This window comes from Cupriavidus sp. 10L43_2 (assembly GCF_056395265.1).
This window is the reverse complement of the sequence record NZ_JBFTJE010000003.1, coordinates 56,387-166,544: the sequence shown is the minus strand read 5'-3', so window position 1 is coordinate 166,544 and position 110,158 is coordinate 56,387. Positions and strand designations below refer to the sequence as shown.

Genomic DNA, 110,158 nt, shown 5'->3' with positions numbered 1-110,158 from the left:
GCGACATGGCCGCCGCCGACAAGCGTGTGATCGGCGTGACGCCGGCCATGCGCGAGGGCTCGGGCATGGTCGAGTTCGAGAAGCGCTTCCCGGACCGCTACTACGACGTGGGCATCGCCGAGCAGCACGCGGTGACCTTTGCCGGTGGCCTGGCCTGCGAGGGACTGAAGCCGGTCGTGGCGATCTACTCGACCTTCCTGCAACGCGGCTATGACCAGCTGATCCACGACGTGGCGCTGCAGAACCTGCCCGTGGTGTTCGCGCTGGACCGCGCCGGCCTGGTGGGCGCCGATGGCGCCACGCACGCCGGTGCCTACGACATCGCCTACCTGCGCTGCATCCCCAACATGATGGTGATGACGCCGGCCGATGAGAACGAGTGCCGCCAGTTGCTGACCACGGCGTTCCAGCAGGATTGCCCGACCGCCGTGCGCTATCCGCGCGGCGCCGGCGCCGGCGTGGCTACCGAGGCCGCGCTGACCGCGCTGCCGGTAGGCAAGGGCGAGATGCGCCGCGAGGGCCATGCCCGCGCGGGCCAGCGCGTGGCGTTCCTGGCGTTCGGCTCGATGCTGCACCCGGCACTGGGCGCGGCCGAGGCACTGGACGCCTCCGTGGCCAACATGCGCTTCGTCAAGCCGCTGGACGTGGAGCTGGTGAAGTCGCTGGCCGCGAACCACGACTACCTCGTGACTGTGGAGGAGGGGAGCACGATGGGCGGCGCTGGCAGCGCGGTCCTGGAGGCGCTGGCCGAGGCTGGCATCGACATTCCGGTGCTGGTGCTGGGCCTGCCCGACAAGTTCATCGATCATGGCGATCCGGCGTTCCTGCTGTCGCAGTGCGGCCTCGACGCCGCCGGCATCGAGCGTTCGGTGCGCGAGCGTTTCGCCATCGCCGAGGCGCCCGTCAAGGTCGCCACGCCGCGCGTGGCCTGATCCGCACGGCAGTTCCAGGCAGTAAAAGCCGGCGCGGCCCATCCCGCGCCGGCTTCTTTTTTCACACTCGTTGCGCGGGGGATGACCGCCGCGACCGTAAAGGAAACCGTAGATGAACGACATCAATCCCGCCTTCGTCATGCCCGACGTGCAGTCGAGCGTGGACACCCGCCAGATCGTGATCCAGCGCGTGGGCGTCAAGGGCGTGCGCTATCCGCTCTCGCTGAAGACCCCGGCCGGCGTAGTGGCCACCGTGGGCACCTTCGATCTCGATGTACGCCTGCCGGCGGACCAGAAGGGCACGCATATGTCGCGCTTCGTGGCGCTGCTGGAGGACCACCGCGCCCCGCTCGACCTGGCCGCGTTCCGCACGCTGCTGGACGACATGCTGGTGCGCCTGGAAGCCGACGCCGGCCGCATCGAGGTCACGTTCCCGTATTTCATCTCGAAGACCGCGCCCGTGTCCGGCGTGGAATCGCTGATGGACTACGCGGTCACGCTGACGGGTGAGGTCCGCGACGGCCAATCGCGCCTGTGGTTGACCGCGCTGGTGCCGGTGACCAGCCTGTGCCCGTGCTCGAAGAAGATCTCGCAGTACGGCGCGCACAACCAGCGCTCGCATATCACGATGCGCGTGGAACTGGTCGGCGACCTGCCCGTGGAAGCGCTGGTGCGCATGGCCGAGGAAGAGGCGTCGTGCGAACTGTGGGGTCTGCTCAAGCGCCCGGACGAGAAGTTCGTGACCGAGCGCGCCTACGAGAACCCGAAGTTCGTCGAAGACCTCGTGCGAGACATCGCGATGCGGCTCAACGCCGATGCGCGGATCGTCGCGTACACGCTGGAAGCGGAGAATTTCGAGTCCATCCACAATCACAGCGCCTACGCCGTGATCGAGCACGACAAGCGGCAGCCCGCCTGAGCGCGTCGTCGCCAAGAAAAAAGCCACCCTCGGGTGGCTTTTTTACTCGTTGCACGGCGGATCAGAGGAGGTTCACCGCCGGCGTGCCTGCCAGCACCTCCGCCACCTTCGTGCTGGCCGTAGCCGGCTGCCGATCGGACCTGGAGGATTCCCTCGACCTTAGGCCTCAGGCGGGCAGGCGGATGTCGGCCAGATCCCAGCGCGGCGTGACGCCGTAGTCGTAGCCGTGACGGGCCACCTGCGGCGCCGCCTGGAGCCGCATGGCGCCGGCAAACGCGATCATCGCACCGTTATCGGTGCAGAAGGCGAGGTCGGGGTAGTAGACGTCCACCTTGCGGCGGCGGCCCATCTCGTTCAGGCGCTCGCGCAGTTGCTGGTTGGCGCCCACGCCGCCGGCCACCACCAGGCGCTTGTGCCCGGTCTGCTTGAGCGCGGCGAACGACTTGGCCGAAAGCACGTCGACAATGGCATCGACAAAGGCGCGCGCGAGGTTGGCACGATCCTGCTCGCACGGATTCGAAAGCTTGCGGGTTTGTGTCAATACGGCGGTCTTGAGCCCCGCGAACGAGAAATCGAGATTGCCCGAATGGAGCATCGGCCGGGGCAGGTCGAACGCGCCCGGCGAGCCGAACGCGGCCATCCGCGACACTTCCGGGCCACCCGGATAGCCGAGGCCGAGCAGCTTGGCGGTCTTGTCAAAGGCTTCGCCGGCGGCATCGTCGAGGGTCTCGCCCAGCAGCGTGTAGTCGCCCACGCCCTTGACCTCCATCAACTGCGTATGGCCGCCCGAGACCAGCAGCGCGATGAACGGGAAGGGCGGCGGCGCGTCGGTCAGCAGCGGCGAGAGCAGGTGGCCTTCCAGATGATGGACGCCCACCATGGGCACGTTCAGCGCGAATCCGAGTGCGTTGGCGACGGAAGCCCCCACCAGCAGCGCGCCGGCGAGCCCCGGCCCCTGGGTGTAGGCGATGGCGTCGATGTCCTGGCGCGTGCGGCCCGCGTCGTCCAGCACCTGGCGCAGCAGGGGCAGCACGCGGCGGATATGGTCGCGCGAGGCCAGTTCGGGCACCACGCCGCCGTATTCGCGGTGCATGGCGATCTGCGAATGCAGCGCGTGCGCGAGCAGGCCGGCCTCGGTGTCATAGAGGGCCAGCCCGGTTTCATCGCAGGAGGATTCGATACCGAGGACGAGCATGGAAAACAGGAACGGCCAGTGCGATAAACGCTGAATTGGCGTCGATCGTGCCGGCAAGTGCGCATAAATAGGGAAGGACAGCAGGGTAGCACAGCGGCAGGCGGTGCGCCGGCGCGGCTTTTCGCTACAATCCACGCTTCTTGAAAGGCAGGTATGACAACAGGGGCGATGAAGGGCAAGGCCGAGCGGTTCGACGTGGCAGTGCTGGGCGCGGGTGCGGCCGGCATGATGTGTGCCGCCGTGGCCGGGCAGCGCGGGGCGCGTGTGGTGCTGATCGACCACGCGACGCGGCTCGCTGAGAAAATTCGCATCTCGGGCGGTGGCCGCTGCAATTTCACCAATCTCCAGGCCGGCCCGGCCAATTACCTGTCATCGAACCCGCATTTCTGCCGGTCGGCGCTGGCGCGCTACACCCCGCAGGACTTCCTGGCGCTGATGCGCCGGTATGACATCGGCTGGCATGAGAAACATCGCGGCCAGCTGTTCTGTAATAACAGCGCCGAGGACGTGATCCAGATGCTGCGCGCCGAATGTGACGCGGGCAGCGTGCACTGGCGCACCGGCTGCACCATCGATGAGATTCGCCGCGAAGGCGATGACTATCTGCTGCTGACCACGCAGGGCACGGTCCGCGCCGGTGCGGTGGTCGTGGCGACGGGTGGTTTGTCGATCCCGAAGATCGGCGCCACCGATTTTGGCTATCGCATCGCCCGCCAGTTCGGGCTCAAGATGATCGATACGCGGCCCGCCCTGGTGCCGCTTACGTTCGATGGTCAGGCGTGGCAGCCCTTCGTGCCGCTTGCGGGAGTGTCGATGGAAGTCGATATCAGCACCGGCAGCGGCAAGGCGGCCGGCGCGTTCAAGGAAGATCTGCTGTGGACGCACCGCGGGCTGTCCGGCCCGGCCGTGCTGCAGATTTCCAGCTTCTGGCGCCCCGGCACGCCGATCGAGATCGATCTGTTCGATGGCGAGGATGCCGCCGACTGGCTGATCGGACATAAAAAGGGCAGCCGCAAGCATCTGGCGAACCTGCTCGGCGAACGCCTGCCGTCGCGGCTGGCCGACGCATGGTGCGCGGCGGCCGGCCTGCCGGGCGCCCAGCCGGTGGCGGACCTGCCGGACAAGGCGCTGCGCCAGCTTGGCGACGCGCTGAACCGCTGGCAACTGGTGCCCTCGGGCACCGAGGGCTACAAGAAGGCCGAAGTGACGATCGGCGGCGTGGACACGCGCGGGCTGTCCTCCGCCACGATGATGGCGCGCGAGGTGGACGGGCTCTACTTCATCGGCGAGGTGGTCGACGTGACCGGCTGGCTGGGCGGCTACAACTTCCAGTGGGCCTGGGCATCGGCCGTCGCGGCCGGCGAAGCAGTTGCTGAAGCATCACGTGGCGCGAGCGCTGTGGCGTAGCCGGCACGGTCCGTCCAGGCGGGGCCGATGCGCGTGCAGCGTCACAGGCCTTGCGCTACAATCGGCGCTCCCATCACGCTGGCAAGGGCTGGCAGCCGGCAGTCTCTTCTTTCCTTTTTGGCCAAATGACGACGATTCGCCTCAAAGAAAATGAACCGTTCGAAGTCGCGATGCGCCGCTTCAAGCGCACCATCGAGAAGAACGGGCTGATTACCGAACTGCGCGCGCGAGAGTTTTACGAGAAGCCGACCGCCGAGCGCAAGCGTAAGCGGGACGCCGCGGTGAAGCGCCATTACAAGCGCATCCGCAGCCAGACGCTGCCCAAGAAGCTCTACTGATCGCGCCTTGCGTCAGCTCCGAACCCGCTGCGGGCATGGCTCCGGCGGGTTTTTGCGTTAAGGTCCAATTATCGGTCCGGGCGACGCCGCGCTGGCGCGCGCCTGGTTGCTGTCCATCCATTCTTTCGGAAATCTGCCATGTCCCTCAAAGCCCGCATCAACGACGACATGAAGGCCGCCATGCGCGCCCGTGAATCCGAGCGGCTCGGCACCATCCGCCTGCTCATGGCCGCTATCAAGCAGCGCGAGGTAGATGATCGTGTGGAGCTGGATGACGCCGGCATCACCGCCGTCGTGGACAAGATGCTCAAGCAGCGCAAGGACTCCATCTCGCAGTTCGAGCAGGCCGGCCGTACCGACCTCGCTGACAAGGAGAAGGCCGAGGTGGAAGTGCTGACCGCCTATATGCCGGCCCAGCTGTCCGAGGCCGAAGTGGCTGCCGAAGTCCAGAAGGCCGTGACCGAGTCCGGCGCGGCCGGTCCGCAGGACATGGGCAAGGTCATGGGCTTGGTCAAGGCGCGCCTGGCAGGCCGCGCCGACATGACGGCCGTCTCGGCGCTGGTCAAGGCGGCGCTGACGGGCAAGTGATCGACTGGCAATCGGCAAATTCTGGATGTTGGCGTGGCGTTCCGTCAGGTTGACGGGGCTTGGCGATGAAAGCCCGGTTTTTCGGGCGCCACGTTGCATCTGCACTACAATGATTCGATAGCCACCGGGCGACGTTCCGGTCACGCATTCACAGAAAAGCGGTCGCCAACGCGGCAGGCCGCCCTCCATCAGGACGGTCAGTCGGGTGATTCCGCAATCCTTTATTCAGGACCTGCTCAACCGTGTCGACATTGTCGATGTGGTGGGCAAGTATGTGCAGCTGAAGAAGGGCGGCGCCAATTTCATGGGCCTCTGCCCGTTCCATAACGAGAAATCCCCGTCGTTCACGGTGTCGCCGACGAAGCAGTTCTATCACTGCTTTGGCTGCGGCGCACATGGCTCGGCCATCGGCTTCCTGATGGAGTATTCGGGCCAGTCCTATCCCGATGCGGTGCGCGAGCTGGCGCAGTCCGTGGGGGTGACGGTGCCCGAGGAGCGCGACCGCCTGCCGCCTGCCCAGCGTGCCGAGCAGCAGGCCAAGACCGTGGCGTTGTCCGAAGCCATGACGCGCGCCACCGAGTTCTATCGCAAGCAACTGCGCGGGGCGCCGCAGGCCATCCAGTACCTCAAGGGGCGGGGCCTGACCGGCGAGATCGCGGCGAATTTTGGCCTGGGCTACGCGCCGGACGACTGGCAGGGCCTGGAAGCCGTCTTCGGCAGCTACCGGGACGACAATGTGGCTGCCCCGTTGGTCGAGGGCGGGTTGCTGATCGAGTCGAGCGAGAAGCGCGATGCCGACGGCAAGCCGCGCCGCTATGACCGCTTCCGCGACCGCATCATGTTCCCCATCCGCAACACCAAGGGGAATGTGATCGGCTTTGGGGGCCGGGTGATGGGTCAGGGTGAGCCAAAATACCTGAACTCCCCGGAAACGCCGCTCTTCAGCAAGGGAACGGAGCTGTACGGCTTGTTCGAGGCCCGGCACGCCATCCGCGAAAATGGCTACGTGTTGGTGGTGGAAGGCTATATGGATGTGGTGGCGTTGGCCCAGTTGGGCTTCGCCAATGCCGTGGCCACGCTTGGCACCGCGTGCACGACCGTGCACGTGCAGAAGCTGTTGCGCCAGACTGACGCAGTGGTGTTCTCGTTCGATGGCGACTCTGCGGGCCGGCGCGCGGCGAGGCGGGCGTTGGAAGCGTGTTTGCCGCACGTTGCCGACAACAAGACGATCCGTTTCCTGTTTTTACCGTCAGAACACGATCCTGACAGCTATGTACGGGAAGAGGGCACCGATGCCTTCGCCCGGCAAGTGCAGACCGCGATGCCGCTGTCGCGCTTCCTGCTCCAGGTGGTCACCGAGGAACAGGACCTGCGCCAGCCCGAGGGCCGCGCCCGTGCCCAGTACGAGGCCAAGCCGCTGCTCCAGTCGATGCCGGCCGGCGGATTGCGCCTACAGATCGTGCGCGAACTTGCCGATGCTACCGGTACGACACCTGCCGAGATCGAGGCCGTGTGCGGATTGGGCAGCGATTCGTCGCGGGTGGGGCGTTTCGCCCAGCCCAGGCCGCGCGCGCGCCGTCAGGCGCCGACCGGGCTGGAGCAGCGCGTGATTCAGTTGCTGATGAGCTATCCATCACTCGCTGGGCGTCTCGATGCCGATACGCGGGCGCTGCTGCTAGACAGTACAAGGCCGGAGGCCGAAGTACTCGCTCACTTGGTGGATGCCTGTGATGGCCTCCAGGGGGCGGTGAACTTCGCGGCATTCAGCGAGCATCTGGCGCAAACGCCCTATGCCGAGGTCTACGCGGGAGCCCGGACGGCGGTGCTCAAGGAAGAAATCGAGGAAGAGCCGGCGACGATGGAATTCGACGGCGCCATCCACAAATTATTGGCAGAACCCCTGCAACGCGAGTTGGAAGCGCTCCAAAAGGCAGTTTCGGCCGGTGGGGCCAGCGACGCGGAAAAAACCCGCATGGTCTGGCTGGTGGCCGAGGTGCAGCGGCGCCGCCAGCTTGGCTTGCGGCCCGCCACGGCCGATGGAGCCTGAGCTGGCAGGGTGTTGAACAGGATGCAGTGGAAAGGTGAAATGGGGGCTTGAGTGCACAACGGTAGGTGTCCAGACGGGGATATCTGGCGCTTGTCCGGTGCTTAAGCCTTGATTTTTCAGGTGAAAACCTTACCTGAGTGGAAGCCGGGTGTTGGTGACGTGCTACAATGCCCGGTTTGGATTGCGAAATCTCTCTCCAGTACTGGCGAAAGTGAGCGTGCCAATGGCAAAGGCCAAAGCAACCGAAAGGGTAGCCGATAAGGCGCCCTCCAAAGCTCCCCAATCAGGGAGCGGCAAGGCGTCCGTGAATACAACGGCGGCGAAGACTTCGACCGCGACAGTCAGGACGACAACAGCCCGGTCTGCGCCAGCAAAGCCCGCGCACGGTGCAACTGCACCGGCAGGGACCACTTCCGCCAGGAATCGCATATCCGAAAAGACAAAGCCCTCGACTTCGGCACGCGAGAGCGGCGAGAGCGGCGATAGCGCCAATACGAGCGGCATGCATGCCGCTTCTGCACCCGTGAAAGGCAAGAGTATCACCGTGGCGAAACAGCAGAATACCGAAGTCGAGAGCAAGCGTGCGGCAACGACGGCCAGCACCCGGAACGGAGCCGCCAAGACTGGCGCTGCCGCCGTGGCGCCAAAGGCCCGTGCCGCGACTCCCGCACCCGTTGCATCCGAGCCTCCCGCTGCCCCGGCCGTCAAGCCGGAGCCCAAGAAGCGTGGCCGCAAGCCCAAGGCCGAGATGCAGCAAGACGACAGCACCCCTGAAGACGTGACTGAAGAGTTTTACGAAAACGACGCGCCAGCGGCCGCCGCACCCGCCGCCACCGCTGCGCCCAAGACCGAGAAGCAGAAGGCCAAGGACCGCAAGGCCAAGGAAAAGGCGCTGCTCAAGGAGTTCGCCTCGACCCAGCAGGGCACCGAGGAGGAACTCGAGGTCCGCCGCCAGAAGCTCAAGGCGCTGATCAAGCTCGGTAAGTCGCGCGGCTACCTGACCTACGCGGAAATCAACGATCACCTGCCGGACGACATGGTCGATTCGGAAACGATCGACACGCTGGTCGCCACGCTGAACGACATCGGCATCGCCGTCTACGAGCAGGCGCCGGACGCCGAAACGCTGCTGCTCAACGACAACGCGCCGTCCGCCACGAGCGAGGAAGAGGCTGAGGAAGAGGCGGAAGCCGCACTTTCGACCGTCGATTCCGAATTCGGCCGCACCACCGACCCGGTCCGCATGTACATGCGCGAAATGGGCACGGTGGAGCTGCTGACGCGCGAGGGCGAAATCGAGATCGCCAAGCGGATCGAAGCGGGCCTGAAGGACATGGTCATGGCCATCTCGGCCTGCCCGGTCACGATTTCCGAGATCCTGGCGCACGCCGAGCGCGTGGCGAACGACGAGATCAAGATCGACGAGTTCGTCGATGGCCTGATCGACCCGAACGCCGACGACGTGGCGGTAGCAGCCCCGGCTGCGGCCGCAGCGGCAGCCGAGGAGGAAGATGTCGAGTCCGACGAGGAAAGCGACGGCGACGAGGAAGACGAGGACGACAGCGCTGCTGGCGGCGCGGCTTCCGCACGTCAACTGGAAGAACTGAAGCAGAACGCGCTGGAGAAATTCCGCGTGATCGCCGAGCAGTTCGACAAGATGCGCCGTGCCTTCGAGAAGGAAGGCTACAAGTCCAAACCGTACGTGAAGGCGCAGGAAGCGATCCAGGCCGAACTGATGGGCATCCGCTTCACCGCGCGTAACGTGGAGCGCCTGTGCGACACGCTGCGTGGCCAGGTGGATGAGGTGCGCAAGCTCGAACGCGCGATCCTGAACATCGTCGTGGACAAGTGCGGCATGCCGCGCTCGGACTTCGTCGCCCGCTTCCCGGGCAACGAGACGAACCTGGACTGGATCGAGACCGTGGTGGCCGACCACAAGGGCTACAGCACGATCGTCGAGCGTAACGTGCCGGCCGTGCACGAACTGCAGCAGAAGCTGATCGACCTGCAGGCGCGCGTGGTGCTGCCGCTGAAGGAGCTGAAGGACGTCAACCGCAAGATGTCCGAGGGCGAGAAGCGCGCCCGCGAGGCCAAGCGCGAGATGACCGAGGCCAACCTGCGTCTGGTGATCTCGATCGCCAAGAAGTACACGAACCGTGGCCTGCAGTTCCTGGATCTGATCCAGGAAGGCAACATCGGCCTGATGAAGGCGGTGGACAAGTTCGAATACCGTCGCGGCTACAAGTTCTCCACGTACGCCACGTGGTGGATCCGCCAGGCCATTACGCGTTCGATCGCGGATCAGGCACGCACGATCCGGATTCCGGTGCACATGATCGAAACGATCAACAAGATGAACCGGATTTCGCGTCAGATCCTGCAGGAAACGGGCAACGAGCCCGATCCGGCAACGCTGGCCGAAAAGATGGAGATGCCGGAGGACAAGATCCGCAAGATCATGAAGATCGCGAAGGAGCCGATCTCCATGGAAACGCCGATCGGTGACGACGACGACTCGCATCTGGGCGACTTCATCGAAGACACGAACACGCTGGCGCCGGCCGAGGCCGCGCTGCATGGTTCGATGCGCGACGTGGTGAAGGACGTGCTGGACAGCCTGACGCCGCGCGAGGCCAAGGTGCTGCGGATGCGTTTCGGCATCGAAATGAGCACGGACCACACGCTGGAAGAAGTGGGCAAGCAGTTCGACGTGACGCGTGAACGGATTCGCCAGATCGAGGCCAAGGCACTGCGCAAGCTGCGCCACCCGAGCCGCTCCGACAAGCTGAAGAGCTTCCTGGAAGGCAACTAAGCCCTCCAAGGGCCTCTAGCTCATGCCTGGTTAGAGCAGCGGACTCATAATCCGTTGGTGCCGTGTTCGACTCACGGGAGGCCCACCAACTTACGTGGTAGTAAAAAAGGGGTTACGGTTGATGCCGTAACCCCTTTTTTATTGCGGATGCAGCGCGCTATGTGTTCGAGGGCACCGGCGTCTCGTCAAATGTTGGCCCGCTGCGGAGCGTATCCAGCGTCCATTTTTTGCCGATTTTCAGCTTTTGCCAGGTTTCCTTCGGCTTTTGGGATTCCCCATCGCTGCGGATTGCGCGCTGCATGCCTGTCAGCAGATTCGTGCTAACGATGTCTTCCGCCCCCGAGGCGCGGTGGCGGTGATAGTACTCATAGCCGATCAGGCGCATGGCCGCGTCTTCGTAGCGGAACTTGTATTGGGTGGTGCTCATGCTCCAGCTGCCCGCACTCATCCACATCCTGAACTGGACATTGAGCAGGCCGCGCTGAATATCGATGCTGTCGAACGGATCGTCCGCCATTGGATTATCGTGGACGGGAATGAAGTTGTTGTTCTGCGTGAGTTTTCGGAAACCGCCAGCGGGGTTCGCCAAGGCGATGACCAGCATGCGCGGATTTTGGTCTACCTCTGGCTCGCCCAGTCCCTCGTTCTTCCATTGGTAAGCCTTGTCGGTACCTTGGAGGACGATGGCCAAATCAGGCTTCCCGTCGTGATTGAGGTCACCTTCGGCAGTGCCGAGCACCTTCCATCCGTTCGGTACAAAATCGGCCGCCGTTTTCCCGCCCGGCACAACCGACGGATAAACATACGGCGGAAACTCCTGCTCCCCGCAGCCAAAACTCACGGCTGGCGCTATGGCGGCGGCAATCAGGAGAAGCGTCTTCACATTGCTAAACGGCCTGGAAAGTGTCATCGCGCTCTGGGTGTGAATGGAAAGAACGCGGACGCTATCACGCCGCAAATGCGGCGCCTATCGCACAACTACGAAAGCGCGCCGCCGAGCCGCCAAACCACCCTTAACCCGCCACGGCCGGCAGCCGGAACGATGCCACCGTCGTGCGCAGCACCCCGGCCTGTTCCTCCAGCGCCTGCGCCGCCGAGGCGGCTTCTTCCACCAGTGCGGCGTTTTGCTGCGTGACCTGGTCCATCTGGGTCACGGCCAGACTGACTTGCTCGATGCCGGCGCTCTGTTCGGTCGATGCCGCGCTGATCTCGCCCATGATGTCCGTCACGCGGCGCACGGCCTGGACCACGTCGCTCATCGTCGCGCCGGCCTGGTCGACCTGGCGTGTGCCGGCTTCGACCTCGCTCACCGTTTCATTAATCAGCTGCACGATTTCCTTGGCGGCGGTAGCCGAGCGCTGCGCCAGCGCGCGCACCTCGCCCGCCACGACGGCGAAGCCGCGGCCCTGTTCACCGGCGCGCGCCGCTTCCACGGCGGCGTTGAGCGCCAGGATGTTGGTCTGGAAGGCGATGCCTTCGATCACTCCCGTAATATCGCCAATTTTGCGCGAGGCGAGCTGGATATCGCGCATGGTGTCCACCACCCGGCGCACGTCCTCGCCGCCGCGCGAGGCGGTGTCGGACGCCTGCGTGGCCAGCGCATTGGCCTGTCGCGCGTTGTCCGCGTTCTGCTTCACGATGGACGTCAGTTCTTCCATGCTGGCGGCAGTCTGCTCGAGCGCGCTCGCCTGTTCCTCGGTCCGTTGCGAGAGGTCGAGGTTGCCGGCGGCAATCTGCTGCGTGGCGCTGGCGATGGCATCGCTGCCGCCACGCATGGTCTGGATGGCGCTTACCAGGCCGCGCTGCATCTCCTGCAGGCCGCGCGTCAGGGCGCCCATCTCGTCCTCGCTGGTTACGCGGATGGTCTGGGTCAGGTTGCCCCGAGAAATTTCGCTGAAGTTCTCAAGCATGCGGCCCAGCGGCGCCGAGATCGCGCGTTGCAGGCCGACCGCACAACCCAGTGCGGCGATGATGCCCAGGCCGATGGCACCGGCCACCATCCATTGGAAGCGCTGCGCGCGGGCCGTGGCGTGCTCGTACATCGCCTTGGCCTGGTCGCTCTGGTTGCGCTCGAGGGCGTCCACGGCGGCGGTCAGTGCGACGAACAGCGGCGGAATCGTCACCATCACCGCCTTGTCGGCGCCGGCGGCGTCGTTGGCGCGCAGCGCGGCGATCAGGGGCTCCACGCCATCGCGCAGGAAGGTCGCCCGCTTGCCTTCCACCTCGGCGGTCAGGCGCTTTTCCTCTTCCGTTTTCGGAAGTGCCTGATATTTGCTCCACGCGGCCTCGGACTTCTGCCGATAGGTCAGCGCCTTCTCGATGGTGACCGGCACGTCGGCGGCATCCGGGTGGAACACGGCGCGATCCAGTGTGGTGCGGATCACGGCGGCGTTGAGCTGGGACTTGGCCACCAGCGCCGTGGAGGCCAGCTGGTTGGTGTAGATCTCGTGGATATCGGCGCGGGAATCGCGCATGCCCACCGCGCCGATGATGCCGATGACTGTGAGCAGGGTCCCAAGCAGGGCAAGCGCGGCGTTGAGACGTAGGCGGATGGAGAGCTTGTTGAACATGGCACGGCCAGGTTGATGACGATGACGCCTTTAACGGTCGCCAACCTGATCCGCTGAAGCCCCGATTGACAATGTCGACAAAGGTCGACAGGAATTCAGCAGCGCCCCACAAAACCGTTGGCATCCGTACGTGCCCAACGCATCATATGGGGATCGGAATTTCCCTATGACTGTCCTTCCACGGAGCGCAGAAACATGAGACTGATCGGTATGCTCGATTCCCCGTACGTGCGGCGCGCGGCCATCTCGCTGGCCTTGCTCGACGTGCCGTTCCGGCATGAATCAGTATCGGTGTTCAGCACCTTCGAGCAGTTCCGGGCGATCAATCCGGTGGTCAAGGCGCCTTCGCTGGTCTGCGACGACGGCACCGTGCTGATGGATTCCACGCTGATCATCGACTACGCGGAAGCGGTGGCACGGCGCAGTCTCATGCCGTCTGAGCTGGGCGCGCGCCAGCGGGCGCTGCGCATCATCGGCCTGGCGCTGGCCGCGTGCGAAAAGGCCGTGCAGGATGTCTACGAGCACAACCTGCGCCCGGCCGAGAAGCAGCACCAGCCCTGGCTGGACCGCGTGGACGGGCAGCTCGCTCGCGCCTATGCGCTGCTGGAACAGGAAATTTCAACCTGCGCCGTGCCGGCCGATGCCAGCACGCTGACCCAGGCGGACGTGACCACCGCTGTGGTCTGGACCTTCACCCAGACGCTGCTGCCGGGAAGGGTGACGCCGGCGCAACATCCGTCGCTCGCGGCATTCACCGCCGCCTTAGAGCAATTCGACGTTTTCCGCAATTGGCCACACGCCTGAAGGTGCGCCCGTTCGGAGGTGCGATACCCCACCAATTTCCCCACAAATGGGTGATGTCGGCGGAGGGACCTTCGCGCAAGATAGTCCCGGGGCAACAGGATCCTTGCCCCGCTACCACTTCAGCCCCGCGACCTCCCCGGCCTGCGGGGCTCTTTCATTCCGGGGTCCGGTTTCGGATGCTTCCTATCGGGCGCGCAGGATCGCCTCGATCTTCTCCGCCGCCGCGCGCAGTGGGGGCAAGTAGTGCGATTCCAGATAGGCCTGGTTGCGGCTGCCCAGCACCATGCTGAGCCCCAGGCCGGCCACGGTCTTGCCGGTCTGGTCGCGTAGCGGCACGGAGATCCCGGCGAAGCCATCGACCAGTTCACTGATCAGCGTGCAGAAGCCATCCGCTCGAACTTGTTCGAGCTTGCGCGCCAGCGCCGCCCGCGAGTCGATCGTGAACGGCGTCAGCTTGCGCAGTTCGGCGGATTCCAGATAGGTCACCAGCGCCGCGTCGTCCAGCCCCGCCAGCAGCACGCGGCCCAGCGAGTGGGCGTAGGCGGGCATGCGGCGGCCGATGGCCATGTCCACGCGCAGCATCTGGCTCGGCTCCTCGCGCGCCACCAGCACCACCGAGTCGCGGTCGAACATGCCGATCGAGCAGCTTTCGCCCGCCTCGGCACAGAGCGCCTGCAAATAGGGCCGGGCCAGTTGCGGCAGGTTCATCGAGGCAAAGTAGGCATAGCCGAGGTCCATCACCTTGGGCGTCAGCGCAAAGTAACGGCCGTCCTGCGCCAGGTAGCCGTTGTGCTCGAGCGTCAGCAGCAGCCGGCGCGCGGCGGCGCGGGTCACGTCAAGTTGCTCGGCCACTTCCTGCATGGTCAGCCGTTCCACGCCGCTCGCGTACAGGCGCAGCAGCGCCAGCCCCTTGGTGAGCGAATCGAGCAGCTCGTCCTTTTTCGGGGCGTCGTGGGGAACGTCGTTGGCAGCGGTGGCGTCGGAGCGCGTCATGCGAGGGTCGGGAAGGGCCGATAAAGGGCCAGATGAAGGGGAAAGTCAGGGTTTGTCGGGATGCGGCGCACACTTGCGTCCGGGCGTCCGATCCGTATGATAGGCGTTTTGCGAACATTTGTTCGGGAATCGTGGGTCAGTAGAAACCACGACACAAGAAGAACCAGGAGACAGCAATGAAGGTGATCACCACCCGGCAGGCGGCCGAGCTTGTCCAGAGCGGCTGGACCGTGGCCAGCGCAGGCTTCGTGGGCGCTGGGCATGCCGAGGGCGTGACCGAGGCGCTGGAGTCGCGCTTCCTGCAGGACGGCCTGCCGCGAGACCTGACGCTGGTCTATTCGGCCGGCCAGGGCGACCGCGGCGCGCGCGGGGTGAATCACTTCGGCAATGCCGGCATGACCCGGACCATCGTCGGCGGTCACTGGCGCTCGGCCACGCGGCTGGCCACGCTTGCCATGAACGAGGACTGCGAGGGCTTCAACCTGCCGCAGGGCGTGCTGACCCACTTGTATCGGGCCATCGCCGGCGGCAAGCCGGGCGTGATGACGAAGGTCGGCCTGCATACGTTCGTCGATCCGCGCACCGCGCAGGACGCGCGCTACCACGGCGGCGCCATCAACCAGCGCGCGCACGACGCCATCGCGGCAGGCCGCGCCAACTGGGTCGAAGCGGTCGATTTCCGGGGCGACGAATACCTGTTCTATCCGAGTTTTCCGATTCATTGCGCGCTGATCCGCTGCACCGCCTCGGACACGCGCGGCAACCTGAGCACGCATCGCGAGGCGTTCCACCACGAGCTGCTGGCGATGGCGCAGGCCGCGCACAACTCGGGCGGCATCGTGATCGCGCAGGTGGAGTCGATCGTCGATTACCACGAGAACCTCCAGGCCATTCACGTGCCGGGCATCCTCGTCGATTACGTGGTGGTCAGCGAGGAGCCGGCGCACCATCAGATGACGTTCGCCGAGACCTATAACGCCGCCTATGTCACGCCGTGGCGCGGGGAGGCCGCTGCGGCGGCCGAAGCGGCCCGCGAGGCCGAGGCGCTGCCGGCCACCGCCGCGCCGCTCGACGCCCGCACCATCGTCCAGCGCCGAGCCGCGATGGAGATCGCGCGCCGCCAGCCGCGCGTGGTCAACCTCGGCGTGGGCATGCCCGCCGCCGTGGGCGCGCTCGCGCACCAGGCCGGGCTCGGCGGCTTCACGCTGACCGTGGAGGCGGGCCCCATCGGCGGCACGCCGGCGGATGGCCTGAGCTTCGGCGCCTCCGCCTACCCCGAGGCCGTGGTGGACCAGCCAGCCCAGTTCGATTTCTACGAGGGCGGCGGCATCGACCTGGCCATCCTCGGCCTGGCCGAACTCGACGGCCACGGCAACGTCAACGTGAGCAAGTTTGGCGAAGGCGAGGGCGCGCTGATCGCGGGCGTGGGCGGCTTTATCAACATCACCCAGAGCGCCCGCGCGCTGGTCTTCATGGGCACGCTGACGGCGGGCGGACTCGAGATCCGCGTCGAGGACGACCAGCTGCGCATCGTGCGCGAAGGCCGCGTCAAGAAGATCGTGCCCGAGGTGTCTCACCTGAGCTTCAACGGCCCGTACGTGGCCTCGCTCGGCGTGCCGGTGCTGTACGTGACCGAGCGCGCGGTGTTCGAGATGCGCGCCGACGCAAATGGCGAAGCGCGCCTGACGCTGGTGGAAATCGCCCCGGGCATGGACCTGCAGCGCGATGTGCTCGACCAATGCGCCACCCCCGTGGCCGTGGCCGATGACCTGCGCCAGATGGACCCGCGCCTGTTCCGCCCGGGCGTGATGACGCTCTGAATCTCGCGCGGTATCTATTAGTTAGTCAGTCGAAGAAGCAAGCCGGCCACGACCGGCCCATTGGAGGAAACACCGTGCATTACCAACGTCGTCGTTTTACGATTTCCGCGCTCGCGCTGTCCGTCGCCGCCACGCTGCCGCTGCTCGCCGCGCCCGCGCTGGCCCAGCAGGGCTACCCGGACAAGCCGATCCGCCTGATCGTGCCGTTCCCGGCCGGCGGCCCGACCGACACCGCCGCGCGCATCATCGGCCAGAAGATGGGCGAGAGCCTGAAGCAGACCGTGGTGATCGACAACCGCCCGGGCGCCTCGGGCACCATCGGCGCCGAGGCCGTGGCCAAGGCCGCGCCTGATGGCTACACGCTGCTGATGCTGGCCACGCCGACGCTGCTGGCCCCGCACCTGATCCCGCGCAAGAGCTACGACCTGTTCAAGGACCTCACGCCGGTGGGCGCGGCCTATGAGCTGCCGATCGTAATGGTGGTCAATCCGCAGTCGATGCCCGATGTGACCGACCTGCAGCAGTACATCGCCAAGGTCAAGGGCAAGCCCGGCGAGTTCAACTACACCAGCGCCGGTAATGGCAGCTTCGGCCATCTGTCGACGGAACTGCTGAAGAACCTCGGCCATTTCGACGTCCAGCACGTGCCGTACAAGGGCAGCGCGCCGGCGATTTCCGACCTGCTGGCCGGCCAGGTGCCGATGATGTTCGCGGACATGATCGCGGCGCTGCCGCACATCAAGGCCGGCAAGCTGCGGCCGATCGCGGTGGGCTCGGCCAAGCGCGTCAGCTTCACGCCCGATGTGAAGACGGTGGCGGAGCAGGGCTTCCCGGGCTTCGATGCGTCGTCGTGGGGCGGGCTGCTGGTGCCGGCCGGCACGCCGAAGGAGATCGTCGCCAAGCTCTCCGCTGAACTGAAGGCTGCGCTGGCCGATCCGACCGTCCAGCAGAAGATGCTGGGCGCCGGCACGGTGGCGTCCTACATGCCGCCCGATCAGCTCGCCACGCGCATGCGCAACGACTATGCGAAATGGGGCAAGGTGATCAAGGACAACAATATCAAGAGCGACTGAGGCTGGCCGTCGATTCAGACGGCCGTTTGGCGGTTCCTCGCCTATACCGGAGCGGAGCGGGGCGGGGGATGGGGCGGACCTTTGCCGATCAACATGTCGAACTTCGTTGATATTCCGGCCCTATCCTCCAACCCCTCTCCCTCCGGGAGCGGGGCGCCGCCAGTTGTTCAGCCCTGTGCCTGCAAGGTCTGCGCGTACTGCGACACGCCGTTCAGGTCGCGCAGATCCACGGTCAGCGCGCGCGAGGCCGGATCGATATTGATCTCGCCGAAAAACTGGAAACCGGCCAGCGGCGACAGGTTCTGCGCGGTCGGCGCCTTCTGAAACACCACGCGCGGCCCGAAGGTGTTGTCGAGCGGATTGGGACCGAAGCTGCCCGCGTTGAGCGGCCCCGCCACGAATTCCCAGAACGGATCGAAATCCTGGTAGACGGCCCGCTCGGGCGCGTAGTGGTGCGCGGCGCAGTAGTGCACGTCGGCGGTGATCCACACCACGTTCTTCAGGCCGGCCTGGCGCATCCGCGTCAGCAGCCGCGCGGTTTCCAGTTCGCGGCCCAGCGCCGGGCCGTCGCCATTGGCGATGGCCTCCCAGCGCGCGCGGCCCTGTGCATCCTTGCCATCGGGCACGCCGAGGCCGATCGGCATATCTGCTGCAATCACCTTCCACGTGGCGCGCGATGCCACCAGTTCCGCCATCAGCCATTCCAGCTGCGCGTTGCCGAGGAAAGGCGTGTCCTTGCCTTCCACGGTTTCGAGGTTGTAGCCGTTCGGGCCCCGGAAGCTGCGCATGTCGAGCACAAACACATCGAGCAGGGGGCCCTGGGCGATGCGGCGATGCACGCGCTCGTCCAGCCCCTGGCGGTGCCAGCGCATCGGCGCGTTCTCGAGGAAGGCACGCCGGCCGCGCGCCACCAGCACGCTGACGTCCTTCTCGGTGTAGCGCGCATCGCCGGACAGATCCTTCGACGCGGACCAGTTGTTGGTCACCTCGTGGTCATCCCACTGCCAGATCTGCGGCACCTGCCGGGCGAAGCGGCGCACGTTCTCGTCGAGCATGTTGTAGCGATGGCGGCCCCGGAATTCCTTCAGGGTCTCGGCCACCTTGCTGACTTCCTCGGTGACGACGTTCTTCCAGATCCGGCCGCCCTCGGCCTTCTGCTCGGCCTGGATGGGGCTGTCGGCGTAGATCGTGTCGCCGCTGTGAATAAAGAAGTCAGGGTTGCGCTGGCGCATGGCGTCGTAGATGCGCATGCCGCCCAGTTCCGGATTGATGCCCCAGCCCTGGCCGACCGTATCGCCGGACCAGACGAAGCGCACGGGGCGGTCGGCGGCCAGCGAGGGGGGGCGGAAGCTGCCGTCCAGCCACGGACCCAGTCCGCGCCGCTCGCCCGGGGTCTCGAACGCCACGCGCACGAAATACGGCTGGCCCGGCGCCAGGCCGGTCAGCAGCGTGCGGGCGGTGAGGTCGGTCTCGGCGCTGGCCAGCGGCCCGGAGAGGCGGGCGGCGTTGCGGAACGACGGGTCGGTGCTGTATTCGACGACCATCCGCGCCGGGCGGTCGGCGCGGGCCCAGACCACGAGGCCGTCATCCGAGGGATCGCCCAGCTGAATGCCTGCCGGCGCACTGGGCCGGGCCGAGGACACCACGGCCGGCGCGGCGATCAATGTGCTGCTCAGTGCACTCAAACCGACACCCAGACCCAGAAAGCGGCTCGATGTGCGCAGGAGGCGCCGACGGGCCAGATCGGTCGGGGAGGGCGCAAGTTGTGGCGTATTCGGCATGAATGGTCTGGAATCGGGGTCAGGTGGGCCGCTGCCGGCACATCGTCGGGCCAGTATCGTCGCCGCACCATGTGACACGGCGTTGACATGACATCTGGCGATACTCACGATGCACCGGGCACTGATGGTAGAATCCAAGTCTTTGATTTTCTGGGCAATTGCCGATCGTGACCCAACGCCCCGCGTTGGCGCAGCCCGGCATGCCTTTCTCGAGACGCGTGTCAGTTGGCGCGGGCCTCGCCCGCCAGACACCGAAACCATGACGATGACGACCACCCCAGACCAGACCCCAGCCGCAGAGCAAACGTTCGAAAGCTTCGGGCTGGATTCGCGCATCCTGCGCGCCTTGACCGAACAGGGCTACACCACGCCGACGCCGATCCAGGCGCAGGCCATTCCGGTGGTCCTCCTCGGCAAGGACGTGATGGGCGCCGCGCAGACCGGCACCGGCAAGACGGCAGGCTTCGCGCTGCCGATCATCCAGAGCCTGCTGCCGATGTCGAACGCGAGTGCCTCGCCCGCGCGCCACCCGGTGCGTGCGCTGATGCTGACGCCGACGCGCGAACTGGCCGATCAGGTCTACGACAACGTGGCGCGCTACGCCAAGCATACCGACCTGCGCAGCACCGTGGTGTTCGGCGGCGTAGACATGAACCCGCAGACCGATGCGCTGCGCCGTGGCGTGGAAATCCTCGTCGCCACGCCGGGCCGCCTGCTGGACCACGTGCAGCAGAAGTCGGTGAACCTGTCGCAGGTGCAGATGCTGGTGCTGGACGAAGCCGACCGCATGCTCGACATGGGCTTCCTGCCGGACCTGCAGCGCATCATCAACCTGCTGCCGGCTCAGCGCCAGACGCTGCTGTTCTCGGCCACGTTCTCGCCGGAAATCAAGCGGCTGGCCTCGAGCTACCTGAAGCAGCCGGTGACGATCGAAGTGGCACGCAGCAACTCGACCAACGAGAACGTGCGCCAGATGGTCTACCGCGTGGAAGACGGCCACAAGCAGGCCGCCGTGGTGCACCTGCTCAAGCAGCGCGCGTCGGAAACCGATTCGCGCCAGTGCATCGTGTTCGTCAACAGCAAGATCGGCTGCTCGCGCCTGGCGCGTCACCTGGAGCGCGAGGGCATCAACGCCGCCGCCATCCACGGCGACAAGACCCAGACCGAGCGCATGCAGACGCTGGAAGGCTTCAAGACCGGCACGATCGATGCCCTGGTGGCTACCGACGTGGCCGCCCGTGGCCTGGACATCCCGGCCATGCCGTGCGTGATCAACTTCGACCTGCCGTACAGCGCGGAAGACTATGTGCACCGCATCGGCCGTACGGGCCGGGCTGGCGCCAGCGGCGATGCGCTCTCGATCTACGTGCAGGGCGGCGATGACCGCCTGCTGGCCGATATCGAGAAACTGATCAAGCGCAGCATTCCGCGCGGCGAGCTGAATGGCTTCGACCCGACCGGCGAGCGTGCGCGCACAGAGGAAACGGACCGTCGTCGCCAGCGTGCCGATGTGCGCCGCACCCGTGACAACGGCGGTGAAGCGGCGGCGGAGGCGGAAGCCGTGCCGGGCCGTCGTCGCCGCACCGAAAGCGGTGGCCGTCAGGCGTTCCGTCCGTCGGACGATCCGTTCTTCTCGCGCCCGTACGAGCCGTCGAACCATCACGCCAACGCGCAGCCGGCCGACGAGCAACTGGCTGCCGCGCTGAGCCGTGGCCGCCCGGCGCCGAAGCGTCCCGTGGCCGCGCTGCTGGGCGGCGCGCCGCGCAAGTCGTAACAGACTGCCCGGGCAACAAAAAATGGCACCTTCGGGTGCCATTTTTGTTTGGTGCGCGAGGTTCGGAAGAGCGCCCGGTCAGCGCTGCATCACCGCCCACTGCCCGGTTGCCGCCGCCAGCCAGGCCGGCACGCTAGTCTCGCCATTGGCGATGCCGAGATGCGTCCCGGCCATGCGCAGCGCTTCCAGCGGCGCGGCCGTGTCGATGGCCTGCGCGCCGCTCTGCTTACTGAGTTTCTCGCCATCGGCATTCACCACCACGGGCACGTGCAGGTAGGACGGCGTGGGCAGGCCCAGCAGATGTTGCAGATGGATCTGGCGCGGCGTGGAGTCGAGGAGGTCGGACCCGCGCACGATATGGGTGATGCCTTGCGCGGCGTCGTCGACCACGACGGCGAGCTGGTAGGCCCACAGGCCGTCCGCGCGGCGCAGGACGAAATCGCCGAGTTCCGTTTCCAGGTCCTGGCACTGGCGACCCTGCCAGCGGTCGTCGAAACAGATCATGGCGGCCGGGCCGTCCGGCACGCGCACCCGCCACGCGCGTGGCAGCTTGCCGTGCAGGCCGTTGCGGCAGGTGCCGGGGTAGCCGAGCGTCTGGTGGCGCTCGCGCACATGGATCAGCGAGTCGGCGATCTCCTTGCGCGAGCAGCCGCAGGGGTAGAGCTGGCCGCTGGCGTCGAGGCGGCGCAGCGCGTCGCCGTACAGCGACTCGCGGCGGCTCTGCCATTCGGGCGCCTCGTCGGCGTGCAGCCCGAGCCGTTCCAGGGTCTGCAGGATGTCGAAATCGGCGCCCTTCACGCAGCGCGGATAGTCGATGTCCTCGATGCGGACCAGCCAGTCGCCACCATGGGCGCGGGCGTCGAGCCAGCTGGCCAGCGCCGTGACCAGCGAGCCCAGGTGCAACGGGCCGGTGGGCGAGGGCGCAAAGCGCCCGCGATAGCGGGGCATCGGCAACTCCCTCAGGCCGGCTGGCTGGCTAGCGGCTGCTGCATCAGCGCCTGCGCAAGGCGGGGGTCTTCGAGCTTGCTGGTCCACCATTGCAGCGCCTTGCCGCGCGAGCTGGTGCGCCACGCCACCTTGAAATTGCCGGGCGCGCGCACTTCCACGGTCTCACGGGCCAGCAGCACGCCGCTTTCGATATGGGGCGCGGCCATCGGGGCCGGCAGCCAGCCGCAGCCGAGGCCACGGATCTGCGCCTCGAGCTTGTCACGCATGGTCGGCACCACCAGGACATCCTGCCCGGCCAGCACGCCGTGCGTACGCGCCGGCAGGTTGCGCGAGGTATCGCCCACGGCCACGATGCGGTGCTTGGCGATCTGCATCGTCGTCAGCGGTCCTTCCTCGGTGGCCAGCGGATGGTGCGAGGCCACCGCGAACACGAACGGCACCGACCCGAGCGGCCGCACCTGGAAGCCCTGCGTGCTGGGCGCCTCGTAGGCCCCGCCGATGACCAGATCGACCCGGTTGCTGACCAGCGCATCCCAGGCGCCGCCTAGCACTTCCTTCGAAAAGCGCAGCCGCGTGGCGGTGTTCTCGGCATAGAAATCCTGGATCACCGGCAGCAGCGCGCGAAAGTTGACGAGGTCGTCCAGGGCGATGCTGAGGTTGGCCTCCCAGCCCGTGGCGAGGCGCTTGACGCGCCGCGCGAGGTCGTCGGCCGCGTGGAGCAGGTGGCGGCCTTCGTCCAGCAGGGCGCGGCCCGCCGGGGTCAGTTCGGCGCGGTGACGGCGGCGGTCGAACAGCAGGACGTCCAGATCCTCTTCCAGCTTGCGGACCACATAGGTCAGCGCCGAGGGCACCTTGCCCATTTCGTGGGCGGCGGCGGCAAAGCTGCCCTTGCGCTCGATGGCGTCCAGGACTTCGAGGGATTCGAGGGAGAGTGGCATGTTCAGAAAATCTGAATGAATTCTTCTAACTGGGTGCCCGCCAATATACGCCGACTCCCCTAAACTGCCTAGCATCGAAACGCCGCTGACCCAAGCCAGTCCGATTGTGACAGGCAATTTTGGGAACCTCGGAGGCCACAAGGAGGGCCATCAAAATGATTGAAATCCGTAAGTCAGACGAACGCGGTTATGCGGACCATGGCTGGCTCAAGTCGTATCACAGCTTCTCCTTCGCAGATTACTACGACCCACGCCATGTTCAGTTCGGGCCGCTGCGTGTGATCAATGAGGATCGCGTGGCGCCGGGCATGGGCTTTGGCACGCACGGCCACCGGGACATGGAAATCATCAGTTATGTGCTCGATGGCGAACTTGCGCACAAGGACAGCATCGGCAATGGCAGCGTGATCCGCCCGGGCGATGTGCAGCGGATGAGCGCCGGTACCGGCGTGCGGCACTCGGAATACAACCACGCCGCGCACGACACCACGCACTTCCTGCAGATCTGGGTGATTCCTGCCGAGAACGGCATTGAGCCGGGCTACGAGGAGCGCAATTTCCCGGTCGAGGAAAAGCGCGGCAAGCTGCGCCTCGTCGTCAGCCCGGATGGTGCTGAGGGCTCGGTGGTGATCCATCAGGACGCGCGGCTCTACGCCGGGTTGTTCGATGGGGACGAGGCCGCCACGCTGGCCATCGCCCCGGGCCGCCGTGCCTATGTGCACGTGGCGCGCGGTGCGATCACGGTCAACGGCCAGGCGCTCGGGGCCGGCGATGCTGCGAAGCTCGAAGCGGTCGAGGCCATCACCCTGACCCAAGGCAGCAAGGCCGAAGTGCTGGTCTTCGACCTGCCCTGAACGCGACGTTAGCCTGTCGTCGTCCGCCCGCCGGTGCCCCCGGCGGGCTTTTTCATGGATGCGTTTAACACCTGCTTACAGGTCTTTCCCATTGACGGTGCGGCGTGACGCTATGCTATCGTCTGGCTATACCGCAATGCGACCGGACCGGCACTTCGCCGTCGCGCCAACGTCCGTCGCCACCGTCACGCGATGACCTTTGTTTCCATTCTTCTGGCGCTGATCGCCGAACAGTTCCGAGCCTTGGGCCGGAATAACCCTATTTACGACATCGTGCGCGTACTGGGGGAGCGGGCCGAACACGCCTTCGACACGGGCCGCCCGCGCGACGCCGCGCTGGCCTGGCTGACCGCGGTGCTGCCGCTCACGCTGGCTGCCGTGCTGGTCCACTACCTGCTGGCGTCGATCAGCGTGGCGCTGACCTTGGCCTGGAACGTCCTGCTGCTCTATCTGACCCTCGGCTTCCGCCAGTTCAGCCACTTCTTCACCGATATCCACGAGGCGCTGAATCGCGACGACCCGCATACCGCGCGCACGCTGCTGCATGAGTGGACCGGGCTGGACACGGTCGACATGCCGGTCAGCGAGATCGTGCGTCACACGCTTGAGGCGGCCATCATCGCCGTCCATCGCCATGTATTTGGGGTGTTTTTCTGGTTTCTGGTGCCGATTGGCCCGGGTGGTGTCGTGCTGTACCGCACCGCCGAGTTCCTGAGCCGGCAGTGGAACCAGCCGTCGAACGAGCGCAGCCCGGCGCTGGGGCGTTTTGCCTCGCAGGCGTTCTATGTGCTGGACTGGGTACCTTCGCGGCTGACGGCGATCGGGTTTGCCATCGTCGGCAATTTCGAGGATGCCGTGTACGCGTGGCGCAACCACGCGCGCAAGTGGAATGATGCGATCAACGGCATCCTGCTCGCCAGCGGCGGCGGGGCGCTCGGCGTGCGGCTTGGCGCGCCGCTGGCCGAGGACGACTCCAGCGTGATGCTGCGCACGAGCCTGGCCGGCGTGGACTACGCGCCGGGCATGGAAGACACCGCCGAGCCGGTGCCGCCCGAGTACGGCGCCGACCCCGGCGTGCGCACGCTGCAATCGGCGGTGGGGCTGGTCTGGCGCGCGGTCATCCTGTGGATGCTGTTGCTGGCGATGGTGTCGCTAGCGCTCTGGGTGGGCTGACCGCAGCCTTCGACCAAGATCCACCAAGAAGAAACGCCACGATCGTGGCGTTTTTTTATTCCCTTGGTTTTCCCGATTACTCCCGATGCGCCCCGCAGCGCCAGCACGACGCAAACTGCGCCTCGTGCCATTCCGCGCAGCCCGTGCATTGCCAGCGTGGCCCTGGCGGCGGGTTGGCGGCGGCGTTGAGCACGGCCCAGGCGTCGGCTTCTGCCGCATCGTCGAGAATCCAGACCTGCGGCGCGCTCTCCTGGAACGGGATGTCCCCGGCCGCACCGCCCAGCCACGTGTTGCGGACCTCGGCGCGAATGCCCGCCGCCCGCAGCACGTTCTCGCAGTGCGCGGCATGAACCAGCGATGTGGACCGCAATAGCAGCTTCATCGGGCTACTCCACGGTTACCACGGCTTCTGCTGCCGGGACTCGTGCAGCAGCTGCGTGTACAGCTGATGGCGGCGCTCGGAGATCTCGCCGCCGTCGATGGCCGCCAGCACGCCGCAGCCGGGCTCGTTGATGTGATGGCAGTTATAGAACCGGCATTCGGTGAGCCTGGGCCGGAACTCGGGGAACGCGCGCTCCAGCATGCCTTCGCTGAGGTGGTGGAGGCCGAATTCCTGGAAGCCCGGCGAGTCGATCAGGTAGCCGGGCCGGCCTTCGACCGTGCCCCAGTCGGCCGGCAGGTGATAGAGCCGGGTGAACGTAGTGGTGTGCTTGCCGGAATCGAGCTTGGCCGAAATTTCACGCGTCTGCGCTTCCACGCCGGGAATCAGCAGGTTCAGCAGCGACGACTTGCCCATGCCCGACTGGCCGATCAGGATGCTCGACACCCCGGCCGTGCGCGGCTGGAGTGTCGCCAACGCCTCTTCCGGGCGGCCATGGACGGACAGCTCGACGGTGTCGTAGCCCAGGTCCTGGTAGAGCTTCAGGCGCCGCCGGGCGTCGTCCAGCCGTGCGGTCAGGTCGGTCTTGTTCAGGATGACGAGGGGACGAATCGCCAGCGCCTCCGCCGACACCAGCGCGCGGCCCAGCAGATCCTCGGAAAAACTCGGCTCCGTGGCCAGCACGATGACCACCTGGTCGATATTGGCGGCCAGCATCTTGGACTTGAACTGGTCCGAGCGATGCAGCAGGTTCTTGCGTGGCGAGACGGCGGTGATCACGCACTGGTCCGCCGCGGCCATCTCCACGGCCACGTGGTCGCCCACGGCGCAGTCGCTCTTCTTGCCGCGCGGGAACGCGTGGATCCGCGATCCGTCGCCCAACTCCACCACATAGTGGCGGCCATGGGCGGCGATGATCAGTGCGGTCTCGGAAGCTTGGCCGGTGCCCTTGCCGGCGTTGTGATGGCGCGCGTGACGGTTCATGCGTGCGCCAGCAGGCGGTCGATCCGCTGCGCCGCCGGCGGGTGCGAATAGTAGAACGCGCTATAGATGGGGTCGGGCGTCAGCGTGGACGCGTTGTCCTTGTACAGCTTGACCAGCGCGGACACGAGGTGACCGGCATTGGTCTGATGGGCCGCGAACTCGTCGGCCTCGAACTCGTGCTTGCGCGACGACTGGCTGGCCAGCGGCCCGAGCACGAAGGTGAACACCGGCAGCGCCAGGAAGAACAGCACCAGCGCCAGCGCGTGGTTGCTGGTGCCGAAGTTCGGCAGCACCCCCAGCCCCGTGTAGAACCACGCCCGCGTGGACAGCCAGCCCAGCAGCGCCAGAAACACCAGCGAGAGCGCGAAGGTCACCGCAATCATCTTGGCCACGTGGCGGCGCTTGAAGTGACCCAGCTCGTGCGCCAGCACGGCTTCCACTTCCTCGCCGTCCAGGCGGGAGAGCAGGGTGTCGAAGAAGACGATGCGCTTGGCCGCGCCGAAGCCGGTGAAGTAGGCGTTGCCGTGCGCGCTGCGCTTGCTGCCATCCATGACGAACAGGCCCTTGCTGGCAAAGCCGCACTTGCGCAGCAGCGCCTCGATGCGCTGGCGCAGGCCCTCGTCGGCCAGCGGCTCGAACTTGTTGAAGAGCGGGGCGATGAAGGTCGGCACGATCACCTGCAGCAGCAGGCTGAAGGCCATCCACAGCAGCCAGGTCCAGACCCACCAGTAGGTGCCGGCGCGCTCCATCAGCCACAACACGGCCAGCAGCAGCGGCAGGCCCAGCACGCAGGCGACCAGCGTCATCTTGGCGAGGTCGAGCAGCCACAGGCCGAACGTCATCTTGTTGAAGCCGAAGCGCTGCTCGATGCCGAACTGGCCATATAGCGAAAACGGCAGGTCGACCAGGCCGCCGATCAGCGCCACGCTGGCAATCAGCGCCACGCCGTACAGGTAGCCGCCGCCGTCGAACACACCGAGCCAGAAGTGGTTCAGCGCGTGCAGCCCGCCCAGCATGGTGAAGCCGATCAGCACGGCGGCGCCGGCCAGCACCTCCAGCATCGACAGCCGCGTGCGGGCGATGGTGTAGTCGGCGGCCTTCTGGTGGGCGGAGAGCGTGATGGTGTCGGCGAAGCGGGCCGGCACGGCGCCGCGATGGCGGCCGACATGGCGCACCTGGCGCGCGGCCAGCCAGAGCTTGGTCAGCACCATGACGACCAGCGCGGCCAGGAAAATCAACGTGAACATCGGCAAGGCCATAGTAGTTTCGCGAAAGTCGCTCGGTGAGACTGCCGACCGGCGGCGAGGGTACGCAGCCGGGCAATTGTGGCGGATATGCGAGAATTATAAATTGTTCGCGCCGGACGCCTCTCCGGCCGCTTTTCTTCCTGTCCCCAATATCGAGCCGTACCCAGATGACTAGCCCAGCCGCCACCTCCGTCAAAAGTGAAAACAACCTCATCTGGTTGGATATGGAAATGACCGGCCTGCAGCCGGATTCCGACCGGATTATCGAGGTTGCCGTGGTGGTGACCGACTCCGAACTCAATATCCTGGCCGAAGGGCCGGTGCTGGTGATCCATCAGGCCGACGCCGTGCTCGACGGCATGGACAACTGGAACAAGGGCACGCACGGCCGCTCGGGCCTGATCGACAAGGTCAAGGCGTCCACGCTCACCGAGGCGCAGGCCGAAGCCGAACTGCTGGCGTTCCTGAAGCGCTGGGTGCCGGCCGGCAAGTCGCCGATGTGCGGCAATTCGATCTGCCAGGACCGCCGCTTCATGGCGCGTTACATGCCGAAGCTGGAATCGTTCTTCCACTACCGGAACCTCGATGTTTCCACGCTGAAGGAACTCTGCAAGCGCTGGGAGCCGGCCATCCACAAGGGTTTCGCCAAGCGCCAGCTGCACACGGCGCTGGCCGATATCCTCGAGTCGGTGGAGGAACTGCGCTACTACCGCACGCACTTTATCAAGGCGTCCACGCCGGCCGCCACGGAAACCCCGGGGGCGCCCGCTGCGCCCACCGCCCCGGCAGCCTAAGACAGAACAAGAACCCCGCGGGCCGGTCAGTCCTTCCGCTTGACGGGGAGGGGCCCCGGCTACGCCGCCCCTTCCGCCATGTTCACCCGTATCGTTTCGATCATTACGCCGGTCATCCTGATCATCCTGGTCGGATGGCTCTACGGCCGGCGCGCCCACCCAGACATGACCGGCATCAACCGCGCCACGCTCGACGTGATCGCGCCGCTGCTGGTGGTCTCGGCCTTCGTCAGCAAGGATTTCGTGCTGGCGGACCAGTTGGCGCTGCTTGGCTGCGCGGTGGCGGTGGTGATCGGCTCCGGCATCCTTGCGTGGATCGTCGCCCGGTTGATCAAGGCCGATCCGCGCACCTTCGTGCCGCCGATGATGTTCAACAACAGCGGCAACATGGGCCTGCCGCTGTCGGTCTTCGCGTTCGGCCCGGCCGGGCTGGCGCCGGCGGTGGCGCTGTTCGCGGCGTCGAACCTGATGCACTTTACGCTGGGGCTCAAGATCGTCAACCGCCATGCCTCGCTGACGCAGATCGCCCGCAACCCGATGGTGCTGGCCACCGTGGCCGGCGTGGCGCTGTCGCTGGCGCGGCCGTGGTTCACGCTGCCCGAGCCGGTTTTCGAGTCGATCAAGCTGCTGGGCGATGCCACGGTGCCGCTGATGCTGTTCGCGCTCGGCGTGCGGATGAAGGACGTCAGCCTGCGGAACTGGGGGATGGGGTTGCTGGGCGCGGCGGTGTGCCCGCTGGTGGGCATTGCGGTGGCGCTGCCGCTGGCGCTGTGGGTGCCGCTGACCGATCTCCAGCGCGGGCTGCTGTTCGTCTTCGCGGCCCTGCCGCCGGCGGTGCTCAATTTCCTGGTGGCCGACCATTTCCGGCAGGAGCCGGATCAGGTGGCCTCCATCGTGCTGCTCGGCAACATCGGGGCCGTGGTGTTCGTGCCCATCGGGCTCTACCTCGGCCTGAAGTAGCCGTTCTCTCTATATATCTAGTCAGGACTTCGCGCGGATGGCGTGCTTCGGGCGCCACGCCTTGACCACGGCCTCGTCGGTTTCCACGTAGGGGCCGCCGATCAGGTCGATGCAATATGGCACCGCCGCGAACACGCCCTGGACCACGGACTTGCCGTCGGCATCGCGCAGACCTTCCAGCGTCTCGCGGATGGCGCGCGGCTGCCCGGGGAGGTTGATGATCAGCGCGGCACGGCCCGGCGTCTCGCGGATCACGGCCACCTGCCGCGACAGGATCGCGGTCGGCACGAAATGCAGGCTGACCTGCCGCATCTGCTCGCCAAATCCTGGCATTTCCTTGGTACCGGCCGCCAGAGTTGCCTCCGGCGTCACATCGCGCCGTGCCGGGCCGGTGCCGCCCGTGGTCAGCACGAGGTCGCAGCCCACCACATCCACCAGGTCGATCAGCGTGCGCGAGATCAGCGCCTGCTCGTCCGGAATCAGCCGTTCCACGCCTTGCCACGGCGAGGTCAGGGTGCGGCCGAACCAGTCCCGCAGGGCGGGGATGCCCTCGTCCTGGTAGGTGCCGGACGACGCCCGGTCAGAAATCGACACGAAACCGACGATCAGCTCGTCGGGATGCTTACGCACGGCCGGGGAACTGGGCTGGGTGGTCAGGGGAGAGGTCATGCCTCGGGCTCCTGTGCGGGCGGGGTGGCGGCGTCGGCTGCGGCGCCAGTGGCGGCATCCTTCTCTTCCAGCGCGGTCTTCACGGCCTGGAACAGCTCGCGGAAGTACTTGGGCGGCTTGCTCATTTCGCGCTCCTTGCGGGCATTGCGGATGATATTGCGCACGGCCTGCACGTCCACGGTGGGGTGCTCGCCGAGGAACTTGGTCAGCATCGCGTCGTCGGCCAGCAGCAGTTCGCGCCAGCGTTCGATCAGGTGCAGCCGGGCCGTCTCGGCCTTGCTTGTGCCCTTGAAGCCTTCCAGCGCGGCGCGGATGGCGTCGAGTTCGTCGTCGTCCAGCCCGCGCATGACCTTGCCGACGAACTGCATCTGGCGGCGCTTGCCTTCGTGGCTGTTGATCTTGCGGGCGGCGTGGATGGCGTCCGCCAGCGACTCAGGCATCGGCACGCGCGCCAGGCGGTCCTTGGCCAGGGCTTCGAGCTCGACGCCCAGGTCTTGCAGCGCGGTCATGTCGCGCTTGCGCTGCGACTTGCTCTTGGGCAGGTCGTCGTCCGGCTCGGGGGCAAAGCCACCGGGGAAACGGGAATTGGAGGGGCTACGGGTATTTCGCGTCATAGCCGGCATTTTATCTTGCTATGATTCCCGTTTGGACTTTTGATCACGCTTGCCCACATGGACCACCGCATGGACCAGATTGCCGACAAAACCTCGCATTTCACCTATTCCCAGGACCAGCTCAAGGCCATGGCGGCCGATGTGCTGCGCGTGGCACGCGAGCTTGGGGCGACCGACGCCGCTACCGAGATCTCGGAGGGCAGCGGCCTGTCGGTGACGGTGCGCAAGGGCCAGGTGGAGACGATCGAGCAGAACCGCGACAAGGTGGTTGGCGTTACGGTGATGATCGGCCAGCGGCGCGGCAACGCCAGCACGTCCGATTTCTCGCCGGCGGCGCTGCGCGCCACGGCCGAGGCCGCCTACAACATCGCCCGCTTCACCGCCGAGGACGATTGCGCCGGGCTGGCCGAGGAAGACCTGCTCGAGAAGAATCCGCAGAACCTGGACCTGTTCCACCCGTGGACGGTGGACGCCGAGGGCGCCATCGACATCGCCCGTCGCGCCGAAGCGGCCGCGTTCGCGGTCTCGCCGAAAATCCGCAACAGCGACGGCGCGAGCGTTTCCGCGCAGCATTCGCAATTCGTGCTGGCCACCTCGCGCGGTTTCTCCGGCGGCTACCCGTATTCCCGCCATTTCATCTCGTGCGCGCCCATCGCCGGCTCGGGTGGCGGCATGCAGCGCGACGACTGGTATTCGTCCAAGCGCTCCCCGCTGACGCTGGCCGCGCCCGAGGACATCGGCCGCTACGCCGCCGAGCGTGCGCTGGCTCGCCTGAATGCCCGCAAGCTGACCACGCGCAAGTGCCCGGTGCTGTTCGAAGCGCCGCTGGCCGCTGGCCTGCTCGGCGCGTTCGTCCAGGCGGTGTCTGGTGGCGCGCTGTATCGTAAATCGACGTTTTTGTACGACACGCTGGGCAAGGCCGTGTTCGGTCCGGACATCCAGATCCATGAAACGCCGCACGTGCCGGGCGCGATGGGCAGCGCCCCGTTCGACGAGGAAGGCGTGCGCACGCGCGAGCGCGACGTGGTGCGCGACGGCGTGGTGGAAGGCTATTTCCTCTCCACCTACTCGGCGCGCAAGCTGGGCATGAAGACCACCGGCAACGCCGGCGGCTCGCACAACCTGAAGCTGACCAGCACCCTGACCCAGCCGGGCGACGACTTCGCCGGCATGCTGAAGAAGATGGGCACCGGCCTGCTGGTGACGGAGTTGATGGGGCAGGGCGTGAACTACGTGACGGGCGACTACTCGCGCGGCGCGTCGGGCTACTGGGTGGAAAACGGCGTGATCCAGTATCCGGTGGAAGAAATCACGATTGCCGGCAGCATGGTCGAGATGTTCAAGCAGATCGTGGCCATCGGCGCGGACTCGCTGGTGCGTGGCACCAAGGAAACCGGCTCGATCCTGATCGAACAGATGACGATCGCCGGGAACTGACCGGCTGGGGACTGGGGCTGGATCGCCCAACGAAAAACGGCAGGGTTTGAACCCTGCCGTTTTTTTTTGCAGCCTCGGCTTACTCTTCGCCGGAAGGCGGCCGTTCGTACGTCACGAACGCGTAGTCAAACTGGTTGGCCTCGGAGTGATGCGTCTCGCGGGTCAGTTCGATCCAGCGGGTCCGGTCCACGGCCGGGAAGAACGCGTCGCCGGGAACGTCGGCGTCGATCTCGGTAACGATCAGCCGGTCCGCGCTGGGCAGCGCCTCGGCGTAGAGCTGCGCGCCGCCGATCAGGAAGACCTGCTCCACGCCCACGCAGAGCCGCTGGGCGTCTTCGAGCGATGCCACCACCTCGGCGCCTTCCAGCTTCAGGTCCCGGTTCCGGCTCACCACGATATTGCGGCGCCCCGGCAGCGGTCGGCCGATGGAATCCCACGTCTTGCGGCCCATGACGACCGGCGCGCCCATCGTCGTACGCTTGAAATGCTGGAGGTCTTCCGGCAGGCGCCACGGCAGCGTGTTGTTGCGGCCGATGGTGCCGTTGCGTGCCCGGGCGACGATCAGGGTCAGCAGCGTCATACGGCCACCGGCGCCTTGATCGCGGGGTGCGATTCATAGCCCACCAGCGCGAAATCCTCGTACTTGTAGTCGAAGATGCTGTCCGGCTTGCGCTGGATCTGGAGCGTCGGCAGCTTCATCGGCGCGCGCGCGAGCTGGGTTTCCACCTGCTCGAAATGATTGTTGTAGATGTGGCAGTCGCCGCCGGTCCAGACGAAGTCGCCCACGGCCAGGCCGGCCTGCTGCGCGATCATGTGCGTCAGCAGCGCGTAGCTGGCGATGTTGAACGGCACGCCGAGGAAGATGTCGGCGCTGCGCTGGTAGAGCTGGCAGGACAGCTTGCCGTCGGCCACGTAGAACTGGAAGAATGCGTGGCAGGGCGGTAGCTTCATCTGCGGGATCTCGCCGACGTTCCAGGCCGAGACGATCAGGCGGCGCGAGTCCGGGTTGTTGCGGATCTGCTGCATCAGGTCGGCGATCTGGTCCACGTGGCGGCCGTCCGGCGTCGGCCAGGCGCGCCACTGGTAGCCGTAGATCGGGCCGAGTTCGCCGTTCTGGTCGGCCCACTCGTCCCAGATCGTCACGCCGTGTTCCTTCAGGTAGGCGATGTTGGTCGAGCCCTGGAGGAACCACAGCAGTTCGTGGATGATGGACTTCAGGTGCAGCTTCTTGGTGGTGACCACCGGGAAGCCCTCGTTCAGGTCGAAGCGCATCTGGTAGCCGAACACCGAACGGGTGCCCGTGCCGGTGCGGTCGGCCTTGTCGGTGCCATGCTCGTAAACATGGCGCATGAAGTCGAGATACTGTTTCATCGGCTTGGAAGCGAGGGCGGGGAGAAAGTGATGTCGGCGCCCGGGGGCGCCCGAGCGGGGATTTTACCCGCAAAGCAAAAGACCGCCCGGAGGCGGTCTTTTGCTGCGCCGCGGCAGGGGGCTGCCGCGCGCCGGGGTCTGACTGGTGTCAGTGGCTTTCGGCCGGGGTAGTGCGCACGCGACGCTTCTGCGTCAGGTAGCCCGCGCCCAGCACGCCGCCGATGATCAGCACATAGAGGCCAAGCTGCACGATCGAATGCGTCTCGAAGTACGTCTTGATCAGCGGCTCCTTGACGATCATGTGCACAGCCGTGAAGGCCAGCACGCCGGCGCCCAGGTAGATGATGATCGGGAAGCGCGACATCAGCTTCAGCACCAGCGTCGAGCCCCAGACCACGATCGGGATGCTGATCAGCAGGCCCAGCACCACCAGCAGGAAGCTGCCGTGCGCGGCGCCGGCTACGGCCAGCACGTTGTCCACGCCCATCACCGCGTCGGCGATGATGATGGTCTTCATCGCGCCCACCAGCGTGGTGGCGCCGCCGCCGTGCTCGTCGCCATCTTCCTCGGCGGCCAGCAGCTTGTAGGCAATCCAGACCAGCGCCAGGCCACCCACCAGCATCAGGCCAGGGATCTTGAGCAGCCAGACCACGCCGATGGTCATGGCCGAACGGACCACTACGGCGCCGACGGTACCCCAGACAATGGCCTTCTTCTGCAGATGCGGCGGCAGGTTGCGCGCCGCCAGGGCGATCACGATGGCATTGTCCCCGGCCAGCACCAGGTCAATGACGACGATGGACAGCAGCGCCGTCAGAAACTGCATCGTGAACAAATCGGTGAACCACTCCATGAACTCTCCTCGGGTACGAACGAATAGCTGCAAGCCAATTTGGCCCGCAAGGGTTTTTGTTCACCTGGAGATCACGAAGCACGGGAGTTGGAAACGCCTTTGCAACGTGAAACCAGGTTGCAAAGGTCTTGCTCGACACACAGACGCGGAATGCGCGGCAGGGTCAGCACAACCGGAGACGGGTCGCGTCTCGGAATGACGATTGTGCTAAGGGCAATGGCCCCCAAGCTACTCCCCTTTGAAGGGACGCGTCCGCAGATACTGCATGAGCGGTCGCGCTGGGCGGGATTATAAGCGAAATGCGAGGAAAAATGTTGTGCAGCCTACATGCCATTTGAATGTATCTAACATGAGGCTTTTGGGTGGAGATTTCGACATTGTCAGCGGATGTAAGTCGATGCAAGGCATCCTGCACGCATATCGATATGCACCTATCCTATTGGGACTGGCTTCGGCCGGTGCGCGTCAGACTGCACAGGCGCGGACTCCGATGACGGTCGCCTGGCGCTAGCCATGGCGGTTTTGAGGGATTCACGTAGTGCCCCATCGACAACAAGGAAGCGTCATGCCGGCTGTTACGACACCACTGAACCCAACTCGACCTCTCTCCAAAGCCAATCACAACCACCACGCCCCCGCCCCCACACTCGCGCCCGAGCCATCCCCGGTCATCGTCAATGGCAATGGCCATGCCCCGGCGGCGCTCCAGCCCGAATTCGTCCAGCAGTACCACGAGGACAGCGGCGCCCTGCGCGCCGAGATCGTCGCTGGCCTGACCCGGCATCCGGCCAGCATCAGTCCGAAGTTTTTCTACGATGTGCTCGGTTCCCGGCTGTTCGAGGCGATTACCGACCTGCCCGAGTACTACCCCACGCGCACCGAAGCATCGATCTTCGCCACCTCGGCGCCCGCCATTGCGGCGCGCGCCGGCAGCGGCTGCGTGCTGATCGACCTCGGTGCGGGCAACTGCGAGAAGGCCGCGCGGCTGTTCCCCAGCCTCCAGCCAGCGCAGTACGTGGCGCTCGATATTTCCGTGGAGTTCCTGCGCGGCACGCTGACCGGCCTGCAACAGCAGAATCCGCATATTCCGATGCTGGGCCTGGGCGCGGACCTCTGCGGCCCGCTCGACCTGCCCAGCGGCGTCCGGCGCGGGCGGCGGCTGTTCTTCTATCCCGGCTCCAGCATCGGCAACTTCGCCCCGATCGAGGCGCTCGCGCTGCTCCAGCGCCTGCGCGCGGCGGCCGGGCGCGGCGACGGCGTGCTGATCGGCGTGGATCTTTTCAAGGATTCTGCGACGCTGGTGTCGGCCTATGACGACGCCCTCGGCGTGACCGCCGCGTTCAATCGCAACGTGCTGCGCAACCTGAACCGCATCGTTGGCAGCGACTTCGCGCTCGACGATTGGCGCCATGCGGCCAGCTTCGACGCCCGGTCCTCGTGCGTGCAGATGCATCTGGAGGCCACGCGCGACGTAACCGTGCGCTGGGCCGACGGCGAGCGGCGCTTCGCGGCCGGGGAGCAGATCCATACGGAGGATTCCTATAAGTATCGTCCGGAGGACTTCTCGATCCTGCTCGAGTCGGCCGGCTTCACTGATCCGGTGTGCTGGACCGACCCGAACGGCTGGTTCGCGGTGTTCCACGCGCGCGGCTGACCGTCGCGGCCGGGTCCGCGACAGAAGCCGCAGCCCAAGCAGGGGATTGAATGCCCGGGAAGGGCCATCGTCGCGCCAGTGTCATAATGCGCGCAGCCGGTGGCCCCGGCATCCCTTTTACCTTCTGTCACGGATCTGTCGATGAGCGGCTTCTCCATGCTTCCCGATCTTCACTTCACTGGCGGCAAGGCGACGTGGGCTGACGCGCGCCGGCTGCCGCGCGAAGGGCTGGCGCAGGCGCTGGTGGAGTCGCGCAATCGCACGCTGGCGTGGCTGGCGGCCTTCGGCCAGACCCGCAAGGGCTGGATGGTCACGCGCCAGTACGACTGCAATCCGCCGCTGTGGACCCTCGGTCACATCGCCTGGCATGCCGAATGGTGGTGCCTGCGCGGCGTGCGCCACCTCGAGCGGGGTGGGGTGCGGCTGCCGGTGGCCAGTGAGCCGTCGCTGCTCGACGGCGCCGATGAATGGTTCGACCCGGACCGCATCGGCCCGGACGAGCGCTGGGAAATCGTGCTGCCCGATGTCGCACGCGTGAAGCAGTACGCCACGCAGGTGCTGGACGGCCTGCTGCGCCGCATCGCGCTGTTGCCCGACGACGAAGATGTCACGCTCTATCCGTTTCGCCGGGCGCTGTTCCATGAGGATGCCCAGGGCGAGACCATCGCCGCGCTGCTTCAGGCGCTGGGCATGGCGCCGGCCGAGCCGGCTGCCGTGGGCCCGTCGATCTCCGTCTCGCACAACGGCACGCTGCACTTCCCGGGCGGCCGCTTCACGCAGGGCTGGCATGACCCGGACGGCCTCGCGCTGCCGGACGAGCTGCCGGCCCAGCAGACCTATGTGCCCGCGTTCGATATGGACGGCGCGCTGGTCACCAATGCGCAATTCCTGGAATTTGTCGAAGACCACGGCTACGAGCACCCGTCGTGGTGGTCGGCGGCGGGGCGGCAATGGCTGATGACGCAGGAGCGCTCGGCGCCGCGTTACTGGTCGCGCCACTTGGTCACCCGGGCGTGGATGGTGTCGCGCTTCGGCGCGGAGCGCACGCTCAATCCCGACGAGCCGGTGCGCCACGTCACGCTGTTCGAGGCGCAGGCATGGTGCGTCTGGGCCGGCCGGCGGCTGCCGCAGGAAGTGGAGTGGGAGCTGGCAGCCACGCAGAATCGTGGCCTGCAATGGGGCGCGCTGCGCGAGTGGACGGCCACACCCTACGAGCCCTACTCGGGCTTTGTGGCGCAGCCGGCTGACCTGGAGCTGGTGGGACGCTTCGGCACGCACCAGGCCGTGCGCGGCGTCTCGTTCGCGAGCCCGGCGCGCCAGCGCCATACCCGGGCGCGCACGGCGCTGCTGCCCGAGGACGATGTCTCCTTCGTCGGCTTCCGGTCCTGCGCGGTGTAGGCCCCGACGTCGATTCCATCGCACGCAGGCAATAAAAAACGGCACCCGAGGGTGCCGTTCTTCATGGATCGTAGCGACCGGTCACCCGGTCACCCGATCAACGCTCGTAGCGCGAGCGGGTGTTGCCGTTGCGCTGGCCGCCGAAGCCGCCGCGATCGCCGAAGCCGCGGTTGCCGTCGCGCGGAGCGCCGCCTTCACGGTTGCCGCCGAAGCCGCCACGGTTCGCGCCTTCGCGGTTACCGAAACCTTCGCGGTTGCCGAAGCTGCGGTCGCCGAACGAGCGCTCGCCGCCGAAGCTGCGTTGCTGCTCGCCGCCGAACGGACGCTGTTGCGGCTGGCCACGGTCGCCGAAGCCACGGTTGCCGTCGCGCGGTGCCGCCGCAGCGCCTTCACGGTTGCCGAAGCCTTCGCGATTACCAAAGCCTTCACGGTTGCCGAAGCCGCCGCGATCGCCGAAGCCACGGCTTTCGCCGCCGCCGAACTTGCGGTCGCCGAAGCTGCGCTCGCCGCCGGTGCCGCCATTGCCGCGGTAGCCACCGCCGCTACCGCTGTTGCCGCCGCGATAACCGCCGCCGGTGCCACTGTTACCACGGTAGCCGCCGCCGCTGCCGCCCGGCTTGCCGCCGAAGTTCGAACGCGGCTTGGGCTGGCGACGCGGCTCGAGGCCTTCGATCACCGACGCGTCGATGCGGTGGTTGGTGAAGCGCTCGATGCGCTTCCACTGGAACATGTCGCCATGGTTCACGAGGTTGATCGCGATACCCGAGCGGCCGGCACGGCCGGTACGGCCGATACGGTGCACGTAGTCTTCCGCCTGCTTGGGCAGGTCGAAGTTCACCACGTGGGTGATGTCGGGCACGTCGATACCGCGTGCGGCCACATCGGTCGCCACCAGCACGCGGATGTTGCCGCGGCGCAGGGCGGTCAGCGTGCGGTTACGCGCACCCTGGGTCATATCGCCATGCAGGGCGCCGGCCGAGAAACCGGTGTCCGAAAGACGTTCGGCCAGCGAATCGGCATCGCGCTTGGTCGCCGTGAAGACGATGGCTTGCTTGAGCGAGGCGTCGCGCAGCAGGTGATCCAGCAGGCGCTCCTTGTGCGACATGTCGTCGGTGAAGTGCAGGCGCTGCTCGATGTTGCTCTGGTCGGCGCGGACGGCGGCGATCTCGATACGCTGCGGGTCGCGCAGCTGGCGCGAGGCCAGTTGGGCGATGCGGGCGTCGAGCGTGGCCGAGAACATCAGCGTCTGGCGCGTGGACGGCGTGGCCGCGACGATGGCGTCGATGTCATCGGCAAAGCCCATGTCCAGCATGCGGTCGGCTTCGTCGAAGACGAGCATGTCGAGTGCGGACAGGTCGATACGGCCGGCTTCGATGTGATCGAGCAGGCGGCCCGGCGTGGCCACGAGGATGTCAGGCATCTTCGACAGCATGGCCAGCTGCTTCGGGTAGGGCATGCCGCCCAGGATGCTGGCGCAGACGATGCGGCGCAGATGGCGGCCGTACTTGGCGGCAGCCTCGGTCACCTGCAGGGCCAGTTCGCGCGTCGGCGTGAGCACCAGCAGCGACGGCTGGGCCGGCGACGGACGGGGGCGCTTGCCCTTCATGCGCTTGACGGGTTCGTCGCTGCGCGGACGATTCGGGGCCGCCTTCTCGCTGATGCGCTGGATGGCGGGCAGCATGAACGCGGCGGTCTTGCCCGAGCCGGTCTGGCTCGAGACCAGCAGGTCACGGCCGGCCAGGAACTGGGGAATGGCCTGGGCCTGCACCGGCGTCGGCGTGAGGTAGTTCAGTTCGGAGAGGGCGCGCAGGATGGCTTCGTCCAGACCGAGCTTGGCAAAGCCGTTTTCGGCGATGTCGACGGGTTGGGCTGCCTGGGCGGGTGCTGCGGACGCTTCGGGCGCGTCACCGGCGGTCAGCATGGCGTCGAGCTTGTCGAGCGGGCTGATGTCGGCGGGCGTGGCGGATGCGTCGGTGGCGGAGGCAAAAGATTGCTCCGCACGGAAATCGTGCTGGGTCATGTCGTGCTTATTAAATATGCATGGCACCCCCGCGGTCATGCGCAAAGGGGTGGGCGCAGTGCAAAGTCTTAAAAAAGGCTTCGGCGCCAATCGGTAGGCCGTTCGACAGACTCAGCTGGCAACACGGCGGCAGGCAGGGTGGGCGGCTGGTTTTTTAAATAAACCGGCTACTAATCCCTGGCAGGCAAACAGCGCAGGCAAACAGGCTGTTCATCAGGATCGGAGACGAGGCGACGTCTGGTGAGCGGTGCGTTCTGGCCAACACCTGTCACGGAACATCTGGAGGACAGAGGCGGGGTGCAGAGCTTGGGAGGTAGCGGGTACGCCATGGCAGGATTGCCGGGCGCTTTGCGGAACTCACAGTGCGAAACTCACGGCGCGCAGTATAGCAGAACAATTAAATTTTTGTTGCAGTGCGAAACGTAACGAGATGTGTCGCGCACATCTGGATCACGGCAATCATCCGGCGCCACTTGCGAATGCGTCTCGCTTGAAAGCGGGGGCGTCCTGCCTATACTCAGAGCGCGAGCAATCCATGCCCGCATGGGGCGGACACCCATCGTTCCCGATGATTCGCCTTCGGCAAGGTTAGCTTGCCGCGCGCCCCCGGCATTGCGGTCATTGATGCCACTGCCAGGTTTTCTTCGACTATCCGGGTGGTCCGGATGGACGTCCGCGTCATGGGCGGAACCATGGGAAAACATGCTTGGCACAGGAATGACCGGAATTCGCCGGCGACGTTGACCCAGGTGGTCCGGGCCCGTCCGCAACCAAAGCCCGCCAGTTGTCTGGCGGGCTTTTCTTTGCAGCGACTGCCTTGCTTTGTCTGCCGGGGCGTATCGCGCCTATTTGCGCGACAGCTTCCCGGTCACCCGTTCCTGCCCTGCATGCTGTCCGGACGCTTCGGGCTGGCCCGGGAAGCCTTCCGGATACTGGATCAGGCGCGCCTGCGCACGTCGGTGGGCCTGCCAGTGGCGGCCGCCTCCGGTGCGGGCACCGCCCGTGATGGCGGTCATGGCCTCGCGGTCGAGGTCCATGTTCTCCGTCAAATCCTTGATGACGATTACTGCCATGGCGTTCTCCAGCTTTTGGGCCTGGCCATGGCCGGTCTGTTTGGGGCCGGCCGGGCGGCGCCGGGGCAGGCGCGGGCCCGATTCAGTATAGGCCAGCGGTGCCGCCGTGGCGGCACCGCCACTGGAGGGTGGCCGGTCAGGCCGCCGCCCAGTTGCCGCCCCACTGCGACGGGTTGACGCCGAGCTTGATGTTGCCCAGGTCCACGCCGACCAGCGTGTTGTTGTTGAACGCAGCCACGTTCACCTGCTGCAGCTGCTGCACGCTTTGGTTGATGTTGATGTTGACGTTGGCCAGCGGGCCCATGTTGCCGGCCTTGGCGAGCCAGCTATTGCCGCCACGGATGGCGCACAGGGACTTGCGGTCGAGTTCCTTGCTGGCGGCAAGGTCGCGCACGATGATCGAAGACATGATGGACTCCTTGATCCGGGACCGTTGGGCTCAGACCGGGCCGTACACGTTGTTGCTGGCCGTCTGCGAGGTCGTCACGGTGTTCTTCATGTGGTCCTGGAAGGCCGAGCCGTTGCCGAACGCGCTCGTCACGCTTTGCATTTGCTGGTTTTGCTGGTTGATCTCGGTGTGCTTGTCGATGGACAGCTTGAACGGGCTGTAGACCGAGGTGTAGGGGGCGAAGAGGCCGAGGCCGCCGGATACGGCGCTCATCTTCTTGGCGTCGAGGGTTGCGGTCGAGGACAGGTCTTGGATGGTCAGCGTGGTCATTTCAGTTCTCCTAGAGAGGAAGGGTGAAGCTTGGTGGTTGGTTGAGCATCGGGTTGGTGTCGCGCTCGGTTGTCATATCGCAGCAAGCGTGCCAGCGCAGGCCCGGCACATCGAAAAAAGTTGGAAAACCGCGTGGGATAAGGCGTTGCGGGGAGGTCGGGGCTGGCACGGTGCCGGCGCGCGGTGCCGCTGGCAGGGGAGAGTGGTGGATTGCCGCCAACAGATCGGCCGTGCCTGTCGGGGCGGGGCCAACGACCCGGGCAGTACCGGGTTTGCGGTTGGACAGAGTGCGCACTAGTATCCATCGTGGGCGATGGTTCGTGACGTAGCGGCATCGCCGGTCCGCAACCACTCGTCGGGATCGCATTTGATGTCTAGCCTGACCGACCTGATACGCAACTTCCAGCGCGGTGGCCTCTCGCGTGACGAGTTCCTTGCGTCAGTCGACCTGGCCCTCCAGGACGACCAGACACAGCCGACCCAGCTCGCCCGCGTGCTCAGTGAAGAACACACGCGCGCGCCGCTGCCGCCTGGCGTCTATGCCGAGGTGATGCGCCGCATCGAGTCGCGCGTGGCCACGCAGTTCGACCCGATCGGGGACGCCATGCGTGAGCCGCTGGGCGAGGAAACCCGCATGGCGCCCGATCCGCTGGACCGCAGCGCGCCGCCATCGCCATCGTCCTCGTCTTCGCCCACGTCGCCTTCCGCCTCCTCCCATCCCTCCGCGGGCCACAGCGGCAACACCGGCAGCACGGGCAACACCGGTGGCTATGTCACCGCCGGGGCCAGCAAGGGCGTTGGCGATACCCTCAACGGCCGCTTCGTGCTCGAGGAATGCCTGGGCATCGGCGGCATGGGCACGGTCTACAAGGCGCTCGACCTGCGCAAGCTCGAGGCATCCGACCGCAAGCCCTATATCGCCATCAAGGTGCTGAACCTCCAGTTCAGCGGGCACCCCAAGTCCCTGATGGCGCTGCAGCGGGAGGCGCGCAAGGCGCAGACGCTGGCGCACCGGAATATCGTCACCGTCTACGACTTCGACCGCGATGGCCCGACAGTCTTCCTGACCATGGAATATCTGTCCGGGAAGTCCCTCAACCGCGTGCTGCGCGCGCCGGATTTCGCCGGCCTGCCGTACGCCAAGGCGCTGCCGATCATCGTCGGCATGGGCCGGGCGCTGGCCTATGCACACGAGCGCGGCTTCGTGCATTGCGATTTCAAGCCGGCCAATGTGTTCCTGACCGATCGTGGCGAGGTCAAGGTGATCGATTTCGGCATCGCGCGCGGCTTCCAGCAGCCGACCGATGACGCGGACCAGACCGTGTTCGATCCCGGCTCGCTGGGCGGCATGACGCCGGCCTACGCCAGCCCGGAGATGTTCGAGCACCGCGAGCCCGATCCGCGTGACGATATCTACGCGCTGGGTTGCGTGACCTATGAGCTGCTGACCGGCAAGCATCCGTACGAGCGGATGTCGGCCAACCAGGCGCGCGCCTCGCACATGAAGCCGACGCCGCCGAAGGTGCTCAGCCGCAACCAGTGGAAGACGCTGCGCCAGGCGCTCTCGCTGGACCGGGCCACGCGCACGCCCACCGTGAAGCGCTTCCTGGAAGGGCTGGGCGCCGAGCCGGCGCGGCCGACGTCGAGCGTGCCGATGGCGATAGGCGGCGTGCTGGCGGGCGCCGCGTTCGTGGCGGGACTGGGCTACTACGTGTGGCGCATGGGGGCCCAACCGAAGGAACCGACGGAAGCCACCCAGGCCAGCACGACCGAGCCGGCCGCTGTCGAGCCGCCGAAAGCCGAGCCGCCGAAAACCGCTGCACCCCCGAAAGCTGCGGAGCAACCGCCAAAAGCCCCCGAACCCAAGCTCACGCTGCAGGCCGTCACCCCCGTGCTGGCAGCCGCGCCTTGCTCGCTGCTCACGGCTGCCGTCGATGGCGGCACGCTGCGTGTGGAGGGCTACGTCGCGGATACGGCCACGCGCAAGCTGCGCGACCAGTTGAACGCCATCCCCGGTGTGAAATCCCTGAAATTCGATGCCCAGCCGCTTGCCGCCGACAAGTGCGATGTGGTGCGCCTGGTGGCGCCGTACTGGTCCGGGCACAAGCCCGGCGGTGCTGTGGTGCGCACCCGGGGCAGCGACAAGCTGACCGAGGGCACGCCGCTGATCATGGACCTGAACACGCCGGGGCAGGAGACCTATGTCTACGTCGATTACTTCGTCGTCGATGGCAAGGTGGCTCACCTTGTGCCCAGCAAGCGTATTCCGGGGCACCAGGCGCCGGCCAGTTATAGCGCCACGATCGGGGAGGCGGGGGAGTGGGTGGTCTCGCGGCCATTCGGCACGGAACTGGTGGTGCTGCTGACCACCCCGGCGCCGCTGTTCGACTCGCGCCGGCCCGAGTTCGAGACCCGGCAGGAATACCTGCGGGCGCTCGACAAGCCGCTCGCGCAGATGGCCGGCAAGTACGGCCGGGACCGCATCAGCGCGGACCTCGTGCAGATTTCGACCAGCGCCCGCTAGCCCGCTAGCCCGCTACTTCAAGTCTGCTACTTCATGTCCCGCGCCACGCGGAAGCCGTTCTGCGACTGGCGCACGCTGGTGCTGTACTTGAAGCGCGTGGAAGACACCATATAGGTCGCCCCCTCCCGCCAGGAGCCACCGCGGATCACGCGCGCGGTGCAGGCCGCCTCGTCCCAGGCGCGGCCATCGACCGGTGCGTTCTTGTACGAACTGTGCCAGCAATCGCCCACCCATTCCCAGACGCTGCCGTTCATGTCATGCAGGCCGTACGGATTGGCCGCGAACGAGCCGACGTTGGCCGGCGCGGCATCGCTCCACGGCTCGCCGCAGTCCTTGCAGTTGGCGTTGCCCTTGCGCATCTGGTCGCCCCACCAGTAGGCGGAGCTGGTGCCGCCGCGCGCTGCGTACTCCCATTCGGCTTCGGTGGGCAGGCGATAGGTCTTGCCGGTAGTCTTCGTGAGCCAGGCGAGGTACTGCTGGGTGTCATCCCAGCTGACGTCGCGCACCGGGGCGGCCTTCGCCTCGGCAGGATTGGTGGCGATGCGCGGGCAGCCGTTGGCATCGGCACAGGCATTCCATTGCTCGACGGTCACCTCGAACTTGCCGATGGCGAACGGCTGGCTGATGGTCACGCGGTGCGGCGGACGCTCGGCGGGGTCGCTGGTGCTGCTGCCCATCGTGAAGCCGCCCGGGCTGACGCTGACGAGTACCGGGCAGGCCGGGCAGTCACGGATCTCGCCGCCCTTGGCTTCGGCCTGCTTGGCCGGCGCGGTGGCGGGGGCGCCTTCCTTGCCTTCGTTCGCATAGGTCACGGTGCCCTGCGCGATGGGCCCGCCGCTGCGCGAGCGCGGCTGGTTGGCGGTGGGTGGCGTGGCGGGCGGTGTGGCGGGTGTGGCCGGGGCGCGTGCGGCAGGCGGCGGGGCGGGTGTCGGCGCCGGGGTGGGCGTCGGGGCCGGCTTGGCTTCCACCTTCGGCTCGGGCTTGGCGGGCTGGGCGGGAGACGTGGCCTTGATGCGCTCGATGCGAGACTTGGCGAGCGCCGCGAATCGCCCGTTCGGGTATTGCTTCAGATACGCCTCGTAGTCGCTCGCGTAGTTACTGTTCTTGATGGAGTCCCAGAACGACAGTTCGTACTGCTCGTCACTGTTCTTCGGCAGGATGCCGGCGCTGGCCGACGTGGCGAACATCGTACCCGCCACACCAAGGGCGCCACAGAACGCGCCGCCCCCGAGCAAAGCACTGCCAATCCATGACACGACAAGAGTTTTCCGCCACATATTCAGGCCCCGTGGGTGCTGCGCAGCGCGCGGTGTGGAGTTGCCGTGACGCAATCCGGCTCGTTTCAAGATAGCACAGCAGGTGTGGCGTGAAAGGTCGCCGCGCCGTGCCAGGCCGCCCGGTTAGCTTCCGTTCGCTTTTTCCGATCTTCCGACCTACGCTTGAGGACACATCGCCGAGCGCACTGCCGCCACAACACTAATCAAGATCCGCTGCCCGCTCGCCTCGCCGGTGTCCCCGCGCGGGCACCGTGTGAAGCGGACAGATCTCCGGGAGGAGCCGCGTATGTCCAGACGATCCCCGCTCCGCGTGCTCGCGGCCGCCGTGCTTGCCACGGGACTGGCTGCCTACGCCACCCTTGCCACGCCGCTGACCCCCGCCCCGAAGAACGCCGAGACGTACATCATCTGGCCCGGCGACGGCGCCGTCATCGACGGCGGCAAGCTCTGGGTCCGCATGGGCCTGAAGGGTATGGGCGTCTGTCCGAAGGGTGTCGAGCGCCCCAACTGCGGCCACCATCACCTGCTGATCGACGCCGAATTGCCGCCGATGGACAAGGAAATTCCCAACGACCGCAACCACCTGCATTTCGGCGCGGGCGAGACCGACGCGCGCATCGAACTGCCGCCAGGCAAGCACACGCTGCAGCTGCTGCTGGGCGACAGCAAGCACGTGCCGTTCGATCCGCCGATTTATTCGAAGAAGATCACGATCACCGTGCGGTGAGCGCACATTCGCGATGATCGCCGCGCAGGGGAGGGAAGCCATGACGAAGCCAGTCGCCGCAGTGATCGTTCTTGCCGCCGGCTGTCTGTGGGCAGGCAGTGCCATGGCCGCCGATGCCTCGGCGCCCGCCGGCTCGGCCGGCCATGCCGCGCATGGCGGCACGGCGGCATCGGCCGCGGGGGCCACCCCGGCCAGCGGCCCCACGCCGGCGCCGAAGAACGCCTATCTCTATATCGGCTATCCGAACAACAACCAGACCCTGCCAGCCGGAAAGCCGGTCAAGGTCTGGTTCGGGCTGCGCAACATGGGCGTGGCGCCCAAGGACGTCAAGTTCCCGAACACCGGCCACCACCATCTATTGATCGATGTGGACCTGCCGCCGATGGACAAGGAGATTCCGAACGACCGCAACCACCTGCACTTCGGCGCGGGCGAGACCGAGACCACGGTGGAGCTGGCGCCGGGCAAGCACACGCTGCAACTGCTGATGGGCGACGAGAAGCACATCCCGACCAGTCCGCCGGTGTACTCGAAGAAGATCACGATCTATGTGAAGTAGGCGGGCGGAACGCCTGCTCCACGGGGCGCGCAGCGATGCGCGCCTTTTTTTCGTCCGCGATGTTGGCGCCAGCCAGACAGCTGGCCCGCATCCGTTGTGCCGCCACCAACAGGCCGGGGCCCCGCCACCCCCCATGCCGTGTGACGCGCTCATCCGCAAAGCCTTGACCCGCCGGCGCTGGCGGGTTTTTTTCGGTCTTCTGGCACGGGCTGGCACGCTTGCTGCGATATGACAACCGAGCGCGACACCAACCCGATGCTCAACCCAACCAAGCCTTACCTCTTCCTCTCTAGGAGAATTGAAATGACCACGCTGACCATCCAAGACCTGTCCTCGACCGAAACCCTTGACGCCAAGAAGATGAGCGCCGTATCTGGCGGCCTCGGCCTCTTCGCCCCCTACACCTCGATCTATCACCCGGTGAAGATCGACTTCGACAAGACCACGACGATCAACCAGAGCAACCAGCAAATGCAGGAAGTCAACAACCTGTTCGGCAACGGCTCGGCCTTCCAGGAGCACCTGAAGAACACGGTGACGACCTCGCAGACCGCCTCGAACAACGTGTTCTGATTTATCGCCGGTTCAGATCGGCAGGGCACCGCGAACGACGGTGCCCCAAGCCGCACGGGGAGCATTGCGCCGGGGACCCCTCCGTCCCGGCGCTTTTTTTTCGCCCCGCACACATGTCGAGGTTGGAGCTGGCTCCGCTTCGCACCACAATACAGTCGAGCGCCACGGCAGGCAGCACGAGTCCGACGGCGTTCCATGCAGGAAGTCATCGTGTTCGCTTTCGCCCCGGCCCCCGCACTGGCCAAACCTGTCGCCGCCGCGCTCTGCGCGCTGCTGATGGCGGGTTGCGCCGATTTTCGCCCCCCCGAGTACAAGCGCCCGGAAACGCCGGCCAAGGCGGACTGGTCGCGCACGGAGTCGATCACGGTATCGCCGGCCGAGACCATCGTGCCGAACTGGTGGCAAGGCTTCGGCGACCCCTATCTCGATGAACTGGTGGCCAAGGCGCTGGCCGGCAACTACGACATCCGCGTGCTGGCCGCACGTATCCGCGTGGCGAGCGCGCAGATTGGCGAAGCCCGTGCCGGCGCGCTGCCCGTGTTCGATATCGGCGCCGGCGCGAGTTTCGACAAGACCACCGGCCAGGCCATGACGCGCACCTTCAACCTGGGCGCCACGGTCAACTGGGACATCGATATCTGGGGCAAGGTGGAAAAGGGCGTGCAGGCCCAGACCGCCGAGTACCGCGCCTCCGAGGCGGACTGGCGCGCAGGCTACCTGGCGCTGGTGTCCGATGTGTCGATCACGTACTTCACGCTGCTCCAGCTCGACGAGCAGATCGCCCAGCAGCGGCTCACCGTGTCGCGCAACAACGACATCCTGACCACCTACAAGGCGATGCTCGCCAACGGGCTGCTGCCGCAGATCCGCGTGATGCAGCAGCAGGCGGAAATCAACCGTCTCAACAAGGATTTGATCGAGCTGCGCCGCTCGCGCGACGTGGCCGAGAACGCACTGGGCACGCTGGTCGGCGTGCCCGCCGGCGACTTCAAGGTGCCGGCCGGCCGATTGCAGGATCGGGTCAAGCTGCCCGTCGTGCCGGCCGGGCTGCCGTCGCAGTTGCTGGCACGCCGCCCGGACATCGTCGCCGCCGAGTACCGCGTGCTGTCCGCGTACAACGTCGTCGGCCAGGCCCGGCTCGCCCAGCTGCCCAGCATCAGCCTCACGGCGCGCGGCGGCACGGCCAGTTTCGCGCTGTCCGACCTGCTCAAGTCCTTCACTTTCGGCTTCATGCCGAGCATCAACCTGCCGATGCTCGACCCCAACGTGCGCGCCCGCGTGAAGACCACTGAAGCCAATATCGGCGTGGTGGAGAACGAGTACGGCCGCACGGTCATGACGGCGTTCGAGGAAGTGGAGAGTGCGCTGGTCAATGTGGATGCCCACAAGCGGCAGCGCATCGAACTCCAGCAGCAGGTGGATCAGCTGCGCGTGGTCTCCACCCAGATCGAGGCACAGGCCAAGGAAGGGATTGCGTCACAGCTGGAGGTCTTCGAGACCGAGCGTTCGCTGCTCCAGGCGCAACTGGCGTTGTTGGGGGCGCACCAACAAATCCTGGCCGATACCGTCACGCTGTACAAGGCACTCGGTGGCGGCTGGCCGAGCACCACCGTCAGCAATGCCGCGCCATCCAACGGTGCGAATACGACAGCGAACGTAGCGCCTTAGCCGCACGCGCGCACAAAGCGTTTCAACCTTGAAACCCGCCTGCCGCGTGCGTTCGCGCAACGCTGCACCGCAGCGGATTGACTCCCGAAAAGCGTGGCCTACTATGTTCATACGCGTGACCTCCCGTACCCCCATGGCCGGCCCATCCGGCCATGCGCGGCACAGCGCCACCGGCCCGACTGTTGGTTCCGTTGAAACATGACGCGCGACGATGCCCTGATCATGGAAATGCCGGTGAGAACGGGGCAGGCGTTCGACGTCCTGCTGATGCCTGTGTCCCGGCCCGAACTCGGCGAGATCCGGATCGGGGAGGATTTGTTCGCCATCGGCCGCGGCGAGGCGCCGTTCGTCGCCTATCCGGCGGAGACGGTCTCGGTACTTTCGCGCCGCCATGCGCGCATCTTTGCCGAGGACGGCGCGGTCTACGTGGCGGACCTCGGCAGCAAGAACGGCACGCGCGTGAATGGCGATGCGGTGGTCAAGCAGCCGGCACTGCTGCGCGATGGCGACGAGGTGAGCTTTGGCGCGGCGCTGTCGTACCGCGTGCGCGTCTATCCCCGCCCGCCGACCCCGGAGCCGCCGCGCCTGGCAGTCACGCTCGCGCCGATCCGGCCGGAAATCGGCCTGCAGCCGGTGGTCGTCGCGGGTTTCCCGTTCCTGGTCAGCAAGGCCGATGACACGTTTGCACGCTATCGCGACGACTATCCGCATCAGGTCAACTACCTCTCGCGCCGCCACGCGCACCTGTTCCTGAAGGCGGGGTCGCCGTGGCTGGAGGACCTGGGCAGCACCAACGGCACCTTCGTCAACGGCGTGCGGCTCGAGGACCAGGCTGTGCGGCTGGAGCCCGGCGATGTGATTGCATTCGGCGGCAGCCACTTCGTCTACCGCGTGGACATCGAGCGCGAGGACGATGCCGACGCCACGGCCACGCGCACCGTGGTGTACGAGGCGCCGCCGCCTGCCCTGGAGGCCGCTGCCGCTCCCGCCGCCGTTGACCCGCTGGGCGTCGACCCCGACAAGACCACCTTCGTCGGCGCCGCTGATTCCTTCCTCGACATCTTCTGCGTCGACTACGCCGCCGCGCAGGAGGACGAGGTGAACCCGGAGCCGATGCCAGACGGCGGGCACGCCCCGGCCCACAAGCCGGCGCCGCGCGGCAAGGTGGCCATGCTGCTGGCCGAGGCGGCGCGCACCTTCGGCATCGATGACCGGCGCAAGCAGGCGCGCGTGGCACGCTGGGGCGCGGTGGCGCTGCTGCTGGCGGCCATCGGCGGCGGCTACCTGTACTGGCGCGGCGCGCCGGACCGCTCGCTGACCGCGCTGATGGATAAGGGCGAGTACGCCCGCGCCGCCGCGCTGGCGGACGATTACCTGACGCGGCAACCGGACAACTCCCAATATCAGGCGACGGGGACCGAGGCGCTGATGCGTGCCTGGGTGCCGCCGTGGACCGCCCGGGTGCGCGCAAAGGACTTCAGCGGCGCCGATGCCGTGCTGGCCGAGATGCGCACCCACAGCCGCCATAACGCCGATGGCCGCGCGCTCATCGACGAACTGGAGTGGGTCACCAGCGTGGCGCGGCTGATGGCGGCACGCGGCGGCCCCGACGCCCCGATCCGCATGTATGCCGACGAAGCGCGCATCCGCGCGCTGGTCGCCCGCTGGGGTACCGACACGGTGGCGCACCAGCGCGCGCTGGGCCGCATCGCCAACCAGGTGCCGGTGTTCCGCGACGCCTATGCGGAGGGCCTGAGCAACCTGCGCAGGCTCCAGAACGAGGACTCGGTGTATCTGACTGCCATCGATCGTCTCAATGCCGCCATCGCCACCGAACTGGCCCGCGAGCAACCCGAGGCACTGCAGGCGATGCTGGCCGACTACAAGGACAAGTACCCGCGCCTGGCCGGGCTGGACAGCGTGGAGAGCGACCTGAAGCAGTACACGGCGCTGATCGAGGCGCTGCGCCAGCGCGCCACGGGGCCGCTCGTCGCCCAGATGCGGCAGGTCAGCTTCGCCACGCCGCCGTTCAAGACGCAGTACGAGACGCTGCGCGCGGAGAAGCTGCCACCGGCCGATGTGCAGCGCCAGTACGCGCTGGCCGACGATGCCTGGCGGCGCGGCGACAGCGCGGCGGCCATCGACGCCCTGCGCCAGATTAACAGCGGACCGTGGGCGGCCGATGTGGCGAAGGACGTGGCGCACAAGCAGCAGGTGGCCGCGCAGTTCGCCAAGGTGAAGGAGGGCCGGGCGGGCAGCAGCGGCTATGAGGACGCCTTGCTGGCCTTCTACGCCGCGCTCGACCCGGATGCCGATGCGTATTACGTGAAGGCCATCGACGCCGACGTCAACACCATCCGCGAGGCCGCGCTGCGCCGCGCCAACCAGCTGCTGAACCGCGCCGCCACGCAGTGGCGCCAGTACCGCAACAACGGGCTGATCGCGGGCGAACAGCGGCTGGAGGCCGGTATCTCGCCGAAGTTCCGCGCGCAGGCCCGCCTGCTGGCCGAGGCGCAGGGCGATGCCCGCCAGGGCTTGCGCATCTACACCCAGCTCAAGGCCGGCGACATGGCCGAGTGGACCAAGGTGCGCGACGAGATCCAGGCCGAGGTGGACCTCCAGCGGCGCTCGCTCAACGACCTGCGCATGGTGCTGGACCCGGCCGTGCTGCGCGCCAAGCTAGAACTGGTGGGCGAGGGCAGCAAGGAGGCCGCGTCGGCCGGTGCCAGCGCCCCCGCCAGCACCACCGCATCCGGAGGCGCGCGATGAGCGAGGATCCCCGCGACAACAAGCTGCGCCCGCTCAACGAGGCGCTCGAGGACCACAGCGCCGAAGGCATCGCCATCCTGAGTTCGGAGCCGTGGCGGCTGTCGATGCTGACCGTGGTCATCACCGGCGCGCTGGTGATCTGCGCGCTGATCTGGTCGTTTTTCGGTCATGCCGATGTCATCGTGACGGCCCACGGCACGCTGGCGCCGGAGTCGGAAGTCCGCCGCTTCTACGCCCCCGTCGATGGCGAGCTGGCCGACCTCTACGTGGCCGAAGGCCAGCCGGTGTCGAAAGATGACGTGCTGGCGCGGCTCAACGCGCGCGGCGCGATCGAGGCGGCGGCCAGTGCGCTGGAGGCGCAGCTCAAGCTGGAGGACTCCGAGCGCGAATGGAAGCAGTTTCCCGAGCGCAAGGTGCTGATGGAGCGCCGCGCGCAGGCGCTCAAGCAGCAGATCGAGCTGGGCACGCGCCAGCACGAGAACCGCATGGCCGAGGGCACGACGCGGCTGGCCGAGCAGCAGCGCGCGCAGTTGCAGGAGGCGCGCAGCAATCTCGAAAACGCCCGCCGGGCGCGCGACTTCGCCCGGCAGGAGCAGGACCGCTACGCGCGCCTGTTCGCGCTGCCGGCTGGCGGCGGCGTGTCGCAGTCGCAGGTGGAAGGCAAGCGCGCCATCACCCAGGATGCCGAGAACAACCTGCGCGTGGCGCAGTCGCGGCTGAGCGAGCTGGACGCGCGGCTGTCGCAGCAATACACGCAGGCCAGCGCGCAGTTGGAGGGCAGCGGGCAGGAGCTGGCGAACCTGCGTATCCAGTACGACGCGGCGATGCGCGAGATCAGCAACACCGAGGACAAGCTGCGCCTGCAGGTGCAGACTGCCCGCCTGGTGGCCGAGGCCGCCGCGCGCATCAAGTTCGAGAACATCGACAAGGACAACTTCCTGCTGATCGTGGCGCCGGTGTCGGGCGTGATTACCGACGTCACCTCCACCCAGCGCGGCGACAAGGTGCAGGCCAACGCGCCGCTCGGCGGCATCGCCCCGAAGGATGCCCGGCCGATGCTGCGCATCGAGATTGCCGAGCGCGACCGCGCCTTCCTGCGCGAGGGCCTGCCGGTCAAGCTCAAGTTCAACGCGTTTCCGTATCAGCGCTATGGGCTGATCGCGGGGACGCTGGAGTACATCTCGCCGGCCACCAAGCCGTCGGGGCCGGACAAGCAGCCCGTGTACGAGGGGCGTGTGCGGCTGGCGCAGGACTACTACGCCGTGGCCAGCAGCCGCTACCCGCTGCGCTACGGCATGACCGCCACGGCCGAGATCGTGGTGCGCGAGCGCCGCCTGATCGACCTCGGGCTAGACCCGTTCCGGCAGGTGGCGGGCTGAACAGATTCCAGCAAGAAAAAGGAGAGGGCGATGACAGCCATCGTGCGGATCGACGAGGAAGTGATCGGCGTCGACGAATTCGTGAGGGTACTCAAGCTGACCGGCCAGTTCGAGGGGCTGGTGGAACAGCTCGTGCGTGACAAGCTGACCGCCCACGCGGCGCGGCGGCACGGCATCAAGCTGGCGCCGGAGGAGATCCAGGAGCGCGCCGACCAGTTCCGCCGCGTGCAGGGGCTGCATCGGGCGGCGGACATGAACCACTACCTCGACGCGCTCGGCATCACGCTGGACGAGTTCGAGGCGTTCATCACCGACAGCCTCTACCAGGAGAAGATGCTGGCCGAGGTCTGCAACGACGCGGCCATGGAGACCTACTTCCAGCTCAACTCGCCGAAGTTCGACAGCATCGAGGTCAGCCATATCGTGGTGGATACCGAAGGCAAGGCGCGCGAGCTGGTCTCCTACCTCCAGGACGACCCGGACAGCTTCAGCGAGATGGCGCGCGAGCACTCGATCGCCGACACCCGTGAGCAGGGCGGCGACATCGGCAAGGTGCTGCGCGGCTCGCTCAAGAGCGACATCGAGGCCAAGGTGTTCAACGCCGAGCCGGGCGCCCTGCTGGGGCCGTTCCCGGCGGCGGACCGCTCGTTCTTCGAGGTGTTCCTGGTGCGGGCCAAGCATCCGGCGCGGCTCGATGCCGACGTGGCCGTGGAAGTGCGCCGGCTGCTGCGCGAGGAATGGCTGATGGCCAGGGCTCAGGAACATGTCATCCAAGCCCGCTAGCGATGCCGCCGCCGAGGCGCCCCCGCCAGGGGCCGCCCCTACGTTGGCCGCCCCTACGTTGGGCGCCCCTACGTTGGCCGATTTCCTGGCCACGGTGGAGATCCTCTCGCCGCTCTCGCGCGAGGAACTCGAACGGCTGGCCGCCAGCGCCCGCACGCTGACCTTCGGCTTCGGCGACACGGTCTGCAACGCGGGCGATCCGGCCGACGGCATCTTCATCGTACGGGCCGGCTCGGTGCGCGTGTTCAACGAGGAGCACGGCAAGGAAATCAGCATGGGCGTGCGCAAGGCCGGCGAGGTCTTCGCCGACATCGCCCTGCTGCGCGACTATCGGCACGAGTCGTCGGTGCGGGCGTCGGGCAAGACCGAGCTGATCACGATTCCGCGCAGCGTGTCGGAGCCGGTGGTGGGCGGCAACCCGGCCGCGCTGGCCTTCATCACCAGCTACGTGGCGATCAGTTCGGCCGGCGGCTTCGTCGCACGGCTGTTCGATCTGCGCGGCAAGCTGGACAAGAGCGAACTGGAGGACGCGGTGCGCAGCGTGGGCGTGAAGCGCGTGGCGGCCGGCAAGCCCATCCTCCAGCAGGACGGCCGCGACGACCGCCGCCTCTACGTGGTGCGGCAGGGCACGGTGCGGATCGTGCGCGAGGAGGACGGCGATACCTTCCCGCTCGCCACGCTCGGCCAGGGCGAGATCTTCGGCGAACGGGCCTGCGTGATGCGGCAGGAGCAGATCGCCTCGGCCATCGCCGAAACCGACACGCGGCTGCTGGTGATTCCCGAGAAGACGGTCCAGTTGATCCTGGAACGCAACGTGCGGCTGCGCGAGGTGCTGGAGGAACGCATCCGCGCCGTGGACCGCGAACTGCATCGCCAGAAGAAGCTGGCCGAGCGGCGCAAGCGGCCGGTGCTGCTCGATCTCCACTCCAAGCCGGAGTTCGGCGAGCGGGTCATCCGCCGTTTCGCGATGGTGGAGCAGGCCGAGGAGATGGATTGCGGCGCGGCGTGCCTGGCGATGATCTGCCGGCACCACGGCATTCCGATGACGCTGGGCAAGCTGCGCGAGCTGGCCAACGTAACCACGTCCGGCGCCACGCTGGACAGCCTGGCGCGCGCCGGCGAGTCGCTGGGCTTTACCACGCGCGGCGTGCAATGCACGCGCGACGCGCTGCTCGGCTTCGAACTGCCGTTCATCGTGCACTGGGAGGGCTACCACTACGTGGTGGTGTACGGCATCTCGGCGCGCCATGTCTGGGTGGCCGATCCGGCCATCGGCTTCCGCAAGATGAGCACGGAGGAGTTCGAGCGCGGCTGGAGCGGTACCTGCCTGCTGTTCACGGCCGGCGAGACCATGACCGAGCTGGCCGTGGCGCGCTCGCCGTGGCTGCGCTTCATCGGCTACCTGTCGCCCTACAAGCGCATCCTCGCGCACCTGTTCCTGGCGACCTTCGTGATCCAGATGCTCGGGGTGGTGCCGCCGCTGATCATCCAGAACATCCTCGACGGCGTGGTGGTGCACCAGAACGTCGGCCTGCTCCACCTGCTGATCCTGGGGCTGGTGATCTCCAACATCTTCACCCAGTTGATGGCAACCGTCCGCGCGTACCTGGCCAATTTCATGGTGCGCAACATGGACTTCGCGATGATGTCGCACTTCTTCAAGCACACGCTGTCGCTGCCGCTGTCGTTCTTTGCCAAGCGCAAGACCGGCGACATCTTCGCGCGCTTCCAGGAGAACCAGACGATCCGGGCCTTCCTGACCGAGTCCACGGTGACCACGGCGCTGAACCTGCTGATGGTGTTCATCTACTTCACCATCATGTTCTTCTACAACGTCAAGCTGACGCTGCTGCTGATCGCCTTCATCATCCCGATTGCCGCCCTGACCGTCATCGTCACGCCGAAGGTGAAGACCTACGCGCGCGACGTGTTTTCGGCCTCGACTGACGCCAAGTCCTACCTGATGGAGACGCTGGGCGGCGCGGAGACGGTGAAGGGCATGGGCATCGAGCGGCCCGTGCGGCTGCGCTGGGAGCGCAAGTACGCCAAGGCGCTGGAGAAGCAGTACCAGGCCCAGTCCTTCCACATCCTGGTCGGGCTGGTCAGCCAGGTCCTGAACGCGGCCACGACCATCGCGGTGCTGTGGGTGGGCGCCACGCTGGTGCTGGAGCGCGAGCTGACCATCGGCCAGCTGATCGCCTTCAACGCCTTCATGGGCAGCGTGCTGGCCCCGGTGATGGGGCTGGTGGCGCTGTGGAGCCAGTTGAACGACGCCGGTGTGGCGATGGAGCGCCTCGGCGACGTGCTCGACCTCGAACCCGAGCAGAAGCCTCAGGACGTCCTCTCGCGCGTGATGCTGCCGGACCTCCAGGGCGAGATCCGCTTCGAGGGCGTGTACTTCCGCTATGGCGGCGAGGACACCCCCTACGTGCTCGAAAACATCAGCTTCCACATGCGGCCGGGCGAGATGGTGGCCATCGTGGGCCGCAGCGGCTCCGGCAAGACCACGCTGGCCAAGATGCTGGTGGGCTTCTACAAGCCGAGCGAGGGGTCGATGTCGGTGGATGGCTACGACCTCAATGTGATCGACGCCGGCTTCTATCGCGCCCAGGTGGGCTATGTGATGCAGACCAACCTGCTGTTCTCGGGCACGATTGCCGAGAACATTGCCTGCGGCGACGACAGCCCGGACCGCCGCCGCATCGAGGAAGTCGCCAAGATGGCGGACGCGCACGCCTTCATCTCCAAGCTGCCGCTCGGCTACGAGCAGGTGGTGGGCGAGCGCGGCATCGGCCTGTCGGGCGGGCAGATCCAGCGGCTGTGCATCGCCCGGGCGCTGTACCACGACCCGCGCCTGCTGGTGTTCGACGAAGCCACCTCGGCGCTGGACACGCAATCGGAAAGCAACATCCTCGCCAACATGCAGGAGATCCTGCGCGGGCGCACGGCCGTTATCATCGCGCACCGGCTCAGCACGATCATGCAGGCAGACAAGATCCTCGTGCTGTACGAAGGCGGCATCGTGGAGCAGGGGCGGCACGAGGAACTGCTCGCGCGCCGCGGCATGTACTACCAGTTGGTCCAGAAACAGTTGAGCGCGGCATGAAGCTATTCAACCAGGGCACGCCTGTTACCTCCGCGGTGTCGTTTGCCGGGCTGATCGAGAAGATCGAGATCCTGCGCTCGACGCTGCGCTGGTCGTCGCGGCTTGAGCGGCCCGAGATCGAGAAGCTGCTCAAGCAGGCCACCACGCTGCGCGACGAGGTGATGGGGCTGTCACACAAGGAGCGCTTCGTGGCGGCCGCCTCGGCCGAGCCCGAGGCGGTGACCGAGGTGGAGCCGGTGGACCTGTCCTCGCGCGAGCGGCGCCAGGCGCTGATGGAGCGCAGCTTCATCTTCGAGGGCACCTTCGGCGACAACCCCAAGCTGCTGGAGGCACTGGAGATTGCGGAGAAAGCCTCCCCGACCGACCTCCCGGTGCTGATCGACGGCGAAAGCGGCACCGGCAAGGAGCTGATGGCGAAGGTGATCCACGCCAACGGCTCGCGCACGGACAAACCGTTCATCTCGGTCAACTGCGGGGCGATTCCGGACAGCCTGCTCGAATCGGAACTGTTCGGCCACAAGAAGGGCGCGTTCACGGGCGCCGCCAACGACCGGCGCGGCAAGTTCGAGAGCGCCCACACCGGCACGATCTTTCTCGACGAAATCGGCGAACTGCCTCTGGTCGGGCAGGTCAAGCTGCTGCGCGTGCTGGAGGCGCACGAGATCCAGCGCGTGGGTTCGGACGAGGTGATCTCGGTGGACGCCCGCATCGTGGCGGCCACCAACAAGGATCTACGGCGGATGAGCCAGGAAGGCACCTTCCGCGAAGACCTGTTCTACCGGCTCAGCGTGATTCATGTGACGTTGCCGGCACTGCGTGAGCGGCGCGACGAGATCGCGCTGCTGGTGGCCTATTTTGGCGATGAGTCCGCTGGGCAGCTCAAGCGCCGTCCGGTCAAGCTGACGCCCCGCCTGCGCGACTTCCTGATGCACTACGACTACCCCGGCAATATCCGCGAACTGCGCAACATCATGTACCGGATCTCCTGCCTGGCCGGCGATACGGCCGATCTGGCGCACCTGCCGCAGGACATCCGCCCCCGGCCGGCGGGGCTGTCCGTGGTGGCGGGGGCAGGGAAGGCCGGCGTGGCGGACGTGACCACGGCGACCTCGCTCGCCGAGGCCAAGCGCGCCGCCAGCGACGAGGCCGAGCGGGCCTTCCTCGAACGGGGCCTGCAGGAAGTGGGCGGCACGGTGGCGGAGCTGGCGCGGCGCTTCGAGATGAATCGCTCGCACGTGCAGATGCTGCTCAAGAAGCACGGCATCCATTCGAAGGATTTCCGGGGCAACCGGGCGGCGGAGGGCGGGAAGTAGGGCCCCTCGCTTCGCTCAGACTTCCGGATTGAGCAGCGTCATGTCGGAGCCGCCGCCGATGTCCTCGGCGCGCAGTACGACAACCGACACGTTGTCGTGCCCGCCATTCACCAGCGCGCGCTGCACCAACTCGTTGGCCGCCGCCGCGCAGTCCCCCGCGCTGGCTGCCAGCACCGCCGCGATGCCGGCATCCTCCACCTCGTTGCTCAGGCCGTCGCTGCAGAGCAGGAACATATCGCCATCGCCCACCTCTAGCGTCAGCACGTCGAGGTCGAGCCGGGTGGCGGCGCCCACGGCGCGCGTGATGGTGTTGTGGGCGGGATGGTGCTTGGCTTCCTCGGCCGTGATCAGCCCCCGGGCGCGCAGCCGCTCCACCTGGCTGTGGTCGCGCGTGAGCTGTTTCAGATGGCCGGCCCGGAAAAGATAGAGCCGGCTGTCGCCGGCCCAGAGGCACCCGCATCGCCGCTCGCAGGCCAGCATCGCCACGACGGTGCTGCCGATCACCCGGACCTTCATCCGCACGGCTTCGTCGATCAGCGCCTGGTTCACGGTCAGCAGCGTCGTGCGGGCGTCGTCCAGCGCGCCATCGAGGCTGCCGGGCGGCCCCAGGCCGGAGAGGGCTTGGACGATGGCCCGGCTGGCGAAGTCCCCCACGGCATGGCCGCCCATGCCGTCGGCCACCGCCCAGATGCCGCGTTCGGTCAGGTCCAGGCAGGCGTCCTCGTTGCGTTCCCGCACCCGGCCGACGTCCGTGGCGGCGGCCGAGCTCCAGCGGAATTCCGTTGCGCAGGTCACGGTGTGCTCCGGCGCGGAAGAAAGCGGCTCCGCGCAAGCGCCGCCCCCCGGGGCAGCATCAAAGGGTGGCCGGTGGGAGTGCCCCCCGGCTACCGGGCAGGACTCAGATCAACCGACCCTTGTTCCGGGCGTCCAGCGCGGCGTCCACGGTGATGGTCGAATTGGGCGCGTTGTTCTGGACGTCGATGTTCTGGAACTGGTTGTTCATCTGATCAGCATAGAAGCTGTAGTTGATCTCGTAAAAGTTCACGACTGGAGACGCGCTCGGGCGGGAGGCCACGTAGGGCTGGATCCAGCCGAACACCCACGGCGCGCCGCCGCCGCGAATGCAGGACATGGCGCGGAAATCCAACACGTGGTGGGTGTCGAGGTCCTTGACGATGAGGGTGGCCATGATGGTCTCCAGAGTCGGGGGGCGGCGGGTGGCGCCATGCCTGTATAGAGCAATCGGTGTGCCACAGGGGCTTTGTGATGCCGGGGGCGCATGGCGGGCGCGACGTGGCGTCGGGACGGCCTGCGGCGTTGGCACCGGCCCAACACCGGGCACGAGGGGTGTCGGCTGGCACCCGCCACAGCTATCCGGCTCTGGATGGGCAAGGTGGAAGCTCGGTTGATGGCCGCCAGCCAACACATCGCTCACAAAACTGTTGGATGGCCGCGCACGGTTTCTGGCCGGGAAGGGGTGCCGATCGCCCGCAACCCCTTGTCCTGCCGTGGTTCGATGGCATTGGCACGCTTGATGCGGTTGGTTGGCATCGACACAGCACTGGCTGCCTCCCACCGACACCGAACCGAGAACCGCCATGAACACCCAAAACCAACAACAAGACGACTACCTGCCCGGCGCCCATCTAGTTACGGAACGCAACGGCTACGTCCATCATGGCATCTACGCCGGCAACGGCCGCGTCATCCACTACGCAGGCTTCTGCCACGCCCTGCACGCCGCCCCGGTCGAGGAAACCTCGCTCGCCCAGTTCGCCCACGGTCACACAGTGGCGGTGAAGGTTGAACCCTGCGCCCGCTACCTCGGCATGGAAGCCGTCGCCCGTGCCCGCACCCGCCTCGGCGAAGACCACTACCACCTGCTGACCAACAACTGCGAACACTTCTGCACCTGGTGCCTGCTCGGCCAGGCCCGCAGCGAACAGGTGGACGCCTGCCTGCGCCAGCCCCGTGCCGCCGTCCACACCGTCCTGTCGATGGTGCGCGCCCTGCTGGCATCGATCGGCACCGGTACCGGCACCGGCCTGACCGCCGCCTGAGCGGACCATCCAACCAACAGGGAGCAAGCCATGAGCGGACTGATCGATTGGGTAGGCTGCGAAAGCCGCCAGGCAAGGGCCTGCCACCGGCGCGCCGCCCGAGCCACCGCCAGCGGACGGCGTGACCAGCAAGGCGCGCGCCGTCGAACCAGCACCCGCCGCCGGCCATGGGCCGAACTTGCCGAGTTTGCTATACTCCGCCCCGTCTTCCGGCTCGGCCGGCCCATGGCGGCTGGCGCACCGTGCAGACGGTCCGCTCGCCGTAGTTCAATGGATAGAACGAGCGCCTCCTAAGCGCTAGATACAGGTTCGATTCCTGTCGGCGGGACCATAATCAAGTCCGCAGCAGTTCTCCAAAGTCCTCCGCTCCGCGATAAATCAAGCCTTCCCGGCCTTTCGACGTTCGTCAAAGTTCGTGGCGAATCGTTGGCATCCGGCATTTTTCGAGGCATCATTCGTGGCACCAGTAATGCCACGATTTTCGGTGCCACGAAAAAATGCCTATCCGCGTCGAGCCCCTCTCCGACACCAAACTCCGTAACGCCAAAGCAAAAGAGAAGCCGTACAAGCTGGCGGACGGTGGTGGCCTGTTTCTAGAGGTAATGCCCGACGGCCGCAAGCTGTGGCGCTTTCGATATTTCAGGCCATCGGGTAGCGAGAATCGGCTCGGGTTCGGCGTGTACCCCGAAGTCACCCTGGCCCAGGCGCGCGCGCAGCGCGATTCGGCCCGCACCCTACTGGCCGCCGGCACCGACCCCGGCACTGCCAAACAGGATCAGCGCCTTGCGGCCAAGATCGCCGCCGGCAATTCCTTCGAGGCCGTCGCCCGTGACTGGCATGCCACCCAGAAGGAAGGCTGGAATGAGGTCTATGCCGGCAAGGTCCTCGCCTCGCTCGAGAACGACGTCTTCCCTGTCATGGGCAGTACGCCCATCTCCGACATCCGCGCGCCGGCCATCCTGGCCCTGCTGAAGACGGTCGAGGCGCGCGGCGTCCGCGACACCACGAAACGCGTGCTGCAGCGCATGCGCGCCGTGTTCCAGTACGGTATCGTCTATGGCCTGTGCGACCGGAACCCGGCCACCGACATAGACAGCGAGGTGGTGCTCAAGGCGGCGCCGGTCCAGCACCAGGCCAGGGTGCCGTTGGCCGAACTGCCGCAGCTGCTGCGCGACATCGATGGCTACGAGGGCGACAAGGTGACGCGCCTGGCGTTGCAGTTCATGACGCTGACGTTCGTGCGCACCACCGAAATGATCCAGGCGAAGTGGGACGAGATCGACGAGGACAAGGCCGAGTGGCTGGTGCCGGCCGAGCGCATGAAGATGCGCAACCCGCACGTGGTGCCGCTATCCACGCAGGCGCTGGACGTGTTGAAGGACCTGCGCGAAATCAATGGCCACCGCGGCTTCATCTTCTACAGCCCGCGCGGCAAGACTGGCCACATCAGCAACAACACGATGCTGTATGCGCTGTACCGGATGGGGTACCACTCGCGTATGACGGGCCATGGGTTTCGTGGGCTAGCCTCGACGGCGCTGAACGAGCTGGGATTCCGGACGGACGTCATCGAGCGCCAGCTCGCGCACGTCGAGCGTAACAAGGTGCGGGCGGCGTACAACCACGCGCAGTACTTGCCTGAGCGAAGGCAACTGATGGAGAAGTGGGGGGGGATCGTTGCCACGATGCGTCTTCAGAAAGGAAAATCTGGAAAATGATAATCGAAAAATTTCATAAACGCGAAGGCGAAGCGCGCAGCTATGGGCTGAGCGAGTTGACGATGGGCCGGCTCGGCAGGCTAGTGGCGATAGCGGGAAAAAATGGTGCAGGTAAGACTCGGCTTTTCAATTTGCTGGAACATTCGGCGAATATGCGAAGTAAACATTTATCAACGGCACAGGCCCAGCGAGGGTCGCTTGAAAACTTGAGAAAAACCTTCGTAGAAATAGAGGGGAGTCTAGTCTCTCCCTATAAAGGCCAAGTCGAGCAACTCGAATCAATGTTGCATGGCTCGACCGCCGGGATCACTGCGCGTGATGAGAGTTCTTTATTTGCGTGTTTTAGATTTGTTCCAAAATACCTCAATTTGGAAGATTCGCGAGCCGCTACTAAACATCAGATTTCTGAACGATTCCAAGCAGCTAAAAACCCGGGTGCGTTAGACGGCTTTCATTCCTATTGTCTTTATTATATTGAGCAGATCCAAGCTCGGCATTGGAATGTTACTCATCAAGGATACACCGGGGCGATCGACGAAAAGGACGAGATAATAAATGATTATGATCGTCTCGTGGAGATAGTTCGGGAGCTCTTCGGTGCCAAGTTGACGCGCAGTGTGGATGGGGACGCGTTGCTTTTCGGTAAGCCGATCTTCGATGCAGGACTGTCAGACGGTCAAAAGGTGCTGCTTCAATTTGCTGTGGGTATTCATGCACGTGCAGGTTCACTGGAAAATACAGTTTTTATACTGGATGAGCCGGAGAACCACCTTCACCCCGCAGCTGTTGTCGACGTTGTCAAGGCACTGTACGAGGCGGCCCCCTCGTCGCAAATCTGGGTCGCAACACATTCGGTGCCGCTGCTCGCATACATGAGCAGCGTTGATCCAATGTGCCTCTGGTTCATGGATGACGGGAAAATTTCTAATGCCGGAAGACGTCCGGAACTTGTGCTGGAAAGTTTGCTTGGCAATGAGGAAGGGATTGCGCAACTCGGCACCTTCACCAACTTACCTGCTGAGCTAGCCAGTGTTCGATATGCAACTGAGAGTCTACTCCCGCCTCAAGTATTAGCAGGCGGCGCAGGAGATCCTCAGGTGTCGCAGATCCAACAAGCCCTCGAGCGGGTGGGGCGTAACGGTAGGCCGCTCGCTTTGCTTGATTATGGAGCCGGAAAGGGGCGGCTTTTGGAGGGGCTAGCAGACTTACTAAGTGAACGGGGTATTGCAATTTCGGATGCAATAGATTATTTCGCATTTGACGTATTTGAAGATGATCATTTGCATTGCGCAAAAGTTGTGGCTGAATACTACGGCAAGTCGCAGAGGATATTTCATAAGGAAGACGCTTTTTTTTCCCTCAAAGATGCGGAGTCAATTGACGTAGTTGTAATGACCAACGTACTGCATGAAATTCCGCCCCGTCTTTGGCCAGGAATATTCAGTGCAGAATCCATTATCTACAGATGTCTACGTAGTGATGGCTATCTTTTGGTGGTAGAAGATCAGCGAATCCCCGTTGGGGAGAAAGCTCACGAGCATGGATTTCTCGTCCTTGACACGGTTCATCTTAAAACGCTCTTTGCTGGTACCGAGTCTGATGTCCACAGCGGCCGATTCATCGTAGATGATGCGAGAAATGATGGCCGACTCAAGGCCCACTTAATAAGCCGGGCGCTGTTGAACAATGTCACTGACGCCACAGTGAAGCGTGCAATTGAGCAGCTTCGGCGTACGTCACATCAAGAGATTCAAGCGGTACGAACGAAGGATCCATCTTACAAGAACGGGCAATTGCACGGTTTCTGGACGCAGCAGTTCGCGAATGCCTCGTTGTTCCTGGAACCGTAGTGATAAGGCTGCGTCGACCGGCCCATCCTTCCTGAGCGCCGGAAAGCGCTGAATTCCACGCCGGACCTCGCCGCAGTTGTGGACCAGCTTCCTGCCGTCTCTGAGAAGAAAATGGAGGCGCGGGAGGCCACGACATACGGACACAACACTGCTGGGTTCTTTGGAGTGGCAGCACATCTGGGAACGCCATCAAGTCGCGCATGACGTCGCGACAGTCGCCTTGGTAGCACTGGTTTGTCAGCATGCTAGGATTCCCTCCAAAAAATGGAGAACGGGTAATGCTTGACCACCTTAGGCGCGGGGCCGAGGCTTTTTTCTTGGGCGCCATGGCAGTTTTGGCGCTGACGTGTGCGGCCGTTCTATTCTGGGCCGTGTGGCCAGAAAAATGGCGCGGAGAGGGCGCGGCCTCTTGGTTCCAAGCCATTGGAGCGATTGTAGGGATCGGTATTGCAATTTATGTGCCGTGGAGGCAGCGCATTACGTTGGAGCAGGAGCGGAAGTCCGACGCGATGAAGCACCGGTTGATCGTTGTGAGGCGTCTCGTTTTGGTGGCGGCCGACTTCTTGCTGGCGTGTACCGCTTTTCGGGACGAGGCACTTTTCCCGGCGATTGGCGTTAGCAAGAAGATCGTCAATCTCCGCTCTCTCCAGTTGGTGATTGAGTCTGCGAGAGCGCTCGAGGCTATAGACCGCGAGAATGACGCTACGTCGCTGCTGTTTGCGATTCGGTCCCAAGCCAACGAAATGATCCTGAAGGTGGAACGAAGGGATATGCATGAGTTATCCCTCATTGACCTTCCGCTCCTGAGCGAAAACTGGTGGAGTTCCGCAGCAGCCCTCAGGAACGCAGCGATCGATATCCAAGCGGAGATAAATGGGCAAGCCGGTGCGCTTGGAGTCGAGGCATAAGTGGTTTCTCATGCTGCCTCCGAGACCGGAGCCACCGACAGCGCCACAGCCACAGGCCGCACCCACACCGGCGTGGCTGACAGCATGAACGTCTCGCCGGTCTCGGCCAGCAGCAGGGTGGTGCCCATCACCTCCGCAATCGCGCGCGCCGCGTCCGGAGGCACGGCGTTGCCGATGCGCTCGCGCCAGGCCTGATCGCTCAGCCCGTCCAGTTCGAGGTATTCCTCCGGCTCGATCAGCGACTGCAGCGCCGCCAGCTCAAGTGTGGTGAAAGGACGGTGCCACGTGCCGTCCAGCGCTCGGATGATCGCCACCAGCTTGTCATTCGGCGCCGGCATGCGCGGATCGGCGACGGACCAGCGCCCGTTGTCGTGGCCGGCAGCTGCTGACACGGCGCCGCTCGACTGGTCCCACGCGACCACGCCATAGTGGCCGCCGGTCAGGTAGGCGTCGCCGCGCTCGCGCCGCATGCTGGTGCGCGGGTCCGCAACGGCGAATGCTCCCTGGCCGGTCGTGCTGCCGCTGATCACCGTCCCCGTCGGCGCGTCGAAGGGCGTCACGGCATACTTGCCGAAGGTCGGGCCGGCGCGCCGTGGATCCTGTACGCACTGGCCGGTGCCATGGGCACTCGTAACGGCGCCGGCGGCTTGGTCCCATGGAACGATGCGGAATTCGTTGTTGTGCTTGGCCGGGCCGGCGTGGCGCGGGTCGGCCACGCTGAAGGTGCCTTGGCCGGGATTCGTTCCGGCCGTGATGGCGCCTGAAGCTTCTCCCCAGCGGAGAACCCCGTACTGCTGGTACTGGGCCGCGCCCGCCGCGTGCCGGGGGTCCGCCACGGAGAACGCGCCGTTGCTGGGAAGTGATTCGCCAGCGACGGCGCCGACATGCTCTTCCCAATCCAATAAGCCCAGATTGCCGTTGCGCCGCTCGGGGATGATCAGGTAATCCCTCAGGTGGCCATCCTCGACGGCGAGCTTGTTCAGGCTGCGCCAGTCGCTGCCGGCCTCCACGAACGCCAGCCGCACCCACGTCTTCCACTGCAGCGACGGGACACGGTGCATCGGCCCGCCGGCGGGATCGCCCGGGTGGGGCATGCGGCTGAGCACGGTGCCGACGCCTTGCAGGCGCCGCAGCTCGGGCTCGTACAGGAAGGCCGGCACCTTTTCCATGTGCCGCGCCACCAGGAGGAAGCGCTTCCGGCTCTGGGCCAGCCCGCCCAGCTCGCCGCAGTCGTGCGTCGTCTCGTTCACCGCGTAGCCGTAGTGCCGCAGGATCTGGGCAATCTGGTCGAGCAGGTGCCGGCCGCGCGTGGCCAGGCGCGGCACATTCTCGAAGACGATCAGCTCGACCGGATCATCCTTCCAGGCTTCGCACATCAGCCAGACGCAGCGCAGAGTCAGCTCGTTCAGCGCCTGGTATTTCGGCGTGCGGCTCAGAGTCTCCGACAGCAGGCCGGACGCGCCCTTGCACGGGGAAGAGATGAACACGCAGTGAGGCCGCTCGTGGCCGGCGGCGCGCACGATGTCGTTCGGCGTGGCCTCGCGCCAACCGGCGGGCGGCTCTGCACTGTGGAACGCGGTGTACTGTTTGCGGGTGAACAGGTCCATGACCGTGCACGGCGCGCCCACCAGGGTCTCGAAGTCGCGCGCGGCAGCCGGGTCGACGTCGATGCCACCGATGCAGCGCCAGGTGGCGACCATGTTGCCAACCTGCGAGGCGGCTTTCTTGAAGCCCTTAGCGCCGCCGCCGAGGCCGCAGCAGAAGCCGAACGTACGGTATTCGCGGCGGATCATGCGTGCACCTCGCCACCGGACAGCGTCGCACGCAGCTTCGCCAGATTGTTGACGGCCCGCGGGATATGTTGCGCGGGAGGCACATCGAAGGCTTCCGTTGTGCATACTCCCTCATTTCCGACTAACGGGTGTCGGAACGGCGTGCTAAGTTGAGAGGACTGCTGGAGACACCGATGAGCCGATCTTTGCGCTGGATTCTCGAATTGCACCGTGGCATGTATGTTCATGTCTTGGCCTTTAAGCTCCCCGACGATTGGCGTGATGCAACTGCGCCAGGGCAGAAGTGGGGCTACTTGGTGGGCGTCGGTCGAAGCAACGCGCCCACCACCGAAATGCAGTACGTCCCAGAAACCGACGACTACGACTACTTCACTCCCGAGGCGGCCGAACAGGCAGCGCTGCACTACGGGAGGCGCATCATTGACGTGATGATCGAGTGCGGCTGAATGGCGCATAGTCATTTCCGGCATCACAGTTTCCCGTTCTCGCGGTCTGCTTGGGACGCAGCGCGCAGCTCGTCCAAGCTCTTGCCGGCCCGCGTGCGCCACTCCCCGCCATGCTGCAGTGCCAGCTGAATCAGCCAGTGCAGCACGTACGCCTGCTCTTCCTCGCAGCGCTTCGGGATGTCCGTGCCGGCCGCCCGCAGCGCATGCGCGATGGGCGTGGTGGTGTAGAGCATCAGGCCGAGCACCTCAAGCAGCGCGTCGGTCGGCTCGGTCGGGTAGGGCAGCGTGCCTGGGGCATTCTCCGCAGAATTTGCGGCGATTGAAGGCGTAATCTCCGCATGCCCATCCTGGGGCGCAGCGCCCGGCGCCGTGGCTTCGAGGCTCTCACGCAGGCGTTCTCCCGCTTGGATAGCCTCGTCGCGGACCTTCTTGTTGCTTGCGGACAGGCGCAGCTCAGGATTGGCGACGGTGGTGTTGTAGAAGTCGCGCGCGACGGCGCGCAGGCGCAGCAGCTGGCGTGCCAAGGAGACGAGCGCATGGGCGTCACGCCATTTCATCGTGCCGGCCACGGCGGCCTGCTCGAGCGCATCAAGGTTCATGGTCATCATTTCTTCCGGTTCTTGAATTCTTCTTCCTTCTCAGCCATCCACCTAGCTTGGCGGCGTGCCGCCCACACGCTCGCGGCGATGTAGGCGATGGCTGCGACGACGGTAATGCCCAGTGCGGCGGTGGTGGACATCAGTGCTTCCCGCGCGAGGCCTCGATCTGCTCGTCGACCCACTGCTGCACCTCTTCCTCGACCCAGCCGCTGGCGCGGCCGAGCTTGATCGGGGAGGGGAACGTGTGGTCCTTGATGCGGCCGTAGATGGCCGTCTTGCCCAGGCCCACGCGCTCGCACACTTCGGGCAGCCGGATGATCCGGCGTTGCTGTTGGGTGTTCATGCTGCCTCCCGTACCGTGCCGACCTCGTGGTCCTCGATCCAGAACGGCGTGATGGCGTCCGGCAGGCCGGTCGGCGGTGCCTTGAGGCTCATGAACACCAGGGCGGTGTCGATCGCGCCGTCGGCGGCCAGGTCATCGAGCCACCAGAACAGCCGATCGCGCTCGGCGCCGATCAGCACGTCAGCCCGGTCCAGCACCAGCAGGCGCAGGCCCGTCAGGTGCGTGATGGCCTCGGCGATCACCGCGTCGGCGCGCCACTTCTCCGATTCGGACAGCAGGGCGTAGGGGCGGCCGCCCTCGGCGGTGATGGCCATGTCCGCTTCGATCCCGATGCGTGCCCATTCCGACAGGTTGGCCATGGCCGCCAGGCGCTCATTGATCGGGCCCAGCGCCTCGGCGAGCAGCTCGGCGGGGATGCCGCTCGGGCCGAGTGCCTCGGCCAAGGCATCCCATGCCACCACGTCGGCGTGGTGCTGCGCGGCCTGCGTGGTCTGCTCTGCCGCCTGCGCGGCGGCGCGCTGGCATGCGCGCACGTCTTCCAGCTCTTTGCCAGTCGCTGCAATGGCTGCCTGCAGATTGGCCAGCTGAGCCTCGACGGTCTTCCGCAGCTCCGCGTCATCGTCGCCGGCATCGGCCGCGGCGTCCTTGCGCAGCAGGTCGAGCTGCACTGCGGCGGCCTTCGCCCCATCGCGCTCGGCGGTGCGGCTCTTCAGCGCGTTTTCCAGCACGGTCAGGCTGCGTTCGTACTCAGGCAGGCGGCCAGCCGCTTCCGGGTCGGCCTGCGTCTGCTCGCGCAGGGCCAGCTGGCCGGCCAGGTACTGCAGCAGCACGCCGCATTCGGGGCAGGTGCACGGCATGCCAGCTACCTTGCCGCCGGCCGCCGCGCGCAGGGCTTCGACCTTGGGCAGGAAGGCATCGCGGTCGGCTTGGGCGCGGTCGACGGATTCCTGGGCCTTGGCCAGGCCGGCAGCCTTGTCGGCCAGCTCGCGGATCTTCGTGTCGCGGGCGGCGCGCTGGCGCGCGGCGGCGTCCATCTCGCCCAGCTGGCGCTGCATGTCGCCGGCCTCGGTCGACGCTTCGGCGATGTCAGCCTGCAGCTCGGAGATCGTTGCGTTCACGTCTTCGGGGGCGGGTGCGCCGGGGGGCACTGCGGCCTTCCAGTCGCCGGCCTTCACCGACCCATAAGTCTCGCCAGTGACGGCGCGCCATGCGCCCTTGGCCGCCGTGGCCTTGGTCTGGGCTTCCTTCGCCGCGGCGTCGAAGCCGGCGCGCACCAGGGGCAGCACCGCCTCGATCTTCTTGGGGTGGTAGCCACGCGCCACCAGGCGCTCGCGAACCAGTTCGGTACCGAGCTTCAGGCCCATCAGGTCGAACAGGAACGCGCGGCGTTCTTTGACCTCCAGGCGGGCGAAGCGCTGGGCATCCAGAACGTACGGCAGGCGCGGGTCAGCCTGCAGCCCGGCGGTCAGCTTGCCCGAGGGCAGGGCGATGCTGTTCGCCTGCGGGCCGGCCGACACCACGATCGAACCCGACTCGGTGCCATCGTGCAGCAGCTGGCCGTATTCCTTCTTCAGGCCCACGCGTACGCTCTCGCCGGTCAGGGCCATGCGCACGGCTTCCTGCACGCTGGACTTGCCTGCGCCGTTCGGGCCGCAGATCAGCGACACCGGCGTGGCGGGGATGATGTCGGCCGCCCGGAGGCCGAGGAAGTTGCGGGCGTGGATGGCGGTGATCTTCATGGCGCTTACCCTTCCTGGTCTTCGGTGCTCTTCAGGACCTTGCGCTGGCCGTCCGCGTCAGCCGCGCTGATGACGCCCTTGGCTTCCAGGCGCTCGACCAGACGCGCGGCGCGGTTGTAGCCGATCGTGAAGTGGCGCTGGATCTGGGTGATGGAGACGCGCTGTTTCGCGATGACGAATGCCTCGACATCGGCGTAGATCGGATCCTCTTCGGGGTGCTCGTCGTGCCAATCTTTCCAGCCCTTCACCCATTCGATGCACAGGGGGCCGGCCACAACCGGGCAGTCGCTCTCCGGCTTGCCGTCGGACGCGGCCTTGTAGCCTTCCTCGTAGGACGCATCCAGCTCTTCCTGCAGCGGTTGGTGCTCGATAGCGACGGTCTTCGCGTCGACGTCGACTACGCCGTCATCCGCTGGCGCGTCGGCGCCCGGCATGCCATCACCATCGCCGTCGGTGTACTCGCGGCCCATCTCGAACGCGCGTTGGTCGGACTCGCCGCGCACCTCGTCCATGCCGCCGGTGTACTGGCCTTCGCCGCCGCTCAACACGAGCAGCACGGCCTGGCCCTGGGCCTCGGCCAGTTCGTGCAGCGCGGCAACCGACTTCCCGATCTTGATCAGCGCCTGAGCGCCGTCCTTGATGGTGATCTTGTCCAGATCGCCCTGGACCACGGTGCGGCCGTTCGCGGCGATCAGGTGCACGGCCATCTTCACGGACGCGTCCATGCGGCTGCGCAGGCGGTCGATGATGTCGTTCTGCTTCTTCTCGGACAGCTTCACCCACGTGTCGGGCATCATCTTCATTTCCAGCACCAGGGCGGACAGCAGGTCCTTGCCGAGTGTGTTGGCGGTCATGTTCATCGTGGCTTTGAATTCGGGCGATTGGCTCATTTCGGTGTCCTGGTGTGCGTGTCTGCATTCGGGCCGCGCCTCAGCATTCGGCGGCGCGGCGCTGTTCTTCCTCCCGCGCTACAGCCGTCCGCGCGGGCAGTCCTCTCTCACGGGTGTATTAGTCGGCGTTGATGGGGGCGCGCTGGCGGCGGGCGGTCTGCTGGGCCGGCGCGGTGTCCTCTGCCGGCGCCGTCAGTTCGCGCATGCGGCGCGAGGCGACCTGGTGCAGCGTGGCCTGTTCCGCTTCGCCTACCACTTGCTTTATCTGGCTGCGGGCGAAGTCGAGGTCTTCGACGGTTTGCGCCTGCAGCAGCTCGCGATTCACGTCTTTGAACGTGAGCGGGGCACGGTCGCCTTGTTGCTGGCGGTCTTCATCGTCAGGAATCAGGTCGGCTTGCTGGCCGCTGTCGTCGCCATCGTCTTCCGGCTCGGCCGTGCCCGACGGTTGCTGCTCGGCGGCTTCCTCCGTACGCTCGACGACCTCGGCAGGCTGGGCGGCAGCAGTGCGTGCCGCGCCGCGCAGTTCGTTGACCGAGGCGCTGGCGACTGAGTACGAGCCGTCCGGGTTCAGGTCGATGATGTCCTGCGCTTCCTCGACAGTCTGTAGGCCCATCAGCAGCTCGGGGGCGTAGAGCTTCCCGAAGAAGCTGGCCGTGCGGTACCGCAGCATGACCTCATCCATGGTCTGCCACTTGCTGCCGGTCTTCGTGTACCAGCCTTCCTTCACGGCCATCTCGATCGACACCTTGGGGGATTCCAGGCGGTCGCCGGTTTCCTTCTCGATGGCCCAGGCGATGCAGACCTTGTCGAGGATGTCGACCTTCTTGGTGACGGTGCTGCGGTTCCCGTTCTCCCACACCGTCTCGACGCGCTCGACGGTCTTCTTGCCGGTTTCCTTGATATCGAAGCGCAGCGGCGAGAATCGACCGCCGCCGTTGATAGCGGCGATGATCCACTGCGACGACCAGGACGGCCGGCCTTCGACGATGTACAGGTTCTGCATCACCATCAGGGGATCGGCGCCCATGCGCTGCGCCATGTTCAGCGCGACGACGGCGTTGGCCAGCGCGTTGGGGTTCTCGCGCGATTCCTTCACGTTGCCGTACTTGTCCAGCTTCTCGATCACCTTGCGGTACGCCGCAGGCACGAGGGTGGACGATGCGAGCAGGTTGGCGGCGCGCTGCATCAGTTCGAAGGACTGCAGGCTGCCGAAGCCCATCGTGACGACGGGTGCAGGGGCGGCTTCGCGCACGGCGGGCGCGCGCATTTGTTCAAGGGTGGCGGTTGCGGACATAGTGGTCATCTCTCGAAGTTTCGAAATTTCGAAATTTGTGGTCAGGACTTGTAGGGGCAGGTGGCGTGGCGCGGGCAGTACTTCGGCGAGCACAGCACCGACTTGCCGTTGCCGTAGAAGGCGCCGGAATGGATGAGGCGGGAAGCGTGCTGCAGCAGGCCCGGCTGTTCTTCGGTGCCCAGCAGCGCCGCGCGCGGGGAGACGATCTCGCCCACGCCAACGCGCTGCGCGGCGGCCGTCTTGCCGGTGTTCAGGCCGACGATCTGTGCCGGCGCGCTGATGGGGATGCCCATCGCGTGCTCGGCCAGCAGCTCATACACGCCCAGTTGCGGGCCGTGCCCGGCGGTGACGGCGACGCCATCAGCGCCCACGGCCCGCCCGCCGGTCTTCAAGTCGCTGATGCCTGCGCCATCGGTCGTGGTGCGTACGCGGTCCGTGGTGCCAGTCAGCGCGAGGCCTAGCTCGGGGATCTCCAGACGGTCGCAGGCGATCTCGACGCCGATGTAGTGCTGGCGCGGCGCGATCTCGACGCAGTAGCGGGCGTGCAACGCAAGGCCGATGCGCTCGGCGTCGGCCGGGTTGGTTTCGTCCCAGTCGACCTCGGCATTCTTGTCGCGGATGGTGTCGACCAGCGCGCCGGCGGCGTCGTCGGCGGTGATGGGCGCGCCGTCGAGCGTGGCCTGGTCGAACAGGCCGGTGCTGGCGTGGACGGCGGTGCCCAGATGCGCGGCCGCACCGGACGGCATGCGCATGCCCAGGATGTGCTTCGCTTCCCAGCGCGCCGGGCAGTCGAAGAGTTCGGCCAGCGAACTGGCGCGGATGGTGACGATGTTCATGGGGGTGGCCTCAGTGGATGCGGATCAGTTCAGGTTCACCGCTGGCGAGCCAGCGGCCGGTGGGGCGGAAGCCAGCGGCGCGCTGCACGCGCAACCAGGCCTCCCAGGTGATTTCGGGATTCACGTGGCGCTCCGGGACGTGGTGGTGGCAGGATGGCTCGGCTCGGCGCTGGCCAGGTGGTAGACGGCAAACACAGCCGCCATGGCGAGCGTGGTGCCGAGCCAGAGGGCCAGCAGCTCGGCGATGGCGCGGCGGGTGGTTGGGCGGCGTTTCATTGCCAGCCCCGGCTGAAGAGGGTTGCGGCCAGCACCACCAGCGGCGGCGCCGTGCAGATCAGCAGTGCGGTCAGGAAGAAGTCGCGGTTCATGGCCGGGCTCAGTCCAGACCGAAGCAACGGACCATCACCACGTACTCGTCGCCTTCCCAGTAGCGGTAGGCGATGGCCGGCGAGCGGTAGATGTCGAGGGAGTTCTTGCGGTCGAGCGCGGCCTCGTAGACCGAATCCTCGCTGGCGCCGCGGAACTCGAAATGGTCGCGGCCGTGGATCCGGGTCACCGTCTCGCGCACCAGGGCGCGGAAAGAAACCACCTGGTCGCCGGCGGCGCGCTGCTGCGCGTCGTGCGCATGCCAGTATGCGGCGGCGGTTGGTATGGCATTTGGCATCGTCTGTCTCCAGCGAACCGCTGTGAACGTCAGCGGCGTGAGGACATATTACTCAAATGGTAATAGCAATGCAAACCAAAAAGGTAATATGTGGATTGATATTATTTACCGTTTTGGTTTTAGTGATAGTCTCGCCCCTTGGGCTAGACTGGCTGGGTGTTGCTATCAGGGGACGAAATGGGACCGGATGACGTGATCCGAGAGTTCGGGCAGATGGCGCTCGACGACGATGTGGAGCTGGAGATTGACGACGTGATCGCCGGACTGGCGATACTGCTGTGCGATCCGGAGATTCAGGCGAAGGAGAGGGCGCTGCTTACGCAGGCGGGGGCCACGCTCTATCGAGTGGGGCTGGACGAGAGGGTGGTCGCGGCACTGAAACGGCCGCAGTAGGCAACAAAAAGCCCGCGGCGTGGCGGGCTTTGTCGTGATCTAAGTCGCGGCTGCTACGTTTTTGTCAGATTCAAGGCGAAGTTTCTTCGCTGCTTTCCTTGCAGCATTCTCGCGTCTAGTTTCCTGTGCAGCCGCAACGTCTGACCAGCGAAAGACGTGGGCGGTCAGTCGCTCGTACCCTGTAAGGCGGCCCATCAATGATTCATATTCTCGCCCTTCATACCCCTCCGCTATAAGCAATTCGTTGCGGCAGAGGATGTCGAGCGCACGATAGACAGGAGGCTCATCCTTTTCTATCTTAAGGCGCGTCACGGTATATCGCTTCAGTGCTGGATCATCCTCACTGCCTGTGAGGATTTCGATTTCTAGTTCGGCAAAGCGCAGTTTCAACTCTCGATGAACACTAGCTTTCTGTGCGTAGCCGACAACGAGATCGACTGCAGACAGTAGCGAGGCTACAAGGGCGATGCAAACGAGCCATACAGGATCTTTTGATCCCTCGTGAGCGATTGAAAAGACTACCGATCCCGCAAGAATGATCGTGAGGACGTTGGTGACCTTATGAAGGATGTCAAAATATGCCCGTCGGCGATCGTGGTAGCGGCACGAACGACGAACGTCAAACTTAAGTGCGTGCAACTGTTCGTCAACGCTCAATGCGCCATCGGTGCTTTCGACCGTCATCAGTAGAGTCCCTATTTCTTGGTGCCGCCCCCCGGGGGCTTGGTTGGCGGCTTCAACGTGTTCGAGACGAAGCGACCGCTATCCTGACCAATTCCATCATTTGTCCGACGCCGTTGTCCGCCGTTGCCGATGTCGCGGACCGAGTCGTAGCTCGGAGTATACGATTCGTTGGCAACGTTGCCAGGTTCTGTTGGTTTCTTTTTCGGATCGCCCATTATTATTTCCGTCTACAAAAAATGATAACTAGTTAATCAGGCCGCCAGGCGGACCGCTTTACAATGCCGCCCACGAAATGCATCCGCTCGATCTGGTCCTGAGGAATTCTCAGCATGCCGTGGCGCTCGTTCACCGATGACAGATGAACGATCCCGTCCCGAACGTAAGCCAGTTCCTTGACCATGACCCGCCCGTCCAGCGATTTCACCAAGACCTCATCGCCGTTCTGGACCTGGGTGTTCGGCTCGACCACCACGAATTCGTTGTGCTTTACCCGCGGCCGCATCGACTCGCCGTTGCAGCGCAGCGCATACGCGTCAGGGTCCTTGGTTGGGAAGAAGACGTAGCCGTCGCCGTGCCCAACGGGGTACTCGACGTCTACGAAGTGTCCGTTGTCACCTAACTGCGCCATGCCTCTAACGGGGATCTTCCTGAATGCGTCGTCAGGAATTTGGAACGTATCAAACGGGAGGGAAGGCTCGTCGAGTTCAGGCTCGATGGCGCCGCTGAGCTTCGGATGGCCCTGGCCATTGATCAGCCACTTCGGGCTGTAGCCGTAGGCCTCTTGCAGCTTCACTGCATGGTGCAGGCCAAGCTTTGGCGCCTCCGGCTCGAGCCAGGCCCTCACTACCGGCGGCTCTACTGTCAGCAGCTGCGCGAGCTGCTGCACGTCCAGGTGCTGCTCTGCCATCACGAGCGCGACGCGATCGCAAGGTCGGGCGCCCGACTCCGCTCCGCGTGGGACGGCCGGAATGGCATCAGCGACGTGACTTGCCGCCAGGCGGATTTCATCGGCCAAGCGCGGGCTGAACGAGTCCACGGGAACGCCCAGACCCTTCGCAAAGGCGCTTGCCGCCTTGATGTTCAGGGCGCGACGCGCGTTGAGGTATTGCCAGACCATGCCCTGGGTGCCGACCTCGAACCGGCGCCCAAACTCTTCCTGGGAGAACTGGGCCTTCGAATCGAAGAGTTCCTTCAGGCGAAACGCATCCTCGATCTGCCACTTTTCCAGAGTGCCAAGCGTGGCCGCAGCGCTGGCTGGAACTTTCGGTGCAATTGCCGTCGATGCCGCCGAGACGGTATCTGTGTCCATCCAGTAGGTCGGATAGCCAAAGGTGTCTTCGATCTTCCGCGCGGTCTTGTCGCCGATGTCCTTTCCGCCACTCAGATAGCGGTTCACAAGCGACGCAGTCGAATAGCCGAGTGCTTCCGCAGCGCGAGACTGGTTGCCCTCGCACTTTTCCTGGATCGCAATTGCCAGCTTTTCGCGGCGGATTTCCTTGACTGACTTCATGCGCGTGATTGAACCCTGATTGACCAGAAAGGTAAATAAGCTGTTTTGGTAACAGTTGCCCTTGAGATATGACCAAAAAGGTCATAGAATCGGCGCATGAACTCGACTCCTTGCGCCCAAGACTTCAAGTCGTTCTACCGATCGCTACCGGTCGAGCAACGTGAAGCGTTCGCCGTGGCGGCGAACACGACCACCGTCTACATCGAGACGCATCTCGTCTACGCGCGAAAAATTCCGCGCAGGGCGAGCATGGAAGCCTTATGGAAGGCATGTGTCGATTTCGGCGCGACGTTCACTCGCGAGGATCTGCTGGCGTTTTTCTTCGCTGGGCAGAGGGCCGAAAAATCAGACCCACCGGAGGCGGCGCCATGAAGGGTGCTGTTGCAGCAGCCCTGTTTTGGGCGAAGACATGCCGGCAACAGCCGGCTCGGAAAAAACTTAAGCCTTTCCTTGGGACGGGGCGTCGAGCGCTCGTAGCAATCCGTTTGCCAGGGCCAGTGCGGCGTGCTGATGGGGCGCGGCTTTCGGGAACTCGTCTTCCAAGGCAAGCATCCCGTCGAGAGCCGTTCGCAGAGTACTTGCAACTGCAGGCCGCCTCGATTCGTCGATTGCTGGAAGCAGCGCATGAAGACAGCAGCTCAGCACCGTGACTTGCGCCTGAAGCTCTGCAACGCCCTTCAGGGCGATCTGCAGCATTTGCTGCGTCTGTTTTTCGTTGTCCATGCATCCCCCTTTTGTGGATGGTTGAGAAGGTCAGAGGTCTCGATTCTTCCACATCCGCGGGGATGCACCTTTTAGTAGCCGCGCGGGGTGTCCGCGCTTTGTTGAACGGACCCATGGCGGTCCGACCGGGGGTATGACCATGCTGCGTCGCGCGCAGTCGCTTTCTGTTGTTCCGCGCTGGGGCCGTGCCCCGCACGGATCTCGCCGCCATGCCGCCCGGCATCAGGTAGTAGCACCCGTTTCCCATTTCATTCTGGCCGGCCGCCGTGGCGCCCGGCTGTGTTGTTTCGTTGGGGTCAATCCTATGGAATCGATCGAGCACATTGGAGCATCGCATGCCTAGCTTGGAATCGATGGTCTTGAACCGCGTTGCTCCGCTCACGCAGAAGAAGGTGGCCGAGCGCATCGGCGTCGAAGCGACGAATTTCTCACGCTTCCTGAACAACAGCGGGCACCGCCTGAGCTTCGCCGAGTTCTGCACGCTGTTCGAAGTGCTCGAGCTGGACGTCGTCGCCCCTGGCGACGACAGCATGGTTTGCCTGCCACGCGACGAATACCAGGCGCTGCGCACGCTCGCCCGGAAGGGATTGGAGGTGGCGTGATGGCCAGAGTGAAGGAAAAGCGCGCCGACGTTTGGATGCCGCTCTATATCTCAGACTATCTGGCCGACACTTCGCACCTGAGCGCGGCAGAGCATGGCGCCTACCTGCTGATGCTGATGCACGCCTGGGTAAATGACGGCCGTCTGCCGGTAGAGGACGAACGTTTGCGACGCATTGCACGGATGGATGGCAAAGACTGGCGCGACGCGGGCGCTGAGTTGCGTGGTTTCTTCTACGAGCAGGACGGCGCCTTGCGCCACCACCGCGTAGACGCCGAACTTGAGCGAGCGAACGCTAACATCAGCCAACGATCGAAGGCCGGTAAGGCATCGGCCGAGGCACGGCGGGTCAAACGAGATTCTGAACGAAATAGCAACGGATGTTCAACGGATGTTGGAACGGATGTTGAACGAATGCACCAACGGGACGCCGAACGAGACGGCAAACCTTCACCTCCACCTTCACCTAACACCATACCTACTTCAAGCGGCGTAGGTGCTTCACACGGTGTAGGCCCTGTGGATAACTCCGCGCCGCCGCCGCTTTCCGCTGACGCGGTGGGCGAACTGCTGGTGCAGCTCGAAGCCGAGAAGGGCAGGGCGTTGCGGCTGTCCTCGCGCGCGCACGAGGCGTTGCTCCGGATTGCAGATCGTTGCATCGGCGTGCCGGCGTTGCTCCGGGCTCATGCCCTCGCGTGCGCGCGAAGGGACGCCGACAGGGACACGTCGCCGGTCAACCCGGGCTTCCTGGAGATGTTCCTCGACGAGGCCATGGCCGAGCAGAAGGGCGGCACGCCGTCTGCGACCGACTGGGATGCAACGGCGGAAGGCGTCCAGGGCAAGGCGGAAGAACTGGGCGTCCAGCGCGACCCGGACGAGCACGCGATCTGGTTCCGGCTGCGCGTCATCGCCGCGTCGGGCGACCAGCGGCTCATGGAACGCGAGGTCAGCAAGGCCGAGCGGATGAACCCGGGCGAGTTCGAGCGTGTGTACCGGCTCATGTACGGCGTGGCGCTGGGGCAGGTGGTGGCATGACGACGAATTCGCTCTTCGACGAATCGCGCCCGCTGCGCCGCGTGGTGTTCGCCATCCCCGGCCAGCCGGTGGCCAAGGGCCGGCCCAAGTTCGCGCGGCAGGGCAGCTTCGTCCGGACCTACACGCCCGAGAAGACCGCGACGTACGAGAACCTGGTGAAGCTCTTCGCCACACAGGCCATGGCTGGGCTGCCGCCGATCGAGGGGCCGGTCGAGCTGTGGCTGGACATCAACCTGCAGATCCCGATCAGCTGGTCCAAGAAGCGCCAGCGCGACGCCGCAGCGGGTCTCGTGGCAGCCACCAAGAAGCCGGACGCCGATAACGTGCTCAAGGCCGTGAAAGACGGAATGAACGGCATCGTCTGGCTGGACGACGCCCAGGCAGTGGAATACCGCATCAGCAAGCGCTACAGCACGTCCCCATGCGTGCAGGTCAGCGTGGAACAGTTGCCGCTACAGGCGGCGTGAAGGAATGAATGTGACCGGGGAAAACACGATGGAAGAACGCCTTTTCGACAGCTCGCACGCGGCGCTGGTGTTCGCGTTCAACTACTCGGGCCAGCAGTACCAGGCATCGGCGATGAACAAGGCCATGACGCCGGCCATCGGCTCGGGGAAGGGATTGGTTGGCGTCGACGGTGCGGCGCAGGCCGGCATGGTCCGTCTCGAACTCAGCATGCTGCCCGAGCTGCACCAAGCGGTGCTGACCGCTCGCTGTGCGCCGCGCGACGTCATCTGCGACTGCGGCCGGCCATGCTGCGCCGCCCGGCGCCCGAACCCGGAATGGAACGCGGCCATCGTATGGCTGACCGAGCGCGCGATGCAGCAGCTGTCTGGCTCGTTCTCGCACTACCGGGTGCGGCGGGCCATCCTGGAGAAGATCTTCGGCGTCCGTGTCGACCTGCAGCAGATCGCCGAGGACTGCGGCGCGCACCGCAACACGGTCAGCGCGCAGAACGCCAAGCTGAAGCTGTGGATCGAAGGCGAACGGAAGAAGGGCCTGATGGCGGCACCTGGCGTCGAGTCTGTAGCCTGGCTGGCCATCGATGGCAGGCTCATGGCGGCGGGGATGGTTGCCCTCGAAGAGCAGGCCGAAGCGTAGGCGGATTTCGGGTTTTTCTTGACATTGTGCATTTCATGCACAAAAATGCCCCTCATTCGATACACCTGCGAATTACGTCCAGAGCCCGCGCAAGCGGGCTTTTTGCATTTCTGGCCCCGATTCGCTGCCGTCCCGTTTGTCTCCTACCACCCTCCCAGGTGGCTTTGCCCGGCTACCCGTTCCGGGCATTTTTCATTCCCCGCCCGTGCATTTTTACCGCGTATGAAAAAGGCCGATCAGCTCACAATCCGCTACCGCGCGGCCGACGAGCTGATCCGCTATGAGCGCAATGCACGGACGCACAGCGCCGCCCAGGTTGAGCAGATCAAGGCGTCGCTGCGCAGATTCGGCTGGACCAATCCGGCGCTGATCGCCGGCGACGAGCTGCTGGCAGGCCATGGCCGGCTGGAAGCGGCCACGCAGATGTGGGCGGCCGGCGAGACTATCGCCAACTGCCCGGTGCCGGGCCAAGCGCCCACGGTCGACCTGTCGCACCTGGCAGCGGACGAACGCCGCGCGTACATCCTCGCGGACAACAAGCTTGCCGAGAACGCCGGCTGGGATATCGACCTACTGGCCGCCGAGCTGGTGGACCTGCGAGAAGCTGATTTCGACCTGACCGTGATCGGCTTCTCGCCGGACGAGCTGGGCGAGCTGCTGGACCCACCGGGCCCGGCGCCTGGCGCGCAGCGCCGGTCCCTGGCCGAGCAGTTCATGGTGCCGCCCTTCAGCACGCTCAACGCACGCGACGCGGCGTGGCAGGAACGCAAGGCCGCATGGCTGGGCCTGGGCATCCAGTCCGAGCTGGGCCGCGACGCGCCGGCCTATGCGTCGGCGTCTGACCACCAGAAGGCCGAGCAGGGCGCCGCGCCGCAGCACCGCACCAGCATCTTCGATCCGGTGCTGTGCGAGCTGGCCTATCGGTGGTTCTGCCCGCCGGGCGGCCTGGTGCTTGACCCGTTCGCCGGTGGCAGCGTGCGCGGCGTTGTCGCGGCGCGCCTCGGGCGCCAGTACGTGGGTATGGAGCTGCGCGCTGAGCAGGTCGAGGCCAACCGTGGCCAGCTGCACTTGGTGCAGACCGAAGATCCCGCGCCAGCCTGGCACGTGGGCGACAGCCGGCAGATCGCGCGGCGGCTGCCCGATGTCGAGGCCGACTTCCTGTTCTCGTGCCCGCCGTATGCGGACCTGGAACGGTATTCGGACGATCCGGCGGACCTGTCCACGATGGACTATCCGGCCTTCATGGAGGCCTACCGCGAGGTGATCGTCGGCGCCGTCAGCCTGCTGAAGCGTGACCGATTCGCCTGCTTCGTGGTCGGCGACGTGCGCGAGAAGCGCGGCACCGGCCCGTATCGGAATTTCGTGTCGGACACGATCGACGCGTTCATCGATGCCGGCATGCGGCTGTACAACGAAGCCATCCTGCTGACGGCGCTGGGCAGTGCGCCGATCCGCGCGGGCAAGCAGTTTGCGGCCAGCCGAAAGCTGGGCAAGGTTCACCAGAATGTCCTGGTGTTCGTGAAGGGCGACTGGAAGCGTGCCGTGGCGGCGTGCGGTGACGTGGTGCTGGCGGATGATTTGTTCCCCGAACCTGACGAGTGATACCCATGGCGGGACGCAAACCTTTCGAGCCGACCGAGGAAGACCGCAGGCTGGTCAGCTCGCTGGCCGGCTTCGGTGCACCGCACGAGTACATCGCCAGCTGCATCGTGAACCCGCAGACGGGCAAGCCCATGACGCCCAAGACGCTGCGTGTGCATTTCCGCGCCGAGCTGGACACCGCTGTGGACCGGACGAACGCGCTGGTGGCCGAATCGCTGTTCAAGAAGGCGCGAGGCAACGGCAACGGCGCAGTGGCCGCCGCCATCTTCTGGATGAAGGTGCGGGCGGGATGGAAAGAGCCGGCCACAGGCATTGAGCTGACAGGCAAGGACGGCGGGCCGGTCGAGCAACGAACCACCGTCGTCGATGAAAAACAGGTCGCAGCCGCTGTCGCGAAACTCGAAGACGAGTATTGACCCGTCCGTCGAGCGCGCCGTCCTGAAGGCGAAGTGCGAGCGCGATCACCTGTTTTTCAGCCGGTACTTCTTCAAGCACCGGCAGGGCATCAAGTTCCGCGTCAACTGGCATCATGTGCTGATTGCGGACACGGTGCAGCGTGTCGTCGATGGCGAGCTGAAGAACGTCGTCATCAACGTCCCGCCGGGCTCGTCGAAAACCGAGCTAGTGGCGATCAACCTGATCGCCCGGGGCCTGGCGGTGAACCCGCGCGCGCGGTTCCTGCACATCTCGTACTCGGATGACCTGGCGCTGCTGAACAGCGAGACGGCGCGCGAGATTGTCCAGTCGGACGAGTTCCAGGCGCTGTGGCCGCTCTCGATAGCACCGGACGCGAAGTCGAAGAAGCGCTGGAACGTCCTCGCCGACGGCAAGAAGGCCGGTGGTGTGTACGCGGTGTCGCTGGGCGGCCAGATCACGGGCTTCCGCGCCGGGCACATGACCGATGGGTGGCAGGGCGCCATCATCATCGACGACCCGCTGAAGGTCGAGGACGCGTACAGCAAGCCGAATCGCGACAAGGCGAACCGCAAGCTGCTGTCCACGGTGAAGAGCCGGAAGGCCAACCCGGACACGCCGATCATCGTGATCATGCAGCGGCTGGCCGAGGAAGACCCGACGGGCTTCATCAAGGCCGGCAAGGTGCCGGGCGACTGGGAATTCATCGAGATCCCGGCGCTGATCACCGACGAATATGTCGAGGCGCTGCCCGAGCGCATCCGCACGCTGGTGGAGCACGGCGAAGCGGATGAAGACGGCCGGTTCAGCTACTGGCCCTACAAGGAACCGCTCGACGACCTGCTGGCCAGCGAGAAGGCTGACCAGTATGTGTTCAGTGGGCAGTACATGCAGCGCCCCAGCCCGTTGGGCGGCGGCATCATCCGCAGCGCCAACTTCGGGCGGTACACGGTGGCGCCCGAACTGCACAAGCGCGTCATCTATGCCGACACGGCACAGAAGACCGCCGAGCGGAACGATTACAGCGTCCTGCAGTGCTGGGGGCATGGGAAGAACGGTCGGATCTACCTGCTCGACCAGATCCGGGGGAAGTGGCCGGCGCCCGAGCTGCGGCAGAAGGCCATCGACTTCTGGAACAAGCACCTGCCGTACGACTTCCACTTCGGCGCGGCACTCGTAAAGATGCGTGTCGAGGACAAGGCCAGCGGCACCGGGCTGATCCAGGACATCCAGGCGTCGGGGACCATCCCCGTCGAGGGGATCGAGCGGCACCGCGACAAGCTGGTGCGCGTCATGGACGTGGTCAGCTACATCGACGCCGGTCTGGTGATGATTCCCGAGGCGGCCGAGTGGGTGAGCGATTTCACGCAGGAATGCGACGCCTTCACGCCTGACGACACGCACGCACACGATGACCAGATCGATCCGATGGTGGACGCGATCAATGACATGCTGGCCGGCGGCCGGTCGCTGGACATCTGGACCAAACTCGGACAGCAATGAACCGTAACCAACGCAAAGCGCAGATCCGTGCGCACCGGGCCGAGGTGGCTGCGTCCGCGAGTGCCAAGCGCTGGATGACCGGTGACAGCTTCCAGAACTTCGAGGCACGTCTGGGCCTGGGCACCAACAACCAGGCGTCGCAGTTCAGCTACGGCTTCGATTTTATTTCGCGCAACCGCGTGCAGTTGGAGGCCATGTACCGGTCGAGCTGGATCGTTGGCCAGGCCGTCGACGTGGTTGCCGACGACATGACGCGCGCGGGCACCGAGATCGATGCCGAGCTGGACCCGTCCGACCAGAACAAGCTGAATGCCGCTTTCGAGCGGATGGGCCTCTGGGACCGCCTGAACGACACGATCAAGTGGGCGCGCCTCTATGGCGGCGCGCTGGCGGTGATGCTGATCGATGGGCAGGACCCGCGCACGCCATTGCGGCTGGACAGCATCGGCAAAGACCAGTTCAAGGGCCTGTACGTGCTGGACCGCTGGCTGGTGCAGCCGTCGCTCGAGGACCTGGTCACCGAGATGGGTCCGGACATGGGCCAGCCGCGCTACTACGATGTGGTGGCGGACAGCATGGCGCTGAAGCGCCAGCGGATCCACTACAGCCGGGTGCTGCGCATTGACGGCGTGGACCTGCCGTATTGGCAGAAGATCGCCGAGAACCTTTGGGGGCAGTCGGTGATCGAGCGGCTGATTGACCGGCTTGTAGCGTTCGACAGCACCACCATCGGCGCCGCTCAGCTGGTCTACAAGGCCCATCTCCGCACGTACAAGGTCGACAAGCTTCGCGAGATCATCGCCATGGGCGGCCCGGCGATGGAAGCGCTTGTGAAGAACGTCGACTTCATCCGCCGGTACCAGTCGAATGAGGGGCTGACCCTGATCGACGCGGCAGACGAGCTGCAGACGGATACCTACCAGTTCTCCGGGTTGGACAGCGTCCTGATGCAGTTCGGCCAGCAGTTGTCCGGCGCCCTGGGCATCCCGCTGGTGCGCCTGTTCGGCCAGTCGCCGGCCGGCCTGAACAGCACCGGCGAATCGGACCTGCGGACGTACTACGACAACACGAAGCAGCAGCAGGAACGGAAGCTGCGCGCGCCCGTCACGCGGCTGTATGACGTGGTGGTCCGGTCGGAGCTTGGGAAGCCGCCGCCGGAAGGCTTCGCTTACGGCTTCACGTCGCTGTGGCAGCTGTCCGACACCGAGAAGGCGCAGAACGCCAAGACGGTGACCGAGGCCGTGACGCAGGCCTACGACGCGGACCTGGTCGACAAGCCGACGGCCATGAAGGAACTGCGCCAGTCGAGCCACAGTACCGGGGTGTTCACCAGCATCACGGACGATGCGATCGAGGACGCGGAGAACGAGCCGCCCCCGGTGCCGGAAATGGAACTGCCTGATGTTGATGACCCGAACAACGGACCGGAAGCGCCGCCGCAATCCGGTAAGGACAAGCGGACCGGAAAGGGTGTATCGGACGCAGCTCCGACAGGTCGCGCAGCAGGTGGGCGTGTTGGTCAATGGCTTTCCGCCTGGCGATCCCGGCGTCCTGCCGACGATTGAGCAGCTGCTGCAGCGGTACGCCGAGGCGCTGACGCCGTGGGCCGAGCGCGCCGCGGCCGAGATGCTGACCGAGGTGAACCGGCGGGACGAAAAGGCCTGGATGCAGTACTCGGCCGACCTGTCTCGCGCGCTGCGGCAGGAGATCCGGACGGCGCCGACCGGCGCCGCCATGCAGGCCCTGATGGGCGAGCAGGTGACGCTGATCAAGTCCATCCCGCTGGATGCGGCCAAGCGTGTGCACAAGCTGACCATCGAGGGCATCGAGGACAGCAGCAGGGCGTCGGAGATCTCGAAGGCGATTCAGGCATCGGGCGACGTGGCCAAGAGCCGCGCCGACCTGATCGCCCGGACCGAGGTCGCGCGCACCGCGTCGACCCTGACCGAGGCGCGCGCGCTGCATGTCGGCTCGCCTGGGTACTTCTGGCGGACGTCCGGCGACGGTGACGTGCGCGACTCGCATCGTGAAATGGAAGGCAAGTTCGTCGCCTGGGATGACCCGCCCACGCTGGACGGGATGAAAGGCCACGCCGGCCAGTTCCCGAACTGTCGCTGCTACACGGAACCTGTGATTTCCGAGGATTGATATGCGCTTCTACACAGTACAGAAGCTGGGCCCGAAGCGCTCGCTGACGCCCGAGGGCTTCCTGCTGTGCGAGGAAGTGCCCGTGGCGCGCACCGGCGAGATGTTGTACGGCCCGGGCGAGGTGCCCGTCGAGCCTGGCCCCGACGGCCTGATCCGCATCAGTCGGACTCCCGAAGAGGTGTTCCGTGCCGAGACGCTGGCCAGCTGCATCGGCAAGCCGGTGACGTTGGACCATCCGGACGACTTCGTCACGCCCGCCAACTTCGCCACGCTCGGTAAGGGCGCGATGCTCAACCTGCGCCGCGGCACCGGCATCGCCGACGACCTGCTGGTCGCTGACCTGATGGTGACCGATCAGCAGGCCATCGATGCGATCCAGACGGACGGCATCGAAGAGGTCAGCCTCGGGTATGAGGCGGACTACGAACAGGTATCACCCGGCCGCGGGGTACAGCGGAACATCGTTGTCAACCACGTAGCCCTCGTCGAGCGCGGCCGGTGTGGCCCGCGCTGCGCGATCGGCGATAAGGAACCCGAAGACATGAAGACTTTTGACAGCAAGCCCAAGGGCAAGCGTACGTTCGCCGACCGCATCCGCGCGGCGTTCATGGCCAAAGACGCCGAGGGCGCAGAGGAACTGGCCAAGGAAGCCGAGGCCATGGACGAGGAATCCGAGGAAGAGCGCGCGAAGCGTGAAGCTGCGGAGGACGCTGCCAAGACCGGCGACGCGCTGGGCCAGATCCTGAAGACGGTCAAGGCGCTGGACTCCCGTCTCGCCAAGATCGAGGCGCGTGACGAAGAATCGGAAGAAGAGCGGAAGGCCCGCGAGGCGAAGGAGAAGGAGAGCAAGACCGGCGACGGCGGTGAAGAACTGACCGACCCGGGCACTGCCGCCACGATCAGCCAGGCCGAAGTCGACCTCTACACCGGCGACGCGGCGGCCAGCATCCCGTCGCGCGCTGAGATCCTGGCGCCGGGCATCAAGCTGCCGACCTTGGACGCCAAGATGGCGACCAAGGACCGCGCATCCGCACTCTGCAAGTGCCAGCGCAAGGCGCTCGACCTGGCCTACCAGACCGAGGCGGGCAAGGCCGCCATCACGCCGTTCCTCGGCGGCCTGACGACCGATTTCGAGAGGCTGCCCGCCGCGCTCGTGCACGCCGCGTTCATGGGTGCCAGCGAACTGATCAAGGCACAGAACAACGGGCGCACGCACGACGGCGTCGCGAAGACCAAGGATTTCGGCAAGCCCCGCACGGCCGCCGACATCAACGCAGCCAACCGCAAGTACTGGGCCGACCGGTCCGCCAACTAAGGGAGTGCCACATGGGCAACGCAATCCTGTATCGCATGGCCTCGGGCATCCCCGGGGATATCTCGCGCCAGTCGCAGGCGACCGTCGAGTCGCAGATCCTGAACTCGGCGCTGCCGTTCCCCGGCTACGGGCTGTTCGGCAAGATCGCCGCGGGCAAGTTCGTGCCGATCGCTGGCGGTGACGCCGCCACGGCCGTGTATGGCCTGCTGGTCCGTCCGTACCCGACCACCGGCGGCGCCGGGTCGGAGCCGCTCGGCACGGCCACGCCTCCGACCACCGGCGTCGCGGACGTCATGCGCCGCGGCTACATGACAGTCAAGAACAACGCCGGCACGCCGGCCATTGGTGGCCAGGTGTATGTGCGGGTTGCCGCAGCTGCCGCTGGCAAGCCGATCGGCGGCATCGAGGCGGCTGCGGACAGCACCAACACCATCGCGGTTGTTGGCGCCACGTTTATGAACGCCGGCGATGCCAACGGCAACGTCGAGATCTCCTACAACATCTAAGGGGTTTCCCAGAATGAGCAAAATCATCCTCCCGCGCATGGCCGCGGCGGCTGCCATCGCCATGGTCAACGCCCCGGCGATCATCCGCGCCCGCACGCGCGACAGCATGCTGACCTTCGACAGCCGCACGATCGACAGCACTGGCGCCTTCCTGATCGGCGAGCTGGAACGCCTGGACCAGACGCTGCACGGCCCGCTGGCCTCGGTCACCTGGTCGCGCGACATCGACCTGCGCGAGGACGTGTCCATCGCGGACGAAACGTCGTCGTTCACGAACTCCAGTTTCGCGGCTGCCGGCGGCGCTTCCCCGAACGGCAAGTCGTGGATCGGCAAGGACGCTTCGGCCATCGCAGGCATCGCGCTGGACATCGGCAAGACGGCCAGCCCGCTGACGCTGTGGGGCATGCAGATCGGCTGGACCATCCCTGAGTTGGAATCCGCCCAGAAGCTGGGGCGCCCGGTGGACCAGCAAAAGTTCACCGGCATGCAGCTCAAGCACAACATGGATGTCGACGAGCAGGTGTACATCGGCGATACCGTGCTGGGAGTCACCGGCCTGGTGAATGCGGCGACGGTCACCAACGTGTCGAATGCCGCCACCGGAACCTGGGCGACGGCCACGCCAGATCAGATCGTCGCGGACGTCAATGAGCTTCTGACGAGCGTGTGGGCGGCGTCCGCCTATGCGGTATGCCCGTCCGAGCTGCGCCTGCCGCCGGCCAAGTTCGGGCTGCTGGTCAGCCGCAAGGTCAGCGATGCGGGCAACATCAGCATCCTCGAGTACGTGAAGCAGAACACGATCTCGAACTCGATCAACGGCCGGCCGCTGAACATCCAGCCGCTGAAGTGGCTGTTCCAGCGCGGGGTCGCGAACGCGGACCGCATGATGGCGTACACCAAGGAGCAGGACAAGGTTCGGTTCCCGCTGGTGCCGCTTCAGCGCACGCCGCTGGAATATCGCGACATCCGTCAGCTCACCACCTACTTCGGCCGGCTGGGCGTGGTCGAGGTGGTGTACCCCGAGCTGATCGGCTACCGCGACGGCATCTAAGGAGCGCGCCATGCCGAAGATCTACGTTCGCAAGGCCTTCGTGCTCCAGCACGAGGGCGGGAAGCACGAGTTCCCCGTGGGCAACCACACCGTGCCACCGGCGGTGGCCGAGCACTGGTTCGTGAAGGCCCATATCGGCGAGGAGCCGGCGGCGGGTGGGGAGGCCGGTGACCTGGCCGAGCAGCGGGCAGCCCTAGATTCCGCAGGGCAGTTCCTGGAAGGGAAGGCCAAGGAATTGAAGGAACGGCAGGACGCTCTGGACATGCGCGCCGGCACGGTCGCCGACCGCGAGAAGGCAGCCGACCAGCGCGAAGCCGACTTGAACGCCCGCGCCGAAGCGCTGGACACCCGCGAGGTGGCTATCGCCGAGCGGGAGAAGGCGGCGGACGCCGCGGCCAAGCAGACCGGCAAGAAGTAAGGGGGTATGATGCCTCGCGAGGGGCATCAGCCAACCACCTATGACACCAGAACAGTTCAGAGCCGACTTTCCGGAGTTTGCCGACGCGACGAAGTACTCGGACGCGTCCATCGACTTTCAGCTGATCATCGCGACGTCACTGGTGAACCCCTGCCGATGGGGCGTGCTGACCGATCAGGGCATTGAGCTTTGCGCGGCGCACTTCCTCGTACTCGCTCGACGGGACGAGGCGACAGCTGAAGTCGGTGGCATCCCGGGCCAGGTCACCGGCCCGCAATCTTCCAAGGCAGTCGACAAGGTCAGCGCCAGCTACGACACCGGCGCAGCGACCATTGACGACGCCGGTATGTGGAACCTGACGACCTACGGTGTCCGGTTTCTCACTCTCGCCAGAATGATGGGCGCAGGCGGCATGCAGTTGTAGCCGCGCCAGCCCATCGGGGATATCCCATGGGCTTCATGAAGGTGGACAGGCTGAAGCAGGTGCTTCAGTCCATCAACGGCTTGGTCGACCAGCAAGTCCTTGTCGGCGTGCCTGACAGCACCGCCGGGCGCAAGGACGATGGCGCACCGCTCAGCAATGCCGAAATCGGATACATCCAGGAGAACGGCGCGCCGGAGATCAATCTTCCGGCGCGTCCACACCTGGTGCCGGGCGTCGCCGCTGCGCAGCCGAAGACGTTGCCTCAGCTGCAGAAGGGCGTTGAAGCGGCGCTGGATGGCGACATTGACGGCGCAAAGCGGCAGTTGAGCATGGCCGGCCTGGCTGCGCAGTCCTCGGTTCGAGCGCTGATCAGCAGCGGCATCGGCCCGGCGCTGAGCGAGGCAACGCTGCGCAACCGCGCGCGGCGAGGCCGGAAGGGGGCGAAGGAAGAACTGGCGTCCCGCGCCGCCGGTCAGCAGCCCAGCACTGAGCTGGCCAAGCCGCTGATCGACACCGCCCAGTACCGCAACTCGATCACCTACGTGCTACGCAAAAGGAAGTGACCCATGGCACTACTCGACGTCGTCGACGTGCTGCTCGATCCGGACTTCATGGACACCGGCCTGGTGTGCAACCGGATGGCGCAGACAGTCGACGGGCACGGCCGCGCCCAGAATTTGCCCACGGCTACGCAGTTCGCCGCAGTGGTCACCAGCGACAAGGGCGACATCCTGCAGCGCGGCTCGGACGGCAGCCTGATCACTGGTTCGATCACGCTGCATACGCCGCTTCGCCTGAAGGACGGCAGCCCAGAGCAGGGCGCCGACGAGGTGGTCTGGCAGGGCCGAACCTATACCGTGGTCAGCGTCAACGACTATAGCCATTTCGGGCGCGGCTTCGTTGCCGCCACCTGCGATCTGAAACCGCTCTCGGGGTAATCCATGGCAAATACCAGCGCCACCGGCGGCTACCTTGCGCCGACGGCGCCGGTTCCGCCAGACGACGATGATCTCGACAACCTGTTGCAGGAACTGGTCGCAGGGGTGACCGGCTTGCCCGGGGAGATGGTGCGGCCGCGCTGGCAGCCGACCGTCCCGACGCAGCCTGAGCCGACCGAGAACTGGTGCGCGATGGGCGTCAGCGTGCAGACGAACGACTCAGGCCCCGCCATTCAGCATGACCCTGCCGGCGACGGCAGCGACACCTACACCCGGCATCAGCAGATCGACCTGATGTGCTCCTTCTACGGGCCGAGCGCCAAGGGGTACGCCCAGCGCCTGGCCGACAGCATGTCCATTCCGCAGAACAGCGAGCAGCTGGCGCTGAACGGGATGAAGTTCGTCCGCGCCAGCGACATCCAGCCAGTGCCGGCCCTCATCAACCAGCAGTGGAACCGGCGCTATGACCTGACGCTGGTGCTGCGCCGCAAGCTCACCCGGACCTATCCGGTCCTCAACCTGTTGTCCGCCGAAGTGCAGAGCACCACCAACTCGGTGCCGCCGGTGGCCGCGACGACCAACATTCACCAGTAGAGGAATGACTATGTCCAACGGACTGCCGGTATCGCGGCTGATCAACGTCTCCATCAACATGTCGCCGCTGGCGGCCCAGGGCGCCAACCTCAACAATGAGGTGATCCTGGGCGCCTCGCCGGTGATCGACACCAACGAACGCATGCGCTCGTACGGAACCATCGACGCCGTGGGCAGCGACTTCGGCAACACCGCGCCGGAATACCTGGCCGCGCTGCTGTACTTCCAACAGACGCCCCAGCCGTCGCAGCTCAACATCGGCCGGTGGGCGAAGACCGCCACGGCGGGCTCGCTGCGAGGCGCGGCGCTGTCCGCCGCCCAGAAGGACATCACCGTGTGGAAAGCCGTCACGGCCGGTTCGTTCAAGCTGACCGTCGACGCCACCGTGAAGACGGTCTCGGCGCTAGACTTCTCGAGCGTGACCAACCTGAACGGTGTGGCCACGATCATCCAGACGGCGCTGGCCGGCGCCGGATTTGTGTGGAACGGCACCCAGTTCATGGCCACCTCGCCTACCACGGGGACCGCCTCGAAGATCAGCTACGCCACGCCGACGGGCTCTGGCACCGACATCTCGGCCATGCTGGGCATGACCAGCGGGCTGGCCTCGGTACCGGTCGACGGCATCTTGGCCGAGGCCCCGGACGCGTGCGTGAATGTCTTCCTGGACCGTTTCGCGAACAAGTTCCTGGGCATCCAGTTTGCCGACACGTCGCTGACGAACGACCAGCACGTCGCAGTGGCCGACCTGATTGAGGCGGATCAGCGCCACATCTACGGCGCCACCACGCAGGAGCCACAGGCGCTGGACGGTACCGCGACGACGGACCTGCTGTCCCGGTTCAAGGCCAAGGGGTACAAGTACTCGTTCGCGCAGTACTCGAGCAACAGCCCGTACGCCGCGGCGTCGCTGTTCGGCCGCTTGCTGACGACCAATTTCAACGGCAACAACACGACGATCACCCTGATGTACAAGCAGGAGCCGGGCATCGTGCCGGAGACGCTGTCGAGCAGCCAGGCCAACGTGTTGCAGGACAAGCGCGGCAACGTGTTTGTCGAGTACGACAATGACACGGCCATCGTGCAGTACGGCGTGACGCCCAGCGGCATCTTCATCGACTCGATCTATAACTCGATCTGGTTCCGTAACCGCGTCCAGACCGATGTGTACAACCTGCTGTACCAGAGCCAGACGAAGGTGCCGCAGACCGACGCCGGCAATGCGCTGATCGCCACGACGATCGAAGCGGCCTGCGCGGCCGCTGTGAACAACGGCTATCTGGCACCGGGCGTCTGGAACTCCGATGGCTTCGGGGCGCTGAAGCAGGGCGACACGCTGGCCAAGGGCTATTACGTCTACGCGCCGCCGATCGCGTTGCAGTCGCAGGCCGACCGCGAGGCGCGGAAGTCCGTGGCGTTCCAGGTTGCGGCAAAGGAAGCCGGCGCCATCCACACCGTTGACATCCTGGTCAACGTGAACCGCTGATAGGGGAAAGAGACCATGCAAGGCGGCACTTATTCGTTCCTCGATGTCCAGGCGTCCATCACCGGGCCCGGCGGGTCGTTCTCACTCGGCTATGGTGAGGCGACGGCTGAAGAAGGCATCACCGTGGCCATGGCCAACGACAAGAACACCATGACGGTCGGTTCGGACGGCAGCGTGCAGCACAGCCTGCGCGCGGACAGCTCCGGCCAGATCACCCTTCGTTACCTGAAGACGGCGCCGATCAACCGGACGCTGATGGCGCTGTACAACGCCCAGAAGCTTGACAGCCGGCTCTGGGGCAAGAACGTCATCACCGTGACCCAGTCCGTTGCGAGCGACGCAATCGCGGGCATCTTCTGTGCGTTCAAGAAGGTGCCTGATCTGACCTACGCCACCGAGGGCGGCACCGTCGAGTGGGTATTCGACGCTGGCCGAATCGAAGGCATGCTGGGGACCTACTGACCATGGGCCGTGAAATCCAACTTGGCGGCAACGCCTATTCGATCGGGCGTCTGACCGCCAAGCAGCAGTTCCACGTGTCGCGCCGCATTGCGCCGATCATTCCGCCGCTGATCCCGGTGTTCATGAAGCTGGCGAAGACGAGCGGCGGCGCGGCCGGTGCGATGGGCGCGCTGACCAAGGACCTGGACGGCTTTGGGCAGGTCCTGCAGCCGTTTGCTGACGCGCTTGCGGCCATGAACGATGCTGATGCCGACTACGTTATGGACAACTGCCTGACCGCCGTGCAGCGGCAGCAACCCACCGGCTGGGCGTTCGTGGTTTCCCCCGGGCAGAAGGAGCTGATGTTCCAAGACATGGACATGGCTGTGATCCTGCCGCTGGTGGTGCAGGTCATCGTGGCCAACCTCGGCCCTTTTATTCAAGGGCTGCTTACCAGCCAAGCGAGCAGCCCGGAATCGGCGGCACAGGCTGGCTGAAGCACCTGCCAGACGGCGAGGACTGGCTGCTGGCACCAGTTGCCGAGGGCTGGTGCAAGTACGAGTCCCTGATCGACGGCACGCTGGGGCTTGAAGACATCGCGCTGATGAATGACGCGCTGGCCGTCCGGGCCGACAACCAGGCGGCCGCGCGCCGCATCTTGGAACAGCAGAGCAATGGCCCAAAGTACCGTCATCCGTGAATTCCTCGTCGCCCTGGGCTTCAAGGTCGACGAGAAGGGCCTGTAGAGGTTCAGCGACGGCGTCGAGCAGGCCACGAAGGGCGTCAAGCAGCTGGTGACGACCATCTCGGCATCAGCGCTGGCCGTCAGCGTGGGCGTCTCGGCGCTGGCGTCGAAGCTGGAGAACCTGTACTTCGTCTCGAAGCGCACCGGCGCGGCGGCCACCAGCCTGAAGGCGTTTGACTTCGCAGCGCGGAATCTGGGCATCTCGACCGAGACGGCCTTCGGTGCGGTGGAGAGCCTGGCCAAGTTCCTGCGGAACAATCCGGCCGGCGAGGGATACCTGGCGACGCTGGGCGTGCAGACGCGCGACGCGAACGGCGAGCTGCGGGATACCGTCGACATCCTGTCCGACCTGGGCGCCGAGCTGGCCAAGCATCCGACGTGGCTAGCCAGCCAGTACGGCCAGACGCTCGGCATCGACGAGAACCTGCTGCTGGCCATGCGCGATGGCGATTTCGCCAAGTTCATGCAGCAGTACCGGGAGATGTCCCGGCGCAACGGCCTGGACAAGGCGGCCGAGGACGCGCACCAGTTCATGGTCGCTCTGCGGGGCTTGGGCACCACGTTCGAGAACTTCGGCATCAAGGTGGAGGGCGCGCTGCTGCGCAAGGTGGGGCCGCAGCTCGATCGCCTCCAGAAGTGGTTCGAAGATCATTCGGACGAGATCGCTGATCGTGCCGCAGACATTGCCGCCGCGATCCTGGCCGCAGCCACTGCGCTCGGCCCACCCCTGTCGTGGCTGGTCGACCAGTTCATCGAGCTGGACAAGGCCACGGACGGCTGGTCGACAAAGATCATGCTGCTGGTTGGCGCGTTCGGCGCGCTGGGCGGCTTCAAAATCGTCAGCGGCATCTGGAAGATGGTCGCGGCGGTGCGCGCGCTGGGCGCGGCCAATGCCGCTGCGGCGGCTGCCGGCGGCGTTACTGCTGCTGGGGGTGCCGCTGGTGCTGGCGCAGCTGCTGGCGCGGGCGCTGGCTGGCTGGCTCGCTTCCTGCCGTGGGCAGCTCGGATCGGCGGCGCCGCCGCGTTGCTCTTCCATAGCGGCGGCCTGAACAACGGCGAGGATGCTGAGCTGGCGCGCCGGCGCGGCGCCGCAAGGCAGCCAGCGGGCTCGGGGAATGCCGGAGTCGATGCGGTCTCGTTCTTCCAGCGGATGGGGTGGTCTCCTGAACAAGCCGCCGGCATCGTAGCCAACTTGCAGCGTGAAAGCACCAGCGGCCTGAACCACCAGGCCGTCGGCGACAACGGTCGTGCCTATGGCGTCGCGCAATGGCATCCAGACCGTCAGGCGAATTTCAAGGCGTGGGCCGGAAAGGACATCCGGGACTCGTCCCTGATGGAGCAGCTGCAGTTCGTGAACTACGAGTTGACGCAGGGTGCAGAGGCACGGGCTGGGCAACTGCTACGCGCTGCACAGAACGCCCAGCAGGCGGGCGAGATCGTGTCGCGGTACTACGAGCGGCCAGGCGTTGAGGAAGCAGTCAAGGCACGTGAAGCGGCCTTGCGCGGACGTTCGGCTGCGGAATTGCACCAGCAGACCACCATCAATCTGTATGGCGTGTCAGACCCGGCGGCAGCCGGGCGCGCAGTCAACGAAGGGCAGCGCCAGGTGAATGACGACATGGTGCGCAACATGCAGGGGGCAATCTCGTGAGTTTCCTCGACATCATCACCCTGGTGCCGAAGACCATTGGCCCGGTGAAGATCGGCTGCACGTTTGAGGAAGCGCACCAGGACGAGCTGCAGATCACTGAGCATCCGGTCGAGAAGGGTGCCCAGATCAACGACCATGCGTTCAAGCTGCAGCCCGAGGTGACGATCCAATGCGGCTGGTCGAATGCCGACCTGGCCGCGCTGATCGGCACGCTGGAATCGCTCTTCACCGGGGGCGGCCTGCCGTCAGTCGATTACATCAGCTCGGTGTACTCGCAGCTCATCGCTCTGCAGGAAACGCGTCAGCCTTTCGACGTCGTCACGTCGACGCGCATGTACCACGACATGCTGTTCAAGTCGCTGCGCGTGGTCAAGGACCAGAAAACCGGCGAAGCGCTGAGCGTCACTGCGACGCTGAAGCAGATCCGGATCGTGCAGACGCAAGCGACCAGGCTGCCGCCGAAGGAAAACCAGGCCTCCCCGCAGGCCACAGCCGAGACCCAGAACACCGGGACGAAGGCCGCGAAGCCGGCTACACCAGCGCCGGGAGGTTCGGTACCGCCGAGCCGATGGGGGACGTGATGAACTACTACGAGATCCCTCTCTCGCCAGATCCGCAGCGCTTCACGGTGACGCTCAGCGGCGTGGACTACCAAATTACGGTGCAATATCGCGACGCCGGCGGCGCCGGATGGGTGCTGGACATTGCCGACACGAGCAACGAGCCAATCGTGAGCGGCATCCCGCTTGTGACCGGTGCGGACCTGCTGGGGCAGTATGGGCATCTTGGCTTCGGGGGGCGGCTCTGGGTACAGGGCGCCTCCGATCCCGACGACGTTCCGACGTTTGAAGACCTGGGCATCGGGTCGCATGTTTTCTGGGTGATGGACTGATGGGTACGAAACAGTACGGCCGAAAGATCTCCATCCTGGTCGGCCGGTCCGGCGGTGCCGCGACCGAGCTGTCGGAGCTGCGGTGCGTGTTCAAGATCAGTCGCGGCGACCTGCAGACGCCAAACTCGGCCCGTGTGAGGGTGTACAACGTCTCCGAGAACACCAAACAGCGGATCGAGAAGGAGTTCACGCGCATCGTGGTGCAGGGCGGCTACGAAGGAAATTTCGGCATCCTGTTCGACGGCAGCATCAAACAGGTAAGACGCGGCCGGGAAAGCCAGACGGACACGTATCTGGACATCACCGCAGCGGACGGCGATTCAGCGTACAACTTCGCGGTGGTGAACACGACGCTGGCCGCCGGCTCGACACCGGCCGACCATGTCGCGGCAGCCTGCACGGCCATGAACCCGTACGGCGTGACGCAGGGATACACGCTGGAACTGCCGAAGAATCCGCTGCCTCGCGGGAAAGTGATGTTCGGCATGGCCAGGGACTTCATGCGCTGGACGGCCCGCACGCAGCAGGCGGTGTGGAGTATTCAGGACGGGAAGGCCATCCTGGTGCCTGAGACGTCGTACATGCCCGGTGACATCCCTGTGATCACCGCGGAGACCGGCATGGTGGGGATGCCGGTGCAGACCCAGAATGGCATCACCATCAAGATGCTGCTGAACCCCAGCGTGAGGATTGGGCGGCTGATCCACATCGACAATGCCAGCGTGCAACGGTACGAGTACAGCCTGAACGTGGGGCAGCAGGCACAGAACGAGCGAATCGAGAAACAGGCAAAGCTGCAGGACGACGGGTTCTACTACGTGATGGTTGCGGAGCACTCCGGTGATACGCGCGGAAATGAATACTACACAGACGTGATCTGCCTGGCAGCGGACGTGACCGACCTGCCAAATTTCTTCATTGACAAGGCCGCCGTGCCCCCAGAGAACGTCATCGTAGTAAAGAAGTTCGGCTAGTGCAGCGCCCTGTGATACTCGTTCACGTTCTTCATGAACTCGTCGCGTGACATAGCTGGCCTGATGAACTGAGCCGAGCCATCGGGCTGAATTTTTGTCTCGGCGTAGTTGAGCAATGACTCCCTCCGCGAGTCGCCGAACTTGGTCACGATGATCACTGCATCTTTCGTTGGGGTAACGAGCTTGCCCCAGCACGCTGGTACCAGCCCGCGTCCATACAGCGATTCGGCGGCGCGCAAATCTTGGGCGCCGCTAAGGGGCAGCGCGCACGGTGTATCGCGGTAGAGGATAGCAACCATTGCCGCGCGAGGGATCAGCTCATCGATCGGCGTTGCAAAAATGTAGGCAGTTCTGCCCACCGTGGCCCGATCGAATGAGCGCATCTTGATTTCTGCAGACTCGATGCTTTCCTGCCGTTGGCGCGTCTCATAGGAAACGGACGGCGCTGTCTTCGCAGCTTCGTAAGCGCGCAACTCGCAGATCGGGCGCTGCTGTGATCTCTTGAGTCTGATCACACAATCTGCAGCGACTTCTATAAGCGGCAAGTCGCGAAATTCAGTCAGGCCCGTAACCGGCGCTGGCTTGATGGTCAATCCCTGTGGAAACCGTGGATCGGATTGGGTTGGCATCAGGGAAAAGGTCTCAATCTCCGCGACCCTTCCGTTTGCTACGCCGTACCCCCTGGTTGACTTGACGATTCCGACAATGGTCACGGCCTCTCCATCTGCCAGTTGCTCTGCATTGGCGACCGCGGGAACGGCCATTGCAACGATCAGTACCAGCTTCTTCATAACAATCCCATGGACAGACGAGAGAGAGTAGGTGACCCCGAAACAGCCCTTCGGGAAGCGTTGGATGGGATGCGTGCTGGGATCTGGACGGCACTCCCCGGAATCATCCAGTCGTTCAACCCCATGGCCATGACCTGCGAGGTGCAGCCCTGCATCAAGGTCAAGGTGCGCCAGCAGGACGGGACAACCGTCTCAGTGTCCCTGCCGCTGCTGGTGGACTGCCCGGTGCAGTTCCCATCTGGCGGGAATTGTAGTCTGACCTTCCCCGTTGCTCCAGACGACGAATGCCTCGTCGTTTTTGCGTCACGCTGTATCGACGGTTGGTGGCAGTCTGGTGGGGTGCAGGAGCAGGCGGAAATCCGGATGCACGACCTGTCGGACGGGTTCGTGCTCCTGGGATTCCGGTCACGGCCGCGGGCGTTGACGGGCGTGAGCACCACCGCGACTCAGCTCCGGTCGGAAGATGGTTCGACGTACATCGAGATGAATCCGACCTTGCAAAAGGTCAAGATCGTTGCGCCTGGCGGGTTCGACGTCGTCGCACCGCTGTCCACCTTCTCGGCTGCCGTGACGGTCACGGGACTCCTGACGTTCGTCGGCGGCCTAGTAGGCAGCGCCGTGAGCGGGGCTGCCGCTGTGTTCAACGGGGTGCTGAACGTCATCGGGCAGATCACCGCGAACGGAAAGCGCGTGGACGACACCCACACCCACAACGGCGTGCAGCCTGGCAGCGGTAATAGCGGCAACGTCAACTGAGGATTCCCATGCGGTACCGAAAGCTATCGGCCACTGGAGACTACGTCTTCGGTGGGCAGCAGGCCGACTTCTACAAGGACACGCCCGAGGCGGTTGGCCAGGCCGTGCTCACGCGGCTGCGACTGCTGCGCGGGGAATGGTTCCTCGACAAGTCCGCAGGGATGCCGTGGAGCACAGAGGTTCTGGGCAAGTACACCAACGGCACCTACGACGCGGCGATCCGCCAGCGGATCCTGGGCACGCGAGGCGTGCAGCAGATCACGGCGTATTCCAGCTCGGTCGATACCGAGAAGCGGGCGCTGAGCGTGACCGCAACCATCAGCACTATCTACGGCACCACCACCGTTGAGGCGACTCTGTAATGGCAATCACCACGACCGCACCGACGATCGATGCCAGCGGCATCACGGCGCCCACATACGCCGAAGTGCTGGAATACCTGCAGGACCAGTACCGCGCCATCTACGGGCCCGATGTCTATCTTGAGGCGGACAGCCAGGATGGACAGCTTCTCGCGGTCTTCGCTTCGGCGATCAACGACGCCAACGCCGTGGCGATCTCGATCTACCGGTCGTTCAGCCCGGCCACGGCGCAGGAGGATGCGCTGTCGAGCAACGTGAAGATCAACGGCATTGCCAGGAAGGCGGCTTCGTTCTCGAGCGCCGATCTGGTTGTTGTCGGGCAGGCGGGACGGCCGATCAACAACGGCATCGCCAAGGACACGAACGGCAACAAGTGGGCGCTGCCGGCTTCGATCACCATTCCGCCCGGCGGCCAGATCACGGTGACGGCCACATGCCAGACGCTCGGGGCGGTATCGGCGGCGGCCGGCACGATCAACCAGATTGGCACGCCGACCCTTGGATGGCAGTCGGTGACGAACCCAAGCGCGGCAGCCGAAGGCGCGCCCGTGGAGAAGGATGCGGCGCTGCGCCAGCGGCAAACGGTCTCGACGGCGCTGCCGTCCCTGACGGTGCTAGACGGCATCATCGGGGCGGTGTCGAACATCGCAGGCGTCACGCGGCTGGCGGCGTATGAGAACGACGCGAACGCGACCGACGCCAACGGAATCCCGGCCCATTCCATCTCGCTGGTGGTCGAGGGGGGCGACGCCACGGCGATTGCCCAGGCCATCGCCGCAAAGAAGACGCCTGGATCTGGGACGTACGGCACGACTGCCATCGTGGTGCTCGACGTCTACGGCCGGCCGATCACGATCAGGTTCTACCGTCCATCGACAGCCAACGTGTCGGTCGCGGTGACCATTAAGGCGCTCTCCGGCTACACATCGGCCGTGGGCGACGCCATCAAGAAGGCCGTCTCCGACTACATCAATGCGGTGGCCATCGGCGGTGGCGAGTCTGGCGCCGTGGAGTGGGCGGACTCGATCACGGCAGCCAACAGCGTGGGGGGCGGTACCGCTTTCAAGCTGACAGCGCTGGCGCTGACCGGCCCGGGCGGCGCCGGCGTGCCTGACGTAGCCGTGGCATTCAACCAGGTCGCCGCGTGCACGCCGGCCGCCGTGACTCTGACGGTGGTGTGATATGACGGACATCACCAAGTACACCGACCGGATCACGAGCGAGCACAACCAGCGGCCGGCCTTCATGGCAGTGGTCGAGGCGCTGGCGCAGCCGATGGTGGATCTGCAGAACCTGTTGGGCAGCATGCCGGGGAAGTTCGATCTGGACACTGCCGTCGATGCGCAGCTAGACGACGTCGGGCGTTGGGTTGGGATCTCGCGCAACGTGCCGCTGCCGCTGACCGACGTCTACTTCTCTTTCGACATCGAGGGGCTCGGGTTCGATCAGGGCAACTGGAAGGGGCCGTTCGATCCGGATACCGGGCTGACTCGACTGGACGACGAGACCTACAGGCTGGTGCTTCGTGCAAAGATCGGCGCAAACCACTGGGACGGCACGCTCGAATCGTCGAAGAAAATCCTCGACTCGATCTTCAACGGCGGCACCTTCGTCTTCATCCAAGACAACCAGGATATGTCGATGACCATCGACATATCCGGCGTCATCCCCTCGGCGGTTTTTCTGGCGCTGCTGGCCAACGGCCTGATTCCACTGAAGCCCGAAGGGGTGCGCATCAGTATCGTCATCGTGACATCGGTAGACGGCGCGCCGATCTTCGGCTTCGACATGAGCAATGACCTGGTCGCCGGGTTCGACACCGGCGCCTGGGGTACCCCCCTGTAAAAAGGAAAATATGGCAAACGACTTTCTGGTTTTCGGCGGCGGTGCCGGCGCCAACGTTATTTCGCAGTCCGCGTACTCTGGCCTGACCGCACGTAGTGCCGGCTTCTCGGCTGGCGTCGCCCAGTCGGCGCAGCTCAACAAGGTGTGGCGCCAGTCGAGCATTATGGCGGCCGTGCTGGCTCAGTTCATCTCGGACAGGACCGGGCTAGATGTGCTCGACGATGGCACGACCGCAACCATCCTTGCCAATCTGAAGGCCTCGGCCGCAGCGGTGAATGGCGATGCCACCAAGCCGTTCAGCGTCGCCGCGGCCACGACTGCAGCGCACGCTGCTCGCTACGACCAGGTGTTCGGGGTAGGGCAGACGTTGCAGAACGTCACGGCGTCCCGGGCGCTTGGCACTGTGTACACCAATAGCACTGGCAAACCGATCCTCATCTACGTACAGGCGACAGTAGGGAGTGGCCAGGCGGCCGGTCTATACCTCAACGGTGCACTGATTGGGAACTACAGCAACACGACGGGTACCGCACAGGCGTTCTTGACGACAGCCATTGTCCCGGCCGGCTACACCTATGAGGTCCGAAATCTCAACACCGTGACGCTCACGTCGTGGTATGAGTTGCGCACGTAATCAAAGGAACGATATGCGTTATTTCCGAGATGTCGCCACTGGGACGGTATTTGCATTTGAAGACAATGTTGAGGCCCTTTCTGCCGAGGGCGGAGGTTGGACGTTCTTCGTCGACGGCGAAGCGCTACCAGCCCCGTACCCCGTCACCCTCGTACCTACTGATGATCCGACGCCGCCTGTCTACGTTCCGACACCCTCGGAGAACGCTGCCACGCGAGACGCACTCCTCACCGCGGCCGCAGTCCGTATCGCACCACTCCAGGACGCGGTGGACCTGAAGGTCGCAACGCCCGCTGAAATGACGCTACTCACAGCGTGGAAGACATATCGGGTCGAGTTGAACCGGACCGACCTAACAGCCCGACCGGTGACATGGCCAGCAATGCCAGTGGAGGCTTCAGCGGGCATTTGATCGATCTGACACCCCGTATAATCCGGTCAGAAAAGAAACGGGAGGGGCATACATATGAAGAACATGACGGTCGACGGGGCGGCCTTGAAGCGGTCGCTGCGCGTCGACGCACTCGACGTCTACAAGGGTCTCGCGATTCTTCTGGTGGTTATCGGCCACATCGCGCTGAACAGGGTGAGCACGTCCGGCACATCGATCCTATTCAACTGCATTCAGATGTTCCACATGCCCATGTTTTTCGTCATTTGTGGGATGGTGTTTGCGTTGAAACCAACGCGTATGTCGGTGCATGATTTCGGCCCGAGCGTGGTGCGCCGGGGCGTTCAGTTGCTAGTCCCGTTCATCGCATGGTATTTGCTGGAATACGCCTTGTCGTCTGATCGACCATCACTGGAAATCTACTTCACGAGGCTGTACAAGAGCCCAGACTATGGCCTGTGGTTTCTCTGGGTGCTCTTCGTGATGAGCGTGGTTGCGGATGCCTTGAAGGTGCTCTCGGCCGCTGTGCGGCTTCCTTTTTTTGTCGGGGCAGTAGTGGTGTGGGCGCTGTTTCTTCACGCCAGCGTTCATTTCCACGCGTTGGGCTCTGGCCTAATTGCCATCGAATGGCCGTTCTTTGTTGCAGGGATATTCCACAAGCCGATTATGGCAATGGTTGGTAAGCGCGCCGCGGTCTTCGTCGTTGCGGCAAGCATCGCGTACCCTTTTGCCGTCCTGATATGGGACCGACTGAGCCCACCGCCGGTCGGATTCATGTTGCAGAAGTCGTTAAGTCTTCCCATGTCGACTGCTTGGTACACCGTCTACATCGGCATAGGTTCGCTATACCAAGCGATGTTTGCCGTGGTTGGAACCATAGTTTTTTTTGGGTGGGCACAGGCGTTTACCGCTTCTGGGGGCGCACAGCGCTGGGTGACTACATTCCTCATCTATATCGGTGAGCGCACGCTCGCGATATACGCAATTCACCTGTTCTTCGTAAAGACGCCTTTCATCGCCGGGAATGCAGTGTTGGATGGAATAGTGACGCTGGCGGTATGCCTCCTTATGTCGGTCGTCATCTCCGAGTACATAATCAAGCCGATGAAAGTGACGGACCTACTCTTGCTAGGAAAGGTCTCGAAGCCGAGCGCCAAAGCGTAGGCTCAGACCGCTCTGACAACCGCCTTCGGGCGGTTTTTTATTTGCCCGCTTCGGCGGGCTTTTTCATTTCCGGGGAATCTCATGTCCGAACCTATCAGCGGCGGAGCCGCAGGGGTAGCAGGCTGGAAACTTATCGGCGGTCTGGCCGGCGCGGGGGCCATTGGCGCCGGGCTGGCAGCCATCGTCGTCATGTGTATGACCACGCCGCGCAGCCCGCGCGAGTGGGCGGTGGGCCTGATCAGCACTGTCATGGGCTCGATTGGTGGCGGAGCTGCGGTGATTCAGCACTTTGAACTGCAGGCCTGGGCGCAGACACCGATCGGGCTGGTGGCCATGCTCGGCTTGGTTTTCTCCTGCGGCCTGCCGGGGTGGGCCATCGTCCGCTGGCTGTTCAACTACATCGTCGAGCGGCAGGGCGCAGGCATCGACGACATCGCGGCAGACGTGCGCAAGGGGATTGGACAATGATCACGCCCGCAATCCTCCGCGCCATCATGCCGGCGGCCGGGCGCCGCGCCGACGTGTTCGCGCTGCCGCTCGTAGACGCCGCCCAGCGCTTCGACATTTCCACGCCGGCTCGCGTGGCCGGATGGCTCGCCCAACTCGCGCACGAGTCCGGCCAGTTGCTCTACACACGCGAGATCTGGGGTCCGACGCCAGCGCAACTGCGCTACGAAGGGCGCGCCGACCTCGGAAACACCGAGCCGGGAGACGGTAAGCGGTTCATGGGCCGCGGGCTGATTCAGATCACTGGGCGGAAGAACTACCTGCTGTGCGGGCTGGGGCTCCACCTGGATCTGCTGGCCATGCCCACGCTACTCGAGCAGCCGGACGCCGCAGCAGCTTCCGCTGGCTGGTACTGGAAGGCGAGGAACCTGAGCCGCTTTGCCGATGCCGGCGACTTCGTGGGCCTGACGCGCGCCATCAACGGCGGCACGAACGGGCTGGCCGATCGTCAGCAGTTCTGGGCGCGCGCGAGGATGGCGCTGGGAGTGACAGCATGATCGCGATCCCCACGAGCGGGCCATGGCGCGCGGCCGGCGCCGTGCTGCTGGCCACCGGTATCTTCGCCGCCGGCTGGGCCGCCAACGGCTGGCGTAAGGACGCCGAGATCGCCGAGCTGACCGCCGCGCGCGCCCAGGCGGACCTGACCAGCGCCAACCAGGCGATCGGCGATCTTCGCACGGCCAGTACCACGATCCACCAGAAGGCCGACGAGTTCGCCGGCATCCAGACCACCCTCGGCGCCAAACTCGACGCCATCCGGAAGGACCTGAAGAATGCTCCGAAGCTGCCTGCTGATTGCCGCCCTGACGCTGGCCGGGTGCGCCTCATGTCCGACGCCGTCGACGCGGCCAAGCAAGCCGCCGCCGCTCGATAGTGCGCTGGCCGCGCCGTGCACGATTCCGGATGCGCTGGCCGTCGCCGACTATGACGCCTGGCAGGAATGGGTGATGAAGGATCTGCTGGGCGCGCTGGGCGAATGCGCAGCGCGGCACCGAAAGACGGTGGAGGCGTGGCCCAGCTAGCGAAGCAGCTTCTGCCACCACGACCCATATTGAGGGTCATATGGCGCCTTCCAGCCGCTATGAACATTTTCGATAGCGTCTTCCTGGCAAACGCCCTTTGCGATGAGGCGGTGTACCTCGGCATCTGCGGCGTCGCTCTGGAAGATGCGGGTGGTGATCGGCTCGACCTCGGGACAGGGCGGCGGTCCCTCGACGATAGTCTCCTCTGGGATGAGGTCACAGAACCAGGTCCTGCCGTCGCACTGCCGGCTAGGATCTGCCCTGGACCAGTAGGAAAGGAGGCCCAGGACGAGAAATCCCGCGAGGATCAATGCTGCCCGGGTGCTCACGAACCGCCAGAAGAATAAAGTAGCTCCCAACATCGCTATGACGCCCATCCAAATGCACCTCCTTTTCACATGCGGGTGAAAAAACGGTGGAAACACTCAAGAGTGGCATGAATGAGCGGTTATGCAATCATTCAAACGGGTGAATGAATTTGCTGACGGGCCGTAAGCGTTTGAACCCGCTCCGGTGGCGTCTCGCCGAGCCGCTCACCTTGAATCAGTCAGTGCAGGCGTCTCCGCGCGCAAGGTCACCTCGACGAGCACCATGCCGTCGATGTCAACTTCATACAGCGTGCGACCGCACATCGGGCACGGTGCCTTCGTTGGTACCGTCTCGCCCCGAAGTCCAAGGTGAAACTCTGAGATCTCCACGGTCGTTCCGCAGATGCACCTGACCTCTTCGATGACGTTCATGGTGTTCCCCTTGAAGCGCTGTGTCGCCGCGTCGAGGATAGTCCGTTCACCGCTCCCGCGAATCGCCCGAAAGGGCCAGAAGATATTGGGTCGTCAGATGCTGAATTGAAGCGTCTGCCGTTTCTCCGGCCAGGCTACTTGATGACCTGGCCAGCCTTGCGCGGCCCCACACGCCGCACCTGCTGATCGGGAGCCCTCAGGCTCGAGCCGCCACGCGCGCGGCGCTGGCCGGCAGAGTATTGGGCCAGGCCGCCGCCGAATCGTGCGGCATGGGCCTTAGCCCTTAACGTCGCGCGGGTCATGGCCGAAGGAATTCCGCTCGCGAATCTGGCCGTCCCGGCCATGGATCAGCAGCTCGACCTTGTCGCGCTGGGCGCGCTCGGTGCCGGCCTTGATTGCTTCTTCCTGAGTTTCGTAGGTGGTGCGCTTGCCGCCGCCGGCCGCCTCGACTGCCCAGCCATCGCCTGCCGGCACCACGTGAATGTCCGCTGCCATGATCGTCTCCTGAGTTGGTCAGGACAGTCTGGCGCCGACGCGGACAGAGCGGGTATCCGGCGCGGTCCTACAGAAAGCTGGATCCGACGGGCGAACAGGGCACAATAACGGTCAGCCCACAATAGGGAGACCGCCATGCCCGACATGTCGCGGGACGAGAAGGATATTGCTCAGTCGGATCGGCGCCTTGCGGAAGGTCGAGTACTCATTCGGCGGCAAATAGGCATTGTTCGAGACCTGCGGGTGGCGTCGCAGCCGGACGATGCGGCGCTAAGGCTGCTGCGGGCACTTCGGGATGCTGTGGCGGCGGGGCGGGCGCACCGCTCACGCCTTCGCCAGGAAGCGACAGATTGACCAGCCTCGATCCTCGTCCGCACACTTTTTTCGCGCTCACCGAACAAAATTTATATCGGCGGATACTAACGCGCACTTTTTTGCTGCTAGTCGTCAAGGTGCGGCGAGGTTGCAATGAGCATCCGCGCACCGTTCGCGATCTCAGAGACGGTAAGTTCCGCCACTGGCCCGCCCCAGGGGTCAACGTCGTAGAAGGCTTCAAAATCAAGGGGAAACATGTCGCACAACGGTAGCGGATAGCGGAACGCCGGCACAGCATGAAGTTCCCCGGAAGCGTCTACCCGAAAAACTTCGATGAGGCGCTCTCGCCCCGTGTTGTCGACGCCTTTGACCACGCAGTAGCGTTGGCCTTGCCAGACCAAGGAAATGCCTGTGTATGGGGTTGTCACACCAGGTATGCGTGTGAACTTCAGGCACCTCTCCACTGATTCGGCAATTAGGAACGGTGCCTCCCGCCAATTCCCGGGGTCGTTCGTAGCTGCGTCCATTTGTCTACCCCCCATCGATGGAAGCATTCTAATGCCGCCGGCACACACGTGACACACGTCAAGCCGGGTCGTCAGGCCTCACCGGCTCGGCTCGATAGGCGGACCAGAAATAGTGAGAATGCCGGTGGTGGCGAACGCGCTTCTTTTCGATGAAGAGTCGGACCGTGCCGGCGGCGCCGGCGTCAATCACCACCTCGTGGTGGGGCGGCGCGTCCGCTGTGGCGATCGGCAGCGTCGCTAGGCCAGAAGCGATGTAGTCGCCTGGGATACGGCCCAGAATACCGTGTGCTTGATTAGGCGGTTCTGAAAGCGCCGCTGCCCGGAGATGGCACTTGGCCGCAAGCTTGCTGTTGCCCATGATTGGTGTGGAAATACTGTATGGATATACAGTATCGCATCCCCTTCGCCTTGGGTCAAAATAGGCGGCTGAGGCCTCTCCGTTACACCGTTTGGGCTGTAAATCATCTTTACAACGCATTCGTTGTAATCGCCGCCGATTGGCGTAAGAGGCACCATTCGCTTTTCGTGGCACTGGACGTGGCACCGGCATTATCCACAAGTGTAAATCTGGCTAGAAAAAGCCGCGAATCAGCGTTTTTATGGTTCCTGTCGGCGGGACCATCATCAAGTCGGCAGTCGTTCTCAGAAGTTCACCTCAGCACTACGTCCAGAGCCCGCGCAAGCGGGCTTTTTGCATTCTTCTGTATCAATGCGCCGCCAATCCGCGTATAGTCCGGCCCGCGGGGTGGAGCAGTTGGCAGCTCGTCGGGCTCATAACCCGAAGGTCGCAGGTTCAAGTCCTGCTCCCGCAACCAGATTAGAAAGCCCGCCGGCTTGCCGCGCGGGCTTTTTGTTTTGGTCGGCGCATTCCCGCCCACCCAGACCCTTCCGAGGGTCAGCGCACCGTTCGATGTCATGGCGGCGCGGCAACCGGCTATGATGTCGCCTGCGCGCCTCTCGCGCGTCGTAGAAATCCTAAAAGAACTGGTTCGCCTTCTTTCGCAAATGCCCCCTGTCAGGTCGTATCACCGCTGGCTGCCGGCGCTGGCCATGTTCGGCGCCATTCACGCCCTGGCTGCCACGCCGGACCCGGCGCTGGCCGATACGTCTGGTTGCACCGCGCTGATCGACATCGTCCAGGAAAGCCTGCGGGGGGAGATCGACGTGGCCTGTCCGGCGTCCGACAAGGTGGTGTGCGAGGCCAAGAATGGCCAGATCCGGGCGTTGCTGGAGATCATCGACCAGCGCCGCAAGCGCAATGCCGACGAATGCGAGACGCTGGCGCAGGTCAACCGCCTGCTCCGCGCGCTGCCGCCGAAGTCCTGACCCCGGCGCGATTCAGTGACTCATCTTCGAGAACAGCTGGATTACCGCCACCCCTGCAATGATCAAGCCGATGCCGACCCACGCCGCCAGGTCCGGCACCTGCCGGTACAGCACTGACGCGATCAGTGTCACCAGCACGATCCCCGCCCCGCACCAGATGGCATAGGCCACGCCCACCGGCACGGTCTTCATGACCTGCATCAGCAGCCAGAACGCGGCCACGTAGCCGGTGACCACCAGCACGCTGGGCCAGAGGCGCGTGAAGTTCTCGGCCGCCTTGAGGCTGCTGGTGGCGATGACCTCGGCCACGATGGCCAGCGCGAGCAATAGATATCCGTTCGACATGGCAGATGATTGACGTCAAGGGCAGGCCAAGGGCCGGCGGGAAAGCGGCGCCGGATGCGCTATAGCGCGGTATTATGCGCCGCGCCGCCAGGCAGAATGTGCTGTGCCCTCCCTCGCGGTGGTTGTGCAAATGCACATTGCACGCTTGAATGGACGTATGCGTATGACGCAAGGGTCGCCCGGGCAGTGCAAAAGAGGCGGTCCAGACAGTCGCGGTGTTAACCCGACCATGCCGGCAACCATAACAAGGCCGGTGGCGGGTGTTGGCTGACGGGTAAAGGGGAGCAGTATGAAGCAGGATATTGACACCGCAACGGCATGGCCGAAGCCGCATTTCGCCGACCTCGAAGGCGCGCCGGACGCCTTGCCACCGCATGACGCCACCGAAGGCGTCTGGCAGAACACCATCGCTGCCGCGGACCATGCGCTGGAAGAAGCGAACCGCATCCAGCGGGGCGTCCAGCAACATCTCAAGCTGATGCAGGAAGTGCGTGCACTCCGCGACGAACTCCACAAGGCCCATGCCGAGGTGGATCGCTACCGTGGCATGCACGCGCGCGTGGTGGTGGGCATGCGCCAGCTGGAAGACGACAACAACGCGGAGATCGCCCGGCTGCGTGCCGACAACGAGATCCTGCAAGTCCGCCACCGGGTCTACAAGCTGCTGGCCGAGCACTACGCGACGGCTGCGCTGCGCCTTGAGCCCCCCCGGTTTGCCGAACACCGCGACCGCGTGCTGGAACACGTGCTGTTCCAGCGCCGCAAGGGCGTGCCGGTGACGCAGATGGCTGCCGCGGACGTCGCCTTCCTGCTGATGTAAGCTGGCTCAGGCCGCCCGCTGGCGCGGGCGCAGCACGGCCAGCGCCAGCATGCCGCCCACCACGCCCCAGAAGGCCGAACCCACGCCGGCCAGCGTCATGCCCGACGCCGTGATCATGAACGTCAGCAGCGCTGACTCGCGCTCCGCCGGCGTTTGCATGGCCACGGTCAGGCCATTGGCGATGGAACCCAGCAGCGCGAAGGCCGCGACGGCCACCACCAGCGCCTTCGGGAAGGCCGCGAACAGCGCCGCGATGCTGGCCGCCATGATCCCCGCCACCAGATAGCCGATGCCGCAGACTACGGCGGCCATGTAGCGGCGGCGCGGGTCGGCGTCGGCCTCGGGGCCGGTGCAGATGGCCGCCGTGATCGCCGCCAGGTTGATCCCATGCGAGCCGAACGGCGCCAGGATGGCCGATGCCACCCCCGTCACCGTGATCAGCGGGCTGGCCGCCACGTGGTAGCCATCCGCACGCAACACGGCCAGTCCCGGAATGTTCTGCGAGGCCAGCGCCACGATGAACAGCGGCACGCCGATGCTGATAAAGGCCGACAACGAGAACGCCGGCGTGGTCCACACCGGCAGCGTCACCGCAAATCGGATTTGTTCGAAATGGAGCTGCCCGAGCACCCCCGCCAGCGCCACGCCCACCAGCAGCACGCCCGGCACCGCGTAGCGCGGCCACAGGCGGCGTCCCACTAGATAAGTACCGAACATGGTCAGCAGCAACACCGTCTGGTGTTCCGCCTGCACGAAGACATCCACGCTGATCCGGAACAGGATGCCCGCCAGCAGGGCCGAGGCGATGCTCGCCGGCAGCGCGCGCATCAGCTTGTCGAACCAGCCGGTCAGCCCGGCGGCCGTCATCAGCAGCGCGGCGAGCAGGAAGGCGCCGATGGCCTCGGGGTAGGGCACGCCGGGCAGGCTGGCAATCAGCAGCGCCGCGCCGGGCGTGGACCAGGCCACCACGATCGGCACCCGGGTCATCAGCGACAGTCCCAGCGTAGTCACCCCCATGCCGATGGACAGCGCCCAGATCCACGAGGCGATCTGGGCATCGCTCAGATGCGCCGCCTGCCCGGCCTGGATCATCAGCACCAGCGAGCTGGTGTAGCCGGTGAGCATGGCGATCAGCCCGGCCACCGTCGTGGAAAGGGAGAGGTCGGACAGCTTGAGGGGGGCGGCGGCAGTCATGGTCGATGCGAAGGGGCGGACGGCCGACATCTTCGCATGGATGGGGGCGGCGGGGGCGCCAACGCGGCCCCCACGCGGCTCCCCGCCCGGGCTGGCAGGGAGACCGTTAGTCGGCCACCTTGTCGCTCGGGAACTTGAACGAATCGCGCAGCAGGTAGCTCATCGGAATGTCCAGCGTGATGCCGTTGGGCGGGATCGGGCTAAGGAACCATTTCCGATACAGCTTCTGGGTGTCCTGGTCGTAGATCGACGTCACCATGGCCTTATCCACCAGCTTCTTGAACTCGGCATCGTGCTTGGACAGCATGATCGCGTACGGCTCGATGGTCAGCAGGTCACCCGTTACCGCCAGCGCGGTCGGGTTCTTGGCGTTGGCGCGCAGGCCGAACAGCAGCACGTCGTCCATCACGAAGGCGTCGGCGCGGCCCGCCTCGACCATGCCGAAGGCTTCGGCGTGATCCTTGGCCTCCACCACCTTCCAGCCCATGGCGCCCGCCTCATCCATCTTGCGGAGCATGGCCAGCGGCGTGGTGCCGGTGGTGGACACCACGGTCTTGCCGCGCAGGTCGCCCCACTTGCGGATGCCCGAATCGGCCTTCACCAGCATGCGGCTGCCGGCGATGTAGTGCGGGATGGTGAAGGCGACGAGGTCGCGGCGCTCGCGGTTGTTGGTGGTGGATCCGCATTCGAGGTCAGCCTTGCCGTCCACGATGGCCGGGATGCGCGAGGCCGGCGTCACCGGCACCCATTCCACGCGCAGCTGCGGCAGCTTGAGCTGGGTGCGCAGCGCCTCCGCCACCTTCAGGCAGAGATCCACGGC

At 65.3% G+C, this 110,158-nt stretch carries 115 protein-coding genes and 3 tRNA genes (2 of these 118 cut by a window edge); 75 read left to right on the top strand and 43 right to left on the bottom strand.

What is annotated here, in order from left to right; translation table 11 throughout:
• Both dxs and folE2 read left to right on the top strand, forming a co-directional pair.
• Positions 1–932 carry the final stretch of a 1-deoxy-D-xylulose-5-phosphate synthase gene (gene dxs / locus AC1DEL_RS05525; RefSeq protein WP_092290356.1) on the top strand. 988 nt of this gene lie to the left of the window's left edge, so 932 of the gene's 1,920 nt are visible here — the last part of the coding sequence; the start codon falls outside the window, past its left edge; its stop codon occupies positions 930–932.
• Between the two features lie 112 nt (positions 933–1,044).
• Complete coding sequence (gene folE2, locus AC1DEL_RS05520) at positions 1,045–1,851, top strand: GTP cyclohydrolase FolE2 (protein ID WP_092290354.1); 807 nt, start codon at positions 1,045–1,047, stop codon at positions 1,849–1,851.
• Between the two features lie 166 nt (positions 1,852–2,017).
• Here the strand turns inward: folE2 and tsaD are convergent, their stop codons facing one another.
• Positions 2,018–3,046, bottom strand: a complete 1,029-nt coding sequence (tsaD, locus tag AC1DEL_RS05515; protein WP_092290352.1) for a tRNA (adenosine(37)-N6)-threonylcarbamoyltransferase complex transferase subunit TsaD — start codon at positions 3,044–3,046, stop codon at positions 2,018–2,020.
• Between the two features lie 153 nt (positions 3,047–3,199).
• On the opposite strand from tsaD, the gene AC1DEL_RS05510 reads away from it, so the two are divergent.
• The 4 genes from AC1DEL_RS05510 (at position 3,200) to dnaG (ending at position 7,426) form a co-directional block, all read left to right on the top strand.
• Positions 3,200–4,453: a BaiN/RdsA family NAD(P)/FAD-dependent oxidoreductase gene (locus AC1DEL_RS05510; RefSeq protein ID WP_441644030.1), complete on the top strand. Its 1,254-nt coding sequence runs from the start codon at positions 3,200–3,202 to the stop codon at positions 4,451–4,453.
• Between the two features lie 125 nt (positions 4,454–4,578).
• Entirely contained in the window at positions 4,579–4,791 is a 213-nt protein-coding gene (gene rpsU, locus AC1DEL_RS05505) for a 30S ribosomal protein S21 (RefSeq protein ID WP_092290348.1), read from the top strand.
• Positions 4,792–4,929: 138 nt separating this feature from the next.
• Positions 4,930–5,379, top strand: coding sequence for a GatB/YqeY domain-containing protein (locus AC1DEL_RS05500; RefSeq protein ID WP_092290346.1), 450 nt, complete (start codon positions 4,930–4,932; stop codon positions 5,377–5,379).
• A gap of 205 nt (positions 5,380–5,584) precedes the next feature.
• On the top strand, positions 5,585–7,426 hold the full coding sequence (dnaG, locus tag AC1DEL_RS05495; RefSeq protein WP_477104869.1) for a DNA primase: 1,842 nt from the start codon (positions 5,585–5,587) through the stop codon (positions 7,424–7,426).
• 162 nt (positions 7,427–7,588) lie between these two features.
• On the opposite strand, the gene AC1DEL_RS05490 is transcribed toward dnaG, so the two are convergent.
• Complete coding sequence (locus AC1DEL_RS05490) at positions 7,589–7,930, bottom strand: hypothetical protein (protein ID WP_477125481.1); 342 nt, start codon at positions 7,928–7,930, stop codon at positions 7,589–7,591.
• Here AC1DEL_RS05490 and rpoD point away from each other — a divergent pair.
• A complete protein-coding gene (gene rpoD / locus AC1DEL_RS05485) occupies positions 7,929–10,238 on the top strand; it encodes an RNA polymerase sigma factor RpoD (protein ID WP_255370670.1) in 2,310 nt (769 codons plus the stop codon). The two genes, AC1DEL_RS05490 and rpoD, sit on opposite strands and share 2 nt — an antisense overlap.
• A gap of 9 nt (positions 10,239–10,247) precedes the next feature.
• A tRNA-Ile gene (locus AC1DEL_RS05480) sits at positions 10,248–10,326 on the top strand.
• Between the two features lie 69 nt (positions 10,327–10,395).
• Here the strand turns inward: AC1DEL_RS05480 and AC1DEL_RS05475 are convergent.
• Positions 10,396–11,121: a hypothetical protein gene (locus AC1DEL_RS05475; protein ID WP_477125482.1), complete on the bottom strand. Its 726-nt coding sequence runs from the start codon at positions 11,119–11,121 to the stop codon at positions 10,396–10,398.
• A gap of 130 nt (positions 11,122–11,251) precedes the next feature.
• Positions 11,252–12,808 (bottom strand): methyl-accepting chemotaxis protein, encoded by a 1,557-nt coding sequence (locus tag AC1DEL_RS05470; RefSeq protein ID WP_441590576.1) that lies wholly within the window; start codon positions 12,806–12,808, stop codon positions 11,252–11,254.
• Positions 12,809–13,003: 195 nt separating this feature from the next.
• On the opposite strand from AC1DEL_RS05470, the gene AC1DEL_RS05465 reads away from it, so the two are divergent.
• Positions 13,004–13,612 (top strand): glutathione S-transferase, encoded by a 609-nt coding sequence (locus tag AC1DEL_RS05465; RefSeq protein WP_441590575.1) that lies wholly within the window; start codon positions 13,004–13,006, stop codon positions 13,610–13,612.
• A 183-nt stretch (positions 13,613–13,795) separates the two neighbouring features.
• Here the strand turns inward: AC1DEL_RS05465 and AC1DEL_RS05460 are convergent, their stop codons facing one another.
• Complete coding sequence (locus AC1DEL_RS05460; protein ID WP_441590574.1) at positions 13,796–14,605, bottom strand: IclR family transcriptional regulator domain-containing protein; 810 nt, start codon at positions 14,603–14,605, stop codon at positions 13,796–13,798.
• A 176-nt stretch (positions 14,606–14,781) separates the two neighbouring features.
• Between AC1DEL_RS05460 and AC1DEL_RS05455 the strand changes: the two genes are divergently transcribed.
• Both AC1DEL_RS05455 and AC1DEL_RS05450 read left to right on the top strand, forming a co-directional pair.
• Positions 14,782–16,425, top strand: coding sequence for an acyl CoA:acetate/3-ketoacid CoA transferase (locus AC1DEL_RS05455; RefSeq protein ID WP_092290334.1), 1,644 nt, complete (start codon positions 14,782–14,784; stop codon positions 16,423–16,425).
• Positions 16,426–16,499: 74 nt separating this feature from the next.
• On the top strand, positions 16,500–17,498 hold the full coding sequence (locus AC1DEL_RS05450; protein ID WP_441590573.1) for a Bug family tripartite tricarboxylate transporter substrate binding protein: 999 nt from the start codon (positions 16,500–16,502) through the stop codon (positions 17,496–17,498).
• Between the two features lie 167 nt (positions 17,499–17,665).
• Here the strand turns inward: AC1DEL_RS05450 and AC1DEL_RS05445 are convergent, their stop codons facing one another.
• Complete coding sequence (locus AC1DEL_RS05445; RefSeq protein WP_477125483.1) at positions 17,666–19,279, bottom strand: alkaline phosphatase D family protein; 1,614 nt, start codon at positions 19,277–19,279, stop codon at positions 17,666–17,668.
• A gap of 259 nt (positions 19,280–19,538) precedes the next feature.
• Here AC1DEL_RS05445 and AC1DEL_RS05440 point away from each other — a divergent pair, with 259 nt between their 5' ends.
• Positions 19,539–21,053, top strand: coding sequence for a DEAD/DEAH box helicase (locus tag AC1DEL_RS05440; protein ID WP_092290328.1), 1,515 nt, complete (start codon positions 19,539–19,541; stop codon positions 21,051–21,053).
• A 78-nt stretch (positions 21,054–21,131) separates the two neighbouring features.
• Here the strand turns inward: AC1DEL_RS05440 and gluQRS are convergent, their stop codons facing one another.
• Together gluQRS and AC1DEL_RS05430 are read right to left on the bottom strand one after the other, a co-directional pair.
• Positions 21,132–22,001 carry a tRNA glutamyl-Q(34) synthetase GluQRS gene (gluQRS, locus tag AC1DEL_RS05435; RefSeq protein ID WP_441644035.1) on the bottom strand — a complete coding sequence of 290 codons (870 nt, stop codon included), beginning with the start codon at positions 21,999–22,001 and terminating at the stop codon, positions 21,132–21,134.
• Between the two features lie 11 nt (positions 22,002–22,012).
• Positions 22,013–22,939 carry a LysR family transcriptional regulator gene (locus AC1DEL_RS05430; RefSeq protein ID WP_144199677.1) on the bottom strand — a complete coding sequence of 309 codons (927 nt, stop codon included), beginning with the start codon at positions 22,937–22,939 and terminating at the stop codon, positions 22,013–22,015.
• A gap of 155 nt (positions 22,940–23,094) precedes the next feature.
• On the opposite strand from AC1DEL_RS05430, the gene AC1DEL_RS05425 reads away from it, so the two are divergent.
• On the top strand, positions 23,095–23,793 hold the full coding sequence (locus tag AC1DEL_RS05425) for a pirin family protein (RefSeq protein WP_092290322.1): 699 nt from the start codon (positions 23,095–23,097) through the stop codon (positions 23,791–23,793).
• Between the two features lie 192 nt (positions 23,794–23,985).
• The gene (locus tag AC1DEL_RS05420) at positions 23,986–24,966 is read left to right on the top strand and encodes a CobD/CbiB family protein (protein WP_092290320.1); all 981 of its coding nucleotides are present in this window, start codon (positions 23,986–23,988) and stop codon (positions 24,964–24,966) included.
• Positions 24,967–25,042: 76 nt separating this feature from the next.
• Here the strand turns inward: AC1DEL_RS05420 and AC1DEL_RS05415 are convergent, their stop codons facing one another.
• Genes AC1DEL_RS05415 through AC1DEL_RS05405 form a run of 3 tightly spaced genes read right to left on the bottom strand, consistent with a single transcriptional unit; the run spans position 25,043 to position 27,576 of the window.
• Positions 25,043–25,348, bottom strand: a complete 306-nt coding sequence (locus AC1DEL_RS05415; RefSeq protein ID WP_441590569.1) for a putative signal transducing protein — start codon at positions 25,346–25,348, stop codon at positions 25,043–25,045.
• 15 nt (positions 25,349–25,363) lie between these two features.
• Positions 25,364–26,329 (bottom strand): ribosome small subunit-dependent GTPase A, encoded by a 966-nt coding sequence (gene rsgA, locus AC1DEL_RS05410; protein WP_092290316.1) that lies wholly within the window; start codon positions 26,327–26,329, stop codon positions 25,364–25,366.
• Positions 26,326–27,576, bottom strand: coding sequence for a M48 family metallopeptidase (locus AC1DEL_RS05405; RefSeq protein WP_092290865.1), 1,251 nt, complete (start codon positions 27,574–27,576; stop codon positions 26,326–26,328). The genes rsgA and AC1DEL_RS05405 overlap by 4 nt, the downstream gene beginning before the upstream one ends.
• Positions 27,577–27,743: 167 nt before the next feature.
• Here AC1DEL_RS05405 and orn point away from each other — a divergent pair, with 167 nt between their 5' ends.
• Together orn and AC1DEL_RS05395 are read left to right on the top strand one after the other, a co-directional pair.
• A complete protein-coding gene (gene orn / locus AC1DEL_RS05400) occupies positions 27,744–28,370 on the top strand; it encodes an oligoribonuclease (RefSeq protein WP_477125484.1) in 627 nt (208 codons plus the stop codon).
• A 78-nt stretch (positions 28,371–28,448) separates the two neighbouring features.
• Complete coding sequence (locus AC1DEL_RS05395; protein ID WP_092290312.1) at positions 28,449–29,330, top strand: AEC family transporter; 882 nt, start codon at positions 28,449–28,451, stop codon at positions 29,328–29,330.
• Between the two features lie 21 nt (positions 29,331–29,351).
• Here the strand turns inward: AC1DEL_RS05395 and mog are convergent, their stop codons facing one another.
• Together mog and yjgA are read right to left on the bottom strand one after the other, a co-directional pair.
• Entirely contained in the window at positions 29,352–29,999 is a 648-nt protein-coding gene (gene mog / locus AC1DEL_RS05390) for a molybdopterin adenylyltransferase (RefSeq protein ID WP_441590567.1), read from the bottom strand.
• Positions 29,996–30,613, bottom strand: a complete 618-nt coding sequence (gene yjgA, locus AC1DEL_RS05385) for a ribosome biogenesis factor YjgA (RefSeq protein WP_304441446.1) — start codon at positions 30,611–30,613, stop codon at positions 29,996–29,998. The genes mog and yjgA overlap by 4 nt, the downstream gene beginning before the upstream one ends.
• Positions 30,614–30,682: 69 nt before the next feature.
• On the opposite strand from yjgA, the gene pmbA reads away from it, so the two are divergent.
• A complete protein-coding gene (gene pmbA / locus AC1DEL_RS05380; RefSeq protein ID WP_092290863.1) occupies positions 30,683–32,050 on the top strand; it encodes a metalloprotease PmbA in 1,368 nt (455 codons plus the stop codon).
• Between the two features lie 79 nt (positions 32,051–32,129).
• On the opposite strand, the gene AC1DEL_RS05375 is transcribed toward pmbA, so the two are convergent.
• From AC1DEL_RS05375 to AC1DEL_RS05365, 3 genes are all read right to left on the bottom strand, one after another.
• Positions 32,130–32,630: a dihydrofolate reductase gene (locus AC1DEL_RS05375; protein WP_477125485.1), complete on the bottom strand. Its 501-nt coding sequence runs from the start codon at positions 32,628–32,630 to the stop codon at positions 32,130–32,132.
• Positions 32,627–33,421, bottom strand: a complete 795-nt coding sequence (locus AC1DEL_RS05370) for a thymidylate synthase (protein WP_092290304.1) — start codon at positions 33,419–33,421, stop codon at positions 32,627–32,629. The genes AC1DEL_RS05375 and AC1DEL_RS05370 overlap by 4 nt, the downstream gene beginning before the upstream one ends.
• Positions 33,422–33,569: 148 nt before the next feature.
• Complete coding sequence (locus tag AC1DEL_RS05365) at positions 33,570–34,274, bottom strand: TerC family protein (RefSeq protein WP_092290303.1); 705 nt, start codon at positions 34,272–34,274, stop codon at positions 33,570–33,572.
• A 565-nt stretch (positions 34,275–34,839) separates the two neighbouring features.
• Between AC1DEL_RS05365 and egtD the strand changes: the two genes are divergently transcribed.
• Both egtD and AC1DEL_RS05355 read left to right on the top strand, forming a co-directional pair.
• Entirely contained in the window at positions 34,840–35,928 is a 1,089-nt protein-coding gene (gene egtD, locus AC1DEL_RS05360) for an L-histidine N(alpha)-methyltransferase (protein WP_477125486.1), read from the top strand.
• Between the two features lie 141 nt (positions 35,929–36,069).
• Positions 36,070–37,326: an SUMF1/EgtB/PvdO family nonheme iron enzyme gene (locus tag AC1DEL_RS05355; RefSeq protein ID WP_477106424.1), complete on the top strand. Its 1,257-nt coding sequence runs from the start codon at positions 36,070–36,072 to the stop codon at positions 37,324–37,326.
• Between the two features lie 97 nt (positions 37,327–37,423).
• Here the strand turns inward: AC1DEL_RS05355 and AC1DEL_RS05350 are convergent, their stop codons facing one another.
• The 4 genes from AC1DEL_RS05350 to AC1DEL_RS05335 form a co-directional block, all read right to left on the bottom strand.
• A complete protein-coding gene (locus tag AC1DEL_RS05350) occupies positions 37,424–39,346 on the bottom strand; it encodes a DEAD/DEAH box helicase (protein WP_092290300.1) in 1,923 nt (640 codons plus the stop codon).
• Positions 39,347–40,191: 845 nt separating this feature from the next.
• On the bottom strand, positions 40,192–40,419 hold the full coding sequence (locus AC1DEL_RS05345; RefSeq protein ID WP_255370669.1) for a hypothetical protein: 228 nt from the start codon (positions 40,417–40,419) through the stop codon (positions 40,192–40,194).
• Positions 40,420–40,555: 136 nt separating this feature from the next.
• Complete coding sequence (locus AC1DEL_RS05340) at positions 40,556–40,828, bottom strand: hypothetical protein (RefSeq protein WP_092290299.1); 273 nt, start codon at positions 40,826–40,828, stop codon at positions 40,556–40,558.
• A 30-nt stretch (positions 40,829–40,858) separates the two neighbouring features.
• The gene (locus AC1DEL_RS05335) at positions 40,859–41,137 is read right to left on the bottom strand and encodes a hypothetical protein (RefSeq protein ID WP_092290298.1); all 279 of its coding nucleotides are present in this window, start codon (positions 41,135–41,137) and stop codon (positions 40,859–40,861) included.
• Positions 41,138–41,507: 370 nt separating this feature from the next.
• Here AC1DEL_RS05335 and AC1DEL_RS05330 point away from each other — a divergent pair, with 370 nt between their 5' ends.
• Positions 41,508–43,661, top strand: coding sequence for a serine/threonine protein kinase (locus tag AC1DEL_RS05330; protein WP_477125487.1), 2,154 nt, complete (start codon positions 41,508–41,510; stop codon positions 43,659–43,661).
• Positions 43,662–43,687: 26 nt separating this feature from the next.
• Here the strand turns inward: AC1DEL_RS05330 and AC1DEL_RS05325 are convergent, their stop codons facing one another.
• Positions 43,688–44,848 carry a formylglycine-generating enzyme family protein gene (locus AC1DEL_RS05325; RefSeq protein ID WP_454757206.1) on the bottom strand — a complete coding sequence of 387 codons (1,161 nt, stop codon included), beginning with the start codon at positions 44,846–44,848 and terminating at the stop codon, positions 43,688–43,690.
• A gap of 376 nt (positions 44,849–45,224) precedes the next feature.
• Here AC1DEL_RS05325 and AC1DEL_RS05320 point away from each other — a divergent pair, with 376 nt between their 5' ends.
• From AC1DEL_RS05320 to AC1DEL_RS05280, 9 genes are all read left to right on the top strand, one after another.
• Positions 45,225–45,665, top strand: coding sequence for a DUF4399 domain-containing protein (locus AC1DEL_RS05320; RefSeq protein ID WP_092290294.1), 441 nt, complete (start codon positions 45,225–45,227; stop codon positions 45,663–45,665).
• Positions 45,666–45,705: 40 nt separating this feature from the next.
• On the top strand, positions 45,706–46,224 hold the full coding sequence (locus tag AC1DEL_RS05315; RefSeq protein ID WP_255370667.1) for a DUF4399 domain-containing protein: 519 nt from the start codon (positions 45,706–45,708) through the stop codon (positions 46,222–46,224).
• Between the two features lie 303 nt (positions 46,225–46,527).
• Positions 46,528–46,797: a hypothetical protein gene (locus tag AC1DEL_RS05310; RefSeq protein ID WP_092290290.1), complete on the top strand. Its 270-nt coding sequence runs from the start codon at positions 46,528–46,530 to the stop codon at positions 46,795–46,797.
• 195 nt (positions 46,798–46,992) lie between these two features.
• Positions 46,993–48,465 (top strand): efflux transporter outer membrane subunit, encoded by a 1,473-nt coding sequence (locus AC1DEL_RS05305; protein ID WP_092290288.1) that lies wholly within the window; start codon positions 46,993–46,995, stop codon positions 48,463–48,465.
• A gap of 198 nt (positions 48,466–48,663) precedes the next feature.
• Complete coding sequence (locus tag AC1DEL_RS05300) at positions 48,664–51,234, top strand: FHA domain-containing protein (protein WP_454757205.1); 2,571 nt, start codon at positions 48,664–48,666, stop codon at positions 51,232–51,234.
• Positions 51,231–52,613, top strand: a complete 1,383-nt coding sequence (locus AC1DEL_RS05295; protein ID WP_092290284.1) for a beta-barrel domain-containing protein — start codon at positions 51,231–51,233, stop codon at positions 52,611–52,613. Before AC1DEL_RS05300 ends, AC1DEL_RS05295 begins: the two co-directional genes overlap by 4 nt.
• A 30-nt stretch (positions 52,614–52,643) precedes the next feature.
• The gene (locus tag AC1DEL_RS05290) at positions 52,644–53,396 is read left to right on the top strand and encodes a peptidylprolyl isomerase (RefSeq protein ID WP_441590562.1); all 753 of its coding nucleotides are present in this window, start codon (positions 52,644–52,646) and stop codon (positions 53,394–53,396) included.
• Positions 53,377–56,502 (top strand): peptidase domain-containing ABC transporter, encoded by a 3,126-nt coding sequence (locus tag AC1DEL_RS05285; RefSeq protein ID WP_255370666.1) that lies wholly within the window; start codon positions 53,377–53,379, stop codon positions 56,500–56,502. Before AC1DEL_RS05290 ends, AC1DEL_RS05285 begins: the two co-directional genes overlap by 20 nt.
• Positions 56,499–57,815 carry a sigma-54 interaction domain-containing protein gene (locus AC1DEL_RS05280; protein WP_092290278.1) on the top strand — a complete coding sequence of 439 codons (1,317 nt, stop codon included), beginning with the start codon at positions 56,499–56,501 and terminating at the stop codon, positions 57,813–57,815. Before AC1DEL_RS05285 ends, AC1DEL_RS05280 begins: the two co-directional genes overlap by 4 nt.
• Before the next feature lie 15 nt (positions 57,816–57,830).
• Here AC1DEL_RS05280 and AC1DEL_RS05275 read toward each other — a convergent pair whose 3' ends face one another.
• Together AC1DEL_RS05275 and AC1DEL_RS05270 are read right to left on the bottom strand one after the other, a co-directional pair.
• Complete coding sequence (locus tag AC1DEL_RS05275; protein ID WP_092290276.1) at positions 57,831–58,610, bottom strand: PP2C family protein-serine/threonine phosphatase; 780 nt, start codon at positions 58,608–58,610, stop codon at positions 57,831–57,833.
• Between the two features lie 103 nt (positions 58,611–58,713).
• The gene (locus AC1DEL_RS05270; RefSeq protein ID WP_092290275.1) at positions 58,714–59,004 is read right to left on the bottom strand and encodes a hypothetical protein; all 291 of its coding nucleotides are present in this window, start codon (positions 59,002–59,004) and stop codon (positions 58,714–58,716) included.
• A 409-nt stretch (positions 59,005–59,413) separates the two neighbouring features.
• Here AC1DEL_RS05270 and AC1DEL_RS05265 point away from each other — a divergent pair, with 409 nt between their 5' ends.
• The 5 genes from AC1DEL_RS05265 to AC1DEL_RS05245 all read left to right on the top strand — a co-directional run bounded on the left by AC1DEL_RS05265 (position 59,414) and on the right by AC1DEL_RS05245 (position 64,351).
• On the top strand, positions 59,414–59,875 hold the full coding sequence (locus AC1DEL_RS05265) for a lecithin retinol acyltransferase family protein (protein WP_454757204.1): 462 nt from the start codon (positions 59,414–59,416) through the stop codon (positions 59,873–59,875).
• Positions 59,876–60,131: 256 nt separating this feature from the next.
• A tRNA-Arg gene (locus AC1DEL_RS05260) sits at positions 60,132–60,206 on the top strand.
• A 166-nt stretch (positions 60,207–60,372) separates the two neighbouring features.
• The gene (locus AC1DEL_RS05255) at positions 60,373–61,593 is read left to right on the top strand and encodes a tyrosine-type recombinase/integrase (protein WP_477125488.1); all 1,221 of its coding nucleotides are present in this window, start codon (positions 60,373–60,375) and stop codon (positions 61,591–61,593) included.
• Complete coding sequence (locus tag AC1DEL_RS05250; protein ID WP_477125489.1) at positions 61,590–63,443, top strand: AAA family ATPase; 1,854 nt, start codon at positions 61,590–61,592, stop codon at positions 63,441–63,443. Before AC1DEL_RS05255 ends, AC1DEL_RS05250 begins: the two co-directional genes overlap by 4 nt.
• A gap of 278 nt (positions 63,444–63,721) precedes the next feature.
• Positions 63,722–64,351 (top strand): hypothetical protein, encoded by a 630-nt coding sequence (locus tag AC1DEL_RS05245; RefSeq protein ID WP_477125490.1) that lies wholly within the window; start codon positions 63,722–63,724, stop codon positions 64,349–64,351.
• Between the two features lie 8 nt (positions 64,352–64,359).
• On the opposite strand, the gene AC1DEL_RS05240 is transcribed toward AC1DEL_RS05245, so the two are convergent.
• Complete coding sequence (locus AC1DEL_RS05240; RefSeq protein ID WP_477125491.1) at positions 64,360–66,144, bottom strand: DNA cytosine methyltransferase; 1,785 nt, start codon at positions 66,142–66,144, stop codon at positions 64,360–64,362.
• 173 nt (positions 66,145–66,317) lie between these two features.
• On the opposite strand from AC1DEL_RS05240, the gene AC1DEL_RS05235 reads away from it, so the two are divergent.
• Positions 66,318–66,590, top strand: a complete 273-nt coding sequence (locus tag AC1DEL_RS05235) for a hypothetical protein (protein ID WP_477109884.1) — start codon at positions 66,318–66,320, stop codon at positions 66,588–66,590.
• A 23-nt stretch (positions 66,591–66,613) separates the two neighbouring features.
• On the opposite strand, the gene AC1DEL_RS05230 is transcribed toward AC1DEL_RS05235, so the two are convergent.
• The 9 genes from AC1DEL_RS05230 to AC1DEL_RS05190 form a co-directional block, all read right to left on the bottom strand.
• Positions 66,614–67,198: a hypothetical protein gene (locus AC1DEL_RS05230; protein ID WP_477125492.1), complete on the bottom strand. Its 585-nt coding sequence runs from the start codon at positions 67,196–67,198 to the stop codon at positions 66,614–66,616.
• The gene (locus AC1DEL_RS05225) at positions 67,195–67,329 is read right to left on the bottom strand and encodes a hypothetical protein (protein WP_477125493.1); all 135 of its coding nucleotides are present in this window, start codon (positions 67,327–67,329) and stop codon (positions 67,195–67,197) included. Before AC1DEL_RS05225 ends, AC1DEL_RS05230 begins: the two co-directional genes overlap by 4 nt.
• The gene (locus tag AC1DEL_RS05220; RefSeq protein ID WP_477125494.1) at positions 67,329–67,532 is read right to left on the bottom strand and encodes a helix-turn-helix transcriptional regulator; all 204 of its coding nucleotides are present in this window, start codon (positions 67,530–67,532) and stop codon (positions 67,329–67,331) included. Before AC1DEL_RS05220 ends, AC1DEL_RS05225 begins: the two co-directional genes overlap by 1 nt.
• Positions 67,529–69,271, bottom strand: a complete 1,743-nt coding sequence (locus tag AC1DEL_RS05215) for an AAA family ATPase (protein ID WP_477125495.1) — start codon at positions 69,269–69,271, stop codon at positions 67,529–67,531. Before AC1DEL_RS05215 ends, AC1DEL_RS05220 begins: the two co-directional genes overlap by 4 nt.
• A 5-nt stretch (positions 69,272–69,276) precedes the next feature.
• On the bottom strand, positions 69,277–70,161 hold the full coding sequence (locus tag AC1DEL_RS05210; protein WP_477125496.1) for a DNA translocase FtsK: 885 nt from the start codon (positions 70,159–70,161) through the stop codon (positions 69,277–69,279).
• A 118-nt stretch (positions 70,162–70,279) separates the two neighbouring features.
• Positions 70,280–71,455: a hypothetical protein gene (locus AC1DEL_RS05205; RefSeq protein ID WP_477125497.1), complete on the bottom strand. Its 1,176-nt coding sequence runs from the start codon at positions 71,453–71,455 to the stop codon at positions 70,280–70,282.
• 41 nt (positions 71,456–71,496) lie between these two features.
• Positions 71,497–72,291 carry a PD-(D/E)XK nuclease family protein gene (locus AC1DEL_RS05200; RefSeq protein WP_477125498.1) on the bottom strand — a complete coding sequence of 265 codons (795 nt, stop codon included), beginning with the start codon at positions 72,289–72,291 and terminating at the stop codon, positions 71,497–71,499.
• A gap of 120 nt (positions 72,292–72,411) precedes the next feature.
• Positions 72,412–72,567, bottom strand: coding sequence for a hypothetical protein (locus tag AC1DEL_RS05195; RefSeq protein ID WP_477125499.1), 156 nt, complete (start codon positions 72,565–72,567; stop codon positions 72,412–72,414).
• Between the two features lie 100 nt (positions 72,568–72,667).
• The gene (locus AC1DEL_RS05190; RefSeq protein WP_477125500.1) at positions 72,668–72,955 is read right to left on the bottom strand and encodes a hypothetical protein; all 288 of its coding nucleotides are present in this window, start codon (positions 72,953–72,955) and stop codon (positions 72,668–72,670) included.
• Between the two features lie 213 nt (positions 72,956–73,168).
• Between AC1DEL_RS05190 and AC1DEL_RS05185 the strand changes: the two genes are divergently transcribed.
• Positions 73,169–73,348 carry a hypothetical protein gene (locus AC1DEL_RS05185; RefSeq protein ID WP_477125501.1) on the top strand — a complete coding sequence of 60 codons (180 nt, stop codon included), beginning with the start codon at positions 73,169–73,171 and terminating at the stop codon, positions 73,346–73,348.
• Positions 73,349–73,387: 39 nt separating this feature from the next.
• Here the strand turns inward: AC1DEL_RS05185 and AC1DEL_RS05180 are convergent, their stop codons facing one another.
• Positions 73,388–74,032, bottom strand: a complete 645-nt coding sequence (locus AC1DEL_RS05180; RefSeq protein WP_477125502.1) for a hypothetical protein — start codon at positions 74,030–74,032, stop codon at positions 73,388–73,390.
• A 247-nt stretch (positions 74,033–74,279) separates the two neighbouring features.
• Positions 74,280–75,542 carry a S24 family peptidase gene (locus AC1DEL_RS05175; protein WP_477125503.1) on the bottom strand — a complete coding sequence of 421 codons (1,263 nt, stop codon included), beginning with the start codon at positions 75,540–75,542 and terminating at the stop codon, positions 74,280–74,282.
• A gap of 96 nt (positions 75,543–75,638) precedes the next feature.
• Here AC1DEL_RS05175 and AC1DEL_RS05170 point away from each other — a divergent pair, with 96 nt between their 5' ends.
• Positions 75,639–75,914: a hypothetical protein gene (locus AC1DEL_RS05170; protein WP_477125504.1), complete on the top strand. Its 276-nt coding sequence runs from the start codon at positions 75,639–75,641 to the stop codon at positions 75,912–75,914.
• Positions 75,915–75,980: 66 nt separating this feature from the next.
• Here AC1DEL_RS05170 and AC1DEL_RS05165 read toward each other — a convergent pair whose 3' ends face one another.
• A complete protein-coding gene (locus AC1DEL_RS05165) occupies positions 75,981–76,265 on the bottom strand; it encodes a hypothetical protein (RefSeq protein ID WP_477125505.1) in 285 nt (94 codons plus the stop codon).
• A 335-nt stretch (positions 76,266–76,600) separates the two neighbouring features.
• On the opposite strand from AC1DEL_RS05165, the gene AC1DEL_RS05160 reads away from it, so the two are divergent.
• The 25 genes from AC1DEL_RS05160 (at position 76,601) to AC1DEL_RS05040 (ending at position 96,104) form a co-directional block, all read left to right on the top strand.
• On the top strand, positions 76,601–76,867 hold the full coding sequence (locus AC1DEL_RS05160) for a CII family transcriptional regulator (RefSeq protein WP_313817872.1): 267 nt from the start codon (positions 76,601–76,603) through the stop codon (positions 76,865–76,867).
• Positions 76,867–77,901 carry a YdaU family protein gene (locus AC1DEL_RS05155; RefSeq protein WP_477125506.1) on the top strand — a complete coding sequence of 345 codons (1,035 nt, stop codon included), beginning with the start codon at positions 76,867–76,869 and terminating at the stop codon, positions 77,899–77,901. Before AC1DEL_RS05160 ends, AC1DEL_RS05155 begins: the two co-directional genes overlap by 1 nt.
• The gene (locus tag AC1DEL_RS05150) at positions 77,898–78,368 is read left to right on the top strand and encodes a RusA family crossover junction endodeoxyribonuclease (RefSeq protein ID WP_477125507.1); all 471 of its coding nucleotides are present in this window, start codon (positions 77,898–77,900) and stop codon (positions 78,366–78,368) included. The genes AC1DEL_RS05155 and AC1DEL_RS05150 overlap by 4 nt, the downstream gene beginning before the upstream one ends.
• 28 nt (positions 78,369–78,396) lie before the next feature.
• Positions 78,397–79,002, top strand: coding sequence for a DNA-binding protein (locus AC1DEL_RS05145; protein WP_313818057.1), 606 nt, complete (start codon positions 78,397–78,399; stop codon positions 79,000–79,002).
• A 222-nt stretch (positions 79,003–79,224) separates the two neighbouring features.
• Positions 79,225–80,604 carry a DNA methyltransferase gene (locus AC1DEL_RS05140; RefSeq protein ID WP_477125508.1) on the top strand — a complete coding sequence of 460 codons (1,380 nt, stop codon included), beginning with the start codon at positions 79,225–79,227 and terminating at the stop codon, positions 80,602–80,604.
• A gap of 5 nt (positions 80,605–80,609) precedes the next feature.
• Positions 80,610–81,020 carry a hypothetical protein gene (locus AC1DEL_RS05135; protein WP_410748604.1) on the top strand — a complete coding sequence of 137 codons (411 nt, stop codon included), beginning with the start codon at positions 80,610–80,612 and terminating at the stop codon, positions 81,018–81,020.
• Complete coding sequence (gene terL, locus AC1DEL_RS05130) at positions 80,971–82,521, top strand: phage terminase large subunit (RefSeq protein WP_477125509.1); 1,551 nt, start codon at positions 80,971–80,973, stop codon at positions 82,519–82,521. The genes AC1DEL_RS05135 and terL overlap by 50 nt, the downstream gene beginning before the upstream one ends.
• A complete protein-coding gene (locus AC1DEL_RS05125) occupies positions 82,518–84,086 on the top strand; it encodes a DUF1073 domain-containing protein (protein WP_477125510.1) in 1,569 nt (522 codons plus the stop codon). The genes terL and AC1DEL_RS05125 overlap by 4 nt, the downstream gene beginning before the upstream one ends.
• A complete protein-coding gene (locus AC1DEL_RS05120) occupies positions 84,037–84,669 on the top strand; it encodes a phage head morphogenesis protein (RefSeq protein WP_477125541.1) in 633 nt (210 codons plus the stop codon). Before AC1DEL_RS05125 ends, AC1DEL_RS05120 begins: the two co-directional genes overlap by 50 nt.
• Position 84,670: 1 nt before the next feature.
• Entirely contained in the window at positions 84,671–85,984 is a 1,314-nt protein-coding gene (locus AC1DEL_RS05115) for a DUF2213 domain-containing protein (protein WP_410748601.1), read from the top strand.
• 11 nt (positions 85,985–85,995) lie between these two features.
• A complete protein-coding gene (locus tag AC1DEL_RS05110) occupies positions 85,996–86,490 on the top strand; it encodes a structural cement protein Gp24 (protein WP_410748600.1) in 495 nt (164 codons plus the stop codon).
• A gap of 13 nt (positions 86,491–86,503) precedes the next feature.
• Positions 86,504–87,541 (top strand): DUF2184 domain-containing protein, encoded by a 1,038-nt coding sequence (locus AC1DEL_RS05105; protein ID WP_410748599.1) that lies wholly within the window; start codon positions 86,504–86,506, stop codon positions 87,539–87,541.
• Between the two features lie 10 nt (positions 87,542–87,551).
• Positions 87,552–87,959 carry an STY1053 family phage-associated protein gene (locus AC1DEL_RS05100; protein WP_410748598.1) on the top strand — a complete coding sequence of 136 codons (408 nt, stop codon included), beginning with the start codon at positions 87,552–87,554 and terminating at the stop codon, positions 87,957–87,959.
• A 40-nt stretch (positions 87,960–87,999) separates the two neighbouring features.
• The gene (locus AC1DEL_RS05095) at positions 88,000–88,383 is read left to right on the top strand and encodes a DUF4054 domain-containing protein (protein WP_410748597.1); all 384 of its coding nucleotides are present in this window, start codon (positions 88,000–88,002) and stop codon (positions 88,381–88,383) included.
• A 26-nt stretch (positions 88,384–88,409) separates the two neighbouring features.
• Positions 88,410–88,946, top strand: coding sequence for a hypothetical protein (locus tag AC1DEL_RS05090; RefSeq protein ID WP_477125511.1), 537 nt, complete (start codon positions 88,410–88,412; stop codon positions 88,944–88,946).
• Between the two features lie 3 nt (positions 88,947–88,949).
• Entirely contained in the window at positions 88,950–89,321 is a 372-nt protein-coding gene (locus AC1DEL_RS05085; RefSeq protein WP_477125512.1) for a hypothetical protein, read from the top strand.
• 3 nt (positions 89,322–89,324) lie between these two features.
• Positions 89,325–89,915 carry a phage neck terminator protein gene (locus AC1DEL_RS05080; RefSeq protein WP_410748594.1) on the top strand — a complete coding sequence of 197 codons (591 nt, stop codon included), beginning with the start codon at positions 89,325–89,327 and terminating at the stop codon, positions 89,913–89,915.
• 10 nt (positions 89,916–89,925) lie between these two features.
• The gene (locus AC1DEL_RS05075; RefSeq protein WP_477125513.1) at positions 89,926–91,401 is read left to right on the top strand and encodes a DUF3383 domain-containing protein; all 1,476 of its coding nucleotides are present in this window, start codon (positions 89,926–89,928) and stop codon (positions 91,399–91,401) included.
• 15 nt (positions 91,402–91,416) lie between these two features.
• The gene (locus AC1DEL_RS05070; protein WP_441644070.1) at positions 91,417–91,863 is read left to right on the top strand and encodes a tail tube family protein; all 447 of its coding nucleotides are present in this window, start codon (positions 91,417–91,419) and stop codon (positions 91,861–91,863) included.
• A gap of 2 nt (positions 91,864–91,865) precedes the next feature.
• On the top strand, positions 91,866–92,339 hold the full coding sequence (locus tag AC1DEL_RS05065; RefSeq protein WP_477125514.1) for a phage tail assembly chaperone: 474 nt from the start codon (positions 91,866–91,868) through the stop codon (positions 92,337–92,339).
• Positions 92,318–92,542, top strand: a complete 225-nt coding sequence (locus AC1DEL_RS05060; protein ID WP_477144959.1) for a DUF6889 family protein — start codon at positions 92,318–92,320, stop codon at positions 92,540–92,542. The genes AC1DEL_RS05065 and AC1DEL_RS05060 overlap by 22 nt, the downstream gene beginning before the upstream one ends.
• A 94-nt stretch (positions 92,543–92,636) precedes the next feature.
• Positions 92,637–94,238, top strand: a complete 1,602-nt coding sequence (locus AC1DEL_RS05055) for a phage tail tip lysozyme (protein ID WP_477125515.1) — start codon at positions 92,637–92,639, stop codon at positions 94,236–94,238.
• Entirely contained in the window at positions 94,235–94,819 is a 585-nt protein-coding gene (locus AC1DEL_RS05050; RefSeq protein WP_477125516.1) for a phage baseplate protein, read from the top strand. The genes AC1DEL_RS05055 and AC1DEL_RS05050 overlap by 4 nt, the downstream gene beginning before the upstream one ends.
• Complete coding sequence (locus AC1DEL_RS05045) at positions 94,819–95,130, top strand: phage baseplate plug family protein (protein WP_477125517.1); 312 nt, start codon at positions 94,819–94,821, stop codon at positions 95,128–95,130. Before AC1DEL_RS05050 ends, AC1DEL_RS05045 begins: the two co-directional genes overlap by 1 nt.
• Entirely contained in the window at positions 95,130–96,104 is a 975-nt protein-coding gene (locus AC1DEL_RS05040; RefSeq protein ID WP_477125518.1) for a phage protein, read from the top strand. Before AC1DEL_RS05045 ends, AC1DEL_RS05040 begins: the two co-directional genes overlap by 1 nt.
• Here the strand turns inward: AC1DEL_RS05040 and AC1DEL_RS05035 are convergent.
• Entirely contained in the window at positions 96,101–96,895 is a 795-nt protein-coding gene (locus AC1DEL_RS05035) for a hypothetical protein (protein WP_477125519.1), read from the bottom strand. The genes AC1DEL_RS05040 and AC1DEL_RS05035 overlap by 4 nt on opposite strands.
• A 9-nt stretch (positions 96,896–96,904) precedes the next feature.
• Here AC1DEL_RS05035 and AC1DEL_RS05030 point away from each other — a divergent pair, with 9 nt between their 5' ends.
• The 10 genes from AC1DEL_RS05030 (at position 96,905) to AC1DEL_RS04985 (ending at position 103,428) form a co-directional block, all read left to right on the top strand.
• Positions 96,905–97,651 carry a Gp138 family membrane-puncturing spike protein gene (locus AC1DEL_RS05030; RefSeq protein ID WP_477125520.1) on the top strand — a complete coding sequence of 249 codons (747 nt, stop codon included), beginning with the start codon at positions 96,905–96,907 and terminating at the stop codon, positions 97,649–97,651.
• An 8-nt stretch (positions 97,652–97,659) separates the two neighbouring features.
• The gene (locus AC1DEL_RS05025; RefSeq protein ID WP_313817923.1) at positions 97,660–98,013 is read left to right on the top strand and encodes a contractile injection system sheath initiator; all 354 of its coding nucleotides are present in this window, start codon (positions 97,660–97,662) and stop codon (positions 98,011–98,013) included.
• Complete coding sequence (locus AC1DEL_RS05020; protein ID WP_477125521.1) at positions 98,013–99,194, top strand: baseplate J/gp47 family protein; 1,182 nt, start codon at positions 98,013–98,015, stop codon at positions 99,192–99,194. Before AC1DEL_RS05025 ends, AC1DEL_RS05020 begins: the two co-directional genes overlap by 1 nt.
• A gap of 1 nt (position 99,195) precedes the next feature.
• The gene (locus tag AC1DEL_RS05015; protein ID WP_477125522.1) at positions 99,196–99,858 is read left to right on the top strand and encodes a DUF2612 domain-containing protein; all 663 of its coding nucleotides are present in this window, start codon (positions 99,196–99,198) and stop codon (positions 99,856–99,858) included.
• A gap of 10 nt (positions 99,859–99,868) precedes the next feature.
• Positions 99,869–100,492, top strand: coding sequence for a hypothetical protein (locus AC1DEL_RS05010; RefSeq protein WP_313817929.1), 624 nt, complete (start codon positions 99,869–99,871; stop codon positions 100,490–100,492).
• Entirely contained in the window at positions 100,476–100,904 is a 429-nt protein-coding gene (locus tag AC1DEL_RS05005) for a tail fiber assembly protein (RefSeq protein ID WP_477144951.1), read from the top strand. Before AC1DEL_RS05010 ends, AC1DEL_RS05005 begins: the two co-directional genes overlap by 17 nt.
• Before the next feature lie 54 nt (positions 100,905–100,958).
• Positions 100,959–102,047: an acyltransferase family protein gene (locus AC1DEL_RS05000; protein WP_313817931.1), complete on the top strand. Its 1,089-nt coding sequence runs from the start codon at positions 100,959–100,961 to the stop codon at positions 102,045–102,047.
• A gap of 81 nt (positions 102,048–102,128) precedes the next feature.
• On the top strand, positions 102,129–102,515 hold the full coding sequence (locus AC1DEL_RS04995) for a hypothetical protein (protein ID WP_313817933.1): 387 nt from the start codon (positions 102,129–102,131) through the stop codon (positions 102,513–102,515).
• A complete protein-coding gene (locus AC1DEL_RS04990; RefSeq protein WP_313817934.1) occupies positions 102,512–103,051 on the top strand; it encodes a glycoside hydrolase family 19 protein in 540 nt (179 codons plus the stop codon). The genes AC1DEL_RS04995 and AC1DEL_RS04990 overlap by 4 nt, the downstream gene beginning before the upstream one ends.
• A complete protein-coding gene (locus AC1DEL_RS04985) occupies positions 103,048–103,428 on the top strand; it encodes a hypothetical protein (protein ID WP_313817936.1) in 381 nt (126 codons plus the stop codon). The genes AC1DEL_RS04990 and AC1DEL_RS04985 overlap by 4 nt, the downstream gene beginning before the upstream one ends.
• Positions 103,429–104,109: 681 nt before the next feature.
• Here AC1DEL_RS04985 and AC1DEL_RS04980 read toward each other — a convergent pair.
• From AC1DEL_RS04980 to AC1DEL_RS04970, 3 genes are all read right to left on the bottom strand, one after another.
• The gene (locus tag AC1DEL_RS04980) at positions 104,110–104,316 is read right to left on the bottom strand and encodes a hypothetical protein (RefSeq protein ID WP_313817938.1); all 207 of its coding nucleotides are present in this window, start codon (positions 104,314–104,316) and stop codon (positions 104,110–104,112) included.
• A 276-nt stretch (positions 104,317–104,592) separates the two neighbouring features.
• A complete protein-coding gene (locus AC1DEL_RS04975) occupies positions 104,593–104,811 on the bottom strand; it encodes a DUF2188 domain-containing protein (protein ID WP_409558911.1) in 219 nt (72 codons plus the stop codon).
• A gap of 900 nt (positions 104,812–105,711) precedes the next feature.
• Positions 105,712–106,011, bottom strand: coding sequence for a hypothetical protein (locus AC1DEL_RS04970; RefSeq protein ID WP_477125525.1), 300 nt, complete (start codon positions 106,009–106,011; stop codon positions 105,712–105,714).
• 381 nt (positions 106,012–106,392) lie between these two features.
• Here AC1DEL_RS04970 and AC1DEL_RS04965 point away from each other — a divergent pair.
• Together AC1DEL_RS04965 and AC1DEL_RS04960 are read left to right on the top strand one after the other, a co-directional pair.
• Positions 106,393–106,468: transfer RNA gene (locus AC1DEL_RS04965), tRNA-Met, on the top strand.
• Positions 106,469–106,658: 190 nt separating this feature from the next.
• On the top strand, positions 106,659–106,979 hold the full coding sequence (locus AC1DEL_RS04960; RefSeq protein WP_092290271.1) for a hypothetical protein: 321 nt from the start codon (positions 106,659–106,661) through the stop codon (positions 106,977–106,979).
• Positions 106,980–106,991: 12 nt separating this feature from the next.
• Here AC1DEL_RS04960 and AC1DEL_RS04955 read toward each other — a convergent pair whose 3' ends face one another.
• On the bottom strand, positions 106,992–107,324 hold the full coding sequence (locus AC1DEL_RS04955) for a DMT family transporter (protein ID WP_092290265.1): 333 nt from the start codon (positions 107,322–107,324) through the stop codon (positions 106,992–106,994).
• A gap of 289 nt (positions 107,325–107,613) precedes the next feature.
• On the opposite strand from AC1DEL_RS04955, the gene AC1DEL_RS04950 reads away from it, so the two are divergent.
• Complete coding sequence (locus AC1DEL_RS04950; RefSeq protein ID WP_477125526.1) at positions 107,614–108,144, top strand: hypothetical protein; 531 nt, start codon at positions 107,614–107,616, stop codon at positions 108,142–108,144.
• 6 nt (positions 108,145–108,150) lie between these two features.
• On the opposite strand, the gene AC1DEL_RS04945 is transcribed toward AC1DEL_RS04950, so the two are convergent.
• On the bottom strand, positions 108,151–109,338 hold the full coding sequence (locus tag AC1DEL_RS04945) for a benzoate/H(+) symporter BenE family transporter (RefSeq protein ID WP_477125527.1): 1,188 nt from the start codon (positions 109,336–109,338) through the stop codon (positions 108,151–108,153).
• Positions 109,339–109,444: 106 nt separating this feature from the next.
• Positions 109,445–110,158, bottom strand: partial view of an amino acid ABC transporter substrate-binding protein gene (locus AC1DEL_RS04940; protein ID WP_477106471.1) — the 3' portion only. It continues 219 nt past the right edge of the window; the window shows 714 of its 933 coding nt (coding positions 220–933); its start codon lies beyond the right edge, outside the window; the stop codon is at positions 109,445–109,447.

Coding starts and splice junctions, on each gene's coding strand:
- folE2 (WP_092290354.1), top strand. CDS start 1,045: ATGAACGACATCAATCCCGCCTTCGTCATGCCCGACGTGCAGTCGAGC.
- tsaD (WP_092290352.1), bottom strand. CDS start 3,046: ATGCTCGTCCTCGGTATCGAATCCTCCTGCGATGAAACCGGGCTGGCC.
- AC1DEL_RS05510 (WP_441644030.1), top strand. CDS start 3,200: ATGACAACAGGGGCGATGAAGGGCAAGGCCGAGCGGTTCGACGTGGCA.
- rpsU (WP_092290348.1), top strand. CDS start 4,579: ATGACGACGATTCGCCTCAAAGAAAATGAACCGTTCGAAGTCGCGATG.
- AC1DEL_RS05500 (WP_092290346.1), top strand. CDS start 4,930: ATGTCCCTCAAAGCCCGCATCAACGACGACATGAAGGCCGCCATGCGC.
- rpoD (WP_255370670.1), top strand. CDS start 7,929: ATGCATGCCGCTTCTGCACCCGTGAAAGGCAAGAGTATCACCGTGGCG.
- AC1DEL_RS05490 (WP_477125481.1), bottom strand. CDS start 7,930: ATGCCGCTCGTATTGGCGCTATCGCCGCTCTCGCCGCTCTCGCGTGCC.
- AC1DEL_RS05470 (WP_441590576.1), bottom strand. CDS start 12,808: ATGTTCAACAAGCTCTCCATCCGCCTACGTCTCAACGCCGCGCTTGCC.
- AC1DEL_RS05465 (WP_441590575.1), top strand. CDS start 13,004: ATGAGACTGATCGGTATGCTCGATTCCCCGTACGTGCGGCGCGCGGCC.
- AC1DEL_RS05460 (WP_441590574.1), bottom strand. CDS start 14,605: ATGACGCGCTCCGACGCCACCGCTGCCAACGACGTTCCCCACGACGCC.
- AC1DEL_RS05455 (WP_092290334.1), top strand. CDS start 14,782: ATGAAGGTGATCACCACCCGGCAGGCGGCCGAGCTTGTCCAGAGCGGC.
- AC1DEL_RS05445 (WP_477125483.1), bottom strand. CDS start 19,279: ATGCCGAATACGCCACAACTTGCGCCCTCCCCGACCGATCTGGCCCGT.
- AC1DEL_RS05440 (WP_092290328.1), top strand. CDS start 19,539: ATGACGATGACGACCACCCCAGACCAGACCCCAGCCGCAGAGCAAACG.
- gluQRS (WP_441644035.1), bottom strand. CDS start 22,001: ATGCCCCGCTATCGCGGGCGCTTTGCGCCCTCGCCCACCGGCCCGTTG.
- AC1DEL_RS05430 (WP_144199677.1), bottom strand. CDS start 22,939: ATGCCACTCTCCCTCGAATCCCTCGAAGTCCTGGACGCCATCGAGCGC.
- AC1DEL_RS05425 (WP_092290322.1), top strand. CDS start 23,095: ATGATTGAAATCCGTAAGTCAGACGAACGCGGTTATGCGGACCATGGC.
- AC1DEL_RS05420 (WP_092290320.1), top strand. CDS start 23,986: ATGACCTTTGTTTCCATTCTTCTGGCGCTGATCGCCGAACAGTTCCGA.
- AC1DEL_RS05415 (WP_441590569.1), bottom strand. CDS start 25,348: ATGAAGCTGCTATTGCGGTCCACATCGCTGGTTCATGCCGCGCACTGC.
- rsgA (WP_092290316.1), bottom strand. CDS start 26,329: ATGAACCGTCACGCGCGCCATCACAACGCCGGCAAGGGCACCGGCCAA.
- AC1DEL_RS05405 (WP_092290865.1), bottom strand. CDS start 27,576: ATGTTCACGTTGATTTTCCTGGCCGCGCTGGTCGTCATGGTGCTGACC.
- orn (WP_477125484.1), top strand. CDS start 27,744: ATGACTAGCCCAGCCGCCACCTCCGTCAAAAGTGAAAACAACCTCATC.
- AC1DEL_RS05395 (WP_092290312.1), top strand. CDS start 28,449: ATGTTCACCCGTATCGTTTCGATCATTACGCCGGTCATCCTGATCATC.
- mog (WP_441590567.1), bottom strand. CDS start 29,999: ATGACCTCTCCCCTGACCACCCAGCCCAGTTCCCCGGCCGTGCGTAAG.
- yjgA (WP_304441446.1), bottom strand. CDS start 30,613: ATGACGCGAAATACCCGTAGCCCCTCCAATTCCCGTTTCCCCGGTGGC.
- pmbA (WP_092290863.1), top strand. CDS start 30,683: ATGGACCAGATTGCCGACAAAACCTCGCATTTCACCTATTCCCAGGAC.
- AC1DEL_RS05375 (WP_477125485.1), bottom strand. CDS start 32,630: ATGACGCTGCTGACCCTGATCGTCGCCCGGGCACGCAACGGCACCATC.
- AC1DEL_RS05370 (WP_092290304.1), bottom strand. CDS start 33,421: ATGAAACAGTATCTCGACTTCATGCGCCATGTTTACGAGCATGGCACC.
- AC1DEL_RS05365 (WP_092290303.1), bottom strand. CDS start 34,274: ATGGAGTGGTTCACCGATTTGTTCACGATGCAGTTTCTGACGGCGCTG.
- egtD (WP_477125486.1), top strand. CDS start 34,840: ATGCCGGCTGTTACGACACCACTGAACCCAACTCGACCTCTCTCCAAA.
- AC1DEL_RS05355 (WP_477106424.1), top strand. CDS start 36,070: ATGAGCGGCTTCTCCATGCTTCCCGATCTTCACTTCACTGGCGGCAAG.
- AC1DEL_RS05350 (WP_092290300.1), bottom strand. CDS start 39,346: ATGACCCAGCACGATTTCCGTGCGGAGCAATCTTTTGCCTCCGCCACC.
- AC1DEL_RS05345 (WP_255370669.1), bottom strand. CDS start 40,419: ATGGCAGTAATCGTCATCAAGGATTTGACGGAGAACATGGACCTCGAC.
- AC1DEL_RS05340 (WP_092290299.1), bottom strand. CDS start 40,828: ATGTCTTCGATCATCGTGCGCGACCTTGCCGCCAGCAAGGAACTCGAC.
- AC1DEL_RS05335 (WP_092290298.1), bottom strand. CDS start 41,137: ATGACCACGCTGACCATCCAAGACCTGTCCTCGACCGCAACCCTCGAC.
- AC1DEL_RS05330 (WP_477125487.1), top strand. CDS start 41,508: ATGTCTAGCCTGACCGACCTGATACGCAACTTCCAGCGCGGTGGCCTC.
- AC1DEL_RS05325 (WP_454757206.1), bottom strand. CDS start 44,848: ATGTTCGCCACGTCGGCCAGCGCCGGCATCCTGCCGAAGAACAGTGAC.
- AC1DEL_RS05320 (WP_092290294.1), top strand. CDS start 45,225: ATGTCCAGACGATCCCCGCTCCGCGTGCTCGCGGCCGCCGTGCTTGCC.
- AC1DEL_RS05315 (WP_255370667.1), top strand. CDS start 45,706: ATGACGAAGCCAGTCGCCGCAGTGATCGTTCTTGCCGCCGGCTGTCTG.
- AC1DEL_RS05310 (WP_092290290.1), top strand. CDS start 46,528: ATGACCACGCTGACCATCCAAGACCTGTCCTCGACCGAAACCCTTGAC.
- AC1DEL_RS05305 (WP_092290288.1), top strand. CDS start 46,993: ATGCAGGAAGTCATCGTGTTCGCTTTCGCCCCGGCCCCCGCACTGGCC.
- AC1DEL_RS05300 (WP_454757205.1), top strand. CDS start 48,664: ATGACGCGCGACGATGCCCTGATCATGGAAATGCCGGTGAGAACGGGG.
- AC1DEL_RS05295 (WP_092290284.1), top strand. CDS start 51,231: ATGAGCGAGGATCCCCGCGACAACAAGCTGCGCCCGCTCAACGAGGCG.
- AC1DEL_RS05290 (WP_441590562.1), top strand. CDS start 52,644: ATGACAGCCATCGTGCGGATCGACGAGGAAGTGATCGGCGTCGACGAA.
- AC1DEL_RS05285 (WP_255370666.1), top strand. CDS start 53,377: ATGTCATCCAAGCCCGCTAGCGATGCCGCCGCCGAGGCGCCCCCGCCA.
- AC1DEL_RS05280 (WP_092290278.1), top strand. CDS start 56,499: ATGAAGCTATTCAACCAGGGCACGCCTGTTACCTCCGCGGTGTCGTTT.
- AC1DEL_RS05270 (WP_092290275.1), bottom strand. CDS start 59,004: ATGGCCACCCTCATCGTCAAGGACCTCGACACCCACCACGTGTTGGAT.
- AC1DEL_RS05265 (WP_454757204.1), top strand. CDS start 59,414: ATGAACACCCAAAACCAACAACAAGACGACTACCTGCCCGGCGCCCAT.
- AC1DEL_RS05255 (WP_477125488.1), top strand. CDS start 60,373: ATGCCTATCCGCGTCGAGCCCCTCTCCGACACCAAACTCCGTAACGCC.
- AC1DEL_RS05250 (WP_477125489.1), top strand. CDS start 61,590: ATGATAATCGAAAAATTTCATAAACGCGAAGGCGAAGCGCGCAGCTAT.
- AC1DEL_RS05245 (WP_477125490.1), top strand. CDS start 63,722: ATGCTTGACCACCTTAGGCGCGGGGCCGAGGCTTTTTTCTTGGGCGCC.
- AC1DEL_RS05240 (WP_477125491.1), bottom strand. CDS start 66,144: ATGATCCGCCGCGAATACCGTACGTTCGGCTTCTGCTGCGGCCTCGGC.
- AC1DEL_RS05235 (WP_477109884.1), top strand. CDS start 66,318: ATGAGCCGATCTTTGCGCTGGATTCTCGAATTGCACCGTGGCATGTAT.
- AC1DEL_RS05230 (WP_477125492.1), bottom strand. CDS start 67,198: ATGATGACCATGAACCTTGATGCGCTCGAGCAGGCCGCCGTGGCCGGC.
- AC1DEL_RS05225 (WP_477125493.1), bottom strand. CDS start 67,329: ATGTCCACCACCGCCGCACTGGGCATTACCGTCGTCGCAGCCATCGCC.
- AC1DEL_RS05220 (WP_477125494.1), bottom strand. CDS start 67,532: ATGAACACCCAACAGCAACGCCGGATCATCCGGCTGCCCGAAGTGTGC.
- AC1DEL_RS05215 (WP_477125495.1), bottom strand. CDS start 69,271: ATGAAGATCACCGCCATCCACGCCCGCAACTTCCTCGGCCTCCGGGCG.
- AC1DEL_RS05210 (WP_477125496.1), bottom strand. CDS start 70,161: ATGAGCCAATCGCCCGAATTCAAAGCCACGATGAACATGACCGCCAAC.
- AC1DEL_RS05205 (WP_477125497.1), bottom strand. CDS start 71,455: ATGTCCGCAACCGCCACCCTTGAACAAATGCGCGCGCCCGCCGTGCGC.
- AC1DEL_RS05200 (WP_477125498.1), bottom strand. CDS start 72,291: ATGAACATCGTCACCATCCGCGCCAGTTCGCTGGCCGAACTCTTCGAC.
- AC1DEL_RS05195 (WP_477125499.1), bottom strand. CDS start 72,567: ATGAAACGCCGCCCAACCACCCGCCGCGCCATCGCCGAGCTGCTGGCC.
- AC1DEL_RS05190 (WP_477125500.1), bottom strand. CDS start 72,955: ATGCCAAATGCCATACCAACCGCCGCCGCATACTGGCATGCGCACGAC.
- AC1DEL_RS05185 (WP_477125501.1), top strand. CDS start 73,169: ATGGCGCTCGACGACGATGTGGAGCTGGAGATTGACGACGTGATCGCC.
- AC1DEL_RS05180 (WP_477125502.1), bottom strand. CDS start 74,032: ATGACGGTCGAAAGCACCGATGGCGCATTGAGCGTTGACGAACAGTTG.
- AC1DEL_RS05175 (WP_477125503.1), bottom strand. CDS start 75,542: ATGAAGTCAGTCAAGGAAATCCGCCGCGAAAAGCTGGCAATTGCGATC.
- AC1DEL_RS05170 (WP_477125504.1), top strand. CDS start 75,639: ATGAACTCGACTCCTTGCGCCCAAGACTTCAAGTCGTTCTACCGATCG.
- AC1DEL_RS05165 (WP_477125505.1), bottom strand. CDS start 76,265: ATGGACAACGAAAAACAGACGCAGCAAATGCTGCAGATCGCCCTGAAG.
- AC1DEL_RS05160 (WP_313817872.1), top strand. CDS start 76,601: ATGCCTAGCTTGGAATCGATGGTCTTGAACCGCGTTGCTCCGCTCACG.
- AC1DEL_RS05155 (WP_477125506.1), top strand. CDS start 76,867: ATGGCCAGAGTGAAGGAAAAGCGCGCCGACGTTTGGATGCCGCTCTAT.
- AC1DEL_RS05150 (WP_477125507.1), top strand. CDS start 77,898: ATGACGACGAATTCGCTCTTCGACGAATCGCGCCCGCTGCGCCGCGTG.
- AC1DEL_RS05145 (WP_313818057.1), top strand. CDS start 78,397: ATGGAAGAACGCCTTTTCGACAGCTCGCACGCGGCGCTGGTGTTCGCG.
- AC1DEL_RS05140 (WP_477125508.1), top strand. CDS start 79,225: ATGAAAAAGGCCGATCAGCTCACAATCCGCTACCGCGCGGCCGACGAG.
- AC1DEL_RS05135 (WP_410748604.1), top strand. CDS start 80,610: ATGGCGGGACGCAAACCTTTCGAGCCGACCGAGGAAGACCGCAGGCTG.
- terL (WP_477125509.1), top strand. CDS start 80,971: ATGAAAAACAGGTCGCAGCCGCTGTCGCGAAACTCGAAGACGAGTATT.
- AC1DEL_RS05125 (WP_477125510.1), top strand. CDS start 82,518: ATGAACCGTAACCAACGCAAAGCGCAGATCCGTGCGCACCGGGCCGAG.
- AC1DEL_RS05115 (WP_410748601.1), top strand. CDS start 84,671: ATGCGCTTCTACACAGTACAGAAGCTGGGCCCGAAGCGCTCGCTGACG.
- AC1DEL_RS05110 (WP_410748600.1), top strand. CDS start 85,996: ATGGGCAACGCAATCCTGTATCGCATGGCCTCGGGCATCCCCGGGGAT.
- AC1DEL_RS05105 (WP_410748599.1), top strand. CDS start 86,504: ATGAGCAAAATCATCCTCCCGCGCATGGCCGCGGCGGCTGCCATCGCC.
- AC1DEL_RS05100 (WP_410748598.1), top strand. CDS start 87,552: ATGCCGAAGATCTACGTTCGCAAGGCCTTCGTGCTCCAGCACGAGGGC.
- AC1DEL_RS05095 (WP_410748597.1), top strand. CDS start 88,000: ATGACACCAGAACAGTTCAGAGCCGACTTTCCGGAGTTTGCCGACGCG.
- AC1DEL_RS05090 (WP_477125511.1), top strand. CDS start 88,410: ATGGGCTTCATGAAGGTGGACAGGCTGAAGCAGGTGCTTCAGTCCATC.
- AC1DEL_RS05085 (WP_477125512.1), top strand. CDS start 88,950: ATGGCACTACTCGACGTCGTCGACGTGCTGCTCGATCCGGACTTCATG.
- AC1DEL_RS05080 (WP_410748594.1), top strand. CDS start 89,325: ATGGCAAATACCAGCGCCACCGGCGGCTACCTTGCGCCGACGGCGCCG.
- AC1DEL_RS05075 (WP_477125513.1), top strand. CDS start 89,926: ATGTCCAACGGACTGCCGGTATCGCGGCTGATCAACGTCTCCATCAAC.
- AC1DEL_RS05070 (WP_441644070.1), top strand. CDS start 91,417: ATGCAAGGCGGCACTTATTCGTTCCTCGATGTCCAGGCGTCCATCACC.
- AC1DEL_RS05065 (WP_477125514.1), top strand. CDS start 91,866: ATGGGCCGTGAAATCCAACTTGGCGGCAACGCCTATTCGATCGGGCGT.
- AC1DEL_RS05045 (WP_477125517.1), top strand. CDS start 94,819: ATGAACTACTACGAGATCCCTCTCTCGCCAGATCCGCAGCGCTTCACG.
- AC1DEL_RS05040 (WP_477125518.1), top strand. CDS start 95,130: ATGGGTACGAAACAGTACGGCCGAAAGATCTCCATCCTGGTCGGCCGG.
- AC1DEL_RS05035 (WP_477125519.1), bottom strand. CDS start 96,895: ATGAAGAAGCTGGTACTGATCGTTGCAATGGCCGTTCCCGCGGTCGCC.
- AC1DEL_RS05030 (WP_477125520.1), top strand. CDS start 96,905: ATGGACAGACGAGAGAGAGTAGGTGACCCCGAAACAGCCCTTCGGGAA.
- AC1DEL_RS05025 (WP_313817923.1), top strand. CDS start 97,660: ATGCGGTACCGAAAGCTATCGGCCACTGGAGACTACGTCTTCGGTGGG.
- AC1DEL_RS05020 (WP_477125521.1), top strand. CDS start 98,013: ATGGCAATCACCACGACCGCACCGACGATCGATGCCAGCGGCATCACG.
- AC1DEL_RS05015 (WP_477125522.1), top strand. CDS start 99,196: ATGACGGACATCACCAAGTACACCGACCGGATCACGAGCGAGCACAAC.
- AC1DEL_RS05010 (WP_313817929.1), top strand. CDS start 99,869: ATGGCAAACGACTTTCTGGTTTTCGGCGGCGGTGCCGGCGCCAACGTT.
- AC1DEL_RS05005 (WP_477144951.1), top strand. CDS start 100,476: ATGAGTTGCGCACGTAATCAAAGGAACGATATGCGTTATTTCCGAGAT.
- AC1DEL_RS05000 (WP_313817931.1), top strand. CDS start 100,959: ATGAAGAACATGACGGTCGACGGGGCGGCCTTGAAGCGGTCGCTGCGC.
- AC1DEL_RS04995 (WP_313817933.1), top strand. CDS start 102,129: ATGTCCGAACCTATCAGCGGCGGAGCCGCAGGGGTAGCAGGCTGGAAA.
- AC1DEL_RS04990 (WP_313817934.1), top strand. CDS start 102,512: ATGATCACGCCCGCAATCCTCCGCGCCATCATGCCGGCGGCCGGGCGC.
- AC1DEL_RS04985 (WP_313817936.1), top strand. CDS start 103,048: ATGATCGCGATCCCCACGAGCGGGCCATGGCGCGCGGCCGGCGCCGTG.
- AC1DEL_RS04980 (WP_313817938.1), bottom strand. CDS start 104,316: ATGAACGTCATCGAAGAGGTCAGGTGCATCTGCGGAACGACCGTGGAG.
- AC1DEL_RS04975 (WP_409558911.1), bottom strand. CDS start 104,811: ATGGCAGCGGACATTCACGTGGTGCCGGCAGGCGATGGCTGGGCAGTC.
- AC1DEL_RS04970 (WP_477125525.1), bottom strand. CDS start 106,011: ATGGGCAACAGCAAGCTTGCGGCCAAGTGCCATCTCCGGGCAGCGGCG.
- AC1DEL_RS04960 (WP_092290271.1), top strand. CDS start 106,659: ATGCCCCCTGTCAGGTCGTATCACCGCTGGCTGCCGGCGCTGGCCATG.
- AC1DEL_RS04955 (WP_092290265.1), bottom strand. CDS start 107,324: ATGTCGAACGGATATCTATTGCTCGCGCTGGCCATCGTGGCCGAGGTC.
- AC1DEL_RS04950 (WP_477125526.1), top strand. CDS start 107,614: ATGAAGCAGGATATTGACACCGCAACGGCATGGCCGAAGCCGCATTTC.
- AC1DEL_RS04945 (WP_477125527.1), bottom strand. CDS start 109,338: ATGACTGCCGCCGCCCCCCTCAAGCTGTCCGACCTCTCCCTTTCCACG.